The organism is Sedimentitalea xiamensis (assembly GCF_030164465.1).
GTDB lineage: Bacteria > Pseudomonadota > Alphaproteobacteria > Rhodobacterales > Rhodobacteraceae > Sedimentitalea > Sedimentitalea xiamensis.
The window spans coordinates 1-100698 of the sequence record NZ_JASNJE010000016.1 but is presented as its reverse complement, the minus strand read 5'-3'; the positions used below and the strand labels follow the sequence as shown (position 1 = coordinate 100698).

Below are 100698 nucleotides of genomic sequence, written 5' to 3'. Positions count from 1 at the left end.
CATCTCGGCCATTCGGGCCGACAGATACGCCGAAATCGCCTGCGTCAACAGCTGAGGTGCCCCCGCAGGTCCGCCCCGGCACAGAAATCGGCGAAGCCGAAGCGGTAGTTCAGACGATCCTTGACATGATCCTCATCAGCTTTGCGCAATTCTGCTGTGAATGCGATTTTCATTGTGCCGTTTGCCTCTCTTGAACTGAGTAGTACCAACAGCACTGGGCGCTGACTCCTTCCTAACGGAACAGCATCATTATGTGGCCGTCAGAACCTCAGATGATGGCTAGGAGGTCGAGAGGCGGAGCCCGCCATCTTGATCCGCCAAAGCAGGCAAGTTTCCAAACTCGTCCTTTCGGCCGGGAGCCGTCGATCGCTCGTCGTGGGCCAGCTCTGCTGGTCAAGTCGTCAGTTGAGCACCTCGTCACGAAATCAGGGTTCGCCTGACTCCTTGTGGGCACCCAAGCATTCACGGGTTTGCGCCTCCTGCATGTTCGATCTCCGTTCCGCTCGATGGCGATGGAAACAGGGCACGCAGTTTTGGCGGGGCTGCGAGTCAGGCCATTGGAAAGGCGAGGAAATTTTCGACCGAACCGGAACCGGCGCGGTTCGCCCGATCAGAGACGAGAGGCCATTCAGAGACGGAAATCGCCGTGCCCTTGCATCTTAGCGGTTCGGCCCCATCCGGCAAACCCCTTTGAAAACAGGGAAAATTCCGCCGCGGGCGGACGGCCTGAACGGGTTCGAAAGGGTGATAGTGGCGGAGAGACAGGGATTCGAACCCTGGAGACGGTCTCCCGCCTACACACTTTCCAGGCGTGCGCCTTCGACCACTCGGCCACCTCTCCGTGAGGTCGCTATGTGCCGGATCATTGCGGCTGATGCAAGCAGGAAAATCATGGTGCGAAGGCTGTGCCGCGGCGAAAGGCATCAGGCCGTGTCTTCGGATGGACGCGCCTGCAATACCTCCGGGTTGCGCAACCAGACATCGCGCTGCGCGAAGGGAATTTCTATACCTTCCTCGGCGAACCGGCGCGCGATTTCATGGTTCATGTCGGACTTGACCGACAGCACCCAGTTCACGTCCCGCAGGATCGCCCGGATCTCGAAATCCAGCGAGTCGGCCCCGAAGCCCTGGAAGACGACGTTCGGGGAGGGATTGGCCAGAACCATGGGATGCGCGTTGGCGATTTCCAGGAGCAGTTTCTCGACCCGTTTCGTATCGGTTCCATAGGCGACGCCGACGGGGGCGATGACCCTGCCGATGGTGTTGCCGCGCGTATAGTTGGTCACCGTGCCGCTGATGAGATCCGAGTTCGGGACGATCACGTCGGTCCGGTCGAAAGTCTCGATCCGGGTGGAGCGGACGGAAATGTCACGGACATAGCCCATCAGGCCACCGACCTCGATCCAGTCGCCCTTGGAAATCGGTCGTTCCACCAGGAGGATGATGCCGCTCACGAAATTGGACACGATGGTCTGGAGGCCGAAGCCGATGCCCACCGACAGGGCGCCGGCAACGATGGCGAGGGATGACATGTCGATCCCGGCTCCGGTAATCGCGACCAGCGCCGAGAGAAACACCCCGACATAGCCGACACCGGATACGATCGCGTTCTGGCCGCCGGGGTCAATCGCGGTCTTCGGCAGAAGATTGGTGCGCAACCCGCCCTGAATCAATTTCGTCACCGAATAGCCGATCGCGAAGATGGCCGCGAAGGTGATGAAGTTGACAGGCGATATGGTCACGCCGCCGATGGTGAACCCGGCGATGAACTTTTCCCACAATTCGACCAGGTCGGTAATGCGGGCCCCCCAGAAGACGGTCAGGATCGGAATCGCGACCACGGTCAGCACGAACCCGGCGACGACGGCGAACAGGGACTCTCTTGCATCTTCACCGGACCCTGTCAGCCAGCCATAGAAATCGCACAGGAAACGCTGAAGTATGATGAACGCAGAGATGAGAAAGAGCGTCTCGATCGCCGGGTAGATGATGGCTTCGGCGGCGTTCATGAAGCCCAGAACCGCGAGGATCGGAGAGGCCATCGCGACCAGCGTCACGCCGCGCCGCAATCCTACGACCATCTTGGATACGCCGAAGGTCTGGACGGCGGCATCCCCGGTGCCCTCATCGGCCAGCCGGCGGTTCATCGCGATCCGCTGCAGCTGCAGCAGGATCAATGCGGACGCCAGCACGGGCCAGAACGCCACGAAGGCCCGCGACGCTTCCGAAAGGTTCTCGACCTGTTCATAGAACTGGATGGCTCCATGCAGGATAAGCATTACGGCCAACAGAACGATAAGCAAGCGGGTCTCAGTCCGGTGGTATGGCTTTTGAAACTGCAACTGAGAGACGGATTCGTTGAAGACGATCTGATCCGCCAGCCATTTGAAGGTGAGATAGATCAGGCTCCATTTCGGAATTTCGGCCAGCAGAAGCTGCCCACGCTCGCCGGCAAGACCGCTGAGCATCATCGTCACACAGAGCAGAAGAATCCCGATAAAGGGCAGCACGATGCGCGCGAGCGAGACGACGAAGCTCCAGATGCCGGAACCCTTGCCGCCAAATCCGCGCAGGTAATCGCCCAGCCGCTGCGACCACTTTGGCCCCTTCACGATCAGCAGTATCCCGATCAGCGACATCCCGATCAGGGCCGGCAACGTACTTGTCAACGCGGCCCGTTTCTCCTCTGACTGCCAGGCGGCGCGCCTTTCCCCGGCCAGGGTGCCGATGGCCCGGTTGATGTCGCCGATCGCCTCGGGCCAATGCGTCACGTTCAGGGGCGACGGTCCTCGCGTCAGCAGTTGCGACGCCCGGCGTTCGCGAAGGATCCGGTCGATCTCGCTGATCAGGCCATTGGCGCGATTGAAGGCTTCCTCGGACACGACCCTCGGCACGCGCAGGGCGTCCAACTGGTCTGTCAAAGACTGACGCAGCGCCGCGATGTCTTCCGGTTCCGTGCCGCTTTCCGGGACCGGACCAAGCGCATCGAGCTGCGATTGCAGGGTCTTGATCCTGTCGGCATTCTGATCCCGACCGGCAAGGAATCTTTCACGATACCCGGCAATTTCGGTGCGCAGCGTTTCGAGTTCGGGGGTCGGAGCTTCCGCCGATTCCACGACCTTTTCCGCCTCGTCGGCGGTCTTGATCCACTCCGCTTGAATGTTTCGGTCTTCCGGAGACACCTGGGCCAGCGCCAGACCGGCCCAGATCGCCAGGCTCCCGGCAATCAATATGCGCAACAGGAGGCTCATCCGGATCATACGTCCTGAAACACACCCGGAATGCTGGCGGGCGCGCGGGTCATCCAGTCCGGAACAGGCAGGTCCTTCTCCCGCAGGAAATCCGGGTTGAACAGCTTGGACTGATAGCGGGTTCCGTAGTCGCACAGGATCGTCACGATGGTGTGCCCCGGCCCGAGATCCCGCGCCAGGCGAACGGCCCCGGCGATGTTGATCCCGGTGGACCCGCCCATCACCAGGCCTTCTTCGCGCAAGAGATCGAAGACGATCGGCAGCGCCTCTTCATCCGGAATCTGGTAGGCAAAATCAGGAGTGAAACCTTTCAGGTTCTCGGTGATGCGGACCTGCCCGATGCCTTCGGCGATGCTGCCGCCTTCCGCGACCAGTTCGCCCGTCGTGTAGTATGAATACAGCGCCGCCCCCATCGGATCCGCGAGAGCGATCCTGACGCCCTTGGGCTGAAGCACCTCCGCGACCCCGGCGAGCGTGCCGCCGGACCCCACGGCAGAGACGAAGCCGTCGACCCTGCCTTCGGTCTGGGCCCAGATTTCCGGCCCCGTGGTTTCCACATGCGCCTGCCTGTTGGCCACATTGTCAAACTGGTTTGCCCAGATCGCGCCATTGGGTTCTGTCCGTGCGAGTTCGTTCGCCAGGCGTTCGGAATAACGCACGAAATTGTTCGGATTCCGATAGGGAGCCGCAGGCACCTGCACCAGTTCCGCGCCCGCAAGGCGAAGCATGTCCTTCTTTTCTTCACTCTGGGTTTCCGGGATGACGATCACGGTCTTGAACCCCATCGAAGCCCCCACCAATGCCAGACCGATACCGGTGTTGCCCGCCGTGCCCTCGACAATGGTGCCGCCCGGTTTCAGCGTGCCGCGTGCGACGGCATCGCGAATGATGAACAGGGCGGCGCGATCCTTGACCGACTGCCCCGGATTCATGAACTCCGCCTTGCCCAGGATCTCGCAACCGGTTTCTTCGCTGACGCGCCGCAACCGGATCAGGGGTGTATTTCCAACGGCTTCGGCCAGGTCGCGTGCAATGCGCATTGTCGGTTCATCCTTCTTGTCAGGCTCCGGTTTAACGCCGCGCCCGGCCGACCTCAAGCGGTGGACGACATGCCTGCGCTATTGCCCGGACCGCAACCGGTCACGATGCCGTGCGAGCCACAGCGCCGTCGTGACCAAAGGCATGTCCCGGCAAAGTCGGTCATCGACCCTTTGCATCAGCTCGTCAAAGGCGATCACGGCGCTTCGGATATCTTCGCCGGCGTCGACACCGCCAAGCCCGGCGGCAGTATCGGGCAGATCCGTCACGCCGATGAAAAGATACAGGTATTCGGTGGACGATCCGGTGCTCGAATACATTTCTCCGGCCGGTTCCAGATACCGAAAGGCGAGATCCGCCTCTTCCAATGCCTCTCTGCGCGCGGCCTCTTCGGCGGTTTCGCCCGGTTCCAGCGGACCGGCGATCGGCTCCCAGACCCAAGGCATCTGATCTCCCGCCATGAAAACCGGCGCCCGGAACTGTTCCACCAGCAGAACGGTGTCGAGACGCGGATCATAGGGCAGCACGACCGCCGCCTGCCCCACGGCCAAGGCCGCGCGGTTCACCACCGGTCCCATCCGCTGATCATACCGGCGCACCCGAAGGTCCATTTCCTCGACTGCGAAGAAATTGGCGTAGGGCCGCTTGTGGGCAAGCACGGTCACATCCCCGGCCAGGTCCCGCACAGTGTCCGGCACCCTGTTCCGGGCGGCCACGACCGCCGCGGCACGGCGCCGTATGCCGGCGAACCCCGCCGCGATCTCCGCGCCGGTCTTGCGGCCATGCCAGGCCATGACCTCGCGCGCGGCCTGGATGCTGATCCCGGCCCATTTCGCCGTCCAGTCCGGCAGGCTCCAGTCATCTTCGGTGTCCCACAGGCCCGGTTTCGGAAAGAACACCTGCGCCGTGGTTGGCGTTCCATCGTCGTCGGTCACGTCCAGTGTCACCAAATCGAAATCGAACCCGGATTCGTAGAACCGCAGCCGCGCGATGTCCTGTTCCGTCAATCCGCGCACCAGAAGACCCGGTGCCGTTTCACCGGGCGCCGCGATCAGCGTGGGGAAAGGTTCGCCGGGAACGGACCGGACGGCATGATCCGCCAGCCGTGCGGGACATCCGTCCAGCCGCTCTGGAGCTTTGCCGAGCACGATTTCAAGCAGCGGCGTATGCCGCAGCGTTCCATAGAAGAACAATGACGCCAATTCCCCTGCCCCGCGCCTGTCTACCGCCACCGGCGCCAGGCGAATTCCGTCGCCAGCCCGGACAGGACGCCGCCGATCACGAGCGTGGCGATGATCGTCGGCGTGATCAGGATCATCGCATAGTCCGCCGCGATCTCGAAAATCGCCAGAACGGCCTCGAACGGACCGTCGAACCGGTTCCGCATGGCCTGCCGCATCATTTCATAGACGCCTTGCACGAACAGCCCCCAGAACAGCAGTGCCACCACCCCCGTCAACCCGTTGTTGATGCCCGGCGTCACTCCGCGCCCTGCCCGCTTGCCCACGACGATCCAGCCGACCAGACAGCCCAGGAGAACATTGACATGGCTGAAATATCCGAATCCCGTGCCTTCGGGCATCAGGGGCATGATAAGTCCGGACAGGATGAAGGCGAGCAGCGCGAGGCTGACCGCGGCGACGAGACGTGCTGCATTGGGCATCGGGTCTTTTCTGGTCCTACGCTGGGCGTGTCACCGTTATCTGTGTCACGTCCGTGTTGGAACTGTCAAAGGCTGCGGCACAGGCCGTCAGGTAGAAATTCCACATCCGCCGGAAGCGATCATCAAAACCGAGCTGCGCGATCTCGTCCCAGCGGTCGTTGAAGGTTTCGTGCCACCGGCGCAGGGTCAGATCGTAGCTGGCGCCGAACTCGACCGATTTGGCGACACCAAGACCGGCCTTCTCGATCTGCTGGCACAGGGCTGTCGGCGAGGGCAGCATCCCGCCGGGAAAGATGTATTTCTGGATGAAATCCACCCCCCGCTTATAGACCTCCCAACGCCTGTCGGCGACCGTGATGATCTGCAGCGTCGCGTTTCCGCCCGGCTTCAGACGGTCTCGCACCGTCCTGAAATAAACCGGCCAGTATTTTTCACCCACCGCTTCGAACATTTCTATGCTGGCGATCCCGTCATAGGTTCCAGTTTCGTCCCGGTAATCCTGTAGCTTGAAATCCACCATGTTCTTTAGTCCCGCGTTTTCAATGCGCTGGACGGCATAATTGAACTGCTCCTCGCTGATGGTCAGCCCGGTGACGCGCAATCCCCGTTCCTTTGCCGCATATTCGGCGAACCCGCCCCAGCCGCATCCTATTTCAAGAATATGGTCGCCCGGCTGCACGCCCATCTGATCGACCAGGTGCGCATATTTTGCGATCTGGGCCGCTTCGAGGCTTTCCTGCCCGGTGGTGAACAGGGCGCTCGAATAGGTCATCGTGTCGTCCAACCAAAGCCGGTAGAAATCATTGCCGAGATCGTAGTGATACGAGATGTTTTTCCTGGCCTGCCGGCGGTTGTTGCGTTGCAGCCAGAACCGCAACTGTTCGTAGGCCCAGACCAGCTTCATCCCCGGAAAACCGTCGTAGATCGGTTCGTTGCCCTGATGCACAAGGTCCATGAAGGCCTGAAGGTCCGGCGTGCTCCACCAGTTGTCCAGATAGGCGTCGCAGAACCCCAGATCGCCCTCCCGGATCAAGCGTCCGAAAAGATCGGGATTGTGCACGTCCAGTTCCGCCACCGGGCCGGGATTCCCGCCCTCGGCCCGGAATATTCGACCGTCATCCAGCTTAATGTCCAGGCGGCCATGTTCAAGCCGCTTGAGCATTTCCATCACCTGCACGAAATATCTGGGCAGGTTGCTTTGCCCCTGTGTCGACGTCAGGATCATCCGCGTGCCCCCATGCGGTTTCGGGAAAAGGTTAATTTGTCTGGAATGATCAGGCAAGTCAGGTGTTGAAAATTCGTTGGAAGTCCCTGTTCTCATAGGCATTCAACGCCGCCGCCCGACCGTCTTCAGGTGTGACGACCGGTTCCGGATAGGCATCGGACGCAGACAGGCCCCAGTGCCGCGGGATCGCATCGAAATAGCTGAGCGCGGTTTCTGACGGATCGCTCTGCCCCTCGGCGATCCAGCGCCGGACATAACCGCAGCCGCGGTCGAACCTGTCAAGCTGCGTCACCGGGTTGAACACCCGGAAATAGGGCGTGGCGTCCGGCCCCGATCCGGCCGACCACTGCCAGCCCATGGCATTGCTCGCCGGGTCCCAGTCGATCAGCGTGTCGGCGAACCAGTCCAGACCGATCTTCCAGTGACACATCAGATGTTTCGTCAGGTAGCTCGCGACGATCATCCGGCCCCTGTTGTGCATCCGTCCGGTCACGTAAAGCTCGCGCATGGCGGCATCGACGAATTCGATACCGGTGCGCCCCTGTTTCCAGGCCAGCACTTTGGGGTCTTCCGGGTCGGTGCACCATGGAAACGCATCCCAGTCGGGCTTCCAGTTCTCGGTCAGAATGCGCGGCGTGTGGTGCATGAGATGGTAAGCGAATTCGCGCCAGACCAGTTCCTTGAGAAAGGTTTCCGCTCCGGCCTTGCCGTCCTGACGCGCCCGCAGTCCGGCGTGCCAGCAGCGATGGGGGCTGATTTCCCCGAGACTGAGGTTCTCCGACAATCCCGAGGTTCCATCCTCTGCCGGGAAATCCCGTTTCTCCCGATATTCAGCGATCCCGTCCTCAGTGAAATCGCCCAGCCGATCCAGGGCAGCCGCCTCGCCGAGACGCACATGCGGCCGCACCACTTCGGCGCCCCGGTTCATGCCCATTTGCAACTCCCAGTCCCCGAGGTTTTCGGACGCGGGCCAATTTTCCGGTGCCGGGATGGAGCCCGGCTCCGGCATCGGCGGGTCCACGTCGATTGACGTGACCGCCTTCCACATCGGGGTGAAGACCTTGTAGAAACCGCCCGTCCGGGTTTGCACTGTCCACGGTTCGAACATCAGGTGCCCGCCAAAGGACCTGGCCCTGATCCCCTGCTCTTTCAGCGCGGATTTGACCCCGACATCCCGCGCCACCGACTCCGGGTCATAGAGCCGCGACCAGTAGACCGCCGTCGCTCCGGTCTCCGAAACCAGGTCTCGCAGGCAGTCCAGCGCCTGCCCGCGCCGCAGGATCAGACGGCTGCCGCGCGCCTTCAGGGCGGCATCATAGGCTTGAAGCCCGAGACCGAGCCGCCATTTCGGGGCCGCCTTCAGGGAGTCCGCCAGATCGTCGAGGATGAAGACCGGGATGACCGGACACCCCTCGCCGCAGGCGGCGGACAAGGCCGGATGGTCGCTCAGGCGCAGGTCGCGCCTGAGCCACAACAGGACAGGTGAAGTGCCGCTCATATGTCCCCGCGCGTTTCAGGTGATACGGAGGCGTCGACCGAACGGATTAAAGAACGCGGTCCAATGCATTCAAAAGTTGATCGATTTCCGCCCTGCTTGTGTAATGGGTGAAACTCAGCCGCAAGACGCCGAGTACGGGATCGACGCCCATCGCCGCAAGCGGTCGCCCGGCGTAGAAATCGCCGCCGCCCGCCATGATGCCGTCCCTCGCCAGGTCAGCCGCGACGTCGCCGGCATTGCGGCCAAGCGACAGGGCGACTGTCGGCGCCCGCCGCGTCGCGTCGGACGGGCCGATCAGGCGCACGGCATTGCGGTCCCTGACCGCATCCAGAAGCGGTTGCAGCAGCGCCGCCTCATGGGCGCGCATCAGGTCATGCACGAACATGCCGCGATCGGACTCCTTGCCCTCGGGGCCGCCGTGATGATCGCAGAGCGCATCAACATAATCCGCCATGCCGGCGCTCGCGGCGATCTGCGCATGATCCGGTCCGGCGGGCGTGAACCTTTTGTAGAGCGTGCCGCCGTTGAAGAAATGCCCCTGATTGGGCAGCAGATCCCCAAGCGATTTCCGGATTACCATCAGGCCCTGATGCGGGCCATAGGTCTTGTAGGCCGAGAACAGGTAGATATCGGGTCCGAGCCGTCCGACATTGGGGAACCCGTGCGGCGCATAGGACACCCCGTCGACGCAGACGAAAGCCCCCGCCGCATGGGCCATCGCGGTGATTTCCGTCACCGGGTTGATTTCCCCCACCACGTTGGAACAGTGCGGAAAACAGACCAGCCTGACGGATTCGTCCAGAAGGTTCTCAAGATCGCCGGTGTCGAGATGCCCGGTGTCCGGATCTATCCGCCATTCCCGGATCTCGATGCCTTTCTCCGCCAGTCGCCGCCACGGCCCGGTATTGGCCTCGTGATCCTGGTTGGTGACAACGATGGCCTCCCCCGGCTGCATCCACTGGCCAAAGGCCTGCGCAAGGACATAGGTGTTCTGCGAGGTGCTCGGCCCGAAGCTCAGCTCTTCCGTTTCCACGCCAAGAAGCGCCGCGATGCGGGTGCGGGCCTCGTCCATCTCCTCCCCCGCCAGCCGGCTTGCGGCGTAAGGGCCATAGGGCTGGACCTTGCGTTGCGTATAGTATCGCGTCAGCCGGTCGATCACCGGCCGGCAGGTATAGGACCCTCCCGCGTTCTCGAAAAACGCCTGCCCCTGCAAGGACGGCTCTGCAAAGGCCGGGAACTGCGCGCGCACGAAATCCACATCCAGACGGGTTGCCGCCATCGATACCCCCAATATTCAACAGGCCCCGGCGGTATCGCCGGGGCCTGTGCATTCTTTGGTCAAGATCGCCCCGGTTTCAAGCCGGGAATGGCGGGTTCAACGCGCCTCTGTCTGCAAGCCCTTGAAAATCGCCCAACACATCAGCAACAGAACAAGCGTGAACGGCAACCCGGTCGAAATGACCATGGCCTGCAACGCCGCCAATCCGCCGCCCAGCAAGAGCACGATGGCCACGGCGCCTTCGAAGACGCACCAGAACACCCGCTGCGGCACCGGGGCGTCGACCTTGCCGCCCGCCGTGATCGTGTCGATCACCAGCGACCCTGAATCCGATGAGGTGACGAAGAACACCACCACCAGGATGATCCCGACAAAGGACGTGATCGACGCCAGGGGCAGCTCGCCGAGCATCTTGAACAGCTTGAGCTCCAGCGGCGCGTCCTGGGCGCTGGTGAACCCGTCCGCGATCACCTGATGGATGGCCGTGCCGCCAAAAACGCTCATCCAGAGCACGCAGACCAGCGACGGAATCAGCAGAACGCAGACCACGAACTCGCGCACCGTGCGGCCACGGCTGACGCGGGCGATGAACATGCCGACGAAGGGCGACCAGCTGATCCACCAGGCCCAGTAGAACGCCGTCCAGCCCTGGCTGAAATTCACATCCTCGCGTCCGAACGGGTTGGACAGGGCCGGCAGGTATTCGACATAGGCCACAAGGCTCGCGCCGAACCCGGTCAGAAGGACCACGGTCGGGCCGACCAGCAAAACGAAGATCAGCAGCAGGAAGGCCATTCCCATGTTGATCTCGGACAGCACCTTGACCCCGCCATCCAGGCCGCGCACCACCGAAACCAGCGCGACGGCAGTGATCACGGTGATCAGGATGACTTCGGTGGAAGAACCCACCGGGATTCCGAACAGTTCGTTCAGCCCCGCATTGGCCTGCGTGGCCCCAAAGCCGAGAGAGGTCGCGAGCCCGAACAGGGTGGCGAACACCGCCAGAGTGTCGATGACATGCCCGGTCCAGCCCCACACCCGTTCCCCGAATATCGGATAGAAGGCGGACCGGATCGTCAGGGGCAAGCCCTTGTTATAAGTGAACAAGGCCAGCGCCAGCGCCACGATGGCGTAGATCGCCCAAGGATGCAGGCCCCAGTGAAAGATCGTCGCCGCCATGCCAAGCCGCACGGATTCAGCCTCGTCCCCGGCGGCAGCGCCCAGAGGCGCCCAGTCGGTTCGCGCGCCGCCCTCCATGGCAGTGCCCCCGAAGGAGGTCGAGAAATGGCTCATCGGTTCGCTGACGCCGTAGAACATCAGACCGATCCCCATGCCCGCAGCGAACAACATCGCGAACCAGCCGATGTAGGAATAGTCCGGCGTCGCCTCCTGCCCGCCAAGCCGGACCGATCCCCAGGGCGACACGATCAGGAACAGGCAGAACAGGACGAAAAAATCCGCCGACAGCAGGAAGAACCAATCGAAACTGGATGTGACCGCCGGTCGCAACCAGCCGAACAGCGTGGCGGATTGTTCCGGCAAGGCCAACGCATAGAAAACAAAGGCGACGATGGACAGGCCCGACACAAGAAAGACCGGGTTGTGGATGTCGAAACCGAACGGGCCGACGCTGCCCTCGACATTGTCCTGTCCGATCTCGTAATCCGTCTCGATGATGTCCGAAGCGCCCTCGGGTTCGGGTATCCCCTGATTGGTAGTGTCGTCGGTCATTTCGACCTCCTGTTGGTTTCGATCCGCTTGCTGCGGTTATTGTGCTTCGTCCTCGCGAACGACCATGACGGAGACACCGGCATGCCGGGCCATCTTGCCGCCATGGGATGGAACCAGAAACTCGCCGATCCCCGGCACATGGCTCGCCATCACCACGAGGTCGGCCCCGGTCTCCTTGCGAGCCTTGAGCAGGGTGTCGTCCAGGTCGACGGCCGGATCGTGGCTGATCATGGCGTGGGACGACACCGACAGGCCATGCGCCGCGCCCTCGCCCTGCGCGAACGCCTCCAGCTTGGCCGCGAATTCCTGCGGATTGTGCGCGGTCGGTCCGGGCGTCGGCGCCGTGACAGCGACATAACAGACGTCCGCGCCGTAATGACGGCCAAGATCGGCCGCCACATCCAGCGCGCGCCGCAAACGGGCCGCATGGACCAGATCGACTGGCACCATGATTTTGGTGAACACGGGCTATTCCTCCTTTTGCCAATGCCAAGCCGTTGCAAAACAACGCAACGTGCAGGCCTGGGCGCCCGGTTCCTGGACCGCGCGCAGCCAACCCGACGGATTGGCTTCATACCGGTAACGTAACGTCACAATCGGGAGGAACGCAACCAAGCGCGACGGTTCACGCTTCGGTCGCGACCAACGACGGCACCGGACAGAGGGTGCCGCCGAAGGTCTTTCCGGCGCTGCCGGCGCGTGTCAGGCGTTCACGTCCACCACGACACGCCCCTTGACACGGCCCTTGAGAATGTCGGCCCCGAGGCCCGGCAGATCGGTCAGCGTCGCGGGCTGAACCATCGCTTCCAGCTTGTCCATCGGAAGGTCGCTGGCGATGCGTTGCCAGGCCCGCAACCGGTTGTCATAGGGCTGCATGACGCTGTCGATTCCGAGCAGGTTGACACCCCGCAGAAGGAACGGGATCACCGTCGCAGGCAGGGCGGCGCCACCGGCCAGACCCACAGCCGCCACCGAGGCGCCGTATTTCATCTGCCCCAGGACGCGGGCCAGCATCGCGCCACCGACCGCGTCCACGCAACCGGCCCAGGTTTCGCCCTCCAACGGGCGTTTCACCGTTTCGTTGATCTCTTCGCGCGCGACGATCCGGCTCGCGCCCAGGTCGCGCAGGTAGTCCGCGGTTTCCGGACGCCCGGTCACGCCGGCGACCTCATGGCCGAGATGCGCAAGGACCGCCGTCGCCACCGAGCCGACTCCGCCGGCAGCACCGGTGACCAGAACCGGGCCATGGCCCGGTTCGAGCCCGTGGTCCTCCAGCGCCATCACCGCCAGCATGGCGGTTAACCCGGCCGTGCCGACCGCCATCGCCGACCGCGTGTCCAGTCCGGAAGGCAAGGGCACCAGCCAGTCCGCGCGCACCCGCGCCTTTTGGGAATATCCGCCCCAATGCGCTTCGCCCACGCGCCAGCCGGTCAACACGACCTTGTCGCCGGCCTTGTATCTCGGGTCTTCGGACTCCTCGACCGTGCCCGCGAAATCGATCCCCGGAACATGCGGATACTTGCGCACCAGACCGCCTCCGGGGCCGATGCACAGACCGTCCTTGTAGTTCACCGTCGAATAGTCGACCGCCACCGTCACCTCGCCATGCGGCAGGTCATCGAGGCCCATCTGCTCGACCGCCCCGGTTGTCTTTCCGCTGTCTTCGTCCTTGCGAACCACCAATGCATTGAACATGATCATCTCTCCTTCCCGGGCGCATCCGCCCTGCTTCATCTTTGCCCAAATACTCGCGCCGCCGACCCTCGCCAAAAGCGCCTAAAGCCAGAATATCTCTGAACCGCAACCACGCGGCTTTTCCGTTCATCCGGATCTCAAGCTCCGCGCCCGGATCCCAATAAGCCGTCCGCACCATGCCGACAGCCGCCGTGGCCCCGTCGCAGAACCGACCTGGACCCGCATATGGTCCTTCAGGTACCGGAAACCGGCCCGGATGCAGTCGACAACAGTCGGCAGCGGCATCCGCTTGCAGACCGTGTCGGCGGACAGGCCCGCAGCTTCGACCCCGTCCGGGAAAGCTGTGCCCCGCAACCTCCGCGACGGAGAGATCAACGCCATCCCGCATCCTCCGGCATGAAAACCAGGTCGCTGACCGCGCCGGCGATCCCCGCCGCGGTCATCATCGCATGGACCTGACCGCGATGGTGGGTCTGGTGGTTGAACATATGCACCACGCACAGCCCTCTCGGTCTGGTGACGGTTCGGCCCGTCGCGCCCGAATGCCAGGTCAGATCGCCTTGCAGATCCAGGTTGCGCAGCGACTTTGCCCACAGACGGATTCGCCCGTCCAATGGGAACCGCGCGGCATTCCAGGCCGACAGCGTCGGGTGAAGCGCCGGACTGCCCGCGATCCCTCCCGGAGGGGCGGCGCCGCCGTCAAGGCGCGCCATCCACATCTGATCCCCCCAGAGCAGATGGTTCAGCGTGCCCAGGATCGACCCGAAGAACGCCCCGCGATCCCGCGTCAGATCCTTGGTATCCAGCCCGTCCAGGGTCCGGTAAATCTGCCGGTTCTGCCAGGCGTTGTACTGCGCCATCTTGATGCAAAAGGCGCGGTCGATCATCACTTTGGCCCGTGCCAGTCGATCTGACAGATTTCCGCGCTGCGGCCATCGAAATCCCAGACCCGGCCAAAGGCGCGCACCCGTCCCTTGGTCGCCGTCGCAACCGTGATGTCCGGCCCCATCCAGTATTCCGTATTCGTGACAACGATATCCTTGCCATCCTTGCCACCGACCGGCACGACGGCCCCCTGGATCTTGCGGCCCACCTGAAGACGGCGTTCGTTGCCATGGGTTTCGAACACGACCTGTTCCCGTTCGGCCCCGAGAAACTCTCCGACCAGGATACCGAACAGCCCCGTCGTGCCACGCGCCGCCCCGGAGAAGATGTTTGACAGCGCCTCAAAGGCGTCGTCGGATGCGCGGTCGTCGATGAAGGCGGCGGCTTTCCAGTTGCCGCGCCCCATGTTGCCGGGAATTTCCAGAAACAGGCCGACGTTCAGCCCGGACAGATCGGTGTCGCCATACTGCCCCTCATCGATCCTGACTCCGGCCCAGGCCTGACAGTGCCCCTCGGTCGGCGGGTGTTGTCCCAGCGAGACGACACACGGACAGAAGACCGTGCAGTTGCAGTTCAGGATCAATTCTCCCTTGATCGTCCAGGGAACGGTTCCGACCGCCAGTGAATCCAAAGCCATGTTTCTTCCTCCGATCAAATCACACCCGTCGCTGTTCCCAGCGCGGCAAGACACAAGATTACGCCAAGAGGCCGGGTAACGAACCGGCCGATTTCCGGCAGTTTCTCCAGCACCATGATCAGGGTGGCGAGCCCCATGAAGGCAAGGTTCATCACCCCTCCGACAAAGCCCAGAAGCATCAGCGCCCAGCAACAGCCGATACAGACGGCCCCCAGGCGCATTCCATTGCGCCACGGCCCCTCGTCCCAGTGCGCCATGAAAAACGCCAGCGGGTGCCGGCATTTGCTCAGGCATGATTCCTTGGCCGGCGAAAACTGGTAAAGCCCCGCAAGTCCCAGCAACAGCGCTGAAATCGGTGCCGCGAGTTGCTGCCCCAGCGGATCCAGAGCCCCGGCCCGAAACAGCAGCATCTGCGCCCCCGCCGCCGCAACCGAGAACCCCAGCCAGACCGTCAGGTATCCGCCGACAAGCCTTGTCATGCTGGTCCTGGACGTCGCCCGGCCAATGTCGTCATAAGTGGACAGCGCCGGAAGGGCTGTGGGCACCATCATCGCGGTGGACATCAGCGCCCACATCAGGATCATTCGCACAAGACCGGCCGCATCCGGGGTCAGCGTGCATAGATCGGCCCAGAAATCCCGGCCATAGATCGCCCCCGCATCGCGCAGTTCGGCCGGAACGGCCATCAGGTACAGCAGCGCCCAGGCAGCCAGGATCAGGCCGAACAGCGCCAGCCATCGCGGCGCCGACATCGTTCTGACCAACTGCAATACCATGACTCCCCCGGAGACTCACCTCTTGCGTTTTAGATGTCAGACTTTTAAATGTCAGACAAATGAAAAGTGGTTTCCATGAAAATCGATCCCAACAGTCCGGCAGATCTTTCCGCTCAGATCGCGAACGCGATCCGCGACGCGATCGTGGACGGCACCCTGATCGTCGATGAACGCCTGCCATCGGAATCCGAACTTGCGGATCACTTCGAAGTGTCTAGGCCGACGGTGCGCGAGGCGCTCAAGCGGCTGGCCGCCCAGTCGCTGATCCGGACCCAGCGCGGCGCCAGCGGCGGCGCCTTCGTGAACCGGCTGAGCTATACCGACGCCTATTCCCAGCAGGTCACGACATCGACCCTGTTGCTTTCGATGAACGCGGTCAGCTTCGAAACCGCCTGCGAGGCCCGCTACGCGATGGAGCGCGCCTGCGCGCCCCTGTCCGCCCGCCGCCGCAGCGCGGATCACCTGGCGACGATGCGCACCGAAATCCACCGCCAATCGCAACCGGGTTTGACCGACGAAGCCTTCTGCGCCAGCGACGTCGCCTTTCACCGGGCCCTGGTGGATGGCGCCGGCAATCCCGTGCTGTCCTACCAGCTTGCCGGGGCTGTCGAGGCCATGCAGCCTCTGATGAACATGATCACCTTCACGGCCCGCTCGCGAGAAGCCATCGTCGCCCTGCACACGACCATCGCCGAAGCGATCGAGACACGGGACGAAGACGCGTCGATTGCCGCGCTCAGCGCCCTGGAAACCGAGACCCTGGGGCTGGCGCGGCGCGTCTTTGCCGCGCGGTCCGCCGGAACACCCGCTGCGTCTCATCCGGACGACGGGGAATCCCACGCCCCTGAACCACGCTTCAAGCCCCGGAAGACCACCAGTATATAAGCAGACAGGATCGCGGCCATGAAACACCAGATCGACGTGAACGCGTAGCTGGCCACGAGAAAACTGATCAGCACGGATGCTGCGATCAGGTATCCGAAACGACGCAGGTCAAGGCGGCTCGACGCCATCAGGGGAATGCAGATCACCATCGCATAGAGAACCCGCAGCAATTGCTTCGCCATCTCTCCGTGAAACAGGAGATCGCCGGTATAGACCAGCGAGTTGCGCACCAGGGTCACGGTCAGGCCGTCCGGGTTGGCCAGAACCGGCAGATACAATACCGCGCCGAAAACGATCCCGACCAGCGCAAGCGCGGTGAAAACCCTCCGCCGAAGACCGTCGGGCTCGATCAGGCAGGCCGACGCCGGGACCCAGACAGGCCAGAACCAATAGGCAAAGAACAGGAAGACCAGCGCCGCTGCAGACAGAGGCCATTCCGATGGCGCATCGATGCCCAGCCACACGATCGCCTCGAAAGCCTGCTGCACACCGAAGAACAGGGGAAAACACGCGATGCCGATCCGTCGCCGGTCGGTGTCAAGCGCCTGCCTGATGGTCACGATCCCGCAGGGCACAAGGGTCGCTGCGGCGGCGAAACTTGCCGTGGCGGAAAAACACATGTCAGTCCCTCCTCGCCCAAACGGTTGCAAGTGTAGGCGAAATTTCCGAAAGGTGCCAAGACCAAGACTTTGCGCACCGGCGAACCAGCGCAGGGCATGTGGCCGGAATGCTGGCGGAAAAACTTCGCGCTGACCCGCTGTGAGTGATTGAAACCCGAAGGTTCTGTGCTTAATATCAGGATGTCCTTCGGGACTATGGACATAAACGCGCTCGTAATAAGCGGATCGGACCCGGGGGCGGTACCCGGCGGCTCCACCAAAATCCTTCATTTGGGGATCATGGGGCCGAAACAGGATCGACGAACGTCTAAAGGGGTTAGCTTTGTCTCGGCGGGGTGCCACCGTATCGGCCCGAACAGTACAATTGCAAATGACAATCGTGCTCCGGTTGCCGTTGCTGCGTAAGCAGTAACCAGACCGAAACTTAAGCCCTTGCGCCTAGCAGCGTAAGGCGGGGTCCGCAGGCACCTGGCAACAGAAGCCTGCACTTTATCGCCCCGCTGCAAACCATTGGGAAAAGACGTTCTGCCGGGTTTGGACTGCGCAAGCAGGGCGGCACCCTTCGCGCGGGAAACCGGATGCTCGCGAAGCCGGTTCCGGCAGGCAGTCGAAAATGTGTCAGCCAATACGGATCATTTTATGAAAGGGGCGCATTCATTCAGCATTTGTTCATCGCCGCCACGCTAGATTTGGCTCAGCTTTGGAGGTGCAGATGACCCGATCCGAACGATTGCTGAATTTTTACCAGGATGTCTGGGTCCACAAGGATCTTGATGCCATTGACCGCTATTTCGCCCCGACGGCGCATGCCGACGGGCTAATCCCCCAAATGCAGTTCTCGCCACAGGACTTCCGCGACCTGGTGATGGCTGTGTCAAATCTGCTGGGTGACATCGAAATCGACTGTCCCGTGATCGTCGAGAACGGTGCCTGGGTCGCGGCGCTCGTGCGGGCGCGGACCAGCCGGGCGGATACCGGCGCGCCCGTCGAAGTGACCGGCCAGACCATGGTCCGGTTTGAAGGCGACCAATTGGTCGAAGCCTACAATCAGTTCGATTATGTGTCTCTCTTCGAACAGTTGGGCCAGTTTCCCGTCGACACGGTTCCGGTGTGCATGACGGGTCAGCGCATGACCTGGGATTGACATCCGGCTGACGTCAAACGGATCGTCGCCCGGCTGCACCGGCCGCTTGGCGCCGTTTCACCATCCAATTTCCGAAATGCCGGATTCCACCGGACCGGTCCTGTTTGCAGAGGGCCGCGGATTGCCGCTGAATATCCCGCCAATGGTGCCAGCGGGATTGAATGGACCGCGCCGGGTCACGAGAAAACCGGGAACTTCGCGAAGAACCGACGCTGCGTTCGGGATGGCGCGGTGACGTGGAACCTCCTGCAAAATCCCTGCGCCCCTGGAGGGAGGTTGACAGCAAACAGCGGCAAGGAACGCCAATGCGCCGCGGAACATGCGGGCTGTCTCGGCGGGTGCCGCCAACACGCTTGCTGAAAGGCCGGAAATCTGAAAGCAATCGCGTCAAGCCTGTAAGGACAGCAGCAATCATGTCGCCACACCCGTCCGAAGGGAAATCGGCCACGCAACGGCGGCGGCCCGGCCACGGGGAAGGCGGCAGAGTTCACAGGCCGCGACATTCTGCCCCCCAATCTTCGCATCCCAGGCCAAACAGATGTTCCGACCTTCCTGCGCCTCTTCGGTCGGGTCCTCCTGGCCAACGGACGCAGACCAATGCGCAACGACACCCGTCGGCACCGGGCGGACTTGGCATCCAGCAAAGGTTTTGCGGCCATTTGGGATCTGCAAATGCCTCCGGCCAGGACCCCCTCGCGATCCGGGGTAATGCGAATGGCCCGCGGGAAACCTGCCGAACCGGAGCCAATTACAACCTGGCAATGCGGCCGGAGACAGGCGATTGAGCGATAACGCGAACAGAAATACGTCGACCAAAGGCGAGATGTTTCGCGTTTTCGGACGCATAGGGCTGTTGTCCTTTGGCGGGCCTGCCGCCCAGATCGCGCTGATGCACAAGGAACTGGTCGAGGACCGCAACTGGCTGGACGAACAGACCTTTTTGCGCGCCCTGTCGCTGTGCATGCTGCTGCCCGGACCCGAAGCGATGCAACTGGCAACCTATGCCGGGTGGCGATTGCGCGGAACCGCCGGAGGTCTGGTCGCCGGCGGGCTTTTCGTTCTGCCTGGCGCACTGGTCATCGCGGGTCTGGTCGGGCTCTACGTCGGCTATGGCCAGCTTCCCCTGGTGCAGGCGGCGTTCCTGGGCATCAAGGCCACCGTCGTCGTGATCGTGCTTCAGGCCCTGGTCAAGCTTTCGGACAAGGCCCTGATCGGCCCGTCGGCCTGGGTCATCGCGGGATCGGCTTTCCTCGCGATCTTCGCGTTCGACCTGCCGTTTCCACTGATCGTGGCCCTTGCCGGGCTTTGGGGTTTTGCAAGCGCCAACTCGAAAGCCGCGCCCGAAGCGGGACACCCCTTCGCACCCGGTGCAGCCCTGCGCACGTCCGGTATCTGGCTGACCCTGTGGTTGGGTCCGCTGATCGCACTGAGTGTGACCGGCCCCGCGCTGTTGCGTGATATCGGATGGCTTTTTGCGAAGCTGGCCGTGGTCACGTTCGGTGGCGCCTATGCGGTTCTGGCCTACCTGACGCAAACGATCGTCCAGGATTACCGGTGGATAGACACGGCACAGATGATCGACGCCCTGGGGCTGGCGGAAACCACGCCCGGACCGCTCATCCTCGTCACGCAGTTCGTCGCCATGCTGGCGGGTCATCAGGCCGGAGGATGGCCGCTTGCCCTGGCGGCGGGAGCCGTTGCGCTCTGGGCAACATTCATACCCTGTTTTCTCTGGATCTTTCTCGCCGCCCCCTATCTGGATCACCTTTCCGGCCGCCCACGGCTGTCGGCCGCATTGCGGGCCATCACGGCGGCGGTGGTCGGCGTCATCCTCAATCTTACAATCTGGTTCGCGATGCATGTGTTCTTTGACAAAATCGTCGAACGGACCGTCGGTCCGATGTCATTTCCGCAGCCTGATGTTCTGTCTCTGAATCTGCCGGCGCTCGGCCTGACGGGCCTGGCGGCGGTTGCCCTGATGCGCCTGCGGCTCGGCATGGCGGCCACGCTTGCGCTGGCGGCGCTGGCCGGCATGCTCAGCCATCTGGTGTGAAACTATTTCCCGCCATGACAGGCTTTCGTTTCTAATCGAATCCCCTATGCTGATTTCAGCCAGAGCGGCAGCCTATTGGGTCAGACTGGGGAAAGCCGATGTCCCGCGACATAGATTACGGAAACCTGATGCACGCGGCCATGCGTGGTCTGATCAAGACCGTGTTGCAGGATGTTGCCGACAATGGCCTTCCGGGGGCGCACCATTTCTTCATCACTTTCGACACCTCCCATCCCGACACGGAAATGGCGGACTGGCTGTCGGACCGCTATCCGGGCGAGATGACGGTGGTGATCCAGCACTGGTTCGACAATCTCGTGGTCGGGCAGGACGGATTTTCAGTTACGCTCAACTTCGGGGATTCTCCGGAACCGCTCTATATTCCTTATGACGCGATCAAGACCTTCGTCGATCCGTCGGTGGAATTCGGGTTGCGGTTTGAATCCGCCGAGGAGGACGAGGAAGACGAAGACGCGACACCGCCGCCCGCCTCCACCAACACCGCCCCGATGGAAGAAGACGCCAAGGAAGCCGCGAAACCGGATGCGCAGGTCGTGTCCCTGGACAGTTTCCGCAAGCAACCCTGACGCGATCAGGCCCCGCGTTTCTGCGCCGTCAGGCTACTTCCGGTCAAGAAAGGCTTTGGTCGTGCGCCGCTGGGTTCCGTTGCTGATCCGGCTGAATTCCAGATTCAGGCCGCCTTCGGTCAGGGTCCGGTCGAACTGTTGCAGCTCATACCCGCCGTCCGCATCGACGAAGAGGGAGTAGACCGTCAGCGTATCGCCGATCACGCGCGCCCAGACGTAGGGTTCGCCCTTCATCGGGTCCAGTTGAACCTCATGTCCGAACACGTTCTTCTTCATCGCGGCGGCATAGACGCCTTCCCTGTCGCTCGGGAGGAAAGAAATCTCGTAGGTGTTTTCCTTGGTGCGGCCTTCGGACCTGTGCGTCACCGTCGTCCATTTCACGACAAAGCCCTTGGCGGTCGTCGAGATCGAAACGCTCATGTCCCTCGGGGATGCCGATCCATCATCGTTCACGATCTCGGCGGAGCCGGAGTAATCGCCGACAAACTGGCTGATATCGGCTCGCGTTGGAACGGCAAACCAGCAGAACAGGCTCGCCAGGATCCCGATCAGCAAGACATGTGAAAACGGCTGCGACCGGGACATGTTCGACATCTCTGCGATCCTCTTTCCTATGCAAGGCCCGGAGGCGGGCCAGGCGGGGCCATCCACACCGGCACCATACTACGTGACGCGGGAAGGACAATATTCCAGTTCCTGTCCGGCCCGTGAAATGCCCGGCCTGCGGCTGTGCGCAACTGGCCAATTGCACCCGTCCCGCCCTCCCGGTAAACCGCTGGCGACCATAGACCTGACGGAGAGTTCCGATGTCCAATACCCGCACAGAAACCGACAGCTTCGGCCCGCTCGAGGTTCCCGCCGACAAATACTGGGGGGCCCAGACGCAGCGTTCGATCCTGAACTTTCCGATCGGGTGGGAAAAGCAGCCCGTCGCCATCGTGCGCGCGCTCGGCGTCATCAAGAAGGCCTGCGCGCAGGCCAACATGGAACTGGGATCGCTGGACGAGACGCGCGGCAAGGCCATCATGCAGGCCGCCGGAGAAGTGATCGAGGGCAAGCTGGACGACAACTTCCCGCTGGTCGTGTGGCAGACCGGATCGGGCACGCAATCCAACATGAACGCCAACGAAGTGATCGCCAACCGCGCCATCGAGATACTGGGCGGCGTGATCGGCTCCAAGGACCCCGTGCATCCCAACGATCACTGCAACATGGGCCAGTCCTCCAACGACACCTTCCCGACCGCGATGCACATCTCCGCCGCCATGACCGCGCATCAGGTGCTGTTGCCCGGCCTTGAAAAGCTGCACACGGCCCTTCAGGCCAAGGTCGCGGAATTCGATGGCATCATCAAGATCGGCCGGACCCACACGCAGGACGCCACGCCTCTGACGCTCAGCCAGGAGTTTTCGGGTTATACCCACCAGGTCGCCATGGGCATCCAGCGGGTCAAGGACGCGCTGGGGCGCATCTACGAACTGGCGCAGGGCGGCACCGCCGTCGGCACCGGTCTGAACACGAAAACGGGCTGGGCCGAGATGGTCTCCGCCAATATGGCCGAGATCACCGGCCTGCCCTTTGTCACCGCGCCCAACAAGTTCGAGGCTCTGGCCGCCCATGACGCGATGGTCGAACTGTCCGGCGCGCTCAAGACCGTGGCGGTCAGCCTCTTCAAGATCGCCAACGACATCCGCCTGCTGGGGTCCGGTCCGCGCTGCGGCCTCGGCGAACTGATCCTGCCGGAGAACGAGCCGGGCAGTTCGATCATGCCCGGCAAGGTCAACCCGACACAGTGCGAGGCGCTGACCCAGGTCTGCGCCCACGTGATGGGCAACGATGCCGCCGTCGGTTTCGCCGGCAGCCAGGGCCATTTCGAACTCAATGTCTACAAGCCGATGATGTCCTACAACGTGTTGCAGTCCATGCAGCTTCTGGGCGACGCCGCCAGCGCATTCACCGACAACCTCGTCGACGGGTTGAAGGCCGACAGGGTGCGCATCGAGAAACTGATGCGGGAGTCGCTGATGCTGGTCACGGCCCTTGCGCCCGAGATCGGTTATGACAATGCCACGAAGGTCGCCAAGACCGCTCACAAGAATGGCACCACCCTGAAGGAAGAGGCCATCGCGCTCGGCTTCGTCGATGAAGCCACCTTTGACCGGGTCGTGCGCCCGGAACTGATGGTCGGGCCGAAGTAATGGCGCAACCGGTCAATCTCAACCGGTTTCGCAAGGACAAGGCGCGGACCGACAAGAAGGCCCGCGCCGACGAGAACGCCGTGAAATTCGGCCGAAGCAAGGCCGAGCGCGACCTGGACAGGGCGCGCGCGGACAAGGCGCGGCGCGATCTGGACGGCCACAAGGGCGACGCATGACCCAGCGCCCCCGCAAACGTTCCCTGTCGCTGCGCGGGCATCGCACCTCGGTGTCGCTGGAAGACGAGTTCTGGGATGCGTTCCGCGCCATCGCACAGGCCCGGAACCAGCCGATCAACGCTCTTGCCGCACGCATTGACGCCGAACGCGGTCCCGACATCGGATTGGCCTCGGCGATGCGCCTGTTCGTTCTGCGGCACTACCGGAACGCCGGCCGCGACGCCAAGGACTGACCCCGGTCGAAAGTCGGCGGCCCCGCTATCTCCGGCGAACCCGCAGGAAAATGCCGTCACGCGACCGGACCGTAAGATGCGCCACCGGAACGGGTGTCCGCCCGGGCACGATGTCGAACCTGAAATCGCGCAGAAGAGTCGACAGGATCAACGGTCCCTCGACCATCGCGAACCCGGCCCCCGGACAGACCCGCGGCCCGGCGGAAAACGGAATGTAGGCCCTCCGCTGGCAGGCCCGGCCATTCTCGGTGGACCATCTGTCCGGGTCGAACCCGTCGGGATTGTCCCACAACCGCTCGTGCCGGTGCAGGTGCCAGGGGCTGATCACAAGTTGCGATCCGGCGGGAACGGGGCGGCCCCTGAACCGGTCCGGGCAGCGTGCTTCGCGCACCATCATCGGCACCGGAGGATAGAGCCGCAGGGCCTCGCGGAACACGTCCCGGCTCAGCCGCAACTGGCCGACCGTGGCGAAGGATGGCGCGGCCAGGGTTCCGGCTTCTTCGGCGACCCGGTCCTGCCAATCCGGGAACAGCGCCAGCAGGTAAAGCGACCAGGCCAGCGCAGAGGCGCTGGTTTCATGCCCGGCAAGGAAAAAGATCGCCACCTGGTCGACCATTTCCCTCGTATCGAACGGCGCTCCGGTTTCCGGGTCGGCGGTCGTCATGATCTTGGTCGCCAGATCGTCCGGGGCGCGGTTTTCGCGGATCTCGGCCGTCCTCCGTTGCGTCATCTGCGTGATCAACGCCCGGATCTCGGTCGCGGCGCGATCGCGCCGGCGCGGCAGAACGCCCGACGCCCACAACGGCAACGGGACCAGCGCCGCCAGGTTCAGAATCGGCTGACGGCGCTGATAGATCCGAAACAGGCTGAACGTCCGTTCTGCGACCGCGTCGTCGATCGGGATCGAGAACAGGGTGCGAAAGATCACATCCGCCGCCGCGTGGCTCATGGCGTTCTCGATTTCGACCACGGTATCGACACGCCCGAACAGCCGCGCCCGCGCCGCCTCGGCTGCCGCCTGCATGGCCGGGAAGGTATCGCGTAACCGCCCTCCGGCAAAGGCCGGATCGATGATACGTCTCTGACGCCGCCAGGCCGCGCCATTGCTCAGAAAGACCGAATTGCCCAATAAAGGGCGCAATCCCCGACCGATACGCTCGGATTTCGGAAACTCTTCCGGCCGTTCGCGAAGCACCTCCCGGATCAGCTCCGGCTGGTTGATCAGGAAGGACCGGAAGAACGGCGTCCTGAATTCCGCCATCCACGCCCGGTAGAGACGCGCGGGCTGGGCGGACAGGATATCCTCGCGAAACAGCCGCATGTACCGGCGCAACGACACCCGATCGGAACGCGCCGCAGGTTTGGGCGGAATCATGGGGCGACCGACGTGTATCCGGACACCGGCACGTCGATGCGCGATGCCGACGAGGACCTTCCGGCAAATCGCTCCCTCAGCGTTTCGGGTCCGGCCGTGATCCGGAAGTAGTCATAAACGCCCGGCCTGTCGAACGCGCAGAGATACTGAAAATGCAGCCGGAAAAAGCGCCAGCGCAGCTCCGACCATCGTTGTTCCGAAAGGGTCTGGGTGAAAGCCGCGGATATCACCAGCGGCCAGCGCTTGCCCGGCGGCGCGACCCCGCTGACCGCGACCGGGTCGCAAAGCGCAAAGGAACACCCATCGCCGGGGGCGGAAACATCGACCCAGGTCAGATCCTCGCGCGTGCTCAGAACCCGAAGATCCCTGCGCAACCGACGCGCACCGGGCAGGAAAGACACCATCGGGACCACCTGCCCCAACGACAGGAAGCCGAGCGCCGGCGCCCGCCCCTGCGCGGCCACCTGTGCCAGGACCGAAACCGCCACATGGACACCGGAAGAATGTCCGACGACCAGAACCTCGTCCACATCGTCCTGCAAGGCCGCGCCGATCCGTTCCGCGAAGACCGCGATACGCGCCTCAAGCTCCGGCGGGTCAGCACCCAGTCCCTGGGTGCTATAGGCGAAATCGTGCATCAGGTAATATGCGAAAAAGGTTCCGTCGCGCGCCCGGAACCAGCGCAGGATGATCACGACCGAACCGCAGGCCAGCGCCGCCGCCGGCACCGTCCCGACGACCCCGCCAAGGAATGCGATCACCGCCAAGGCCAGCAGCCACCCCACGGTCGCCGCAAGACCCAATTGCAGGACAAGCACCAGGACCGGATACAGCGCCGCGATCACGGGTCCCTTTCGAAGCCGCGCCAACCGTGCAAAGGCTCCGGTCCCGACATAGATGCCGACCGTGCGGATCATCTGTAGATAAGTCGCCGGAACCGAACCGGACATGCTCGCGCGCACGAGATCCGACCAGACCAGCACCTCCACATCCGTCCGCACCGTCGCGCCGTCCATCTCGGCCATCACATGCCAGCCGAAGATCGGGCCGCCTGTCCTGGCTGACAACTCGATCCGGTAGCCGGAAATCCGCGCCTGCTCCGCCGCTTCCCGGCGATAGAGCTCGCGATAGCGGCGGGCATGGACCGGATCGTAGCCGGGCACATAAAACACCCGGCGACGCCGCACCAGCCTGCCTGCCCCTTCCACGCGCATGTCGATCCCCCTCAGCCCCGCCTCGATCAACCCTGGCAAGAAAACCTGGCCGGTGTCTTCCTCTTGCCACAAATACTCTCGGGGGTGAATTGGCCGCAAGGCCAAGAGGGGGCCGACGGCCCCCTGCCCTCAGCCGAGGGTCGCAAGCGCCGGGAACTGTTCCAGAAGCCAATAGGAAAAACTGGAAAACCCGCCGGTCAGCATCAAGAGACCGATGGTCCACAAGAGCAGTCCCATGACCCGCTCTATCTGTTCCATGTGCCGCTTCATCCAGCCCATGACTCCGCCGAGACGCGGCAGGTAAGCGGCCACGAGAAGAAACGGCACGCCGAGCCCCATCGCATAGACCGCCAGCAAGGTCGTGCCCCGCGCAACGGACGCTTCGGTGGCCGCGAGCGACAGGATCGCGCCCAGTTGCGGTCCGATGCAGGGTGTCCAACCGAAGGCGAAGGCCAGGCCCAGAACATAGGCCCCGAAGGCGCTGCCCCCCCGGTCTCCGGCGTCGATCCGGGCCTCGCGGTCCAGGAACCCGATCCGGTAGACCCCGACGAAATGCGCGCCGAAAATCATCACCAGAACGCCCGCGACCGTGTTGAACCACCCCTGGTATTGCAGGAACATCGTTCCGATCGCCGAGGCGGTGAACCCGAGCAACAGGAACACCGTGGACAGGCCCAGCACGAAGAAGACCGCCGGCAGCAACGCCTTGTTGCGTGCTGCCCTTCCGCTGCCCAGGTCCGACAGCGACACGCCGCTCATATAGGCCAGGTAGGGCGGCACGATAGGCAGCACGCAGGGCGACAGGAAACTGACGATCCCCGCCGCCAGCGCCACGATCATCGCCGGCAGCAGGCCCGCATCTATGATGTCAATTCCGAACATGCCGCCGGTGATAGGCCATCCTCGCGCCAAGGTCACGCGGTGTTCCGTCGCAGGAACTATCACAACCTTGTGGACAGGGCGAAACATCCGACATATCTGACCACGCATGACCGAAACCACGGAAACCCTGGACGCCACCGGGCTGTTGTGCCCGCTTCCCGTCCTCAAGGCCCGCAAGCGGCTGAAATCGCTTCCCGATGGCGCGATTCTCGACATGCTTGCGGACGATCCCGCCGCGATGATCGATGTGCCGCATTTCTGCGCGGAATCGGGTCACGCGCTGCTGTCGCAGGCGGATTGCGGCACCCATCAGATCTACCGGATCCGCAAGGCCGGATAAGAAAAGGCGGGCCCTGAGGCCCGCCTGGTTTCCGGTCTTTTCCCTGCCGATGGGCTAGCTGCCGAGCGACCACCAGCCGCGGCGTTTCGGTTTGTCCGGTTCGGCCCCGGCTGTGGCCGGTTCCTGGACAGCGGGTTCCGCCGCGGGCGGTTCAGGGGCTTCCTGCGCAACAGGTTCGGCGCGCGCGACCGGCTCTGCCGGTTCGGCCGCCGCATCGGCGGCAACCTTCTCGGCCGCCTCGGCCTCTGTCTTCGCCTTGGACTTGCTCGCGCGCGGTGCGCGGGTGCGTTTCGGCTTGGGCTTGACCTCCGCTTCCGCGGTTTCGGCCTCGGGCGTCTGCTCGGCGGCAGCCACATCCTCGGCCGCGGCGCTGTCCTCGACAGGCGTTTCCGCGTCAGCCGGTGTCTTCGCACTTGATCGGGAAGACGAAGACCGTGACCGGGACGACCGCTTGCGCTTGGGCGCGGGTTGCTCCGCATCGTCGCCAGAGGTCACGGAATCGTCCTGAACCGTGACTGCCTCCGCCGCAACAGGTTCGGCATCGGTCGCAGTGACGGCGTCCGGTTTTTCCGACGTATCGCCGTCAGCCGCATCCGCCGTATCCGCCGTTGAATCGTCGCCATCCGCCCCGTTGGAATACGCACCGGACTTGCTGCGCCGCCGACGGCGACGGCGCTTCCGCTTCGGCTTTGCCTCACCGTCATCGGTGTCGTCGGGCGCGGCCTCCGCGACGTCTTCATCTTCGGGATCGGCCGCGTCATCCGCATCGATCTGATCCATCAGCGACGTGTCGACCGACACGACCGGAGCCGTCGCGACGGGCACCGCACGGGTCGCCGTCTTGAACTTTTCAAGCGCGAAATCCGGGCTGACCAGGTGCGGGTCGCCTTCTATGCGCACCGAAAGCCCATACCGGCTTTCGATCTGGGCCACATGTTCGCGTTTCTGGTTCATCAGGAAGTTGGCAATGTTGACCGGGCAGCGCACGAGAACCTCGCGCGACCGGCGCCGCACGCCTTCTTCCTCGATCTGGCGCAGGATCGACAACGCCATGTTGTCGTCAGACCGGATAAGCCCGGTGCCGTGACAGACCGCGCAAGGCTGCGTCGTGGCTTCGATCATGCCGGGGCGCAGGCGTTGGCGGCTCATCTCCATCAGGCCGAAACCGGAAATCCGGCCGACCTGAATACGCGCCCGGTCGGTCTTCAGCCGGTCTTTCAGACGCTTTTCCACGGCCGCGTTATTCTTGCGCTCGTCCATGTCGATATAGTCGATCACGATCAGGCCGGCGAGATCGCGCAGGCGCAACTGCCGCGCCACCTCGTCGCTGGCCTCGAGGTTCGTCTTGAGCGCGGTCTCCTCGATGCTGCCTTCCTTGGTCGCCCGGCCGGAGTTCACGTCGATCGCCACCAGCGCCTCGGTGACTCCGATCACGATGTAGCCGCCGGATTTCAGCTGCACCGTCGGGTTGAACATCGCACCCAGATAGCTTTCCACCTGGTAGCGCGCAAAAAGCGGCATCGGATCGGTGTATTGCTTCACGTTCTTGGCATGGGACGGCATGATCATCTTCATGAAGTCCTTGGCGATGCGATAGCCGCGCTCACCCTCTACGAACACCTCGTCTATGTCCCTGTTGTAGAGATCACGGATCGACCGCTTGATCAGGTCGCCTTCCTCGTAGATCTTGGCGGGCGCGATCGATTTCAGCGTCAGTTCGCGGATCTGTTCCCAAAGGCGCTGAAGGTATTCATAGTCGCGCTTGATCTCGGCCTTGGTGCGCTTGGCGCCCGCTGTGCGCACGATCAGGCCCGCGCCCTTGGGCACGTCGATCTCGCTGGCGATCTCCTTCAGCTTCTTGCGGTCCGCGGCATTGGTGATCTTGCGGGAAATGCCGCCGCCGCGCGCGGTGTTCGGCATCAGCACGCAATAGCGCCCGGCGAGGCTCAGATAGGTGGTCAGCGCCGCACCCTTGTTGCCGCGCTCTTCCTTGACCACCTGCACCAGCAGCACCTGGCGGACCTTGATCACCTCCTGGATCTTGTAGCGGCGCGGACGCGGCTTGCGTGGCGGTCGGATGTCTTCGATATCGTCCTCATCGGCGATGGATTCGATGCTGTCGTCCTTCTCGGCCGCATCCGGACCTTCGCTGTCGGCGCCGTCATCGTCATCGTCGTCGGGCAGATCGTCCTCGTCCGGTTCCTCGACCGGCGTTTCCGCGACCGTATCCATCGGCGACAAACCTTCCGGCGTCTCGGCGACATCCACGTCCGAGTCGTCGTCATCGCCAAGGTCGATGGTTTCCATGCCGCTGATTTCGGGTTCGACGTCCTTCGTCACCGTCGCATCATCGGATGTGACCTCGGACGCGCGAGTCCGGGACCGCGACCGGGAAACGCGGCGCGAGCGGCCGGGTTTCTCTTCTTCGGTTTCGTCGCGCGCCTTCAGCGATTCCGCATAGGCGCGCTCTTCCTCCATCAGCGCCTCGCGGTCGGCGATGGGGATCTGGTAGTAGTCCGGGTGAATCTCGGAAAAGGCGAGGAATCCGTGCCGGTTCCCGCCGTATTCCACAAAGGCCGCCTGAAGCGACGGTTCGACCCGTGTTACCTTTGCGAGATAGATGTTGCCAGCCAGCTGGCGTTTGTTCTCGGACTCAAAATCGAACTCTTCAACCTTGTTTCCGTCCACCACCACGACGCGGGTTTCTTCCGCGTGGGTGGCATCGATAAGCATTTTCTTGGCCATGTTTCCTTGGTGCACAATCGCAAATACGCCCGTCCGGGCGGACGCGCGCGTTTGGGATGGTGTCTTGTCAGGGCGATTTCAGACGCTGCGCGGCAGGGTCCGGCCGTTGGCCTCCCTGCCGATGTGCTCAAAGCGTGCGCGCGCGTCATCGCGGTTCTTCTCCGACAGGCCGGGACGGTCCCTTGCCTGCCCATTCTATTCCCTTGCTCGTTTGTCAGAAAGCAAAGGCACTACACCGGCCTCCTGAGAGGCCCAATCGGTCTGCCCGGCCCGGCGCGGAAGGCATATCTGCGCTTGTCCGAAACAGCGAAACTCAATCCGGATCGTCTGTCGCGCAAAGGCGACAGGTCCATTCAGCCAACATAAGGGCAGCACGCCCCGGTTGACAATGGGCATTCTGCACGACAGGCGGGGGCAAGCGCCGGAAACGGACCAGCAACCTGTCGCAATTTCAGCGGGCGTGCTAACGTCATGGGGAAGAAATAACAACAGACGGGCCGAAAATGGACGCTCCCGCATACCGGGCAGAAAAAAAACCGGCTAACCTTATTGGTGCGGCGATCCTGGCCATTCCAGCGTTATTCTGGGCATTCGAAGGCAAGGCCCAGACGGATCTCATTCCCGAATCGCAACTTCGCTACTTTGCCGGCCTGACCGTCGCGAGCGACTACGTCAACAACGGCATCAGCATGACAAACGGCCTCCCGACGATCCAGCCGCTCCTGGAACTGGACTGGCGCGGCTTTTACGCCGGCACGGTCGTATCCTACGTGCGGCAGGCATCGAACCGTGCCGAGTTCGATTTCTACCTAGGTTATCGAAAGAAGCTGCGCAACGGGATGTATTTCGACACAGGCTACCGCCGGTTCGTGCTGAACGACACGCTGGACTGCTGCGGGGAATTCAAGCTGCGCCTGTTGTCGCCCCTGGCGGGCGATCTCGCGGGCGAGGTCTATTTCGGATACAACCCGCAACTGGACTCGTTCAACCGGCGCGGCCGCCTGCTGTGGTCCGTGACCGACGATCTGACCGCCTCGGCCGCCTATGGCGAAACCAGTGCCAACCAGAACGAATACTGGGACGCGGGCGTGACCTATGCGCTGACCGGCAAGCTGTCGGTCGATCTGCGCTATCAGGGTTCGGAAACCGGCGATGTCGGCGTCGTCGTCAAACTGTCCTGGGCCACGGTGGAAAACAGTCTCGCCCGCATCCTGGCGAACCCGCTGGGCCAGTGAAGACCACATGCCCGCCTGACGACTCCGGTCAGAGATAGTCGGACCGCTGCAAGCCGTATTTCGCCATTTTCTCGTTCAGTGTCCGGCGCGGCAGGCACAGTTCGTCCATCACGGCGGCGATCGATCCCTTGTGCCGGCGCATCGTGTTGTCGATCAGCATCCGTTCGAACGCCTCGACATATTCCTTCAGCGGCTTGCCTTCCGTCGTCATCACCGGCTGCATCTCGTCGTGGTCGGACATCAGCAGGGATGCGATCGTCCCGCTTCCGCGTCGGGACTGAAGCACTGCCCGTTCGGCGATATTGATCAGTTGGCGCACGTTGCCCGGCCAGGGCGCCTGCAACAGCTGCGCGGCCTCCTGAGCACTGACTTTCGGAGCCTCGCAGCCGTATTCGTCCGCGAACTGTTCCGACAGGCGGGTGAACAGCGTCAGGATGTCCTCGCCGCGCTGGCGCAGCGGCGGCACCGTGATCCGCAACGCGGCTAGGCGGTAGAACAGGTCGGGACGCAGGACGTCCTCGCTGGTGCGACCGGCCTCCTGCAAATTGCTGATCGCCACGATGCGGGTTTCCGCCGGCGTGCCCTGCTCGTTGATCACGCTGAGCAGCTTGGCCTGCATGGTCTCGCTGAGCGCCTCGATGTCTTCCAGCACCAGCGTTCCGCCGCGGGCCTCCTCGATTGCGGGCAGTTGTTCGTCCTCCGGCAGCATGGGACCGAATAGCCGCTTTGCCAGCGCGTCCTCTTCCAACGCGGCGCAGCTGATCAGCACGAATTTCTTGCCGGCGCGGCTGCCCACCGCATGCAACGCATGGGCCACCAGTGTCTTGCCGGTGCCGGTTTCGCCGTCGATCAGCACATGGCCATCCGCCTGCCCCAGATCGAGGATATCTTCTTTCAGCCGTTCCATCGCCGGGCTGGCGCCGATCAGCTTGTTCATCAGCTGGGTGCCGTCGCTCAACTCGCGCCGCAGCGCGCGGTTGTCCAGAACCAGACGCCGGGCCCCGGTCGCCCGCTTGGCAAGCGCGCTCATCCGGTCCGGGTTGAACGGCTTCTCCAGGAAATCGAAGGCCCCGACGCGCATCGCCTCGACCGCCATCGGCACGTCACCATGTCCGGTGATCATGATGACCGGCAGCGCGCTGTCCGTTCCCATCAGTTTCTTCAGGAACTGCATCCCGTCCATGCCCGGCATCTTGATGTCGGAAATCACGATCCCCGGATATTCCGGCCCAAGAGCCTTCAGTGCGTCTTCGGCGCTGGCAAAGGTTTCCGTATCGTATCCGGACAGGGCCAGCCACTGGCTGATCGACTGGCGCATGTCCTGTTCGTCATCCACAATTGCTATCTTCATGGCCTGCGCCATTGGTCCACCCTCATCATTCCGCAGCTTCGACACCGGTTTCCAGTATCGGCAACTGCATTTCGAAAACCGCGCCACCATCGCGCCCGTTGCGCGCGCTCAGGCGTCCACCGAGGTCGTTGACGATCCCGGACGAGATGGCAAGCCCCAATCCGACCCCGTCGCCGGGCTGCTTGGTAGTGTAGAACGGCTCGAAAATCGACTCCAGATCCTCGATACCGTCGCCATTGTCGCGCACGGTCAGGGTGGCGGTTTCCCCGGCGGCGAGAATGATCTGAACTTCCGGATTGCGCACCGATTTCGTGGCATCCAGCGCGTTGCGCAAGAGGTTCACCATCACCTGTTCGATGCGCAGCCGGTCGCCCATCACCCAGACCTGCTCCTCGGGCAGGATCCGCGCGATCTCGACCTTTCTCTGGCGCAGCTGCGGTTCCATCATCGACAGCGCCGCGGCCAGCGCATCGCCCATGTTTACCGGGGTCAGCGTGTCTCCGCCCTTGCGCGCATAGGATTTCAACTGCCGCGTGATCGCGCCCATCCGGTCCAGCAGATCGTCGATCCGCCCGAAGGACGACAGCGCTTCTTCCGGGCGGTTGCGCCGCAGCAGGAGCCGCGCGCCCGCCAGGTAGGTTTTCATCGCCGCCAGCGGCTGGTTCAATTCATGGCTGACGGCCGCCGACATTTCACCGAGCGCGGCCAGTTTCGAGGACTGCGCCAGCGTCTGTTCGGCCACCGCAAGCGTTTCCTGCACCCGTTCCCGTTCGGCGATTTCCCGCTGCAAGCGGCTGTTCAACGCGCGAAGTTCTGCCGACTCGCGCTGGAACAAGGCCATGCGGAGGGCCGTGCGCCGGCTGAGCGCGTAAAAGACCAGCGCCAACAAGATCGCGAATCCCATGATCTCGAGCGCGAGTATGCCATTCACCCGCTCGCGCACCGACGCATAGGTGGAAAACGAGGTCATGCGCCAGCCGCGGAACGGGATCTTGGATTCCATCCTGATCACCGCCTCGCCCTGCAGGTAAGCTTCCGCCGGCAGGGCGGTCCAGTCCGCCGTCGTGCGGATCGCGCGCTCGATCGCCCCTTGCGGCGTCTCCCGTTCCAGAGCCTCCTGTTCGCTCAGCCCGCGCCAGCGCGATTCCGTGGACAGGACAATCGTGCCGGTGCTGTCCGTGACCATGACCGCATCGGAAATGCCGCCCCAGGTCCGTTCGAACTTCTGCAGATCGACCTCGACCACGATCACGCCCAGGGTGTTGGAACCGCTTTCGATCTTGCGGGCATAGGTGAACCGATACCCGCCGGATTCGCGTGGAATAACCGAAAAGATCGTGGAATTGGAGCGAATCGCATCCACGAAATAGGGTTCGCCGCGATGTTGGGAGCCGAGCCTGTTGCGGTCCGTCGCCGCCACCGTGCGCCCGTCCCCGTCCAGGAGCATCAGAGAGGCGGCGCCGATTTCCTCTACGAAAGAGATCAGTCTCTGGGTCGACTGGCTGTAGTCGCTCGAATTCAGCGCCCCGATGAGGGTCGGATCGCGGGCCAGCAACTGCGGAACGATGGCATTTCGGCTCAGTTCGCTTTGCAGGTTGCCGCCGTAAAGAAGCAGCCGAAGCTCCGCCCGGTTGCGCGTGCTTTCGGTAAACCGGTCGGTCATCATCCGGTTCGTGACCCAGATCGTTCCCACGGCCACGATCAGCAGGATGACAAGTGCCAGCCGGACCCGCCAACTGATCCCGTCGGACCGAGGCCAGCCCGAGATCGGTTGATGAGGTTTCACGGGACTCTTCATGACAGTAAGTTACGCCTGCATCGGCGTTTGCTCAAGTCACGCGGGTGCAAGCGCCCCAACCAGCCCGCGGAACAGCGCCGCGCCATCGGTGCCGCCATGGCCCGCGTCCGCCGCGCGTTCCGGATGCGGCATCATCCCGAGCACCCGGCGGTTTTCCGACAGGATGCCGGCGATGTCCCCGACGGAGCCGTTGGGATTGCCGACATAGCGGAACGCCACCCGATCCTGGTCGTTCAGCGCGGTCAGGGTCTCGGGGTCGGCGAAATAGTTGCCGTCGTGATGCGCGATCGGGATGCCGATCACGTCGCCGGCGTTATAGGCGCCGGTAAAGGCGCTGCTGCTGGTCTGGACCCGAAGATCGACGGTCTTGCAGATGTATTTCAGCCCGGCATTGCGCAACAGGGCGCCCGGCAGGATCCCGGTTTCGGCGAGAACCTGGAACCCGTTGCAGACGCCAAACGCATATCCGCCCCGGTCCACATGCGCCCTGACTGCCCGGCAGATCGGCGACTGCGCGGCGATTGCCCCGCACCGCAGGTAGTCGCCATAGGAAAACCCGCCGGGAATGCCGACCAGGTCGATACCGTCGGGCAATGTGGTATCCTTGTGCCAGACCATCGTGACATGGGCACCGGCGGCCCGAAAGGCGACGGCAAGGTCGCGATCGCAGTTCGATCCGGGAAAGACGACGACGGCAGCACGCATGGGAAGGATCCTTCAGTTCAGGAAATCGGTGACAACGGCAACGCCCGGCGGAGCGGGCGTATCGAACGCGGCGAGTTCGCGGGTGACATCGGAGAGAGCGATGCGGCGTGTGATCAGCGGGGTCAGATCCACCTGCCCGCCCTCGATCAGCGACAGCAGCGACGGGTAGCGCCAGGCGGGCATCCCGCGGGTGCCATAGATTGCAAGCTGGCCGGAATAGACCGCGTCCATCGGCAAGCGCATTTCGACATGCGGGCCCGCCGGCATGCCGATCTGCACCATCCGTCCGAGCTTTCGCAGGGATCGGATCGCCGCCCGCGTCGTCGCGTCGATCCCCAGAGCCTCGATCGCCATGTGAGCCCCGCCGCCGGTCGCGTCACGCACCGCCTGCGCCGAATCGCAGGCGCTGGCATCCACGACGGCGTCTGCCCCCAGTTCGCGGGCATAGTGGAGCTTTTCCGGCACGACATCGACCACCACGACCCGCGCCCCAAGCGCCCGTCCCAACAGAAGCGCCGCGGTTCCGACCCCGCCGCCGCCGAAAATCGCCAGCCATTCGCCGGGGCGCAGGGCGGCGCGCCCGGTCAGCGCCTGCCACGCGGTGGTCACGCGGCACCCCAGCGCAGCCGCCAGGTCCGGCGCAACCGCGTCAGGCAGGGCTGTCAGATTGGCGTCGGCATGGGGCACCGCGATCTCCTCGGCAAAGGCGCCAGGCGCCGTGAAGCCCGGCAGCACCTGACCGGCACATATGGTCTGATGTCCCGCCGCGCAATCCGCGCAGCGTCCGCAGGCGAGAATGAAGGGCGCGATCACCCTGTCGCCGACCTTCCAGCCCCGCACATCGCCGCCCACGGCGATCACCTCTCCGCAATATTCATGCCCCGGCACATGCGGCAGGTCCACCGGATCGGCCCCGGTCCAGACATGCCAGTCGGACCGGCAGACGCCACAGGCCAGCACCTTGAGAACGACGCCGTCCCGGTCCGGATCGGGACCGGGCAAGTCGACCATCTCCAGCGGCGCGCGCCAACCGGTCAGCCGGGCCGCCCGCATTAACCCATGTCCACCGTGTAGGATTCGATCACCGTATTGGCCAGGAGCTTTTCGCACATCTCCCGGACGTCGGCTTCGGTCACGCCCTCGGCCAGGTCCAGTTCGATAACCTTGCCCTGCCGCACGCCGGTCACGCCTTCAAATCCCATCGCGCCGAGGGCGTGACGCACCGCTTCGCCCTGGGGATCCAGAACTCCGGTCTTGAGCATAACGTGAACCCTTGCCTTCATGGCATCACCCTTCTGGTCTGTTTCCGGCCCCGGCGGAGCCGTCGTCTTTCGTTGCAATTCAGTTGATCAGCGTCGGCTTGGTGATCGGCGTCGATGTCTTGGGCATGACGCCAAGGCGGCGCGCCACCTCGGAATAGGCATCGGTCAGGTTGCCCAGATCGCGCCGGAACACGTCTTTATCCAGTTTCTGTCCGGTCTCGATATCCCACAACCGGCAGCTGTCCGGGCTGATTTCGTCCGCCACGATCAGGCGCTGGAAATCGCCGTCATAGATACGGCCGATCTCGATCTTGAAATCCACCAGCCGAATGCCGACGCCATACATGAGGCCGGACATGAAATCGTTGACCCGCAGCGCCAGGCTCAGAACGTCGTCCATGTCCTGCTGGCTGGCCCAGCCGAAGGCGGCGATATGTTCCTCCGTCACCAGCGGGTCGCCCAGCTTGTCATCCTTGTAGCAGTATTCGACAATCGGCCGAGGCAATTGCGTGCCTTCGTCGATCCCCAGCCGCTGGCTCATCGAGCCGGCCGCGAAATTGCGCACGATGATTTCCAGGGGGATGATCTCGCAGCTGCGCACCAGCTGTTCGCGCATGTTCAGCCGGCGGATGAAATGAGTCGGAACACCGATCGTGTTCAGCCCGGTCATGAAAAACTCGCTCAGCAGGTTGTTCAGAACCCCCTTGCCGTCGATGACGTCCTTTTTCTGGGCATTGAACGCGGTGGCGTCATCCTTGAAATACTGCACGATCGTCCCCGGTTCGGGACCTTCGTACAATATCTTGGCCTTGCCTTCGTATATCTTCTTGCGACGCGCCATGAACTGCCTTTCAGGGTTGATCGGCCCGGACAGACCCGGCCCCGTGACGCCGCTATAGTGCAAGGGCCGCAGTGTCGCAAGCGTGCCGCCCCCTCTTGCACAAGAGCGGACGGACCGGCATATCTGCCAGAGACACAATATCGCAAAGGGCAGCAGCCATGACCACATTCGACGATCGCGAAAACGCCTTCGAAGCGAAATACGCTCACGACGAGGAAATGACCTTCAAAGCCGTCGCGCGCCGCAACAAGCTGACCGGTCTCTGGGCCGCCGGACTGTTGGGCAAATCCGGAAGCGATGCGGATGACTACGCCAAATCCGTCGTGCTGGCCGATTTCGAGGAAGCCGGACATGAGGATGTCGTGCGCAAGCTGGCCGCCGATCTCGGGGACAAGGCCGATGCCAACACGATCCGCGCCAAGATGGACGAGCTGATGGCGGTGGCCAAGGACCAGATCATGAAAGAGGTCGGCTGAACCCGGACTGACCGTTTCCGGGCCTCAAATACGGGATGGATGCCGTTCTTTGGGCTGCGCCTCGTGTGTTCGGCCGCCGCTTCCTTGCTCTGCGTCCGCCAGGCGCCAGCGACCGACGACGCAGAGCAATCCGCCGACCAAACTGACAGGATGATTCATCGTGACCAATGCCTTTGAGAAACTGCTGGCGGCAAAGGAAGTGATCCTCGCCGATGGCGCGACCGGCACCAACCTGTTCAACATGGGGCTGATGTCCGGCGAAGCGCCGGAACTCTGGAACGTCAACGAGCCCGCCAAGATTCGCGCGCTCTACAAGGGATCGGTCGATGCCGGGAGCGACCTGTTCCTCACCAACACGTTCGGCGGAACGGCCGCCCGGCTGAAACTGCACGATGCGCAGAACCGGGTGCGCGAACTGTCGCGGGTCGGGGCAGAGCTTGGGCGCGACATCGCGGACACGGCCGCCCGCCCGGTGGTGGTCGCCGGATCGGTCGGTCCGACCGGCGAAATCATGGAACCGGTCGGCACGCTCAGCCATGCGCTGGCGGTCGAGATGTTCCACGAACAGGCGGACGGGCTGAAAGAAGGCGGCGTCGATGTGCTGTGGCTGGAAACCATTTCCGCGCCCGAGGAATACCGCGCCGCCGCCGAAGCGTTTTCGCTTGTCGGCCTGCCCTGGTGCGGCACGATGAGCTTTGACACCGCCGGGCGCACGATGATGGGCGTGACCTCGGCGGACATGGTCCAGATGGTCGAAGCGCTGGATCATCCGCCGCTGGCTTTCGGCGCCAATTGTGGCACCGGAGCCTCCGACATCCTGCGCACCCTTCTCGGTTTTGCCGCGCAGGGCACCGAACGGCCGCTCATCGCCAAGGGCAATGCCGGCATCCCGAAATACGTGGATGGCCACATCCACTATGACGGCACGCCGGCGCTGATGGCCGATTACGCGGCGATGGCGCGCGATTGCGGCGCGCGGATCATCGGAGGCTGTTGCGGCACCATGCCCGAACACCTGCGCCTGATGCGGGCGGCGCTCGACGAACGGCCCCTGGGCGGGCGCCCGACCCTGGATCAGATCACCGCGGCGCTCGGCGCATTTTCTTCGGCCAGCGACGGAACCGGCGACGATACGCCGAAACCTCGGGAACGCCGGGGTCGACGGCGCAGCTAGCGCGAAACCGGATGAAGAAACGGCCTTAACAGGCTGCTGGCATTCATGAAAACGGCATTCAAAAAAATGCGCGCTGCGTCCCTCGCATGGGGTTCGGCGGTCTTGCAACCCGGATCCGCCCGCTTGCTTTTCCGCCCGGAGCGGTCTTGCGCATCAGAACAGCGACAACTGATCGCCCGGTTCGGGCGGCACCGCGAACAGATCGCTCCGCAACGGCGCGACCGGACGGTCCAGACCCAGGCGCAGCGTCGCCAGCCGGAACCTTTGCGCGATCATCTCCGCATAGGGGCCTTCGCCGCGCATGCGATGGCCCCAGCGCGCATCGTAATCCTTGCCGCCGTGCATGTCGCGCAGCCGCGCCATGACCCGAGCGGCGCGGTCGGGGTAATGTTCCGCCAGCCATTCCTGCCAGAGCGGCGACACCTCGCGCGGCAGGCGGAGCATGATCCAGCTCGCCGCATCGGCCCCGGCATCGCGCGCCGCGGACAGGATCGTTTCCAGCTCGTGATCGGTCAGGCCCGGCACCATGGGCGACGCCATGACCCGCACCGGGATGCCGGCCTCGACAAGCCGCCGGATCACGCGCAACCGGCGGGCCGGCGCAGGCGCGCGCGGTTCCATCCGGCGGCTCAGATCCGGGTCCAGAGTCGTCAGCGATATCCCGACCCGCGCCAGCCCCTGCCGCGCCATCGGCGCCAGAATGTCGATGTCCCGTTCGACAAGCGCCCCTTTCGTGACGATCGCCACCGGATGCCTGAACTCTGACAGGACCCCGAGACAGTCCCGCATGATCCGATGGTCCCGCTCGATCGGTTGATAGGGATCGGTGTTGGTCCCGACGGCAATGGTCGCGACGCGGTAACGCGACGACCGCAATTCGCGGTCCAGGACCTTCGCGGCACCGGGCCGGGCGATCAGGCGGGTTTCGAAATCCAGCCCCGGAGACAGACCCAGCCATGCATGGGAAGGGCGCGCGAAACAGTAGATGCAGCCGTGTTCGCATCCGCGATAGGGATTGATCGACCGGTCGAAGGGTAGATCCGGGCTCCGGTTGTAGGTGATCAGGCTGCGCGGCGTTTCCAGGCTGACCTCGGTTGCAATTCCCGTATCGTCCGCCTGCCCTTCCCAGCCATCGGGCTCCGCCCTCCGGTCGAGATCGAAGCGGCCGCTACGGTTGCTCACCGCCCCGCGCGCCCTTCGGCGGGCCTTGTCTATCGGAATTTCGCAGTCCATGGAAAACGATGGAACATTTAGGGAACATTATCAAGGCCGCTTTGCCCGGACGCCTGCAACGGTGGAAAAAACCGCGGAATTCGGCCACCAAGGTCGGTTGCAGCGCCGCCAGTGTCGCAATCAACGCAGTCCAAAAGGCATCAAATGACCGAAAAGACCGAAAAGACTCAGCCGGGGCATGGCCCCATCAATCGAGGAACGCGCCCATGTCTGACGAAGACGACATCATCCTGTCGGATCTTGATGACGAGGAACTTGTCCAACAGATGTTCGACGACCTCTATGACGGTCTCAAGGAAGAGATCGAGGAAGGCGTGAACATCCTGCTGGAACGCGGCTGGGAGCCCTACCGGGTTCTGACCGAAGCCCTGGTCGGCGGCATGACCATCGTCGGGGCGGATTTCCGCGATGGGATCCTGTTCGTTCCCGAGGTTCTTCTGGCCGCCAACGCGATGAAGGGCGGCATGGCGATCCTGAAGCCGCTGCTGGCCGAAACCGGCGCGCCGCGCGTCGGAAAGATGGTGATCGGCACCGTCAAGGGCGATATCCACGACATCGGCAAGAACCTTGTCGGGATGATGATGGAAGGCGCGGGTTTCGAGATCGTCGATCTCGGCATCAACAACCCGGTCGAAAACTATCTCGAGGCGCTGGAACGCGAAGACGCCGACATTCTCGGCATGTCCGCCCTGCTGACCACGACAATGCCCTACATGAAAGTGGTCATCGACACGCTGGTCGAACAGGGCAAGCGCGAGGATTACATCGTGCTGGTCGGCGGCGCGCCGCTGAACGAGGAATTCGGCAAGGCCATCGGTGCGGACGCCTATTGCCGCGATGCCGCGGTGGCCGTGGAAACCGCGAAACACTGGATCGGACGCAAGCACAACCGTATGGCGGCGGTCTGAGCCTCAGCCGACGATTCCCTGACCCTGAACGCACATCATCGTGGCGCTGACGGTGGCGATCAGGGTCGGCGTTTCGCCGTTCCCGTCCATCGCCAGGGCCGCGCCCTCGGTTCGCAGCAATGTCCTGCCGGGGCGGATCACGCGGCCTTCGAAGCGGAACGACCTGCCCCTGGCGGGCGCCAGGAAGTTGATCTTGTATTCCACCGTCAGAACCCCGGCCCCCGGCGACATCAGCGACAGGGCCGCGAATCCGCAGGCCGTGTCCAGCATCGCCCCGCTGACACCGCCATGCAGGAATCCGTGTTGTTGCAGCAGAGCCGGGTCAAGCCCCAGCGTCAGCACCACCAGACCGGGTTCGACCGTCTCCAGCCGCGCGCCAAAGGTGCGCATCAGTGACTGGCGCGCAAAGCCGTCGCGCACCAGCGTTTCGAAATCCGGGTTGCGTGGTTCGAATGTCGGGTGCATCGCGACTCCTTTGCCCCATGACCGGCTGATGGGCTATCCTGGCCGCACCCTAGCCCGGCTCAGACAGAATAGGAACGCATCACGATGGCCGTGACCGACGAAACCCTCACCGACTGCGGCCTGCAGCCCGCCGGCACCGGCCGTATTCTCCTGATCGGTTGTGGGGCGCTGGCCCGCGAGATCCTCGACCTGAAGGCGCGCAACCGGTGGGACCACATGGACCTGACCTGCCTGCCGGCGATCCTGCACAACCACCCGGAAAAGATCACCGGCGCGGTCGAGGCAACCATCGCACGGCACAGCGATGCCTATGCGCAGATCTTCGTGGTCTATGCCGATTGCGGCACCGGCGGCCATCTCGCCGCCGCCTGCGACAGGCTGGGGGTCGAGATGATCGCCGGCCCGCATTGCTATTCCTTCTATGAAGGCAACGATCGCTTCGCCCGGCATTCCGACGAGATCACCGCCTTCTACCTGACCGACTTCCTGGCCCGGCAGTTCGACGCCTTCATCTGGAAACCGTTGGGACTGGACCGCCATCCGGACCTGCGCGACATGTATTTCGGCCACTATAGCAAGCTGGTCTATCAGGCGCAGACCGACGATCCGGTCCTGACGGAAAGGGCCCGCGCCTGCGCCGACCGCCTCGGTCTCGATTTCGAGCGCCGCTTGACCGGTTATGGAGATCTGGACAGGACACTGACCCGCTGGGCGGATCGTCCGACCTGACGGCCATCGGCCAAGACGGATCAGGCGTGTTCGGAGGCCACGTCGCGGATACGTTCGACCATGGCGCGCAATCCGTTGCTCCGCTGAGCCGACAGGTGGTCGTGCAGCCCAAGACGCGCCAGTTCGCGGCCTGCGTCAACGGCGGGAACCTGCGCGACGGGAAGCCCGTTGTAAAGCGCCCGCAACACCGCGATCAGCCCGCGAACGATCATCGCGTCGCTTTCGCCATCAAAGCTGAACGCGCCATCTTCGATCACCGGGTGCAGCCAGACCTGGCTGGCGCAGCCGTCGACCTTGGTCGCCGGCACTTTCAGCGCGTCCGCGAGCGGCGGCATCGCCTTGCCCAGTTCGATCACGTGCCGATACCGGTCCTCCCAGTCCTCCAGGAATTCGAAGTCCTCGACTATGTCTTCGAAGGCGAGCGTTGCCATGGTCTGTCCTCTGATCGGCTGCGCCTTTCAGGTAAGTCGGCGGCGGTTGGGTGTCCAGCCCCGCCTTGCGTCTTTTCAACCGGTGCCGGATGCGATAACCGGGGTTCAGGCAAGTTCCAGAACGGCGAGAGCGCATGAAAACCAACGTGATAGTCCTGACGGCTGCCAGCCTCGCCCTGTCCGCCTGCGGCTGGCGGGATTCCAGTCTCAATCCGGGCAACTGGTTCGGCAGCAGCGAACCGGTTCAGTCGGTCGCGGCGGATGGCTCCGTGAACGCGTTGATCCCGCCGGAACGCGGCGGCCTGCTGCGCCGGCCCGAAGCCGCGGACCTGTCCGTGCCGATCGCCAGCGTGACGAAACTGCAGATCGATCCGACCCCCAGCGGCGCGATCATTCTGGCCGAAGGCGTGGCGAGCCGGCAAGGCGCCTTCGCCGCCGAACTGCGGCCGGTCAACCCGGAACTGGTGTCGGATGACGGCATTCTGGAACTGGATTTCCGGGTGGCCTATCCGCCCTGGGAAACGCCCGTCGGGGACCAGCGGAGCCGGACCGTGGTCGATGCCTACACGCTGAGCCGGCAGGACCTGAGCGCCGTGCGCCTCGTGCGCGTCCGGGGCGCCCAGAACGCGCTGGAATCCCGCCGGCGCTGACCCGCTGCCCTAAAGTTCGACGACGACCACCGATTGGCCCTTGGCGGCCAGCCCGATCTTGCCTTCGCAGAGTCTGAGCGCATCCGCGCCAAAGACCTCGCGCCGCCAGCCCGACAGGGCGGGCACATCGCGCAGCCCGGCGGCGATCGCATCCAGATCGGAGCTTGGCGCGATCAGCTTGGCGGCGACGCCCGAGCTTTCCGTCTTCGATTTCAGCAGCACACGCAGCATGTCGGCCAGCGCGGGATTGACCTGAAGCTTCTCACGGCTGCGGTCCGGTTGCGGCATCTCTCCGGGCGGGCAGTTCACCCCTTTTTCGACCGCGGCGAGGATGCCGTCGGCAATCGCCCCCTTGCGGGCTTCGCGCAGCAGAAGGCGCATGCCGCCCAGGTCCGCATGGGTGCGCGGCCTGGCAGAGGCCAGTTCCACCAGCGCGTCGTCCTTGAAAACGCGATTGCGCGGGATGTCGTTGGTCTGCGCATGGGCTTCGCGAAACGCCGCCAGTTCGCGCACGACAGCGAGGAACTTGGGCGAATTGGTGCGTGTCTTGACGCGTTTCCATGCCTCTTCGGGCTGGATGTCATACGTCGCGGGATTGGTCAGGATCTCCAGTTCCTCGGCGACCCATCGGGTGCGGTCGCTCTGGTCCAGTTCGGCCGCCAGATATTCGTAGACCTTGCGCAGGTGGGTCACGTCGGCCAGCGCGTATTTCTTCTGCGCCTCGGTCAGCGGGCGGCGCGACCAGTCGGTGAACCGGCTGGACTTGTCCACCGAGCCATGCGCGATCTTGCGCACCAGCGTTTCATATCCGGCCTGCTCGCCAAAGCCGCAGACCATCGCCGCGACCTGGGTGTCAAACAGCGGTTCCGGGAACACATGCGCATCGACCCAGAAGATTTCCAGATCCTGGCGCGCGGCGTGGAAAACCTTGATCACGCTCGTATCGCGAAACAGGTCATACAGCGGTTCAAGCGACATGCCGTCGGCCAGGGGGTCCACCAGAACCGCTGTGTCGTCCCCGTCGCCGGGAAGCGCAAGCTGCACGAGACAAAGCTTTGAATAATAGGTGCGTTCGCGCAGGAATTCGGTATCGACGGTAACATAGGACTGGGCATGGGCCAGCTTGCAGAAAGCGGCCAGATCTTGCGTCGTTGTGAGCGTTTTCATCTACTGTCGAAGTTCCTGTTCATTGTTCTTGTTGTCTTTTTTTCCGGTGAAAGAAGACAGGTCGCGTTTTCACTCAGTCAGTCTTAATCCAAACCACGCGATTTGGAAACCACGCGCCGGATTCTTGTCAGGGCAGAAAGACCGGTCTGCGATCCCCCGATGCGAAACGGCGCAGAACCGCGGGATAGAGCCTGTGTTCCTGTTTCAGAACCCGCGCCGCGAGCGTCTCGGGCGTGTCGTCCGGCAGAACCGGAACGCGAGCCTGCCCGAGGATCGGCCCATCGTCCAGTTCCGCCGTCACCTCGTGCACGGTGCAGCCGTGTTCGGTGTCGCCCGCCGCGAGGGCGCGGGCATGCGTGTTCAGCCCCTTGTAGAGCGGCAAGAGCGACGGGTGGATGTTCAACGCCCGCCCCTGCCAGTGGCTGACGAAACCCGCCGTCAGGATCCGCATGAACCCGGCAAAGCAGACGATGTCCGGCCGCGCCGCGAGCAACGGCTTCATCAGTTCCGCCTCGAACGCCGGGCGGTCCCCGGCGAAGGGGCGGTGATCGACCACTGCCGTGGGCACGCCCCGATCCGCCGCCCTGGCCAGTCCGCCGGCGGCGGCGGTGTTGGACAGGACCAGGCAGGGTCGCGCCGGATGGTCGCCGACCATGCTGTCCAGCAGCGCCATCATGTTGGAGCCGCCGCCGGAAATCAGGATCGCGACGTGCTTGGCGCTCACGTCAGGCTGCCCCGATACCGAACGCCGGGGCGATCTGTCACGGTGCCGATCCGGTATACGGTTTCACCGGAAGCGCCAAGGTTTTCGGCCAGCGCCGCGGCGCGGTCCGGATCGCAAACGAGGATCATGCCGATGCCGCAGTTGAAGGTTTTCAGCATTTCGGCCTCCGCCACGTTTCCGACGCCCGCCATCCACCTGAAAACGCCGGGCAGGTCCCAGGCCGACAGGTCGATCTCCGCGCCGCATCCCTCGGGCAGCACCCGCGGCAGGTTCTCCGTCAGGCCGCCGCCGGTGATATGGGCCAGCGCGTGCACGCCGCCGGCGCGCACCGCCGCCAGCGCCGGTTTCACGTAGAGCCGGGTCGGCGTCAGCAGGTCCGCGCCAAGGCTGGCATCCCCGAACGGACTGTCAGCGTCCCAGCCCAGCCCCGATAGCTCGACCAACCTGCGCACGAGGGAATAACCGTTCGAATGCACGCCGTCGCTGGCCAGACCGAGGAGGACATCGCCTTCGGCCACGCCGCCGGGCAAGGCGCCGCCGCGTTCCATCGCCCCAACAGCGAAACCGGCAAGATCGAAATCGCCCTCAGGATACATCCCCGGCATCTCTGCCGTCTCTCCGCCGATCAGTGCGCAGCCCGACCTTTCGCAGCCGGTCGCGATTCCTTCGATGATCCGCGCCGCCACGTCCGTTTCCAGCTTTCCGGTCGCGAAATAGTCCAGGAAGAACAGCGGTTCAGCCCCCTGGCACACCAGATCGTTGACGCACATGGCGACGAGGTCGATGCCGACTCCGTCCACCACCCCGGTGTCGATGGCAATGCGCAGCTTGGTGCCGACGCCGTCGGTGGCCGCGACCAGCACCGGGTCGGTGAAGCCGGCCGCCTTGAGATCAAAAAGGGCACCGAAACCGCCGAGACCGCTCATCACACCGGGACGCGCGGTGCGTTTCGCCGCCGGTTTGATCCGCTCGACAAGGGCATTGCCCGCATCGATGTCCACTCCTGCCTCGGCATAGGTGATGCCGGTCTTGCCCGTCGTCATGCGCCCGATCCTTTTCACAATCTGCGCGCGGCGTAGTCGATTGCGGGTCGGCTTGCAACATTTGGCTGCGCTGTCTGATCTTGACGCCCCCGTCCACCGTGATACGCAGACCGTAGGCGGGCCTGTAGCTCAATTGGTTAGAGCAGAGCGCTCATAACGCTTTGGTTGGGGGTTCGAGTCCCTCCGGGCCTACCACCGCTGCCGCACCGGGCGACACCGCGGCTTCGCCGGGACCGCCGGAATTCCATCAAAATTAAGTATATACAATGGCTTGCAAAAACGCCAAAGTGTGGTGTTATCTGTTTTCGCCATCCGTGCTAATATCTTCACCAGTGCCGCGCCGTATCATTGACGGATACCCATAACCAATTGTCGGAGCGTGACATGAAGAAAGTAGCGATTGTCGGAGCCGGTGTGGCCGGGATGAGCGCGGCCTTGCGCCTGCTGGAACGCGGGTTTCACGTGACGCTATACGAACAGGACGATTTCGTCGGCGGCATGCTTCATTCCTACCGCGACAAGGTGACGGGTACGCGGCGCGAGCATTCCTACCACATGTTCCCGAACTTCTACTTCAACTTCTGGAAGATCGCGGAAGAGATTGGAATAAAGAACAATTTCACGCCTCGTGAAGCGTTTCGCTTTCTGCGCGGCGACGAACTGGACCGCCTGCCCGCGATGTTCAATCCCAGCGGGCCGCAGGATTTCCTGCGCAATATGGATTCGGGCGCGGCGCCACCGCCGGACCTGTTCATCTACATGTATTCGATGATCGACATGCTGGCGGAACCGGAACACAAGCACGACCTGCTGGATACTTATTCGGTGAACGGTTTCTTGCATTCCCGGCCCTACATGACGCGGATCGCCGCCGACCTGCACCAGACCCTGTGGGAGACCGTCTGGGCGATTTCCTCCTATCAGGCGTCCGCCAAGAGCTACCGGACCTTCGTGAAATACACCAACCGCTACTCCGTGCCGGAATTCTTCCTGCTGGCCGGAAACAAGTGGGACTACCTGATGAAGCCCTGGCTGGACAAGCTGGAGAGCTTTGATCGCTTCGAACTGAAGCCGCTGCACCGGCTCGCCAAGGTCGTGCCCGACAAGGACGGCAAGCGGATCGCGCGGCTTGAATTCGACATCGTGAACCGGTCCCCTTCGGTCAATGACAGCTGGGACGTCGAGGACAAATGCGCCGTGGACGTGGGCAATGACGCGGTGGTGATGGCGGTGACGCCGGGCGCGATCAAACGGCTGCTGCGCGACGAATTCTACGACGCGGCCCCGCATCTGGGCGAGGTACAGTATCTGGAGGCGGAACCGATGGGCGCGCTTCAGTTCTACCTGAAATGCCATATCGACAAGCTGCCCAAGGACGTGACCGATTTCGAAGGCGCGAAATACTACATGACCTTCCTGGATTACACGCAGCTCTGGCGGGATATCGGCGAGCACACGGCGCCGGGCGAAAAGCCGGACACGTTTCTCTACGTGACCTGTTCGGACGTGGTGTCGCTGCTGTCGATACCACCCGAAAAGCGGCATCCCGAAGGCCACAAGAAGGAACACCAGCTTATCCTGGATCTCGATCACCCCACCACGGCGATCGAATATGTGCTGAACGAGGTGATGCAGCACCTGCCCGTCGATCTGGACGACATCGATCTGCGCAAGACCGCTTTTGACATGAACACCGGCGAAGAGCTTTTCGCCAATATGGTCGGCAGTTGGGAACGCCGCCCCGACACCGAAACGCCGCTGGAAAATCTTTGGATGGCAGGCACTTATGTCAAGAACATCATGGATGTCTCCACCATCGAGGGCGCCGTGATCTCGGGCCTGAATGCAGCGGAATGCATTCGGGCAAGGCATGCGAAAAAATCCGATCCGGTCACGGTTCTGGAACCCGAAGCCTTTCCGGTCGAGCTTTTCCAGGCGCTGAAGCTGGCCTGGGCGCCGCTGGCCGCGTCGGCGAAGATGTGGTCGGAAGCGAACACCGTGATGGGCAGGTATGGCAGCAGCTGGGACGAGACCCAGCGCAAGATCATAAAGGCGGGTGTGAAGGCGCTGGAACCCTTCATGGGCCGCAAACCGAACCCGCCGCACTATCTTGGCCCGATCAACTGGACCAACTCGGTCCGCAACCTGCCCAGGGATCATCCGCTCGCCATCGGACCGATCTACTGGAACTACGACGAAAACGGGTTCCGGAAACATGGCGGGGGGCACCACAAGAAAAAGCACGGCGTCAAGCTGCAATCCGGCAGCGAGCACGACAAGGGCTGACACCGCACGGTCCGCTGAAGGCAGCGGGAAAGTTCAGGGGAAGACCAGGGAAGAGGCTATGGACATCAAGGCATGGCTGACGGACGCCGGACTGCCGCAATATGCAGGCCGCTTCGAAGAGGAACAGATCACGCCGGATCTGCTGAACCAGCTGGACCACGAGTCGCTCAAGCAACTGGGGGTCGATATCCTCGGGCATCGGCTGATGATCCTGCGCGCCGCCAGAGAGACGGCCTTGGCCAAACCGGCCCGCAGCGGGCATGCGGCGGCACAAACCAAGGCATCCGAATGGGAAGCCGAACGCCGCCAGCTGACCATCCTGTTCTGCGACATGGTGGGATCGACGCAGATCTCCTCGCAACTCGACCCCGAGGAATTCCGCGACCTGATCCGGCTCTATCATGAAACCGTTTCGGACGCCGCGCGCCGCGCCGGCGGGCATGTGGCGCAATTCCTCGGCGATGGTTCGATGATCTATTTCGGCTACCCGGCGGCGCAGGAGGACGCCACCGAACGCGCGGTGAACATGGGGCTGGCTCTGATCGACGCCCTGGAACGGCTTGAACCGCATCCGGGTCTGCGCCTGCGCACCCGGATCGGCATCGCCACGGGCTTGGTGGTCGTCGGGGATCTGGTCGGGCGCGGACTTCACGAAGGCGCGGTGGTGTCGGGCGACGCACCCAACCTGGCCGCGAGATTGCAGGCCGTCGCAGAGCCGGGCCAGATCGTGGTTGGCGAACGCACTCATCAGCTGCTGGGCCGCAGCTTTGACAGCGAACCGCTCGCTCCGATGGAACTCAAGGGCATTCCGGGTCTGACAAAGGCCTGGCGCATCCTCGGACCATCGGTGAGCGCCAACCGGTTCGAAGCCCATCGGTCGCGGGCGATCACGCCGCTGATCGGACGGGACCGGGAAATGACGCAGTTGATGGAGGCCTGGCGCAAGGCCGACGCGGGCCAGGGCTCGGTCGTGATGCTGCGCGGCGAGGCCGGGCTGGGCAAGAGCCGGCTGCTGCGCGAACTCAAGAAGCGCTCCGGGATGACCGGGCCGGCACTGGTGCAACTGCACTGCTCGCCCTATTTCTCGAACACCGCCCTGCATCCGGTCATCCGGGCGCTTGAGTTCGGGTCCGGATTCAAGCGCGAGGATTCACCGGAGGTTCGGCTGGACAAGGTCCTGCGGTTCTTCGGCCTGGATCCCAAGGATGCGGGCGAACAAGGCGCGCTCATCGCCGGGTTGATGGGATTGCCCGCCGACCGGTTCCCGCCGCTTGAGATTTCCGTCGGACTGCAACGCACGCGCCTGTTCGAGGCGATGCTGGGCCTGATCATGCGGGCGGCGCGGTCAAGCCCGGTGATGCTGTTTTTCGAAGACCTGCACTGGGCCGATCCGACGACGCTGCAACTGGTCGCCCGGATGATCGAGACCGCGCCCGCAGGTCGCGTGCTCGTGGTCGGCACCTACCGGCCGGAATTCGAACCGCCCTGGGGGTCGGACGCCGGCGTCATGCTTTGCGATCTTCAGCGCCTTGAGGAAACCGAGGTCCAGGAGCTGATATCGTTTCTGGCGCAGGACGGCGGCGGGCTGCCCCCTGACGTGATCGCGACCCTGGCCGCCCGCGCCGACGGCATTCCGTTCTTTGCCGAGGAACTGACCCGGTCCGTCATCGAGATGGACAGCCGGACGGTCAACACGGTGCCAACGACCCTGCGCGATACGCTGATGGCGCAGCTTGATTCGCTGGAGGGACCGCGCCCCATCGCGCAGATCGCCTCGGTCATCGGTCGCGAGTTCGACATCGACCTGCTGGGCGCGGTATCTCGGAAATCCAGAGCGTCCCTTCTGCGGTCGCTCGAAGATCTGGTCGAAGCCAATCTGATCTTCGCCGGCCGGGAACCGGGAACATGGGTGTTCCGCCACGCGCTGATCCGGGATTCCGCCTATGAATCCCTGCTCAACCGCAGCCGCCAGAGCATGCATCTGAGCATTGCACGCGCCATCGAAGAGGTGTTTCCCGACCGGGCGCGCAACGCCCCGGAATTCCCGGCCCGGCACTACGCCGAGGCCGGGGAACACGCCAGCGCGGCGCGCAACTGGCTGGCGGCCGGGCAATCCGCCCGCCAGCGCGGCATCGTCAGCGAGGCCAAAGCCCATATGCAGGCGGGACTGGAACAGGTGGCGCAGATGCCGAGGGGGCCGGACCGCGAGGCGCTGGAAGTGCAGCTTCACGCCGGTCACGGTGCGGTTCTCAGCGGCATCAAGGGTCACGCGGCCCCCGAAGTCGGGGCGGCCTTCGCCAAGGCCCGCGCGCTGGATGCCGCGGGCACCAGCAAGGATTTCCAGATCGCGTTCCAGAACGGATATGGCGCCCATCTCGCGATGCGCGGCGAGGTCGCCAACGGACACCGGGAGCTGTCCCGTATCGCGGAGATCGCTGGCGACGACCCGCGACTGCTGGTGTCCGCCGGGTCGGCCCTGTCCTGGTCGCATTACAGTTGCGGCAACTTCGAAACCTCGGTCTGGTGGGGCGAACAAGCCGAGGGTCATGTCAAAGGCGGCGCATGGAATTCTTCATCGCCCCGGCACACCACCGGAGACCCGCTGGTCATCGCCAGGTGCTGGCACGCGGCCTCGCTCTGGGCGCTCGGAAAGTCGGATCAGGCGACGGCGATGACGCAAGCGGCCCTGGATCACGCGGAGACCCTGAACGATCCCTATTCCGTAATCTACGCGCAGGTGAACGGGCTATGCAGGCTCGCGGCCCTGCAGGGGCGTTCGGACGCGGTGTTGCAGATCACGACCGACGCGGTCGCCTATGCCAAACGCATGGGATACGATTTTGCCGCCGGCTACAGCCTGTTCTGGCAGGCCGAAGCGCTGGCCGCCACGGGGGAGCCGGAAAAGGCCCTGCAGATCATCGGCGCCGCGATCTCTGTCTGCAAGGCCATGTCCTTCCGCCTGCACGAACCCCATTTCCTCGGAATGCAGGCGGTCATGCTGGCCCAGACAGGTGACACGGCCGCTGCTTTCGCGGCGCTGGACGGGCTTGAAGCGCAGGTCGACGAGTCGGGAGAACTCTGGATCGCCCCGGACGTGCGGATCGCGCGGGCGCGGGTGGCCGAAGCCGCCGGCGACACGGATACCGCACTGGCGGCCTGGCAGGATGCGCTGGCGCGCGCGCGCGCCCTGTCCTCTCCGGCCTGGGCACTGCGGGCGGCCACGGGGCTTGCGGACCTCATGGCGCGCAAAGGACAGCAAGAAGCGGCGCACACGGTTCTGTCGCCCGTGTATCGCGGCTTTACCGAAGGCTTTGACACCGCCGATCTGGCACGGGCGAAAGGCGTCCTCGACCGGCTCGGCGCGGACAGGCTGGAACCTTCGGGCACCTGACGCCGCTCAAACCTTGTAGCCCAGCATCCGGGTGCGATCGACCAGCGCCAGCAGCGGCGCGGGATCGTCGGCATGGCGGTGCGCTTCGGCGCGGGCCTGATCGGCGATGACGTCAAGCTCTGCCTCCGCGGCGGGCAAGGCCGCGCGAAAAGCGGCGGCCAGAGCCGCATAGTTGGACGGCGCCGGATCGCGGAACATCGCGGCCACGTCCGGGTCAAGGGTCGCGATGGCGGCGGGCAGCGTCAGGATGCCGTCGCGGATGTCTTCGTCGCCGCCGCCTTCGCCCAGCGCATCGGTGCCCCGCACGTCCGACACGTCGTCGCAGGCGTGATAGAGCATGCCCAGATAGCGCCCGAAGCGGCGCAATGCACCGCTGCGATCTGCAAGGCAGGCCGCGACCTCGAACATCGACCCGGTGTCTTCCTGCGCCAGCATCCGCCAGTCCGACACGCCGAGAGGCTGCTTGCGCAGGCGCCATTGGGCGCATTCCGCCGCCCCCAACCGGGTCATCAGTTCCGACAGCAGCCGCACCGCCTGCGCATCCTCCGCCATCATGCGATAGGCTTCGGCGGTCATGTAGCCAGAAGTCATCAGCGCATTCAGCGTGCCGAATTTCGCGTGCATGGTCGCCTTGCCGCGGCGCGTGTCGGACCGGTCCAGGATGTCATCCACAACCAGTGTCATGTTGTGAAACAGCTCCAGCGCGACGGCGGAACGGATGACGTTCTCTGCAACCTCGCCGGTCTGGGCCCGTGCACAGCTGAACATGGTCAGCGGGCGGAAATATTTCGATCCGGCCAGGAACTGCCAGCTGAGGGCCTCGGCCATTTCCGCGTTGGCGCCGGCCAACCAGTCGGCAATCGCCTTGCGCAGCCGTTCGGTTTCCTCCTCGAACCCCAGTTCCGGGATGACCCAGTCGGCGCGCCCCTGTTGATGGTCGTTGTTCATCGCTTGATCCTGACATTGCGCCTGGGACCGGCGTCCGCGCCCGCATTCTGGAGGCTGCGCAGTTCCGCCTCGATCTTCAGAAGCTCGGCGCGCAGGGCCTCGGCCTCGCTGAGCGACGCATCGGCGACCTGCTGAAGAAGCCGCCGCGCCGTGTCGATCATGGCGGTCTGGCGCAGATCAAGGCGATCCGGCGGACCGTCTGCCGGAGGTTTCAGCGCCTCGGCGAAATCCCCCAGATCACCCTTGTGGGCCAGCATGAGGTCGCTGATCTGCCGCCCGTACCGCAACCCGCTGTTCAGCCAGGCGATCTGCGCGCGCGCCAGCAGTTCCATCACGTCGCGGCCAAAGTCCGTTTCCACGTCGCCACCGGCATCGTCACCCGGCCGTTGGAATGCGGAGATCCATCCCTGCACCATGTCGGCATAAAGTTCCGAAAGGACAGTCACGTCGTCAATCCCGCCCAGATCCGGCTTGTCCGTCGTCATGTCCGCCCCCCGAAGTTCCTTGCCCGCACCTTAGAGTGAATTTGCCGGCACGCAATGTCGCGCAGACGCATTATTCGGGCAAACGTCTCCCAACCCCCTGACGGGACAGCACATAAGTGTGAATCGAAAAGACCACGGCCCTGGTGCGCGGCAGGCGCAGGATGCTTTGGCGTTCGCTGCGCAGATAGCCCGCTTCGTCCGGGCGCAACGGAACCCGCGGCTCCGACAGGCGACGCGGTTGGAAGAGAGCCGGATCGGCATATTCCAACGCATTGAAACGCCACATCGGCCGGCCGACCTGAACGCCATCGAACACGCGCTGCACCCGTTTGGCCATCGGCGCATCGTAGCTGTGGACCGGACCGTGAATGGCGGTCAAAGGACGCCGGAACTTTTCCGTCAAGGTCCAGCTGGCGGGAAAGCACAGCACGGCCCCGGTCAGCAGATGTTCGCTTCCCCGCTTCTGCAGGATGCAAAAATCTTCCTGCACCAGCCGCCCCAGACTGCCCAGCGGATCGTCTCGATCAGGCGTCACGCGCTTGCCATCGGGCCGCAGCACCACGTCCGGCTCGCCAGGATAGGCGAGTTCCAGAACCAGATCGAGCAGTTCCCCAGCCGCCTCAAGGGCGGAATCCTCCAGCGCGACGACACGGTCGCGGGCACCATCCAGCAGACGTTCGCGTTCCGCCATCTGACCGCCGAAAGCCTCGTCCGCGATCAGCCAGTCGTGCATGGCCAGGGGTTGCAGCCCCGGCAACGCGCGCGGCTCCGAAACGTCGTAGGGTATCCTGTCCTGCAACACGATGGTCATGGCCAGTTCCCTTAGAACGACATCACTCCAGTCGCAACCGGTGACGACGCCTGGCGCGCATCCATCCCGGCATTGTCGGCGGGCAGGCGGACCATGAACACCCAAAACCCGTTTCGCGCGGTCCTGCTTGGCGCGGATGGCTCCATCGCGGTCCGGGACGCCAGGAATGTGCCGTTCGCCAGTAACTTTATCCCGCTGGTGCGCGAACAGCGGACCGGTGCGTCGATGTTCTATTGTCCTGCGGCGACAAGACATTGCAGGACAATTCGACCTTTGCCGCCGAAGCCGCGGATCTGCATGCCGAAAACACCTGGGCGGCGGCGAATGGATCGAAACGGGACTGCCGGCACCAGGCCGCGCACGACCCGCCGGTTTCAGGAATGCGGCACGTGCATGGGCACATCGTGACCGATATGGAGATGCTGAAACCGGCTTCACGATCCCCGCACCGGCCACCGACGCGCACCCGCCGGACGACGGGTTCCAGACCCGGAAATACGGCTGCCTGATGCATGGAGTCGGACTCTACGACGCCCTGGCCGCTGGTGGCCATTCCCGACACGGCGGCGCCCGGCAAGGCAATCTGCACGGAAGCCAGCGGAGATTGCCCGATCGGGATCGAGGACTGGGTGTTGATCATCGAGGACGGCTGCGAGAACCTGACGACCTGTCCCTTCGACGTTGCCTTGATGGGGCAGTCGGTCCGGGGGAGACAGAGCGCCTTTCGCCGCGCCCTGCCCCGCATCTGTTCAGAAAACGAAATCGCCACTGTCCAGATCTGCAATCAGAATACCTTCGAGCGTGATGTTCACCCCGGCCCCGTCGCTGATATAGGTCTGCTTGATCGTGCCGTCGGTGAACTCGGTCATGTGGTTCGCCGTCAGGTCGGCGAAGCTGGTGATCTCGGACACGCCTTTCAGGACGATCTTTTCATTGTTGTTGGCGGCGTCGAAATCGCCGATCACGTCGTTGCCCGAGTTGTTCTTGAAGACGAACCGGTCGGCACCCGAGCCGCCCAGGAGGTAGTCGTTGCCTCCCTTGCCTTCGATCACGTCACGCCCGCCGTTGCCGTTGATATAGTTGTCGGCCTTGCTGCCGATCAGTTTGTCCCCGCCGTCGCGCGAACCGCGCAGGTTCTCGACGCCGCGGAAGGTGTGGTTGAAGGTCTCGCCGTTCCAGGTGCCTGTCGCGCTGCCGCTGCCGAGATTGACGGTGATCGCATCGACACCCGAACGGTCGTAGCGCAGCGTGTCGATGCCACGCCCAGCGGCGAGGAAGTCGTTGCCCTGTTCGAGGATGAAGGTGGTGTCGCCCTTGCCGCCATAGATGATGTCGTCATGGGAGGTCGCGCGCAGCTGCTTGACCTCTCCCGAGCCGATGATCCGGTCGACGCTGAAGCCCGCGCCGCCATCTACGATGGTGCCGAACTTGAGATTGGCGAAAATGCCGTCCGACATGTCGGAGTAATCCAGCCGCACGGTGCCGGCGGTGCCTTCGATCTGGATGATGTCCTCACCCTCGCCCGGGGTTATCTGGATCCAGCCCTGCTCGGCGGTGTCGATCATGAAGACGTCGTCATAGGCTGTGCCGATGATCTGCATCCCGCCTTCGGGCTTGGAGGGAACCAGTTGCAACGCGTTGTTCAGATTTTCGAAGAACACCAGACCTTCGGGGCCAGCCCCATTGTCGACGCGAATGACGCCGAAGTCTTCCTCACCGTCGATGATGGCGAAGATGCCCTGCGCCGAAGCCCCGGCATAGAGCGTCACGAAACCGTCGCCCATGGTGAAATTGCTCAGATCGACCAGATCCTCGCCCAGTCCGATCTCGATTTGCTCGTACCGGCCGGTGAGGATGTAGCTGTCGTCCCCCGCGCCGCCGACGAACAGGTTGTCGCCCGCCCCACCGCGCAGGGTGTCATTGCCCCCACCGCCGAACATCTGGTCGTCGCCATTGCGGCCGCTCAGGATGTCTCTGCCGCCCAGACCTTCGATGATGTCATCGTCAATGGTGCCGTTCAGGGTGTTGTTCTGGTTGTCGCCGGTAATAATCATTCAAGTCTCCAGTGTCGTTATTCCATACCGCGGGCGCCCGGAACGCGCGGCAACGTTGGGCGGGGCGTTTCGAACGTAGAAAGACCGTTTCGGATCAGTCTTGAAATTCGATGAAGATCTTTGGCCGAACCTCGCGAAATGGCGGCAAGATCGCGTGGATCGGGGTGGAGTGTTCCATGCTGAACGCTCCGAAGACATTGGGTAGACATTGGCCTCACGCGCGTCAAGGATTCGTGAACGGAAGAGAAACCGACTTGGAAAGCGTGGGTGGCCCGCGCAGGGTCGCGGTCAAAAGGAGTGTCGCATGCCCATGGAACGCATCACCTTTCCCGGCCATGACGGGGTCATGCTGGCGGCGCGGCTCGACCTGCCGGATGGCCCGGTGTTGGCGACGGCGCTCTTTGCCCATTGCTTTACCTGCTCCAAGGACATTCCGGCGGCGCGCCGGATCGCCGCCCGGCTGGCGGGAATGGGGATTGCCGTGCTCCGGTTCGATTTCACCGGACTGGGACATTCAGAAGGCGAATTCGCCAACACGTCGTTCAGTTCCAATGTACAGGACCTGGTCGCAGCCAGCCGGTATCTGGAGAGCCGCGACATGCCGCCGGCCCTGCTGATCGGGCATTCGCTGGGCGGGGCGGCGGTCCTGAAGGCGGCTAAGCGAATTCCCAGCCGCAAGGCCGTCGTGACGATCGGCGCCCCGTTCGATCCGGAGCATGTCACCCGCAATTTCGCGGATGCGTTACCCCAGATCCTGCACGACGGCGAGGCAGAGGTGACAATCGGCGGCCGCCCGTTTCCGATCACCCGCCGGTTCGTGGAAGATATCGCCGCCAGCGAGCTCGCCCCCGCCATCGCCGGGCTGAAAGCGGCGCTCCTGGTGCTTCATGCGCCGCTGGACGACATCGTCGGCATCGAGAACGCCAGCGAGATCTTCCGCGCCGCGCGCCACCCCAAGAGTTTCGTGACCCTTGACGATACGGATCACCTCGTCTCGCGCGCCAGCGACGCGGAATATGCCGCCGATGTCATCGCCGCGTGGCTGACCCGCTATGTCGACCTGACGCCGCCGGCGCCGCCGCCCGGCGCGCCCGAAGGCATTGTCCGCGTGACCGAGGCTGATCCCGAAGGTTTCCTGCAGGACGTGCAGTCCGGTCCGGACCATCATCTTCTGGCGGATGAACCTGTGTCATACGGCGGAACGAACCGCGGCCTGACGCCCTATGGGCTGCTGGCCGCCGGTCTCGGCGCCTGCACCTCGATGACGATCCGCATGTATGCCCGTCGGAAGGGCTGGCCCCTGACCGGCGTCAGCGTCGATGTCAGCCATGACAAGGTGCACGCGCAGGATGCGGAGTCTGGCAGCGGCACGAAGATCGACCAGTTCCACCGGGTGATCGACCTCACGGGCGATCTGGACGAGGATCAGCGCGCGCGTCTTCTGAGCGTCGCCGACAAATGCCCGGTGCACCGGACGCTGGAAATGGGCGCAGGCGTGGTGACCCGCCTGCGGTCCGGTTGACCCGCGATCAGCGGAACCTTCCGCCTCCGCCCACCGGGCGGTGTATCGGCGGTCGTGCGACAGGCGGCCTGGCGATCGGGGGGTGGACCGTGGGCGGCCGGCCACCTGGAGGCACAATCCCGATCGGCGGCGTGACGCCCACCGGCGGTCGCGTGACCGGCGGATCAACCGGGCGATGATGCGGCGGTCTGGGGTGTCCATAGTAATAGTCGTTCCACAACATGGAATCGTAATAGACGCCGACGCCGACAGATCCGTTGACGCTGGTCGTCGCGGGATCGCAGGCCGAGAGGCCAAGAACCGACCCGGTCAGGAACACCGCAAGAAACGCCCGGCGCAGAGAGAGATGTCGCATCCGCGTCTCCTACCTTCCGACCCGAAGCGACGCGAACATCCGGTTCACGTCCTCCACACGGGCGGGATCGAGTCCGGCTTCCATCACGACCACGGACACCGCCATGCGATCATTGGGAAGATCTATCGCGACGGCAGTGAAGGCCACGGCCTTGCCATTGCGCCGCCCCTGCCCCGAGATGGTCCTGGCCGTGCGCCCCGCCACGGTGCGGGCGTTCCGCCTGTCAACCACCGCATCCTCGACCAGAAACGGCCCGATATCCTTCAGATAATCCTGCACCTGCGAAAAACTGTTGACGCCATAAGGCGAAATGAACCCCACCCAGAGCCGGGGTTCGGTCGCCGGTTGCAAGCCGATCACGCGACCGACGGCACGGGCTTCATCCGTCGCAGGATCCACAAGGTCACGCGGCCCGCCCACATGGACAGTCCAGAAATCCGGCGCATCAAAGGAAAACAGCGTCCTGCCGTTGTCCGTGTAGGACACGGGCGTGTCTGCCCGCGCCGCGGGCACGGACAGCATCAGCGCACCGGCCAAAAACGCGATGGAACGGGAAAGGGATCGGGACATCCGGACTCCTTCGTTTTGCACGATCTTCATCCGAATGGACAGCTTTTGTCCATCATTCAATGTCCTGCGGTCCGGATCATGGAATCCGGACCGCCGCCATGATTGCCGGGCTCTCGGACTCAGCCGCGGGCGGTGCCCACGAGACGCCAAAGCGCCGGGATCGTCAGCGCCGCCAGCGCCAGCTTCAGGACGTCACCGGGCAGGAAAGGCAGCAGGCCCCACTGAAGGATCGGCTGGTCCCAACCATGAAGATGCCCAAGCCACGCCAGCCCCGGCAGGTAGATCAGCGCATTGCCGATCAGCAGTGCCAGCGCCATCCACGCAAAGGACCTGTCCCATCCGCGCGCGGCCAGCAGACCGAGCGCCAGGGTCGCCAGCACGTAGCCGACCAGGTAGCCGCCGGTGCTGCCCATCATGTAGGTCAGGCCATAGGCCTCGGCCGACGAACCCGCGAACACATCAAAGCCAAGCGCGCCGACAAGCATGTATCCGAGGATCGTCACCAGCCCCAGCCGCGCGCCGTAAGCGGCCGCCAGGCTGAGCACCGCGAAGGTGCCCATGGTGATCGGCACCGGCCACATCGGAACCCGGATCTTCGCCGCAATCGCCAGAACGGCGATGCCCGCGAGCACCAGCGCCACTTGTTTCAATTGCAGCGCAGCCCCGGATTTCGGCCCTAGAGCGTCGATCAAGACCCGGTTGGGAACGGCGAGTGTCATGGGCAAGTCTCCTGCTTTCAGAAAGATTTCCAAGTTGATGCCCCAGATGCTGCATCGCCGCAAGACGAAATTCCGTCCCGGACCGCCCCGTTCACGGCGAACTATGCTTGATCCATGTCAAACCTCGCGCGCCCGTCTTGTGGCATGGTTGCAGCAATGCATCTGTGACCCACTGGAGATATCGCGATGGGCCTGTTATCGAAACTGTCTAGAAGCACCGATCTGGTGAACGGGATGGCGGGCCGCCTTGGCGCGGACCTTGGCGATCTCATCGCCAGCAATCCCGACTTGCAGGGACCGAAATACCGCGGCATGGTCCTGCGTTGCAGCAGCTGCTCCGATCAGGACGCCTGCACCGAGCTTCAGGCCGGATGTGACACGCTGCAACACGCGCCCGACTACTGCGTCAACAAGGACGTTCTGGAGACGGTAAGAACGGTCTGAACCCGTGTCATCCCTCGGTCCGGCGGTAGAGACTGGTCATCCGGTAGGCCTTGCGCGGACCGGCGACGCGCCAGGTGACGCGGAAATCGGGCCAATGGCCGAAATCGTAATATCCGTCATACTGATCCGGTTCGCACCAATGTGATACCGGGCCGCCGCATTGCGGCACCTTGTGAAAGAACCGGCCGTCGTCGAACCACACGGTCAGGTTGGGTTTCCACCGGTAGCAACGGCTGGCGGCGATGGCGGGATGACCGGCGATCCCGAGCAGCCCGCGTTCCGTATAGAGCATGCCGCCGGCGGCCTCTTCCCAAACCGCCGTTCCATGAAACTGCGCGACGGGACCGTCCCGATGGACAATCTCGCGCTGCACCGTCCAGGTTCCCAGAAAATCCGTCGCGTTTCGGGCTTGGTCCGTCATCCCCGGTTCCGTTGTCCTGCACTGTGCCGTCCGCCCGGCGCCATGCGCCCTCCCATCATGGGTTCGGTCCCGGCCTCCTCTGGCCTTGTCGCGCAAGGGAAGCCGGTCTAAGAGGCTCGCAATCCCGAAAGATCACAAAAAGGTGCCGCTGCCAATGATCCCCCGCTATTCCCGCCCCGACATGGTCGCCATCTGGTCGCCGGAGACGAAATTCCGCATCTGGTTCGAAATCGAAGCGCATGCCTGCAACGCGATGGCCGACCTCGGCGTGATCCCGCGCGAGAACGCCAGGGCGGTCTGGAAAGCCAGGGATGTGGAGTTCGACGTGGCGCGGATCGACGAGATCGAGGCCGTGACGAAACACGACGTCATCGCCTTTCTGACCCATCTGGCGGAAATCGTGGGCAGCGACGAGGCTCGGTTCGTGCACCAGGGCATGACGAGTTCCGATGTTCTGGACACCACCTTCAACGTGCAGCTTGTGCGCGCCGCCGATATCCTGATCGAGGACATGAAGGGCCTGCTCGCCGCGCTGAAACGGCGCGCGCTGGAACACAAGGACACCGTCCGGATCGGGCGCAGCCATGGCATCCACGCGGAACCCACGACGATGGGCCTGACCTTTGCGCGGTTCTACGCGGAAATGGACCGCAACCTGAACCGGCTGAAAAAGGCGCGGATGGAGATCGCCACCGGCGCGATTTCCGGTGCGGTCGGCACCTTCGCCAATATCGACCCGGCGGTCGAGGAACATGTCTGCGCGCAACTGGGGTTGGAACCCGAACCGATCAGCACCCAGGTGATCCCCCGCGACCGGCATGCGGCGTTCTTCACCGCGCTCGGCGTCGTCGCCAGCAGCATCGAGAACGTCGCCATCGAGATCCGCCACATGCAGCGCACCGAGGTGCTGGAGGCCGAGGAATTCTTCAGCGCCGGACAAAAGGGATCCAGCGCGATGCCGCACAAAAGAAACCCGGTTCTGACCGAGAACCTGACCGGGCTGGCGCGGCTGGTGCGCATGGCCGTGGTCCCGGCCATGGAGAATGTGGCGCTCTGGCACGAACGCGACATCAGCCATTCCTCGGTCGAACGCAACATCGGCCCGGACACCACGATCACGCTGGATTTCGCCCTTGCCCGGCTGACCCAGGTCGTGGACAAGCTGGTGATCTACCCCGACAACATGCTGGCCAACATGAACAAGTTCCGCGGCCTGGTGATGAGCCAGCGGGTCTTGCTCGCCCTGACGCAGGCCGGAGTCAGCCGGGAGGACGCCTACCGTCTCGTGCAGCGCAACGCCATGAAGGTCTGGGAGGAAGGCAAGGATTTCAAGACCGAGTTGCTGGGAGACGCCGACGTTCTGGCGGCCCTGTCCCCCGCGGAAATCGAGGAAAAATTCGATCTCGGCTATCACACCAAGCATGTCGACACGATCTTTGCGCGGGTCTTCAAGGACTGAAAACACTGCGCATCTTGCCCGTCGCGATGAATTACTGACCGATCCCGCGCTGGAGGCCGCGCGCGCGGACATGAAGGTTTGACCGAATCCGCTTTCGGGCTATGCTCTCCTGCACAGTTCAACAGGAGGCACGACCATGACGTTCAAGACCCTCACCTGCGCCGCGGCGCTTGCACTGCTCCCCGCCATCTCCTTCGCCATGTGCGCCGGCAAGGACCACCAGGCGCAATCCTGCGCGCCCGGCTCGATCTGGGATCCGGCCACTGAATCCTGCGTCGAGCAGATCAGCAGCTGATTTTCCACACCCGTCAGGACGGGATCCTGATCCGGCGCCAGCCGGGTCGGAAGGTATTATTGTCCAAGCCCATTTCCGCCGGAGCCTCGTGATGCGCATCCTCGCCGCCCTGCTGGTCGCCCTGCCATCCTACGTCTTTGCCGCCAGCGACGACCCGCCGCCCAAACCGACCCAGACGACGAAAACCTGCAAGGGCGCCATGGTCTGGGACGCCAAGGCCCAGAAATGCGTCAATCCCCAGAACTCCAAACTGGAGGGCGACACGCTTTATCAGGCGGTGCGCGAATTGGCCTATGCCGGGCGGTATGCGGACGCGCAGGGCGTTCTGGCGGCAATGGACGATCAGACCGAAGACCGGGTCCTGACCTATTGGGGCTTCACCTATCGCAAGATGGGCCGGGCGGAGAGGGCGCGGGATTATTACCGCAAGGCCATCGCGCGCAACCCCGACAATATCCTGGCGCGATCCTACATGGCGCAGGGGTTTGTCGAAGACGGCCGGATCGACGACGCCATCGCCCAGTGGCGCGAGATCAAGGCGCGCGGCGGAGCCGGAACCTGGACCGAAGCCTCCCTGCGCGATGCGATCCGCACAGGAACCACCTACAGCTACTGAATTTCAGCCTTTGTTTACGGCTGTCCGCCTAAGGTCGGAACGCCCGAGATCGGGGTGTGAAGACAAGGCTGATCCAGATGCAGAACGACGCCAATATCGCCCGGTTGCCGATGACACCCGCACGGACGGACGCGCCGCAATCCCCGGTCACGGCTCCGAAGATTCTGAACAACAGGGCCAAGGCGGCCATCGTGGTGCGTCTGCTGCTCAACGAAGGCGCCGACCTGCCGCTCGAAGAACTGCCCGACCATCTTCAGGCGCGTCTCATCCAGCAGATGGGCAGCATGGGGCTGGTCGACCGGCACACCCTGTCCGCGGTGATCGAAGAATTCGCCGGCGAACTGGACGGGATCGGCCTTGCCTTTCCGAAGGGTCTGGCCGAGACGCTGGCCCAGATGGACGGAAAGATCAGCCCGCAGACCGCAGCCCGGTTGCGCAAGGAAGCGGGCGTGCGCCAGGCTGGCGATCCCTGGGTCCGGTTGCGGGCCCTGCCCGTCGCCGACCTCGCGACCATGGCCCAGGCCGAAAGCATCGAAGTCGCAGCGGTTCTCCTGTCCAAGCTCGATACGGCCAAGGCGGCGGCGCTGCTCGGCAAGCTGCCCGGACAACTGGCCCGCAGGATTACCTATGCCGTGTCCCAGACGGGCCAGGTGACGCCGGAAGCGGTCGACCGGATCGGTCTCTCTCTCGCCAGCCAGATGGACCAGAAGCCGTTGCTTGCCTTCGACGACGATCCCGGCGCCCGCGTCGGGGCGATCCTGAACCAATCCGCTGCCGCGACGCGCAATGACATGCTGACGGGGCTGGACGAAGCCGACGCCAGTTTCGCCACCAGTGTGCGCAGATCGATCTTTACATTCGCGCATATCCCCGCGCGGGTCGCGCCCCGCGACGTGCCCAGGGTTCTCCGCGCGGTGGACCCGGCCGCCGTGATCACCGCCCTGGCCGCGGCGACGGACGACGACACGGCGCCCGCCGCCGAATTCCTGCTGTCCAACATGTCCGGCCGGATGGCCGACAACCTTCGCGAAGAGATCGCCGACAAAGGCGCTGTGCGTCCCTGCGACGGCGAAGCCGCGATGGCCGAGGTGATCGCGGCGATCCGCGGATTGGAACAGGCCGGGGAAATCGAACTTGTCACGCCGGACGATCCCGACGATCCGGACTGAGACCCGGCAACGGAGATGCCGGCACGGGACGCAAGGTGCGCCGCCCCCCGGTGCCGCGACGCGCCGCGCCCATCTCTGCGATGGACAGCCCGCTCGTCAGACCCTATCACCTTGTCCATGACCAGACTTTCCCTGCCCGCCTCGCGCCCCCGCCGGCGCCATTCCGAATGAGCGGGCAATGACCGAAGCCGCTCTGGTTCAGCCGCGCAACCGCGCGATCCTTCTCATGATCACGGCCATCCTGTGCTTCACGCTGATGGACGCTTCGGCCAAGGCACTGTCGCTGCGAATCGGGATCGTTCCGACGGTTTGGGCGCGCTACACGGGCCAGATGCTCCTGGTTCTGGTGCTCGTCGCACCCCGATTGCGCACCGTCGTCCACACCCGTCACCCCTGGCTGCAATTCCTGCGCTCCGTTCTCCTGATGAGCGCGACGGCGCTGTTTTTCACCGGGATCAGCCTGATTCCGCTGACCGATGCCGCCGCGCTTATGGCCGTGAACCCGGTCCTGATCACGCTGGGCGCGGCGCTGTTCCTGGGCGAATCGCTCGGACCGCGGCGCATTGCCGGGATCGCCTTCGCACTGATCGGGGCGATGATCATCATCCGTCCCGGCAGCGACGTGTTTTCCATCGCCGCCCTGCTGCCGCTGGGAGCCGCCGCCTGCTATTCCGCCTATTCGCTTCTGACCCGGCGGCTCGGCCCCAAAGAGGATGTCTGGACATCTCTGTTCTATACGGGCCTTGTCGGCACCGTCCTGCTGACCCTGGCGGTTCCCGCATTCTGGCGCATGCCCGATGCGGCGGGATGGGGGCTGATCGGTCTGATCACGCTCTTCGGAACCTTCGGCCAGCTGGCGCTGATCCGCGCCTTCAGCCTTGGCGAGGCCAGCATGCTGGCGCCCTATTCCTACACCGGGCTGGTGTTCGCCGCCGCATGGGGAGCGCTGTTCTTTGCCGAGCTGCCCGATTTCTGGACGATCTGCGGCGCGCTTGTGATCGCGGGGGCCGGTCTGTATGTCTGGCACCGCGAAACCTACCGCCGCTGAGAACCGTTGAATGCCGGCAGATTTCTCCGACCTGTCCCGCCTGGATCGCGCGAAGTATTTTGCCGCCAACCTGTTCTTGCGCGGGTTGATCGGACTCATCGGGCTGATCCCCTACCACCGGCGGATCCCCGCGATGGGCTGGCTGGTGTCCCGCGTCATGGCGCCGCTGGCCGGGTTTGACCGGCGCGTCCGGGACAATCTGCAACTGGCCCGGCCCGACCTCGCCGACGCCGAGGTGCGCCGCCTGTGCAAGGCCGTGCCCGACAATGCCGGGCGCACCCTGATCGAACTCTATGCCGGGCGGGATTTCATCGACCGGGCGCGGGCCGCGCCGGTCAGTGGTCCGGGACTGTCCGCGCTGGAACGGGCGCGCGAGGAAGGACGGCCAGTCATCCTGATGACCGGACATTTCGGCAATTACGATGCCGCGCGCGCGAACCTGATCGGGCGCGGGCACAAGATGGGCGCGCTCTACCGCCGCATGGCGAACCCCTACTTCAACGAACACTACGTGCGCACGATTTCGTCGATCGGCACCCCGATGTTCGAACAGGGCCGCCGGGGCATGGTCGAAATGGTGCGCCACCTGAAAGCCGGCGGCATCATCGCGATTGTCGGCGATCTGCACGTCCAGGACGGCACCGTCCTGAATTTTTTCGGACAACCCGCGAATACCTCGACCGTTCCTGCCGAACTGGCGCTGCGCCACGATGCGGCGCTGATTCCAGTCTATGCCATCCGCCAGCCGAACGGCCTGGATTTCGCGATCGTCATGCACGCCCCGATCGAACATTCGGACGCGGTGACAATGACCCAGGCGATCAATGACGGCCTGGAAGAACTCGTGCGCGCCCACATGGACCAGTGGTTCTGGATTCACCGGCGCTGGAAAGGCTAGGATCAGTCCACGCGGGCCGCGGCGACGATGGCGCCCGGACCCGGATACTGAAGCAGAACCGCCGCCGGTTTCGACCCGCCCATTTGGGCGCTGAGGCTGAGCGGCGCGCCTCCGTCCCAGTGACCCACGACCGTCATCTCATCCACGACATTGGCGTAGTCTATCGTGTGGCCGGCGTTCTCGCCGCGGGTGATGGTCACGGACTGCAACGGCGTGTATCGGACCACCAGCACCGTCAGCGGCGCCGCCACAGGCGCCAGGGTTTCGGCCTGGATGCTGAGAATGTCGTCATCGCGCCCGGCGCGCAGGGAAACCCTGGACGGTTCGGCCTTGTGCAGGGCGATCGCATCGGCCAATTTCATCGCGTTCCCCCCGGCTATGTCCTGCTGGCCATTGACGATGATCTGTGGCGTGTAGATCATCTTGCGTCCTCCGGCGCGGGCGTATTTGCGTTGCCGCAGGGTGTTTTCGGCGCGCGCGAAGGAATCCTCCCAGCCGATGTAGTCCCAATAGTCCACATGCAACGCCAGAGGGATCACGTCCGGCCGTCCGGTCAGGTCATGCAGCAACTTGTCCGCCGGCGGACAGGACGAACAGCCTTGCGACGTGAATAGTTCGATCACGACCGGATGGCTTGTCGTGGAGTCGGCCCAGAGGCTCGATGTCAGAATCATCCATATCGCGAGCGATGCGGCGGCGCGCAGTTTCATGTCCGGTGATTATCCCTTGTGGCCTCCAACGATCTAGTTGCATCGGTCGGAATTGGCCAATCAAGGTTTCTTGAGACGCCGGCCGCGGCGTGGCGGGGCCGACCCCGGAGAGGCCGGCATACAATGGTATACAAAATCGTCGCACCCCTCCGATCTCTATTGAACCCATGCCGGTCCTGTTGCAGATAACGGTCAGCGAACTCCCAATATCCACGACTCTTTAGAGGAAGGCCATCAGATGCCCATCACCGTTGGACAGGACACAGCCAAGACACGCAAGACGCTGAGTGTGAATGGCAAGACCATCTCCTATTATTCGATCCCCGCCGCGACCGAAGCCGGTCTGGGCGATTTCTCGAACCTGCCGGCGGCGCTCAAGGTGGTTCTTGAAAACATGCTGCGATTCGAGGACGGCAAGACCGTCAGCGTCGATGACATCAGGGCCTTTGCCGAATGGGGCGCCAAGGGTGGCCAGAACCCGCGCGAGATCGCCTATCGCCCGGCCCGCGTCCTGATGCAGGATTTCACCGGGGTTCCCGCGGTGGTCGATCTTGCCGCCATGCGGGATGGGATCGTCGCACTGGGCGGCAAGCCCGAGATGATCAACCCGCTCAACCCGGTCGATCTGGTCATCGACCATTCGGTGATGATCGACGAATTCGGCAATCCGCGCGCGTTCCAGATGAACGTGGACCGCGAATATGAACGCAACATGGAACGATACCAGTTCCTGAAATGGGGCCAGGGCGCGTTCGACAACTTCCGCGTGGTGCCGCCGGGAACGGGCATCTGCCACCAGGTGAACCTGGAATACCTCGCCCAGACCGTCTGGACCGACACCGACCAGACCGGCGCCGAAGTCGCCTATCCCGACACGCTGGTCGGCACCGACAGCCACACCACCATGGTCAACGGCGCGGCGGTTCTGGGCTGGGGCGTCGGCGGGATCGAGGCCGAAGCGGCAATGCTCGGCCAGCCGATCTCGATGCTGATCCCCGAGGTCGTCGGCTTCGAACTGACCGGCCAGATGATCGAAGGCACCACCGGCACCGATCTCGTGCTGAAAGTGGTGGAAATGCTGCGCAAGAAAGGCGTTGTCGGCAAGTTCGTCGAATTCTACGGTGCCGGGCTCGACCACCTGCCGCTGGCCGATCGTGCGACCATCGCCAACATGGCGCCGGAATACGGTGCCACCTGCGGCTTCTTCCCGATCGACGACGAAACCCTGCGTTACCTGCGCAACACGGGGCGCGACGCCGACCGCGTGGCGCTCGTCGAAGCCTATGCCAAGGAAAACGGCATGTGGCGCGACGCGGGCTATGCGCCGATCTACACCGACACGCTGTCGCTGGACATGGGCACCATCGTGCCGGCGATTTCCGGCCCCAAGCGGCCGCAGGACTATACTCCGCTCAACCAGGCGGCGGATGCCTTCTTCAAGGTCGTGTCCGAATACCGCGGCGTCGATGAAAGCCAAGCCGCCACCGACATGGCCGAAGAAGGCCCCGCGCCAGATGAGCTCATCGATCCGCGCAAGTCGATCAAGGTGGAAGGCGAGGATTACGAACTGCGCGACGGATCGGTCGTGATCGCCTCGATCACCTCCTGCACCAACACCTCCAACCCCTATGTCATGATCGGCGCCGGGCTGGTGGCGCGCAAGGCGCACGCGCTCGGGCTGACCCGCAAGCCCTGGGTCAAGACCTCGCTGGCGCCGGGCAGCCAGGTGGTGTCGGCCTATCTGGAAGCGGCCGGGTTGCAGGAGGATCTGGACGCCATCGGCTTCAACCTGGTCGGCTATGGCTGCACCACCTGTATCGGCAACTCCGGTCCGATCCAGAAGGAACTGTCCGAAGCCATCGCCAAGGGCGATCTGGTCGCCACCTCGGTTCTGTCCGGCAACCGCAACTTCGAAGGCCGGATCAGCCCGGATGTGCGCGCCAACTATCTCGCCAGCCCGCCGCTGGTGGTCGCCTATGCGCTGGCCGGGGACATGAACGTCGATCTGGCCAACGAACCGCTGGGTCAGGACAAGGATGGCAACGATGTCTACCTGAAGGACATCTGGCCCACGTCCAAGGAAATCGCGGACCTCGTGGAAAAGACCGTCACCCGCGACGCGTTCCTCACCAAATATGCCGACGTGTTCAAGGGCGACGAGAAATGGCAGGCGGTGGAAACCACCGACAGCCAGACCTACGACTGGCCGCCCGCGTCCACCTATGTGCAGAACCCGCCCTATTTCCAGGGCATGGGCAAGGAACCCGGTGTGATCAGCAATATCGAAGGCGCCAAGGTTCTCGCGGTCCTGGGGGACATGATCACCACCGACCACATCAGCCCGGCCGGATCGTTCAAGGAAACCACGCCCGCGGGACAATACCTGTCCAACCATCAGGTGCCGGTGCGGGAATTCAACTCCTACGGCAGCCGCCGCGGCAACCACGAGGTGATGATGCGCGGCACATTCGCCAACATCCGCATCCGCAACGAGATGCTGGATGGCGTCGAAGGCGGCTATACCAAGGGGCCGGACGGCAGGCAGATGTCGATCTTCGACGCGGCGATGGCCTATCAGGAAACCGACATTCCTCTGGTCATCTTCGGCGGCGAACAATACGGCGCCGGATCGTCCCGCGACTGGGCGGCGAAAGGCACGGCGCTCCTGGGTGTGAAGGCGGTGATCGCCGAGAGCTTCGAGCGCATCCATCGCTCCAACCTCGTCGGCATGGGGGTCATCCCGTTCGAATTCACCGGTGGTGACACCCGCAAGTCCTTGGGCCTGACCGGGGATGAAACGGTGTCGATCCACGGCCTGGATACGATACAACCGCTTCAGGAGGTCCCGGCCACGATCACGATGACAGACGGCAGCCAGCGGGTGATCACGCTGAAATGCCGGATCGATACCGCAATCGAGATCGAATACATCGAGCACGGCGGCGTCCTGCATTACGTGCTGCGCAATCTGGCCAAGGCCGCCTGAGCCTTTCGACCCGCAAAAAGACGAAAGGCCCCGCAACCTGCGGGGCCTTTTTGGTTCCGGCGGAGGGCGTGTCGTCAGCCGCCGTCGGATGCTTCCATCGCGGGGCGCAGGGTCTCTTCCATCACCCGTTGCGTCACCGGCCCCGCCACGCGCAGCAGGATCACACCGTTTCCATCGACCACATAGGTTTCGGGCACACCGTATACCCCCCAATCCAGAGCCATCTTGCCATCCCTATCCGCCCCGATCGCGGTATAGGGATCCCCGAGCTCGGTCAGGAACTTGGCGGCATTGTTCGGATCGTCCTTGTAGTTGACGCCATAGATCGGCACGCCTTCTGCCGCCAACTGTTCGAGGTTGGGATGTTCGACCCGACAGGGCGCGCACCAGCTGGCCCAGTAGTTGACCAGCTTCACCTGTCCGTCCCGCAGGGTGGCGTCGTCAAAAAGGGTCTTGTCGGCCAGTTCCGTCAGAACCACGGGCGGCGCCGGTTGCCCGGCCCGCGCCGAGGGCAGCGCCTCGGGATCGTCCCGGAACATGCCGACAGCGGCAAGCAGGACGAACGCGCCAAAGACCAGGGGCGGCGCGATTATCAGCGGAGACAGTTTAGCCATCGCGTTTCAACCTGTTCTCGACAGCCGTCAATTCGGCGCGCATCCGGCGCCCCCGCCACAGGCTGACCAGCACCAGCAGCACCAGCAGCAGGATCGACGCCGCATAGGCCGACAGCACCGCATCGGCGTATTTTCCAAGATCCGGCATCATGCCCCTACCCGTTCCCGCGCCTGCAACGCTTTGATCCGGCGGGCGCGGATTTCGGTGCCGGTGCGATAGAGAACCAGCGCGACGAACAACAGAACGAACCCGGCGATACAGACCAGCAGCGGCACCCAGAAGACATCGGCCACGTTCTCTTCCTTGTCCAGAGACAGCGAAGCGCCCTGATGCAGCCCCTGGTTCCAGAAATTCACCGCATAGCGCGACAGGATCGCGAACACCGATCCGACAAGGCACAGGACCGAGGTCAGGTCCGCCGCCGTATCCGGGTTCTCGATCGCTTCCCAGAGCGCGATATAGCCGAGATAGAACAAGAACAGGATCAGGAACGACGTCAAACGCGGGTCCCAGGCCCACCAGGTGCCCCACATCGGCTGGCCCCAGATCGCCCCGGTGGCGAGCGCGATCAGCGTCATCACGACTCCGACCGGCGCGGCCGCGCGCGCGGCCAGCGCGCTGACGTGGTGGCGCCGGACCAGCCAGACCAGCGACGTGACCAACATCATGAACCAGATGTTGATCGCCATCAGCGCCGACGGCACATGCAGATAGATGATCTTGACGGTGGACCCCTGCCGGTAGTCATCCGGCGTGAAGAAGAACCCCCAGACCAGTCCCACAACCAGGCAGAGCGCCGCGGCGACCCAGAAGAACGGCAGAGCTTTCTCTGTCGTTTCGAGGAATTTCTTGGGATTGGCGTAGGCCCAGAGGCGGTTGGCTTTGGCGGAAATGCTCATGCGCAGTATCTAGTCCGAGTCGGGGTGTTTCTCAATTGACAAAGGTCAACGCAAATTGACGCGCAGAACCGCCGCGCTGGCAAAGGGCAGAAGCGCGACAGCGCCCGCCGTGATCCCCGCCAGCATCAGGAGCGGCGTGTTCGTTTCCATGCTGATCGCGCCGCGCCGGGCGACCTCGGCCCCGAAGATCAGGGTCGGCACGTATAGCGGCAGAACCAGCAGCGACAGCAGCAGTCCGCCGCGTTTCAACCCGACCGTCAGCGCGGCCCCGAAGGTGCCGATGACGGACAGCGCCGGCGTCCCGAGAGCCAGCGAAACCACCAGCCAGACAAATCCCGGCTGCGGCAGGTTCAGCAGGACCCCCAGGACCGGGGCGGCCAGAACCAGCGGCAGCCCCGTGGTGATCCAATGCGCCAGCGCCTTGATCGTCACCACGGCTTCCAGCGGCAGCGGCGCCGTCGCCAGCAGGTCGAGCGATCCGTCTTCCCAGTCGAGCGCCAGCAGACGGTCCAGCGACAAGAGGCACGCCAGCAGCGCGCCCAGCCACAGAACCCCCGGCGAGATCGTCGCCAGCAGCGACGACTGCGGCCCGACGCTGAACGGCACCAGAACCGTGACGATAAGGAAGAAGGCCAGGCCGAGGCCAAAGCCGCCGCCGGCGCGAAACGCCAGTTTCAGGTCGCGCATCAGCAGGGCGATCACAGGAAATCTCCGTCGAAATCCTCGATCTCCCGAGGTCTTGCCTTGAACGGGCCGACATCCAGGATCTCTGCATCCAGCCCGAGGTCGATATGGGTGGCGATCAGCGCCGAACCGCCCTGCCCCAGATGCGCCCGGACCGCATCGGCGAACATGGCGACGGCAGACACATCCAGCGACACGGTGGGCTCGTCCAGCATCCAGATCGGCCGTCCGGTGACGAGAAGCCGCGACAGCCCCAGCCGCCGTTTCTGCCCCGCGGACAGGTTGCCGGCATGGCGTTCCGCCAGGTCGTTCAGGTCGAACGCATCCAGCGCGGGCTGGATGCTCCGGGCGCCGAACACGCGCGCCCAGAAGGTCAGGTTTTCGATCACCGTCAGCGTCGGCTTGATCCCGTCGGAATGGCCGGCATAGGCAATGGTTTCATCGGCACCCTCTATTCGCCCCGACAGCGGCGGCTGCAATCCGGCCAGGGTGCGCAACAGGGTCGTCTTGCCGATACCGTTGGGACCACGCACCACCAGCGCATGTCCGGGCCTGAGCGCAAAGCCGAGGCCTTGCAGCACCGGGACCCCGCCCCGCGTGATCGACAGATCCGAAACTTCAAGCGTCATGTAAGCCGCATAACCGATTGCGGCGGCGCGAAAAAGGCTAAACCGGCAGCAGGGCCAGCGCGATCCGCCGGCCTTCGGACAGCAGCACGTTGTAGCTGCGGCAGGCCGAGGGCGAATTCATCACCTCCACCCCGATCCCGGCGGTTTCGATGGCGTCGCGCAGGGTCGCGGGAATATGCGCGATCTCGGCCCCGGTGCCGATGAACAGGACATCGATGCGCCCCGCCAGCGCCAGCAGGGGCGCGCTGTCGTCATATCCACCCCAGGCTCCGGTGCCCGCCGGACCGGTCAGAACCGCCCCGCGATGCACCTGTCCGCCGATCCGGAAGAAGCCGGGGCCATAACCTTCCACGGGGACGGCATCGGTGAAGGTGACTTCGTTCAGGCGCATGTCGGTCTCCGTTCGCTCAATCCCAGGCGGGCAGCCCGGCGATCGCGGAAACCGCCACGATCGCATAGGCCATGGCCCTGTATAGCCCGGTACGGGCCGGGTTGAAAACCATCGCGCCGATCACGTTTCCGGCGATATTCGGCAGGGCGAGCAGCAGGCCCAGGACCACCGGAAAGCCGCTCAGATCGCCGCGCAGTGCGACCAGTCCGAGCAGCAGGAAATCGAAAAAGAACAGGAAGAGCAGCACATTGGCGCGCACCACCTGCACCGGCAGCGTGCTGGCCATGTAGAACAGGATGACCGGTGGCCCCGGAACGCCGATCAATCCTCCGAGAAACCCGGCGAAAGCCCCGATGCCCGCGACCAGCGGCGGGTAGAGCACCCCGTGATACCGGAGCCCCAGCGCCAGGCAGGCCACCAGCACCAGCGACACAGTGGACAGGCCGTAGCGGTAGAGTTCGGGCGCCGCCAGCGACAGGACCGACAGGCCGACGGGCAAGAGGCAGAAGGCTCCGCCGATCAGCAGAACCAGATCGCGCCGGTGCGCATCCCTGAACGCGCGCGGCAGGTTCGGCACCGGACCGAAAATATCCATCACCACCAGCGTCACGATGGCCCAGAGCGGCGGCAGCACCTGCGCCGCCACCGGCAGATAGATCATCGCGGTTCCGAACCCGGAAAAGCCCCGCACCAGTCCCGCGACCAAGGCCGCCGCGATCAACCAGCCCAGTCCCGGCATCGCCAGAACCTGGGCCAGAATGTCAGGCATCAATGTTGGCGTATTGATTGCCGCCGGTGTTGGACGGCTTGCTCCAGTCGCGCTTTACCCCGAGATAGACAAGGATGGTCGAGGCGACGAAGATCGAACTGTAAGTGCCGACGATCACGCCCCAGATCATCGCGAAGACGAAGCCCCGGATCACGTCCCCGCCCAGAATGAACAGCGAGATCAGCGCCAGCAGCGTCGTGACAGAGGTCATCACGGTGCGTGACAGCGTTTCGTTGATCGACAGGTTCAGTACATCCTTCAGGGACTTCTGCTTGTATTTCCGCAGGTTTTCACGCACCCGGTCGAACACGACCACGGTGTCGTTCAGAGAATAGCCGACGATTGTCAGAAGCGCCGCGATAATCGCCAGATCGAACTTGATCTGAAGCTCCGAGAAGATACCGATGGTCAGCACGACGTCATGGACCAGCGCCGCGACGGCACCGAGCGCGAATTGCCATTCAAAGCGCAGCCAGATGTAGATCAGCACCGCCCCGATGGCGAGCGACACCGCCAGGATGGCGGTTGTGATCAACTCTCCGGAAACTTTCGGGCCGACCGATTCCACCGAGACGAACCTGATGTCCGGCGCCGCGATCCGGAGCGCGGCCTCGACCTCCGCGATCGTTTCGGGCGTCACCGCCTCGGCGCCGTCCTGAGCCTGGATTCGCACCATGGCGACATGCTGGTTTTCGTCGAACGAAGGATCGAAGACCTCGCTGATGATGACGTCGCCCAGACCGAGCTCTGCCAGAACAGCGCGGTACTCCGCCACTTCCACCGGCTGCGCGCTTTCGGTCCGGATCGTGGTGCCGCCACGGAAATCTATCCCGTAGTTCAGCCCCTGCACGAGGAACGACGTAAAGGCCACCACGACCATGATCGCCGAAATGCCCAGCCACAGTTTCCAGCGGTTGAAGAAATCGAAGGAGGTTTCCTGCGGAACCAGTTTCAGCCTCATGTCAAACCTCGATCGTTTTGGGGCGGCGGCGTTCGAACCACATGACGATCATCAGCCGGGTGACGAAGATTGCCGTGAAGACCGAGGTCAGGATGCCCAGACCCAGGGTGATCGCGAATCCGCGCACCGGCCCCGACCCCATGACGAACAGGATGACCGCGGTGATGAACGTCGTGATATTGGCGTCCAGGATGGCGCTCAGGGCCTTTTCATAGCCCAGTTCGATGGCGCGCGCCGGACCTCGCGATGTCTTGAGTTCCTCGCGGATCCGTTCGAAGACCAGCACGTTGGCATCCACCGCCATGCCGACGGTCAGCACGATACCGGCAATGCCCGGCAGCGTCAGCGTCGCCCCCATCAGCGACAGCAGGCCGAAGATCAGCGCGATGTTCAGGATCAGGGCGATGTTCGCGAACAGTCCGAACAGGCCGTAGCTGAGCGCCATGAAGGTGAGCACCGCCACGAAGGCGACGATGGTCGCCACCTTGCCCGCGTCGATGCTGTCCTGGCCCAGTTCCGGACCGATGGTGCGTTCTTCGAGAAATTCGAGCCCCGCCGGAAGCGCGCCCGCGCGCAGCAGGACCGCCAGGTTGGTGCTTTCCTCGACGGTGAAATTGCCGGTGATGATGCCGGACCCGCCGGGAATATGGCTCTGGATCACCGGCGCACTGATCACTTCGTCATCGAGAACGATGGCGAAGGGGCTGCCGATGTTTTCCGCCGTGTAGTCGCCGAACTTGCGGGCGCCCGAGGTGTTGAAGCGGAAATTGACCGCCGGGCGGCCGTTCTGGTCGAAGGCGGGTTGTGCATCGACCAGTTCTTCGCCGGTGACCACGGGGGCGGCTTCCAGCGTGTAAAAGACACCCTGTTCGTCCAGCGCCGGAACAATCTTGTTGCCGACGCCGGGGTTGGCGTCGCCGTCGCTGCCGCGCCCGACCACCGGGTGGAAGGTCAGCTGCGCGGTGGTACCGATGATCTCCTTGAGTTCCGACGCGCTGCCGATGCCGGGGACCTGGATCAGGATGCGGTCTTCGCCCTGGCGCTGGATCGTCGGTTCGCGGGTTCCGACCTCGTCGATTCGACGGCGGATGATCTCGAGCGACTGGCGCACGGTGCGGTCGTCGGTGGCGAGCTTCTCGGCTTCGGACAGGGTGACGACGATCACGTCATCCTCGCCCCGGACCTCGATGTCGGTCGAGCCGACGCCGGTCAGGGTCTGGATCGGGCGGGCCAGTCCGCGCACGACTTCGAGCGCGCGGGGCATGCCTTCGGGCGTGCCGATCCGGATACGAATCTCTTGCGGATCAGAGGGTTGCAGGCGGATCGTGCCGACTGTGTCGCGTTCCGGGCGCAGGGCGTCGCGGATTTCCGGCCACATCGCCTGCATGCGGCTTTCATAGACATCGGCGACCTGGACCTCGGCCAGCAGATGCGCGCCGCCGCGCAGGTCGAGCCCGAGATTGACCAGCGAAGAGGGCATCCAGCTCGGCCATGCCGCCACCTGCCGATCGAGTTCCCCGGTCGCGCCACCCTTGTCGATCGCGGCGACCGCGTCGTTGTGGGCCTCGACGCGGGTGTAGAAGGCGTTCGGCAGAGCCAGCCAGATCCCGACGGCGCAGATCAGCCAGATCAACACCCTTTTCCAAAGGTCAAATTGCAGCATATCTCAGCCTTTTCAGGATCTTAACAGGCAGAGTCAGTTTGCTGGTTCGGTCTTGCTCGTCACCGTCGCGATGGTCGATTTCACCACCCGCACCTTGACGTTCTCGGCCAGTTCGACCTCGATCTCGTTGTCGTCCTTGACCTTGACGACCTTGCCGATCAACCCGCCCTGGGTGACCACCTGGTCGCCGCGGCGCAGGGCGGAGACCATCGCCTGGTGCTGCTTGAGCTTTTTCTGCTGCGGCCGGATCAGCAGGAAATACATGATCGCGAAGATCAGAACGAGCGGGAGAAACTGGGCGAAAGCGCCACCATCCATGAGATGTTCCTTTTGGTTGACTGGCGGACCCCTGCCCGCGATTTTGGCGGAACCTATGCGCAGAGCGGGGCGTTTGCAAGGCGGCGCGGGCAGCAAAACCGCGTGTGCCGGGCGTGCATATGCCGTGCATACCGCGTGCATACGCGCTTGCAGACCCGACAGGCGGTTCCGGACCCGGAAGCAGGTCTTGGCAGAGGCGTGAATGGGCGTCATGGTGTGAAGGAACAGCAGCGACGGGGTCACATGTTCGGGAATGTCAGAGAAGCGCTCTCGGACCCGGCTGCGATCCCGGCGATCCTGCTGGTTCTGCTCGTGATCGCGATCTACTGGACGATCAGCGGCGTCGCGTCGGACAAGCGCGCCAAGGGGCCACGTTTCTCGGAGAACAAGCCGCTGAACGCGTTGGGGTGGTTCGGACTCCTCTCCCTGCCTTTTGGCGTGATCGTTTTCCTGGCAGTGCTTTGGGAACTGCTGGCGCTGGCCTGGAGCTATCCGAGTCTCGAAACCGCCAAAGAGAACGCTTCAGACATCCGCTGGCACGGATCGATCATGCTGGCGATGCTGGCGGCACTGGGCGCGCTGTTCACCCTGCTCTTTGCCTATATTCGCGTGTTCACCACGGAACGGCAGACCAAAGCCGCCGAAAGACAGGCAACGGCAACCGAAGAGGCCCTGTTTAATGACAAGATCAATTCCGCCGCCGACGACCTGCATGCGCGGCGCGAGATCCGACGCAAGAAGAAGATGGACGACGCCGAAGAACTGGGATTCATCGAGGACGACATCGTCCGCCGGGTCACGGCCATCGACCGGCTGGAGGCGCTGGCGCAGGAACGTCCGGAGGAAGCCCCGCGAATCGCCCGCCTGCTCTGCGTCTACCTGCGGCAATTGTCCAAGGGCATCGGACCGGACCACGAGGAACACCCGCGCGCCGACATGGAGGCGGCAGCGCAGGCCATCGGGCGGATGAAGAAGATCGAGGGTGTGGACCCGGACACGGTGGAGATCGATCTGCGAATGGCGAATCTGGCGGGGTTCGATCTGCGCGACCTGGTATTCGACGATGCCACGCTGCAGGACGCCGAAATGATCGGGGCCGACCTGCGCGGCGCGTCTTTCCGGCGCGCCAACCTTCAGGTCTGCAAGCTGGTTAAGGCGCAATTGAATCACGCGGACATGACCGACGCCAAGCTGGGCTATGCAAACCTGAAACGGGCCCGGCTGGCCAATGCGCGGATGCAGCGCGCCATCCTGTCGAGCGTGGACCTGCGCGAGGTCGATCTCGCGGAAACCGGCCTTCAGGGCGCCCTGCTGTCGTCCATCGACCTGGACAACGGCACCGGCCTGCAATCGGCACGGCTGCGCGGCAGCGCCATGTGGATGTTCGACCTGACGCGGGCGAAGCATCTGACATCCCTGTCGCTGGACGAGGTGTTCGGCGACGCGTCCGTGACGCTCTTTGGGTCGCCGCCTGCGCATTGGGAACGGGGAAACCTGCACTGGGACCATTTCGCGATCATGTGGCGCGCCTGGCAGGAGGAGATCGGCTTCGATCCCGACGATCCCGCGACGTGGTGAGGGCCGCGCCCGAGCCTGGGAGGGCGTATTTGTCCGGGTCGTTCGGAGTGATGCGCTCCCAAGCTGCCTTGTCGTTCTTGCTTTGCGTGACATCGCCAAAGCGCCCTCGCGGGGGGAAGGCCGGGCGCAGCCGGGCGGGGCATCCGGGCTGATGCCGCGCGTCGATAGCCGGTCCTGAGGTGGGCAATCCCACCTACCCTTGCACTTGCACATGAGGCATAAGGCGCCGAGACGACTCGCATATCAAGGACCAGACCCATGCATGACATTCGCGCCATTCGTGACAACCCGGAGGCTTTCGACGCCGCTCTCGCGCGGCGGGGCGAGGCTCCGATGGCGGCGGCGGTGCTCGATCTGGATTCGGCGCGCCGGGAACGGATCGCCGCCAGCGAGGCGGCGCAGGCCGAGCAGAACAAGGCCAGCAAGGAGGTCGGCGCGGCCAAGGCCAGGGGCGAGGAGGCGGAATTCGAACGCCTGCGCGCGCTGGTCGCGGAGAAGAAGGCCGAGGTCGCGGCACTGGCCGCAGAGGCCAAGGATCTGGACGCGAAGCTCACCGACATGCTGGCCCGCATCGCCAACGCCCCGGCGGATGACGTGCCCGACGGGGCGGACGAGACCGGGAATGTCGAGGTCAACCGCTGGGGCGCGCCGCGAGCGTTCGGTTTCACGCCCAGGGAGCATTTCGAGATCGCGGGCGTGGCGGCGTCGATGGATTTCGAGATGGGGGCCAAGATTTCCGGCAGCCGGTTCGTGGTGCTGACCGGCGCGGTGGCGCGCATCCACCGGGCGCTGGCGCAGTTCATGCTGGACACGCATATCGCCGAGAACGGGCTCACCGAGGTCAACCCGCCGGTGCTGGTGCGCGACGAGGCGATGTATGGCACCGACAAGCTGCCGAAATTCGGAGACGACAGTTACCAGACCACCAACGACTGGTGGCTGGTGCCGACATCCGAAGTGCCGCTGACCTATTCGGTGGCGGGCGAGATACTGGAAGCGGACGCGCTGCCGATCCGGATGACCGCGCATACGCTGTGTTTCAGGAGCGAGGCCGGGAGTGCGGGCAAGGACACGGCAGGGATGCTGCGCCAGCACCAGTTCGAGAAGGTCGAGATGGTCAGCATCACCCGCCCGGAGGAGAGCGACGCCGAACAGAAACGGATGCTGCGCTGTGCCGAGGACCTGCTGGAGCGTCTGGGCCTGCCCTATCGCACGGTGGTGCTCTGCACCGGCGACATGGGGTTCGGGGCGCGGCGCACCTATGACATCGAGGCCTGGCTGCCGGGGCAGGATGCCTATCGCGAGATTTCTTCGGTCAGCACGACGGGCGATTTCCAGGCGCGGCGGATGAACGCGCGGTTCCGGCCCGAGCCGGGGGCCAAGCCCGAATTCGTGCACACGCTGAACGGGTCGGGCCTCGCCGTGGGGCGCTGCCTGATCGCGGTGCTGGAGAACGGCCAGCAGGCGGACGGGTCGGTCACGCTGCCCGAGGTTCTCGCGCCCTGGCTCGGCGGCAAGCTGACCCTGACCGCGGACGGCGCATTGGCATGACGGGTCATCCCACGCCGTTCATGGCGGCGCTGGTGCTGCTGGCGGCGGCGGCCTTTGCCGCATCGCCGCTGCTGGTTCCGGGGTTCGGCGGGTTCGAGCCGGATCAGTTCCCGGTGCCGCAGGTGGACGCGCCGGTGCAGCCTGCGGGCTATGCCTTTGCGATCTGGGGGGTGATCTATGGCTGGCTGCTGATCGGCGCGGGGTTCGGGTTTTTCGCCCGCGCCCGCGCGGTGGACTGGCAGCCGATGCGCGCGCCGCTGGCGCTGTCCCTTGGCGCTGGCGCGGCCTGGCTGCCGGTGGCGCTGATCAGCCCGCTGGGCGCGACGGTGCTGATCTGGGTCATGCTGGTGTCGGCCCTGATGGCGTTGCGGGCCGCACCCGTGCTCGACCGCTGGCTGGGGCGGGCGCCGGTGGCGCTTTATGCCGGCTGGCTGACGGCGGCCAGCGCGGTATCTGTCGGACTGGTGCTGGCCGGATGGGGCGTGACCGGACAGATCGCGGCGGCGGCGATCGCGCTCTTGATCGCGGCGGCCATCGGGCTGTTCGTGCTGCGCCGGGTGCCGGACGTTCCGGAATACGCTGCGGCGCTGGTCTGGGCGCTGGCCGCGGTGGTCGTGGCCAACCTGACGCAGTCGCTGACCGTGCTGGTGCTGGCCGGCGCGGCCGCCGCGCTGATCTCGGCGGTGGCGCTGGCGAAGCTGGTCCGCTAGCCGGTGGCCCCGGCGCTGCGGCGGGCGGCGTCGGGTCCGGGAAACGGCACCAGCCGTCCGGCGTCTTCGTCCCAGAGCTTGAGGTTCAGCGCCGCCACCGCTTCGGGGAACCTGATCCGGCGCGGCGCGAATTCTTCCGGCAGGCTGTAGTGGCAGGCGCGCAGCCGGTAGGACGGGATGCGCGAATTCAGGTGGTGGATGTCGTGCAGCGTGATGCAGGCCACCGCGTGATCGAACCAGGCCCCGAAATCGAGACAGGACGAACCCTGAATCGCCGCGATCTGCGGATCGAGATCGGGCCGGCGGTCCCAGTAGGTGTCCTCGAAATTGTGTTGCAGGTAGACGAGGAAGACCCCGAGCATCCCGCCCATCATCGAAGCGGCGAAATAGATGCCGAGGCCGTGCCAGCCCGACAGCGCGAAGATCGCCCCGACCCAGGCCAGCACCGCGAGATTGTGCAGGACCACGCCTTTCCAGCCGAATCGCAGCGTGTTCTTGGGCCAGCGGTAGCGGATGAAATAGGTGAAGAAGGCCCCCAGCGGCACGAGCACGAAGGGATTGCGGTAGAGCCGGTATTGCAGGCGGGTCCAGAACCCGGCCTTGTTCCATTCGCGCAGGGTCATGGTGTGGATCTCGCCGGTCTCGCGGTGGTCGAGATTGCCGACCCCGGCGTGGTGCAGGTTGTGATTCTGCTTCATCACCTCGAAGGGCGCGAAGGTGAAGGGCGACAGCGCATGGCCCGCCAGTTCGTTCTGGGCGCGGGTTTCGAACAGCGAATGGTGGCCGGTGTCGTGCTGGAGCACGTAGAGCCGCACGGCGGAAAACGCGTGCACGGCCATGGCGGGCAGCACCAGCCAGGGCTGCGCGGCCGCGATCGCCAGCCAGAGCGACCCGAAATAGACCGCGAAGGTCCCGAAGAAGCTCAGCGCCGCGATGCGGTTGTCCTTCGCGATGAATTGACGGGTGTGTTCGCGAATATCCATGATGGCCCCTGCTGGATACCTGTTGAACGAAACGCCAGGGTTTCACCCGGCAGTTTCACAGGTCCGGCTGTCCAGCGCAATCCTTGCCGCGGCAAGAGCGGCAATTGGACCGCCGCCGGCGGATTTCGGCGCAGCGCCGGGCGGTCCGGAGGCCGGTCAGGTCCTGCGCCGCCCTTCGCTGTGCTTGCGCAGTTTGGACGGGCCGGCCTTCTTGCGGCCCTTGTAGGGGTTGGCCGCGTTCTGGCTGCGCAGGTGCAGCCGGATCGGCGTGCCGGGCATGTCAAAGTCGGCGCGCAACCCGTTGACAAGATAGCGTGAATAGCTGGCCGGCATCTTGTCGGGATGGCTGCACATCACCACGAATCCCGGCGGCCGGGTCTTGGCCTGGGTCATGTAGCGCAGCTTGATCCGCTTGCCCTGCGGCGCCGGGGGCGGATGCTGTTCCAGCATCCCGGTCAGCCAGCGGTTCAGCGCCGCGGTCGGCACCCGGCGGTTCCAGACCTCGTAGGCACGCATCACCGCCGTGTGCAGCCGGTCCAGCCCCCGACCGGTCTTCGCGCTGACCGTGACCAACGGCGCGCCGCGCAGCTGCGGCAGCAGCCGTTCGAAGCTTTCGCGCAGCTCGCGCAGCTTTTCCTGCTTGTGTTCTTCGATGTCCCACTTGTTGACCGCGACCACCACCGCGCGGCCTTCGCGTTCCGCCAGGTCGGCGATGCGCAGGTCCTGCTGTTCGAAGGGGATCGCCGCGTCCAGCAGCACCACCACGACCTCGGCGAACTTGACCGCGCGCAGCCCGTCGCTGACCGAGAGTTTTTCCAGCTTTTCCTGCACCTTGGCCTTGCGGCGCATGCCGGCGGTGTCGAAGATCCGCATCGGCACCGCGACGCCGTCCGGCCCGGCCCAGTCCGTGGTCAGCGAGATCGCGTCGCGGGTGATCCCGGCCTCGGGGCCGGTCAGCAGCCGGTCCTCGCCGAGGATCTTGTTGATCAGGGTGGATTTCCCGGCATTCGGACGCCCGACGACCGCGACCTGAAGCGGCTTGGCGCGGGTCGGCACCGGGGGCGCGTCGGACAGGTCTTCGCCGTCCTCGTCGAGATCGACATCGGTTTCCGGCGTGTCGGAGTCGGCCTGCGCCTCGAAGGCGTCGGAAAGCGGCATCAGCTGGGCATAGAGATCGTTCAGCCCTTCGTTATGTTCGGCGGACATGCGGATCGGCTCGCCCAGGCCGAGCGCATAGGCTTCGATCACGCCGGCGTCGGCGGCCGCGCCTTCGGCCTTGTTCGCGGCGAGGATCACATGGGCGCTGCGCTTGCGCAGGATGTCGGCAAAGACCTGGTCGGTCGGGGTGACGCCGGTGCGGGCGTCGATCATGAACAGGCAGATGTCGGCCATGTCCACGGCGCGTTCGGTCAGGCGGCGCATCCGGCCCTGAAGGCTGTCGTCGGTCGCTTCCTCAAGCCCCGCGGTGTCGATCACCGTGAACCGCAGGTCGCCGAGACGGGCCGCGCCTTCGCGCAGGTCGCGGGTCACGCCCGGCGTATCGTCGACCAGCGCCAGGCGCTTGCCGACAAGGCGGTTGAACAGGGTGGATTTGCCGACGTTGGGACGGCCCACGATGGCGAGGGTGAAGGACATGCGGTCTGCTTTCGATCTGTCAGATGCGCCCCTTAGCGCATTCGCGGGTCAACGGAAAGCGTGCAGTTCCCCGTTGCCGCCCATGACATAGAGCGTCCGCCCGGCGACGACCGGCCCGCTGCTGGCGCCGCCCGGCACATCCACGCTGCCGACGAGCGCGCCGTTCTCGGGCGCGAAGAAGCGCAGCTTGCCGTCGCTGGAGGCGACGACGATGCGGCCGCCCGCCAGGACCGGACCGTAATTGGCATAGACCTTGCCGCGTTTGCGCGGCTTGTCCCGCACGAAATTCGGCAGGTCCACCGCCCAGATCACGCTGCCGTCGCGGGTGTCGATCCGCACCAGTTCGTTCCGGTCGGTGACCGAGAAGATGCTGTCTCCGGCGGGCCAGACAGGACCCAGCGCGCCTTCGTGGGCGGTCCAGATCCGGTCGCCGCTTTCGCCGTCCAGCGCCACGATGCGCCCGGAATGGTTGCCGACGTAGATCCGGTCGCCCACCGCCATCGGCGCGCCGGTGATGTCGCCGATCCGCGAGATCGCGCGGCCCACGCGCTGCCCGGCGACCGTGGCGGACCAGCGCCGCAGCCCGCCGCGCCGGAAGGCGGCGATGAGATCGCCGGAGCCGAAGGCAAAGACCACGAGGTCGCCCGAGAGGACCGGCGACGGCGCGCCCAGGACGTTGGCGATGCTCTGGTTGGCTTCGATCTGCCAGGCGACGCGGCCGGTGTCGGTGCGGACCGCCCAGCCGATGTTGTCCCCCGCCACCAGGTAGATCAGGCCGTCGCGCACCATTGGCGCGCCGCTGCCGGTGGAATCCAGTTTCTGGGTCCAGCGCAGGCCGCCGGTGCGCGCATCCAGCGCCGACAACCGGCCGAAGCCGCTGGAGACGTAGAGCGTGCCGTTGTCATAGGCCATGCCGCCGCCGGTGGCCTGGCCTTCCGAATCGGTGTCCGGCGTCAGGTCGGTGCTCCAGACGACTCCGCCGCCCGGCGCCACTCCGGACACGCGGGCGCCGCTGTCGAGCGTATAGATCAGCCCGCCCGCCACCACCGGATCGGCGGTGATCCTCTGCCTGCGGCTGTCGCCCGATCCGATCGGCGTGGACCAGATCCGCGCCGGCAGGACGCGCAGGGCCGGATGGGCGGTGCGGTGGGCCTGGGTTCCCGGCGGCTGCGCCCAGGCGCTGTTGGCGGTCTGGGCCGGCAAACGGATGGCGCGGCTGCTGTTGGTGACGGTCGCCGCGGTGGCCGGCGCGTCCTCCGCCGCCGGGCGGATGTTCTCGCGCACTCCGGGCAGGATGGCTTCCTGTTCGGCGCAGGCCGTCAGGGTCAGAACCGCGCCCATCACAAGCGACAACCCGGTGCGGGTGGAATGAAACGCAGTCCTCATGGATCAGTGCCTGTCTTTCTGTTCGGTCCGTTTGCCCATGTCCAGGCGCCGCTCAGCCTTGCGACCGCTGGAGGGTCTGCGGCGTTCCGCCGAGGGCGACAATCACCTGAGACACGCGCTGTTGCAAGTCCGAGCTGGTTTCGGCGTCCGAAAGGATCGCCTGAAGCTTGTCGAGCGCCGCCCCGGTGTCGCCTTCGGCGATGTCGATCAGCGCCAGCTGTTCCTGCGCCAGCAGGCGCAGGGGCGCGCCGGGCTGCGCCAGCGCCGTGAATTGCAGGCGGCGGTCCGCGACCGGCAGGGTGTCGCCTTGCAGGGTCAGCGCCTTGAACGCCGCGATCTGGCGGTAGATTTCCGGCAGTTCCCCGTCGCTGGCGATGCCGTTCAGGGCGGCGACCGCGTCCGGAATCTGTCCGCTGTCGGCACTGGTGGCGGCGATCAGGAAATTGACGATGGCCGCGCCGCCGGGATGATCGACCTCGATACCGGTGAGCGCCACGGCGCGCGCCGCGGAATCGTCGGCGGCCAGCGCGGCGACGATGCCGTCCCCCAAGTTTTCGGCGGCGGCCCGTTGCTGCGCCTTGCTGTATTCGTTCCAGGCCGCGCCGCCGACGACCAGGACGATGAGCAGGACCGCGATCCAGGCGTAGCGCCGGAAGAGCTGGAACAGGCGGTCCCGGCGCACCTCTTCCGTCACCTCGTCGATAAAACTGTCGGTATCGCTCATCGCTGCCACTCTCCGCTCTGACCTGCCCTGGATCCGCACCGCCGGACCCTGCCCTGACCCCATTGGAATCCGGACCGATTTTCCCCTCATAACCCGACTGTCCGGGCAAGCCAAGGGCGCGGGTCGCGCCAATGCGGCCCGGCTTGCGCTGCACTGCAAAAAAATTTAATCTGAACTGGTTAGTTTAGTGTAGAGAAGGCAGGCGGGAACGCGACCGGGCGGCCCGCCGGCTGGCCGGATGGTCCGGCGACACGGTTCTTGAAAGGCGCGACATGCGAATTATTCCCATCATCACCGCGATTCTGGTGACGCTCGGGCTTTACCTGATCGTGTTCGAACGCGAGGCGCTGTTTGCCTTTGCCCTGGGCGAAGCGGCGTCCCAGGAGACCGGAACCGCGCCGGACAATCCCGGCGCCGGGCTGGCGGAAACCGCCGAACGGGCGGTCGGGGTGGTGGTTCTGCGCAGCACCGCGCAACAGATCGACAGTGCGGTGATCCTGCGCGGGCAGACCGCGGCGCTGCGGCAGGTCGAGGTGCGGGCCGAAACCTCGGCCACGGTGATTTCGGAACCGCTGCGCAAGGGCGCTTTCGTGAACGCCGGCGACCTGCTGTGCAAGCTCGATCCCGGCACCCGCGAGGCGGCGCTGGCGGAGGCCCGCGCCCGCCTGAGCGAAGCCAGGAGCCGGGTGCCCGAAACCGAGGCGCGGCTGGCCGAGGCCCGCGCCCGGCTGGCGGAGGCGCAGATCAACGACAACGCCGCGCAGAAACTGTCCGAGGGCGGATTCGCCTCGGACACCCGGCTGGCGTCGACCCAGGCCGCCGTCCGCTCCGCCGAGGCCGGGATCGCCGCCGCCGAGTCGGGGCTGGAAACCACGCGGTCGGGAATCGAGAGCGCCGCCGCGGCGGTCGCCGCCGCGGAACGCGAGATCGAGCGGCTGAGCATCCACGCGCCGTTCGAAGGTCTGCTGGAATCGGACGCCGCGGAACTGGGCAGCCTGATGCAGCCCGGCAGCCTCTGCGCGACGATCATCCAGCTCGACCCGATCAAGCTGGTCGGCTACGTGCCGGAAACCGAGGTCAACCGGGTCCGCGTCGGCGCGCCCGCCGGGGCGGAACTGGCCGATGGGCAGAAAGTGCGGGGCGAGGTCGTGTTCATCAGCCGGTCGGCCGATCCGGCGACCCGGACCTTCGCGGTCGAGATCAGCGTTCCCAACCCGGACCTGTCGATCCGCGACGGGCAGACCGCGTCGATCCTGATCGCGGCGGACGGGGCGATGGCGCACAAACTGCCGCAATCGGCCCTGACCCTGAACAACGACGGGCAACTGGGCGTGCGGATCGTGGGCGACGGCGACATCGTCGATTTCCGCCCGGTCCGGCTGCTGCGCGACAACGTGGACGGGGTCTGGGTCAGCGGGCTCGACGAACGGGTGGATGTCATCGTGACCGGGCAGGATTTCGTCACCAAGGGCGTCGTCGTGCGTCCGACCTATCGCGAGGCGGCGCAATGACCGGGATCGTCACCTGGGCCTCTGAACGGGCCCGCATGGTGCTGGCGTTCATCGCGCTGTCGCTGATCATCGGCGGTTTCGCCTATGTGAGCCTGCCCAAGGAAGGCGAGCCGGACATCGAGATCCCGGCGCTGTTCGTGTCGGTGCAGTTTCCCGGCATTTCGGCGGAGGACAGCGAAAGCCTGCTGATCAAGCCGATGGAGACCGAACTCGCCGATCTGGACGGGCTGAAGACCATGTCCAGCACCGCGGCGGAAAACTACGCCGGGGTGGCGCTGGAATTCGATTTCGGCTGGGACAAGACCGCGATCATGGCCGACGTGCGCGACGCGATGAACAAGGCGCAGGCCGATTTCCCCGAAGGGGCCGAACAGTATTCGATCAACGAGATCAACTTTTCCGAATTTCCCATCGTCATCGTCAACCTGACCGGCGACGTGCCGGAACGCACGATGGCCAGGATCGCCAAGAATCTCCAGGACGACCTGGAATCGCTGGATGCGGTGCTGGAGGCGGGAATCGCCGGCAACCGCGAGGAGATGCTGGAGGTCGTGATCGACCCGCTGCGGCTGGAAGCCTACAACATCACCGCGCTGGAACTGATCAACGTGGTGCGGAACAACAACCAGCTGATCGCGGCGGGCGAAGTGGAAACCGAACAGGGCACGTTCAGCGTCAAGATCCCGTCCAGTTTCGACGAGCCGCGCGACGTCTACAACCTGCCGGTCAAGACCAATGGCGACCGGGTGGTGACGCTGGGCGAACTGGCGGAGATCAATTTCACCTTCGAGGACCGCAAGGGCACGGCGCGGTTCAACGGCGAGAACACGGTGGCGCTGCAGGTGGTCAAGCGCAAGGGGTACAACCTGATCGACACGGTGGCGCTGGTCAAGGAGACGCTGGCCGCGAACAAGGCGAAATGGCCCGAGGAATTGCAGGCTGCCGTCACGGTCGGCACCTCCAACGACCAGAGCCGGGTCGTGGGGTCGATGGTGAGCCAGCTCGAAGGGTCGGTCCTGACCGCGGTGGCGCTGGTGATGATCGTGGTGTTGAGCGCGCTCGGCAGCCGGGCGGCGCTGCTGGTCGGCTTCGCGATCCCGACCTCGTTCCTCTTGTGTTTCATGTTCCTGGCGATCATGGGCGTCACGATTTCCAATATCGTGATGTTCGGGCTGATCCTGGCGGTGGGGATGCTGGTGGACGGCGCCATCGTGGTGGTGGAATACGCCGACAAGCGGATCAGCGAGGGCGTCGGGCCGATGCACGCCTATGTGGAGGCGGCGCAGCGGATGTTCTGGCCCATCGTCAGTTCCACCGCGACCACGCTCTGCGCCTTTCTGCCGATGCTGTTCTGGCCCGGCGTGCCGGGTGAATTCATGGGGATGCTGCCGGTCACGCTGATCTTCGTCCTGTCCGCCAGCCTGGTCGTGGCGCTGGTCTACCTGCCGGTCATGGGCGGCGTCACCGGCCGGATGAGCCGGATCTTCGGCCGGCTGTCGGACGGGCTGCGCGCCCGTCTGCCCTGGGCCGCGCGCGCGCTGCTGGTGCCGGTCGCGCTCTACGGCATGTTCCTGGGCGCGATGCAGGTTCTGAACCCGGCCTATCTCCTGCCCGGCGGGGTGCCGGCAACCGCCGGATCGCTGTTCGGCGCGGCGCTGTTCCTGTTCGCCGCCTTCGCCTCTTCGGTCACATTGGGCGCCGCCAGCATCCGGCGTCCGCCGCGCGCGGTGCGGTCGGGACACCGGCACACGCCGTTCGGCCATTTCATCAAGTTCATCGCCGGCAACCCGGTCATGCCGGTGGTGGCCATCGCCACCATCTTTGCCGGGGTGTTCTATGTCGCCGCGGTGCTGTTCCCGGCCAATTCCCGCGGGGTGGAATTCTTCGTCGAGAGCGAACCGGAGCAGGCCACCGTCTATGTCCGCGCCCGCGGCAATATCTCGCTGGCGGAATCCGATGCGATGGTGCGCCAGGCCGAGGAAATCGTCCGCGCCCATCCCGCCGTCATCAACGTGTTCTCCTTCGCCGGCGATGGCGGACTGAACACCGATGCCAGCGGTGCGCAGGTGCCGCCGGACACGGTGGGCCAGGTGCAGTTCGAGATCATTCCCTGGGAAAACCGCCCCACCGTCACCAGGACATGGTTCGGCGGGCGGCTGGAACACCAGGAAAGCGCCCCGGCCTATGACGGGGATTTCGTCATCGACCAGTTGACGGCGGAACTGGAAAAGCTGCCCGGCTTCGAAGCCGAGATCTTGCCGCTGGGGCGCGGGCCGGCCTCGGGCAAGCCGGTCCACCTGCGGCTGAAGGGCGATGACTGGGATGCCCTGAATGCCGCCACGGCCCTGGCGCGGTCGCATTTCGAAGCCCTGCCCGGTCTGATCAAGATCGAGGACAGCCTGCCCCTGCCCGGCATCGACTGGCAGATCGACGTGGACGTGGAAAAGGCCGGGCGCTACGGCGCGGATGTGGCCACGGTCGGCGGCATGGTGCAGCTGGTGACGCGCGGCATCCTGCTGGACACAATGCGGGTGGACAGCAGCGACGAGGAGATCGAGATTCGCGTGCGCCTGCCGCAGGAAGACCGGGTGCTGAGCACGCTGGATTCGATGAAGGTGCGCACCTCGGACGGTCTGATCCCGCTCAGCAATTTCGTGACCCGCCAGCCGGTCAAGAAACTGGCCAAGATCAGCCGGGTCGACCAGCGGCGTTTTTACGACGTCAAGGCGGATGTCGGCGCGGCGCTGTTCCGGGTGGTGCGGCCCGATGCCGAAACCGGCACCGACCGGACGCTGGGCATGGTGCGCAGGCTGGCGGAGGACGCCCAGAGCGGCGCGGCCACGGCGCGGAACGCCAAGGGCGAACTGTTCGAGATGACCCATCTGGAAGACGGCGTTTCGCTGGAGGATCTGCGCGGCGCGGTGCAGTCCGGCGACGCCCGGCTGACGCCGGTCAATGCCAACGAGCGGATCGCGGCGATCACCGAATGGCTGAACACGGAACCCCTGCCCGCCGGCATCGCCTGGGAATGGACCGGCGACCAGGAGGACCAGGCGGAATCCGGCGCGTTCCTGCAGAAGGCCTTTCTCGGCGCGCTCGGGCTGATGTTCATCATCCTGCTGGCGCAGTTCAACAGCTTTTACAACGCGGTTCTCGTGCTGCTGGCGGTGGTGCTGTCCACCACAGGGGTGCTGATCGGAATGCTGGTGATGAACCAGCCGTTCTCGATCATCATGACCGGCACCGGGATCGTGGCGCTGGCCGGGATCGTGGTGAACAACAACATCGTGCTGATCGACACCTACCAGGAATATTCCCGCTACATGCCGCGGATCGAGGCCATCGTGCGCACGGCGGAGGCGCGGATCCGCCCGGTGCTGCTGACCACGATCACCACCATGGCCGGGCTGGCGCCGATGATGTTCGGCCTGTCGCTGGATTTCATCGGCGGCGGTTATTCCATCGACAGCCCGACCTCGCTGTGGTGGAAACAGCTCGCCACCGCGGTGGTCTTCGGGCTGGGCATCGCGACGGTGCTGACGCTGATCGTGACCCCGTCCTTCCTGGCGCTGCGGGTCTGGTTCGCCACCTACGCCGCCTGGGTCGGCCACCTGATCGTGCGCGTGACCGGCGGCAGCCAGAGCCGGACGGCGCGCGACATGCGGCTTGAAAAGGCCGCGCGGCGCGTGATGATCGACGAGATCGTCTGGGACGATGCGCCGCCGGGCGATGCGCCCGCCGCCGGGACCGCACCCGAAGACCCCGAACCGCGCCCCGCCGAGGGCAAGCCGGACAGGACGCCCCTGAAGGCCGCCGAATAGCCGAACGCGTCGTGCCGACCTAGGCGGCGTCCCGGTCGGATTGCTGGCGGTTCCAGAGATTGGCGTAGCGCCCGCCGCGGGCCAGCAACTGGTCGTGGGTGCCGCGTTCGACGATCTCGCCCTCGTGCAGCACCACGATCTGATCCGCGTCCGCTATGGTGGACAGCCGGTGCGCGATGGTGATCACGGTGCGGCCTTCGCCCGCCCGCGCCAGCGCCCCCTGGATTTCGCGTTCGGTGTCGCTGTCCAGCGCGCTGGTGGCTTCGTCCAGCAGCAGGATCGGCGGATCCTTCAGCAGCGTGCGGGCGATGCCGACGCGCTGTTTTTCGCCGCCAGACAGTTTCAGCCCGCGTTCGCCCACCGTGGTGTCGTAGCCGTCCGGCAATCCGGCGATGAAGTCGTGGATCTGGGCGTCGCGGGCGGCCTGTTCGATCTCCTCCTGGGTCGCGCCGTCGCGCCCGTAGGCGATGTTGTAGCGGATCGTGTCGTTGAACAGCACCGTGTCCTGCGGCACCACGCCGATGGCCGCGTGCAGACTGTCCTGCGACACCGCGCGCAGATCCTGCCCGTCGATCAGCAGCGCCCCGCCGGTCACGTCGTAGAAGCGGAACAGCAGCCGCCCGATGGTTGATTTGCCCGACCCGGTCGCGCCGACGATGGCGACGGACCGGCCCGCCGGCACCGTCAGATCGACGCCCTTCAGGATGTCGCGGTTGGGGTCATAGCCGAAATGCACGTTGTCGAGCCGGATCTCGCCGCCGGACACCCGAAGATCGGGCGCATCCGGGCGGTCGGTGACTTCGGCGGGCTGTTCCAGAAGGTCGAACATTTCGCCCATGTCCACCAGCGCCTGACGGATCTCGCGATAGACGGTGCCAAGGAAGTTCAGCGGCACGGTGATCTGGATCATGTAGGCGTTGACCATGACGAAATCGCCGACCGTCAGCGTCCCGGACTGCACCCCGAGGGCGGCCAGCACCATGACGCCGATCAGCCCGGCGGTGATGAACAGGGACTGGCCGAAATTCAGGAAGGCCAGCGAATAGGCGGTTTTCAGCGCCGCCCGCTCATAGCCCTGCATCGCCCGGTCATAGCGGGCCGCCTCGCGTGCTTCGGCCCCGAAATACTTGACGGTTTCGTAGTTCAGCAGGCTGTCGATCGCCTTCTGGTTGGCATCCGTGTCCTGGTCGTTCATTTCCCGGCGCAGCTGCACGCGCCATTCGGTGACGGCGAAGGTGAACCAGACGTAGAAGGCGATGGTGACGGAGACGATGACCAGATACCAGATATCGAACAGCACCGTCAGGATGATCCCAACCAGCGCCAGTTCCAGGATCAGCGGGCCGACGGAAAACAGCAGGAAGCGCAGCAGGAAATCGACGCCCTTGACGCCGCGTTCGATGATCCGGGACAGGCCGCCGGTCTTGCGGGTGATGTGGTAACGCAGGGACAGGCGGTGGATATGGGCAAAGGTTTCCAGCGCCAGCCGGCGCAGGGCCCGCTGCCCGACCGGGGCAAAGACCGCATCGCGCAGCTGCTGGAATCCGACCGTCATAAGCCGGGCCATGCCATAGGCCACGGTGAGCCCGACGGCACCGAGCGCCAGCGTCGGAACGCCTTCCTTGGCGAGGCTGTCGACTGCTTCCTTGTAGAGGATCGGCGTGCCGACGGCGATCAGCTTGGCCAGCACCAGCATCGCGAGGGCCAGGACCACGCGGCGTTTCACCCAGGGCTGATCGTCGGGCCAGAGGTAGGGTGAGACGCGGCGGATGGTGCGCCATCCGGAGCGTCGCTGGTCGTCGGCGATGGGGGTGTCGGTCACGGACATGGGGGCCTTTCCTGTCAGAGCCTTCACTTAGGCGCTGCCCGGCGGATTGACCAGAGGGGGCGGATCATTCGGGGATGGAGAACACCTGCCCCGGATAGATCAGGTCGGGGTTGCGGATGCTGTCGCGGTTGGCTTCGAACACGCGCACGTAGAGAATCCCGTCGCCATAGCGTTCGCGCGAGATCGCCCAGAGCGTGTCGCCCGCCTGCACCGTGACCGCGCGGATCAGCGGAGCGGATTCCGGATCGGCCCCTGCCGGGGATTGCAGGGCGTCGGGCGACGCGCGCTGGAACGGCGTTTCCAGGCGGTTCAGAACCTTGCCACCCGCGCCGAGTTCGTCCAGCCGCAGGGTGTAGACGCCGGGCGCCACGTCCTTCAGCGCGCCGCGCCAGCGGCCGCCGTCATCCGGGGCCAGATCGGCGACCGCCGCGTTGTCGAGATAGACCCGCACCAGCGCCCCGTCACGCGCCCGCCCGCGCAAGAGGACGTCGCCTTCGCTGGAATAGCTGATCGTGTCCAGTTCAAGCCCGACCGCTTTCAGCGGGTCGTCGGGAACGGCCGGTTGCAGCAATTCCACCCCGTCGGCTCCGGAGCGCAGCACTGCCACCCCTGCCGCGGCCGGGGTCGGCGCGGGGGCGGGTTCCGGCATTTCGGGCGCAGGTCCTTCGCCGGGGGCCGGCATCGCGGTTTCCGGTTCGGGAACCCGCGCCGGCGGAGGGGCTGGCAGGCCGGCGTCCGGCGCGAGCCCCGCGGCCCCGTCATCGTTGGCCGCCGGTTGCGCGATCGCGGAGGGCGCGGGGACGCCGGAAGCCGGGGCCGCCTCCGGGTTGGACGGGGTCGGGTCCGCCACCTTCGCTTCGACCGGCGGGGCGGGATCCGGCGCAACGCTGGCGGTCCGCACCGGGGCGGGCCGCTGCGGGTCTGCACCGGCTGTATCCGCCGCAGGCTTGGCGGGGGGGCCGGGAACGGATTCCGCTGCAGGTTCCGCCAGCGCGACCGGCACCGGTTCCGCATCGGTTTCAGGGACGGTATCGGCGGAGGTATCCGCGACGATTTCGGTTTTGGCGGCGGCTCCGGACGGGGCGAGGATGATCCGGTCGTCGGATTCCAGCGCGACTCCGTCCGTTTCGGACAGCAGGCTGAGAACGCGGGGGGTCGCCGCCAAGGGCAGGTTCAGCAGGCTGACGAAGGCCCCGTCCGCCCCGGCCCGGACGGCGGCGAGTTCCGCGTTGTCCAGAAGGATGACCACCTTGCTGCCGGGGGTCGCGGTTCCGGCGATCACCGTGTTGCCGTCCGGATCGACCCGCACCACATCGACCCTGGGCGACGGCCGTTCCGGCGCCGCGTCATCCCTTGCCGCCGTCTCGTCCGGTTCGGCGGCGGGAGCGGACGCTGCCGGCTCCGGCGCGGCGGCCACGGCCTCGTCGCTTGCGCCATGGTCCGCGGGCAGAGGCGGGCCGGCGCGGTCCGGGACCGGCGGATCGGTCGCGAGGGTCCAGACATAGAGCCCGATCGCCACGACGACGACACCGGCCGCAAGGCCGAGCGCCCATCCCAGCGCGCCTGAACCCGTGCCGCTATCTCTTGACCCCATGTGCATCCCCCAGTCGCCGCGCCGGGCCGCGACGCCGTTCCGCCCTGTTGAGCCGGTGCCGCAATCGGTCTATCACAGCGCGACCATTCGCCCTTCCCGGCCAAGTTTAACAGAAAGCCCTGCCCATGACCGTAAAATCCGTCTGTGTGTATTGCGGATCCCGCAACGGCGCAATGCCTGCCTATGCCGAGGACGCGCGGGCGCTGGGGTGGGAAATCGCCCGCCAGGACTGGCGGCTGGTCTATGGCGCGGGCGATATCGGATTGATGGGCGAGGTCGCCCGCGCGGCGCAGGGGGCGGATGGCGAGACCTTCGGCGTCATCCCCCGCCATCTCGTCGACCGGGAAGTGGGCAAGACCGACCTGACACGCTATGTCATCACCGAGACGATGCACGAGCGCAAGAAGGTCATGATCATGAACGCGGACGCGGTGGTGATCCTGCCCGGCGGCGCCGGATCGCTGGACGAATTTTTCGAGGCCCTGACCTGGCGGCAGCTGGCGCTGCACGACAAGCCCGTCATCGTGCTGAACACGCGCGGCTACTGGAACCCGCTGCGGGCGCTGATCGACCATATTGTCGATCAGGGTTTCGCGGATGCCTCGCTCGCCGGTTTCGTCACATGGGTCGATACGCCGACCGCCGCCATGGATGCCCTGCGCGACGCCCTGTCCTGACGCAGCGCGGCCAGCGAATAGATCGCCAGCGCCGCCCAGATCAGCGGAAAGGCGATCCGGTGCGCCGGGGTGAAGAGTTCTCCGAACAGCACCACCGCGCAGAGGAACTGCAGGGTCGGATTGATGTATTGCAGCAGCCCCACGGTCGCCATCGAAATCCGCCGCGCCGCCGTGCTGAACAGGATCAGCGGCAGCGCGGTGACCGGCCCGGAGGCCAGCAGCAGAAGCGTGTCGCGCCAGGACTGGCCGAAGGCGCCCTGCCCCTGCGCCTGGATCCAGACCAGGGCGCCGACGGACAGCGGCGCGATCACCAGCACCTCGCAGGTCACGGAGACCATCGGCCCGATGGGCAGCAGTTTCTTGATCACGCCGTAAAGCCCGAAGGTCAAAGCCAGCGTCAGCGATATCCAGGGCACGACCCCCGGTCCGGCGGTCAGCACCGCGACCGCCAGCGCCGCCAGGGTCACGGCGATCCATTGCGCCGCGCCGAGCCGTTCCGCGAACAGGAAACGCCCGAGCAGCACCGCGACGAGCGGATAGATGTAATAGCCGAGGCTGGTTTCGGTGTTGCGGTCGATCTGCGTGGCGTAGATGAACAGGAACCAGTTCACCGACACCATCAGCGCCGCCAGCGCAATCAGTCCGATGCGCCGCCACCCGCTCAGCGCGCGGCCCAGTTCCGGCAACCGGCCCTGAAGGGCGAGCAGACCGGCGAAGAACACCAGCGACCAGAAGGTGCGGTGGGCGAGAACCTCGACCGGGGGAACATGCGCCAGAAGCTTGTAGTAGATCGGAGACACGCCCCAGATCACCGCCGCGCCGATCATCGCGAGCACACCCTTTTGGGTCTCAGTCATCCAACGCCGCCCCCTGTTGCCGCTCACCCGTCGCACGGGGGCAACCGGGGGGTCAAGAACAAGCGCCGCGTTTTCCGGGCCGTGCGGCGCGGACGGTCGCGCCCAGCGAGGACCGGGCATGCCTGCCGGAACAACGATGTCATCGCACAAGGGATCGTGTCCGCGCAGGCCGGCTGGAACAGACGGACGGAGTCCGGTCCGCTTCCCTGATGCGTGTCCGGCAGATGAAGACCCCGGACAACGAAAAAGGGGCCGCGCAACACGCAGCCCCTTTGGAAAAAATGCCAGGCGATCAGCGCTTGGAGAACTGGAAGCTCTTGCGGGCCTTGGCCTTGCCGTATTTCTTGCGTTCCACCACGCGGCTGTCGCGGGTCAGGAAGCCGGCCGCCTTCAGCGCGCCGCGCAGCGACGGATCGTAAAGCTGAAGCGCCTTGGACACGCCGTGCTTCACCGCGCCGGCCTGACCGGACAGACCGCCGCCCTTGACCGTCGCGACCACGTCGAACTGCCCGTCGGTGTTGGTGATGCCGAAGGGCTGCGCCAGGATCATCTGGAGCACGGGGCGCGCGAAATATTCGTTCTGCGGCTTGCCGTTGATCGTGACCTTGCCGGAGCCCGGCTTGATCCAGACGCGGGCGACCGCGTCCTTGCGCTTGCCGGTGGCATAGGCCCGGCCCAGTTCGTCGCGAACGGGTTCGCGGGGCGCGAGCTCCGCCTCGGCGGCGGCGGCGACGCCGGCGACCTGGTTCAGGTCTTCGAGTGTGTTGATTTGTTCAGCCATGACTCATCAGCTCCGGGTGTTTTTCTTGTTCATGGATTTGACATCCAGAACTTCGGGGCTTTGCGCCTCGTGGGGGTGTTCGGTGCCGGCATAGATCCGCAGGTTGGTCATCTGCTGGCGGCTCAGCCGGTTGCCGGGCAGCATCCGCTTCACGGCCTGCATGACGACGCGCTCGGGATGCGCGCCTTCGAGGATCTGCTGCTTGGTGCGGCTCTTGATCCCGCCGGGGTGGCCGGTGTGCCAGTAGAAGTGCTCGTCGCGCTTCTTGCCGGTCATCTGCACCTTTTCGGCATTGATGACGATGACATTGTCACCCATGTCCATATGCGGGGTGAAGGACGCCTTGTGCTTGCCGCGTAGGCGCATGGCTACGATCGACGCGAGACGGCCAAGAACGACGCCTTCGGCGTCGATCAGGATCCATTTCTTGTCGATATCTGCTGGAGTGGCAGAAAAGGTTTTCATGGCAGGGGTTTCCTGTTTGACGTGAAAAGCGGGCGCAACACGCACCCGCCCGAATTCGATGGACGGGGTTTAAGGGTCGTCCGCGCGCCAGTCAAGAGGAGCCGTAGGCTCTTTTTTATTTATTTACAGCATATTACAAAATAGGTATTTATTTACCCCAAATTCCGCGCCAGGAAATCTGCGCTTCCGGCGGCGCGCCGGGCCATGTCGGAGAGGTCCACAACCCGTGGAAACGGCCATGTCCGATCAAACCGGGAAAACCGCGCTACATATGGGATGGTCTGGCTTGCAACCATCCGAAGGCGCGCGCCGCCTTGTCCAAGACGGCCCGGGCCTGCCCTCGGACCGTCGCCTGCGTGATCTCTCAACGCCTGGGCGGGATCGAATAGGTCAAGGTGGCGCGGGCCACCGGCTTCTCCTCTCCTTCGGAGTAGACCAGCACATCGGTAACCGTCAGGGCCCGGCCCAGCTTCAGCAGCTTGGCCTGCGCGATCAGGTCCGCGCCGGCAGCGGGTTTGCGCATGAAGTCCATCGAGATGTTCGTGGTCACCGCCAGCGCCTCGCGCCCGATCGGCGCCATCGTCGCGACATAGGCCGCGACATCGGCCAGCGCAAACATGGACGGGCCGGAAACCGTGCCGCCCGGACGCAGATGCCGATCTCCGATCAGCATCCGCATGGTCACGGTTTCTCCGTCCAGATGTTCAACCCGGAAATCACTTCTGATCTGTGGAAACACCTCTTCGAGATAGTCCATCATTTCGGTCGCGGTAAACTTGGCCTGCATGCTTTTCTCCGGTGCTTCCAGCGCGTAACCTTGCGCCAAAGCTGAGCGAGGGCAAGATGGCAATACTGGAACGTAACGACACGGGCGCGGTCGCGCATCTGACGATGGCCGCGCCGGAGCGGCTGAACGCGCTGTCGGACGAGATGATCGCGGCGCTGCAGGCGGAATTCGACCGCCTGAAGGAACAGCCCGACGTCCGCGCCGTGGTGCTGTCCGGCGCCGGCAAGGCGTTCTGCGCCGGTCACGATCTCAAGCAGATGACCGCCGGGCGGCAGGCCGAGGACGGGGGACGCGCCTATTTCGCCGACCTGTTCGACCGCTGCGCGCAGATGATGATGAGCATCCGCGCCCTGCCGCAGCCGGTGATCGCGCAGGTGCATGGCATCGCCACCGCGGCGGGCTGCCAGATGGTCGCCTCCTGCGATCTGGCCGTGGCGGCGGAAGGCACGCGGTTCGGCGTCAATGGGGTCAATATCGGCCTGTTCTGTTCCACCCCGATGGTGGCCCTGTCGCGCAACATCCCACGCAAGCAGGCGTTCGAGATGCTGACCACCGGCGCCTTCATCGACGCGGAACGGGCGCGGTCGCTCGGGCTGGTCAATCGCGTGGTGCCCGCCGCCGATCTGGAACGGGAAACCGCCGACTTGGCCGCCACCCTGGCGTCGAAACTGGGCAAGGCGGTGCGGATCGGCAAGCAGGCGTTCTACGAACAGATCGAAATGCCGCTGGAACAGGCCTATGCCTATACCGGCGACGTGATGGTGCAGAACATGATGGTGCGCGAGACCGAGGAAGGCATCGCCGCCTTCATCGAGAAACGCCCGCCCGACTGGTCGCAGTAGCGCCGCGCACCCGGACGGGAGTCCGGTCCCGGCGGGATCGGCGGGTCCCTTCGCAGGACAGCCGCAACGGCGATTCCCCCGGTCCGCGCCGCAAATCGTTGCGCAATCCGCCCGCCTGCCCTACATGCCGGGTATGAGCGACATTCTTCATATCGTGGGCGGCGGCATGGCCGGGTCCGAAGCCGCATGGCAGGCGGCGAACCTCGGCGTGGACGTGGTCATCCACGAGATGCGCCCCAAGGTCGAGACCTTTGCCCACAAGACCGGCAATCTGGCCGAGATGGTCTGTTCCAACTCGTTCCGGTCGGACGATTCCGAACAGAACGCGGTGGGTCTGCTGCATTGGGAAATGCGGGCTGCGAACGGGCTGATCATGGCGGCCGCCGACAGGCACCGCCTGCCGGCGGGCGGCGCGCTGGCAGTGGACCGCGACCCCTTCGCGGAAACGGTAACGGCGCAGCTTCTGGCGCATCCGCGCATTTCCGTATCGCAGGAGGAAATCACCGCCCTGCCCGACAACGGCCACTGGATCATCGCCACCGGGCCGCTGACCTCTGCGGAGCTGGGCGCGGCGATCGCAGCCGAAACCGGGGCCGAGGCGCTGGCCTTTTTCGACGCCATCGCGCCGATCGTCTATTTCGACAGCATCGACATGTCGCGCGCCTGGATGCAGTCGCGCTATGACAAGGGCGAGACCGAGGAAGAGCGCACCGCCTACCTGAACTGCCCGATGGACCGCGACCAATACGAAGCCTTCATCGACGCGCTTCTGGCCGCGGACAAGACCGAATTCCACGAAGGCGAGACCGCGGGCTATTTCGACGGCTGCCTGCCGATCGAGGTGATGGCGGAACGCGGCCGCGAAACCCTGCGCCACGGACCGATGAAACCGGTCGGGCTGACCAACCCGCACCAGCCGGACGTGAAGGCCCACGCGGTGGTGCAACTGCGCCGGGACAACGCGCTGGGAACGCTCTATAATATCGTCGGCTTCCAGACCAAGATGAAATACGGCGCCCAGACCGAGGTTCTGCGGATGATTCCGGGCCTGGAAAACGCCAGCTTCGCGCGTCTGGGCGGCATTCACCGCAACACCTTCCTGAACGCCCCGAGCCTGCTGGACGCTCGGATGCGGCTCAAATCCCGGCCCAATATCCGGTTCGCCGGGCAGATCACCGGCGTCGAAGGCTATGTCGAAAGCGCCGCGATGGGGCTTCTGGCCGGGCGCATGGCCGCCGGTGACATTCTCGGCCGTCCGCTCGCGCCGCCGCCGGAAACCACCGCCACGGGTGCCTTGATCACGCATATCAGCGGCGGTGCGGACGCAAAGACCTTTCAGCCGATGAACGTCAATTTCGGACTGTTTCCGCCGGTGCACGGGCTGAAGGGCGGACGGCGTGGCCGCAAGGACCGCTACAAGGCCTATACCGACCGCGCCAAGGCCGACTGGCAGGGCTGGCTCGGACGGACGTCGCAGAACGCGGCCTGACCGTTCCGGCCCGTCCGGACCTTACTTGAACTTCAACGCCTACCTGTCTGACAAAACGTGACATTCATCACCCGTTTCGCGCCATCCCCGACCGGCCCCCTGCATCTCGGCCATGCCTATTCGGCGATGCTTGGCCATGACATGGCCACCCGCCGGGGCGGCCTGTTCCTGCTGCGCATCGAGGATATCGATCTGAGCCGCGCGCGCCCGGACTGGGAGGCGGGCATCTTCGACGACCTGTCCTGGCTCGGGCTGTCCTGGCCCAGGCCGGTGATGCGCCAGTCCGACCGGTTCGCGGTCTATGACGCCGCGCTGGATGCGTTGTGGGCACGCGGGCTGGTCTATCCCTGCACCTGCTCGCGGCGCGACATCGAGGCCGCCGCATCGGCCCCGCAGGAAGGCGCGCCGCTCCTGGGTCCGGACGGGGTGATCTATCCGGGCACCTGCCGCCCGGCCACGCCGGTCCCGTCCGGGCCGCGTCCGCGCAACGTCGCCCTGCGGCTGAACATGGTGCGCGCGGTGCAGGACACGGCCCTGCCCTTTGCTTTCGCGGAAACCGGGCACGGTCCCGAGGGCGAAACCGGAACGATCACGGCCGATGGGCAAAGCCTGATCGACGGCGTCGGCGACATCGTTCTGGCGCGGCGCGATATGGGCACATCCTACCACCTCTCCGTGGTGCTGGACGACGCGGACCAGGGCATCACCCACGTGGTGCGCGGGCAGGACCTGTTCGGCGCCACGATGATCCACGTGGTCCTTCAGCGTCTTCTGGGCATCGACACGCCGGTCTATCACCACCACCGCCTGATCCGGGACGAGACCGGCAAGCGGCTGGCGAAACGCGACGACGCGCGGGCGATCCGGACATATCGCGCCGAGGGCGCCAGCCCCGCGGATATCCGCCGGATGGTCGGACCCTAGGCGGCGTCTGCATTTAAGGGATTCCCAAATCGCCTCCGGTTTGATTCGAGATCGAAAACGGGAGGCGATCTTGGGCCGGCGGACATTGACGGACAGGCAGTGGGCGATCATCGCGCC

Annotated in this window: 96 protein-coding genes, 2 tRNA genes and 1 other RNA gene; 38 read left to right on the top strand and 61 right to left on the bottom strand. The window is 64.7% G+C overall.

From position 1 onward, the window contains the following. The coding region (locus QO034_RS13870; protein WP_284486138.1) for a hypothetical protein at positions 1 to 194 on the top strand (194 nt) is incomplete at its 5' end. 557 nt (positions 195 to 751) lie between these two features. Here QO034_RS13870 and QO034_RS13865 read toward each other — a convergent pair. The 14 genes from QO034_RS13865 to QO034_RS13800 form a co-directional block, all read right to left on the bottom strand. Then, positions 752 to 841: transfer RNA gene (locus QO034_RS13865), tRNA-Ser, on the bottom strand. A gap of 82 nt (positions 842 to 923) precedes the next feature. Beyond that, a complete protein-coding gene (locus QO034_RS13860; RefSeq protein WP_284486137.1) occupies positions 924 to 3251 on the bottom strand; it encodes a DUF3772 domain-containing protein in 2328 nt (775 codons plus the stop codon). A gap of 5 nt (positions 3252 to 3256) precedes the next feature. Further along, positions 3257 to 4291, bottom strand: a complete 1035-nt coding sequence (locus QO034_RS13855; RefSeq protein WP_284486136.1) for a cysteine synthase A — start codon at positions 4289 to 4291, stop codon at positions 3257 to 3259. Positions 4292 to 4369: 78 nt separating this feature from the next. Continuing rightward, positions 4370 to 5482, bottom strand: coding sequence for an NUDIX domain-containing protein (locus QO034_RS13850; protein WP_321170011.1), 1113 nt, complete (start codon positions 5480 to 5482; stop codon positions 4370 to 4372). 29 nt (positions 5483 to 5511) lie between these two features. Next, a complete protein-coding gene (locus tag QO034_RS13845; protein ID WP_284486134.1) occupies positions 5512 to 5952 on the bottom strand; it encodes a TrgA family protein in 441 nt (146 codons plus the stop codon). 16 nt (positions 5953 to 5968) lie between these two features. Next, on the bottom strand, positions 5969 to 7177 hold the full coding sequence (locus QO034_RS13840; protein ID WP_284486133.1) for an SAM-dependent methyltransferase: 1209 nt from the start codon (positions 7175 to 7177) through the stop codon (positions 5969 to 5971). Between the two features lie 58 nt (positions 7178 to 7235). After that, on the bottom strand, positions 7236 to 8675 hold the full coding sequence (locus QO034_RS13835) for a cryptochrome/photolyase family protein (protein ID WP_284486132.1): 1440 nt from the start codon (positions 8673 to 8675) through the stop codon (positions 7236 to 7238). A 46-nt stretch (positions 8676 to 8721) separates the two neighbouring features. After that, complete coding sequence (locus QO034_RS13830; protein WP_284486131.1) at positions 8722 to 9954, bottom strand: aminotransferase class V-fold PLP-dependent enzyme; 1233 nt, start codon at positions 9952 to 9954, stop codon at positions 8722 to 8724. Between the two features lie 96 nt (positions 9955 to 10050). Next, positions 10051 to 11685 carry a BCCT family transporter gene (locus QO034_RS13825; protein WP_284486130.1) on the bottom strand — a complete coding sequence of 545 codons (1635 nt, stop codon included), beginning with the start codon at positions 11683 to 11685 and terminating at the stop codon, positions 10051 to 10053. Positions 11686 to 11721: 36 nt separating this feature from the next. Then, complete coding sequence (locus QO034_RS13820) at positions 11722 to 12150, bottom strand: universal stress protein (RefSeq protein WP_284486129.1); 429 nt, start codon at positions 12148 to 12150, stop codon at positions 11722 to 11724. A 237-nt stretch (positions 12151 to 12387) separates the two neighbouring features. Then, positions 12388 to 13380 (bottom strand): acryloyl-CoA reductase, encoded by a 993-nt coding sequence (acuI, locus tag QO034_RS13815; RefSeq protein ID WP_284486128.1) that lies wholly within the window; start codon positions 13378 to 13380, stop codon positions 12388 to 12390. Positions 13381 to 13751: 371 nt separating this feature from the next. Then, positions 13752 to 14267 (bottom strand): DinB family protein, encoded by a 516-nt coding sequence (locus QO034_RS13810; protein ID WP_284486127.1) that lies wholly within the window; start codon positions 14265 to 14267, stop codon positions 13752 to 13754. Next, positions 14267 to 14902 (bottom strand): DUF1326 domain-containing protein, encoded by a 636-nt coding sequence (locus QO034_RS13805; protein ID WP_284486126.1) that lies wholly within the window; start codon positions 14900 to 14902, stop codon positions 14267 to 14269. Before QO034_RS13805 ends, QO034_RS13810 begins: the two co-directional genes overlap by 1 nt. A gap of 14 nt (positions 14903 to 14916) precedes the next feature. Then, positions 14917 to 15678, bottom strand: coding sequence for a DUF2182 domain-containing protein (locus tag QO034_RS13800; RefSeq protein ID WP_284486125.1), 762 nt, complete (start codon positions 15676 to 15678; stop codon positions 14917 to 14919). A 75-nt stretch (positions 15679 to 15753) separates the two neighbouring features. Between QO034_RS13800 and QO034_RS13795 the strand changes: the two genes are divergently transcribed. Continuing rightward, on the top strand, positions 15754 to 16563 hold the full coding sequence (locus QO034_RS13795; RefSeq protein WP_284486124.1) for a FadR/GntR family transcriptional regulator: 810 nt from the start codon (positions 15754 to 15756) through the stop codon (positions 16561 to 16563). Here QO034_RS13795 and QO034_RS13790 read toward each other — a convergent pair. Further along, the gene (locus tag QO034_RS13790) at positions 16494 to 17183 is read right to left on the bottom strand and encodes a DUF6629 family protein (RefSeq protein ID WP_284486123.1); all 690 of its coding nucleotides are present in this window, start codon (positions 17181 to 17183) and stop codon (positions 16494 to 16496) included. The genes QO034_RS13795 and QO034_RS13790 overlap by 70 nt on opposite strands. Before the next feature lie 143 nt (positions 17184 to 17326). Here QO034_RS13790 and ssrA point away from each other — a divergent pair. From ssrA to QO034_RS13770, 4 genes are all read left to right on the top strand, one after another. Then, positions 17327 to 17672: a transfer-messenger RNA gene (gene ssrA, locus QO034_RS13785) on the top strand. A gap of 223 nt (positions 17673 to 17895) precedes the next feature. After that, positions 17896 to 18327 carry an ester cyclase gene (locus tag QO034_RS13780; protein ID WP_284486122.1) on the top strand — a complete coding sequence of 144 codons (432 nt, stop codon included), beginning with the start codon at positions 17896 to 17898 and terminating at the stop codon, positions 18325 to 18327. A gap of 823 nt (positions 18328 to 19150) precedes the next feature. Continuing rightward, entirely contained in the window at positions 19151 to 20380 is a 1230-nt protein-coding gene (gene chrA, locus QO034_RS13775; protein WP_284486140.1) for a chromate efflux transporter, read from the top strand. A gap of 98 nt (positions 20381 to 20478) precedes the next feature. Next, positions 20479 to 20967, top strand: coding sequence for an SspB family protein (locus QO034_RS13770; protein ID WP_284486121.1), 489 nt, complete (start codon positions 20479 to 20481; stop codon positions 20965 to 20967). Positions 20968 to 21000: 33 nt separating this feature from the next. On the opposite strand, the gene QO034_RS13765 is transcribed toward QO034_RS13770, so the two are convergent. Further along, on the bottom strand, positions 21001 to 21561 hold the full coding sequence (locus tag QO034_RS13765; protein WP_284486120.1) for a hypothetical protein: 561 nt from the start codon (positions 21559 to 21561) through the stop codon (positions 21001 to 21003). Positions 21562 to 21773: 212 nt separating this feature from the next. Here QO034_RS13765 and fumC point away from each other — a divergent pair, with 212 nt between their 5' ends. From fumC to QO034_RS13750, 3 genes are read left to right on the top strand one after another with little or no spacing between them, the layout of a single operon-like run. Beyond that, positions 21774 to 23165, top strand: coding sequence for a class II fumarate hydratase (fumC, locus tag QO034_RS13760; protein ID WP_284486119.1), 1392 nt, complete (start codon positions 21774 to 21776; stop codon positions 23163 to 23165). Further along, positions 23165 to 23341, top strand: a complete 177-nt coding sequence (locus tag QO034_RS13755; RefSeq protein WP_284486118.1) for a DUF4169 family protein — start codon at positions 23165 to 23167, stop codon at positions 23339 to 23341. The genes fumC and QO034_RS13755 overlap by 1 nt, the downstream gene beginning before the upstream one ends. Beyond that, positions 23338 to 23574 carry a ribbon-helix-helix domain-containing protein gene (locus tag QO034_RS13750; RefSeq protein WP_284486117.1) on the top strand — a complete coding sequence of 79 codons (237 nt, stop codon included), beginning with the start codon at positions 23338 to 23340 and terminating at the stop codon, positions 23572 to 23574. Before QO034_RS13755 ends, QO034_RS13750 begins: the two co-directional genes overlap by 4 nt. A gap of 25 nt (positions 23575 to 23599) precedes the next feature. Here the strand turns inward: QO034_RS13750 and QO034_RS13745 are convergent, their stop codons facing one another. The 3 genes from QO034_RS13745 to QO034_RS13735 form a co-directional block, all read right to left on the bottom strand. After that, the gene (locus QO034_RS13745; RefSeq protein ID WP_284486116.1) at positions 23600 to 24949 is read right to left on the bottom strand and encodes a cytochrome P450; all 1350 of its coding nucleotides are present in this window, start codon (positions 24947 to 24949) and stop codon (positions 23600 to 23602) included. Further along, positions 24946 to 26163, bottom strand: coding sequence for a hypothetical protein (locus QO034_RS13740; protein ID WP_284486115.1), 1218 nt, complete (start codon positions 26161 to 26163; stop codon positions 24946 to 24948). Before QO034_RS13740 ends, QO034_RS13745 begins: the two co-directional genes overlap by 4 nt. Positions 26164 to 26292: 129 nt before the next feature. Beyond that, positions 26293 to 27045, bottom strand: coding sequence for a cytochrome c biogenesis CcdA family protein (locus QO034_RS13735; RefSeq protein WP_284486114.1), 753 nt, complete (start codon positions 27043 to 27045; stop codon positions 26293 to 26295). 106 nt (positions 27046 to 27151) lie between these two features. On the opposite strand from QO034_RS13735, the gene QO034_RS13730 reads away from it, so the two are divergent. Beyond that, positions 27152 to 27385: a sulfurtransferase TusA family protein gene (locus tag QO034_RS13730; protein ID WP_284486113.1), complete on the top strand. Its 234-nt coding sequence runs from the start codon at positions 27152 to 27154 to the stop codon at positions 27383 to 27385. Positions 27386 to 27439: 54 nt separating this feature from the next. Here QO034_RS13730 and QO034_RS13725 read toward each other — a convergent pair whose 3' ends face one another. Further along, positions 27440 to 30130, bottom strand: a complete 2691-nt coding sequence (locus tag QO034_RS13725; RefSeq protein ID WP_284486112.1) for an Rne/Rng family ribonuclease — start codon at positions 30128 to 30130, stop codon at positions 27440 to 27442. A gap of 503 nt (positions 30131 to 30633) precedes the next feature. Here QO034_RS13725 and QO034_RS13720 point away from each other — a divergent pair. Continuing rightward, a complete protein-coding gene (locus tag QO034_RS13720) occupies positions 30634 to 31365 on the top strand; it encodes a TorF family putative porin (RefSeq protein ID WP_284486111.1) in 732 nt (243 codons plus the stop codon). A 28-nt stretch (positions 31366 to 31393) separates the two neighbouring features. On the opposite strand, the gene QO034_RS13715 is transcribed toward QO034_RS13720, so the two are convergent. The 6 genes from QO034_RS13715 to purC are packed head-to-tail and all read right to left on the bottom strand — an operon-like array spanning position 31394 to position 37322. Further along, positions 31394 to 32728 (bottom strand): sigma-54-dependent transcriptional regulator, encoded by a 1335-nt coding sequence (locus tag QO034_RS13715; RefSeq protein ID WP_284486110.1) that lies wholly within the window; start codon positions 32726 to 32728, stop codon positions 31394 to 31396. A 13-nt stretch (positions 32729 to 32741) separates the two neighbouring features. Beyond that, on the bottom strand, positions 32742 to 34514 hold the full coding sequence (locus QO034_RS13710) for a sensor histidine kinase (protein ID WP_407696766.1): 1773 nt from the start codon (positions 34512 to 34514) through the stop codon (positions 32742 to 32744). A 36-nt stretch (positions 34515 to 34550) separates the two neighbouring features. Next, the gene (purQ, locus tag QO034_RS13705; RefSeq protein WP_284486108.1) at positions 34551 to 35219 is read right to left on the bottom strand and encodes a phosphoribosylformylglycinamidine synthase subunit PurQ; all 669 of its coding nucleotides are present in this window, start codon (positions 35217 to 35219) and stop codon (positions 34551 to 34553) included. Positions 35220 to 35231: 12 nt separating this feature from the next. Next, entirely contained in the window at positions 35232 to 36272 is a 1041-nt protein-coding gene (locus QO034_RS13700) for an alcohol dehydrogenase catalytic domain-containing protein (RefSeq protein WP_284486107.1), read from the bottom strand. Then, positions 36272 to 36502: a phosphoribosylformylglycinamidine synthase subunit PurS gene (gene purS / locus QO034_RS13695; protein ID WP_284486106.1), complete on the bottom strand. Its 231-nt coding sequence runs from the start codon at positions 36500 to 36502 to the stop codon at positions 36272 to 36274. Before purS ends, QO034_RS13700 begins: the two co-directional genes overlap by 1 nt. A gap of 58 nt (positions 36503 to 36560) precedes the next feature. After that, positions 36561 to 37322, bottom strand: coding sequence for a phosphoribosylaminoimidazolesuccinocarboxamide synthase (gene purC / locus QO034_RS13690; RefSeq protein ID WP_284486105.1), 762 nt, complete (start codon positions 37320 to 37322; stop codon positions 36561 to 36563). 158 nt (positions 37323 to 37480) lie between these two features. Here purC and QO034_RS13685 point away from each other — a divergent pair, with 158 nt between their 5' ends. Both QO034_RS13685 and bmt read left to right on the top strand, forming a co-directional pair. After that, complete coding sequence (locus QO034_RS13685; protein WP_284486104.1) at positions 37481 to 37798, top strand: DUF1476 domain-containing protein; 318 nt, start codon at positions 37481 to 37483, stop codon at positions 37796 to 37798. Positions 37799 to 37958: 160 nt separating this feature from the next. After that, positions 37959 to 38972 (top strand): betaine--homocysteine S-methyltransferase, encoded by a 1014-nt coding sequence (gene bmt / locus QO034_RS13680; RefSeq protein WP_284486103.1) that lies wholly within the window; start codon positions 37959 to 37961, stop codon positions 38970 to 38972. Positions 38973 to 39125: 153 nt separating this feature from the next. On the opposite strand, the gene QO034_RS13675 is transcribed toward bmt, so the two are convergent. Beyond that, on the bottom strand, positions 39126 to 40205 hold the full coding sequence (locus QO034_RS13675; protein WP_284486102.1) for a PA0069 family radical SAM protein: 1080 nt from the start codon (positions 40203 to 40205) through the stop codon (positions 39126 to 39128). Here QO034_RS13675 and QO034_RS13670 point away from each other — a divergent pair. Continuing rightward, positions 40204 to 40353, top strand: a complete 150-nt coding sequence (locus QO034_RS13670; RefSeq protein ID WP_284486141.1) for a hypothetical protein — start codon at positions 40204 to 40206, stop codon at positions 40351 to 40353. The two genes, QO034_RS13675 and QO034_RS13670, sit on opposite strands and share 2 nt — an antisense overlap. 58 nt (positions 40354 to 40411) lie before the next feature. Beyond that, a complete protein-coding gene (locus QO034_RS13665) occupies positions 40412 to 41113 on the top strand; it encodes a corrinoid protein (protein WP_284486101.1) in 702 nt (233 codons plus the stop codon). A gap of 3 nt (positions 41114 to 41116) precedes the next feature. Here the strand turns inward: QO034_RS13665 and QO034_RS13660 are convergent, their stop codons facing one another. Next, positions 41117 to 41578, bottom strand: a complete 462-nt coding sequence (locus tag QO034_RS13660) for a PaaI family thioesterase (RefSeq protein WP_284486100.1) — start codon at positions 41576 to 41578, stop codon at positions 41117 to 41119. 84 nt (positions 41579 to 41662) lie between these two features. On the opposite strand from QO034_RS13660, the gene QO034_RS13655 reads away from it, so the two are divergent. Then, positions 41663 to 42307, top strand: coding sequence for a DUF1638 domain-containing protein (locus QO034_RS13655; RefSeq protein WP_284486099.1), 645 nt, complete (start codon positions 41663 to 41665; stop codon positions 42305 to 42307). Between the two features lie 20 nt (positions 42308 to 42327). Here QO034_RS13655 and QO034_RS13650 read toward each other — a convergent pair whose 3' ends face one another. Next, positions 42328 to 42738 carry a SufE family protein gene (locus QO034_RS13650; RefSeq protein ID WP_284486098.1) on the bottom strand — a complete coding sequence of 137 codons (411 nt, stop codon included), beginning with the start codon at positions 42736 to 42738 and terminating at the stop codon, positions 42328 to 42330. A 134-nt stretch (positions 42739 to 42872) separates the two neighbouring features. Here QO034_RS13650 and QO034_RS13645 point away from each other — a divergent pair, with 134 nt between their 5' ends. After that, a complete protein-coding gene (locus tag QO034_RS13645; RefSeq protein ID WP_284486097.1) occupies positions 42873 to 43388 on the top strand; it encodes a hypothetical protein in 516 nt (171 codons plus the stop codon). Between the two features lie 9 nt (positions 43389 to 43397). Here the strand turns inward: QO034_RS13645 and rnd are convergent, their stop codons facing one another. From rnd to purM, 3 genes are all read right to left on the bottom strand, one after another. Beyond that, on the bottom strand, positions 43398 to 44555 hold the full coding sequence (rnd, locus tag QO034_RS13640) for a ribonuclease D (protein WP_284486096.1): 1158 nt from the start codon (positions 44553 to 44555) through the stop codon (positions 43398 to 43400). Positions 44556 to 44682: 127 nt separating this feature from the next. Next, the gene (purN, locus tag QO034_RS13635; protein WP_284486095.1) at positions 44683 to 45279 is read right to left on the bottom strand and encodes a phosphoribosylglycinamide formyltransferase; all 597 of its coding nucleotides are present in this window, start codon (positions 45277 to 45279) and stop codon (positions 44683 to 44685) included. Then, positions 45276 to 46322: a phosphoribosylformylglycinamidine cyclo-ligase gene (gene purM / locus QO034_RS13630; RefSeq protein ID WP_284486094.1), complete on the bottom strand. Its 1047-nt coding sequence runs from the start codon at positions 46320 to 46322 to the stop codon at positions 45276 to 45278. Before purM ends, purN begins: the two co-directional genes overlap by 4 nt. 118 nt (positions 46323 to 46440) lie before the next feature. Between purM and QO034_RS13625 the strand changes: the two genes are divergently transcribed. The 3 genes from QO034_RS13625 to QO034_RS13615 all read left to right on the top strand — a co-directional run bounded on the left by QO034_RS13625 (position 46441) and on the right by QO034_RS13615 (position 51999). Then, positions 46441 to 46517, top strand: a tRNA-Ile gene (locus tag QO034_RS13625). A gap of 189 nt (positions 46518 to 46706) precedes the next feature. Further along, positions 46707 to 48608 (top strand): FAD-dependent oxidoreductase, encoded by a 1902-nt coding sequence (locus QO034_RS13620; RefSeq protein WP_284486093.1) that lies wholly within the window; start codon positions 46707 to 46709, stop codon positions 48606 to 48608. Between the two features lie 58 nt (positions 48609 to 48666). Continuing rightward, on the top strand, positions 48667 to 51999 hold the full coding sequence (locus QO034_RS13615; protein WP_284486092.1) for an AAA family ATPase: 3333 nt from the start codon (positions 48667 to 48669) through the stop codon (positions 51997 to 51999). Between the two features lie 6 nt (positions 52000 to 52005). Here QO034_RS13615 and QO034_RS13610 read toward each other — a convergent pair whose 3' ends face one another. The 4 genes from QO034_RS13610 to QO034_RS13585 all read right to left on the bottom strand — a co-directional run bounded on the left by QO034_RS13610 (position 52006) and on the right by QO034_RS13585 (position 56297). Then, positions 52006 to 52947, bottom strand: coding sequence for a polyprenyl synthetase family protein (locus QO034_RS13610; protein ID WP_284486091.1), 942 nt, complete (start codon positions 52945 to 52947; stop codon positions 52006 to 52008). Then, the gene (locus QO034_RS13605; RefSeq protein ID WP_284486090.1) at positions 52944 to 53432 is read right to left on the bottom strand and encodes a hypothetical protein; all 489 of its coding nucleotides are present in this window, start codon (positions 53430 to 53432) and stop codon (positions 52944 to 52946) included. Before QO034_RS13605 ends, QO034_RS13610 begins: the two co-directional genes overlap by 4 nt. Positions 53433 to 53502: 70 nt before the next feature. Then, positions 53503 to 54243: a heme-dependent oxidative N-demethylase family protein gene (locus QO034_RS13600; RefSeq protein WP_284486089.1), complete on the bottom strand. Its 741-nt coding sequence runs from the start codon at positions 54241 to 54243 to the stop codon at positions 53503 to 53505. Positions 54244 to 54992: 749 nt separating this feature from the next. Beyond that, on the bottom strand, positions 54993 to 56297 hold the full coding sequence (locus tag QO034_RS13585; RefSeq protein ID WP_284486088.1) for a calcium-binding protein: 1305 nt from the start codon (positions 56295 to 56297) through the stop codon (positions 54993 to 54995). A gap of 304 nt (positions 56298 to 56601) precedes the next feature. Here QO034_RS13585 and QO034_RS13580 point away from each other — a divergent pair, with 304 nt between their 5' ends. Next, positions 56602 to 57819 carry a bifunctional alpha/beta hydrolase/OsmC family protein gene (locus QO034_RS13580; protein ID WP_284486087.1) on the top strand — a complete coding sequence of 406 codons (1218 nt, stop codon included), beginning with the start codon at positions 56602 to 56604 and terminating at the stop codon, positions 57817 to 57819. A 7-nt stretch (positions 57820 to 57826) separates the two neighbouring features. Here the strand turns inward: QO034_RS13580 and QO034_RS13575 are convergent, their stop codons facing one another. The 3 genes from QO034_RS13575 to QO034_RS13565 form a co-directional block, all read right to left on the bottom strand. Beyond that, positions 57827 to 58174, bottom strand: coding sequence for a hypothetical protein (locus QO034_RS13575; RefSeq protein WP_284486086.1), 348 nt, complete (start codon positions 58172 to 58174; stop codon positions 57827 to 57829). Between the two features lie 9 nt (positions 58175 to 58183). Then, positions 58184 to 58744 (bottom strand): hypothetical protein, encoded by a 561-nt coding sequence (locus QO034_RS13570; protein WP_284486085.1) that lies wholly within the window; start codon positions 58742 to 58744, stop codon positions 58184 to 58186. 119 nt (positions 58745 to 58863) lie between these two features. Continuing rightward, positions 58864 to 59463: a biotin transporter BioY gene (locus tag QO034_RS13565; protein WP_284486084.1), complete on the bottom strand. Its 600-nt coding sequence runs from the start codon at positions 59461 to 59463 to the stop codon at positions 58864 to 58866. Between the two features lie 186 nt (positions 59464 to 59649). Between QO034_RS13565 and QO034_RS13560 the strand changes: the two genes are divergently transcribed. Further along, complete coding sequence (locus tag QO034_RS13560; RefSeq protein WP_284486083.1) at positions 59650 to 59907, top strand: DUF6455 family protein; 258 nt, start codon at positions 59650 to 59652, stop codon at positions 59905 to 59907. 7 nt (positions 59908 to 59914) lie between these two features. On the opposite strand, the gene QO034_RS13555 is transcribed toward QO034_RS13560, so the two are convergent. Further along, positions 59915 to 60328 carry a DUF6314 family protein gene (locus QO034_RS13555; RefSeq protein WP_284486082.1) on the bottom strand — a complete coding sequence of 138 codons (414 nt, stop codon included), beginning with the start codon at positions 60326 to 60328 and terminating at the stop codon, positions 59915 to 59917. 154 nt (positions 60329 to 60482) lie between these two features. On the opposite strand from QO034_RS13555, the gene purB reads away from it, so the two are divergent. The 6 genes from purB to QO034_RS13525 all read left to right on the top strand — a co-directional run bounded on the left by purB (position 60483) and on the right by QO034_RS13525 (position 65813). Then, positions 60483 to 61787, top strand: coding sequence for an adenylosuccinate lyase (purB, locus tag QO034_RS13550; protein ID WP_284486081.1), 1305 nt, complete (start codon positions 60483 to 60485; stop codon positions 61785 to 61787). 136 nt (positions 61788 to 61923) lie between these two features. After that, the gene (locus QO034_RS13545; RefSeq protein WP_284486080.1) at positions 61924 to 62082 is read left to right on the top strand and encodes a chitin-binding domain-containing protein; all 159 of its coding nucleotides are present in this window, start codon (positions 61924 to 61926) and stop codon (positions 62080 to 62082) included. 91 nt (positions 62083 to 62173) lie between these two features. Beyond that, entirely contained in the window at positions 62174 to 62698 is a 525-nt protein-coding gene (locus QO034_RS13540) for a tetratricopeptide repeat protein (RefSeq protein WP_284486079.1), read from the top strand. Positions 62699 to 62808: 110 nt separating this feature from the next. Continuing rightward, the gene (locus QO034_RS13535) at positions 62809 to 63867 is read left to right on the top strand and encodes a flagellar motor switch protein FliG (protein ID WP_284486139.1); all 1059 of its coding nucleotides are present in this window, start codon (positions 62809 to 62811) and stop codon (positions 63865 to 63867) included. A 178-nt stretch (positions 63868 to 64045) separates the two neighbouring features. Continuing rightward, positions 64046 to 64915, top strand: coding sequence for a DMT family transporter (locus QO034_RS13530; protein WP_284486078.1), 870 nt, complete (start codon positions 64046 to 64048; stop codon positions 64913 to 64915). Between the two features lie 10 nt (positions 64916 to 64925). Continuing rightward, positions 64926 to 65813 (top strand): lysophospholipid acyltransferase family protein, encoded by an 888-nt coding sequence (locus QO034_RS13525; protein ID WP_284486077.1) that lies wholly within the window; start codon positions 64926 to 64928, stop codon positions 65811 to 65813. Positions 65814 to 65815: 2 nt separating this feature from the next. Here the strand turns inward: QO034_RS13525 and QO034_RS13520 are convergent, their stop codons facing one another. After that, on the bottom strand, positions 65816 to 66523 hold the full coding sequence (locus tag QO034_RS13520) for a DUF1223 domain-containing protein (RefSeq protein ID WP_284486076.1): 708 nt from the start codon (positions 66521 to 66523) through the stop codon (positions 65816 to 65818). A 238-nt stretch (positions 66524 to 66761) separates the two neighbouring features. On the opposite strand from QO034_RS13520, the gene acnA reads away from it, so the two are divergent. Further along, positions 66762 to 69509 carry an aconitate hydratase AcnA gene (acnA, locus tag QO034_RS13515; RefSeq protein ID WP_284486075.1) on the top strand — a complete coding sequence of 916 codons (2748 nt, stop codon included), beginning with the start codon at positions 66762 to 66764 and terminating at the stop codon, positions 69507 to 69509. Positions 69510 to 69583: 74 nt separating this feature from the next. On the opposite strand, the gene QO034_RS13510 is transcribed toward acnA, so the two are convergent. Genes QO034_RS13510 through yajC form a run of 10 tightly spaced genes read right to left on the bottom strand, consistent with a single transcriptional unit; the run spans position 69584 to position 76438 of the window. Beyond that, positions 69584 to 70123 carry a DsbE family thiol:disulfide interchange protein gene (locus QO034_RS13510; protein ID WP_284486074.1) on the bottom strand — a complete coding sequence of 180 codons (540 nt, stop codon included), beginning with the start codon at positions 70121 to 70123 and terminating at the stop codon, positions 69584 to 69586. Further along, positions 70116 to 70274 (bottom strand): heme exporter protein CcmD, encoded by a 159-nt coding sequence (ccmD, locus tag QO034_RS13505; RefSeq protein WP_284486073.1) that lies wholly within the window; start codon positions 70272 to 70274, stop codon positions 70116 to 70118. The genes QO034_RS13510 and ccmD overlap by 8 nt, the downstream gene beginning before the upstream one ends. Beyond that, the gene (locus tag QO034_RS13500) at positions 70271 to 71023 is read right to left on the bottom strand and encodes a heme ABC transporter permease (RefSeq protein WP_284486072.1); all 753 of its coding nucleotides are present in this window, start codon (positions 71021 to 71023) and stop codon (positions 70271 to 70273) included. Before QO034_RS13500 ends, ccmD begins: the two co-directional genes overlap by 4 nt. A 45-nt stretch (positions 71024 to 71068) precedes the next feature. Next, a complete protein-coding gene (ccmB, locus tag QO034_RS13495) occupies positions 71069 to 71725 on the bottom strand; it encodes a heme exporter protein CcmB (RefSeq protein WP_284486071.1) in 657 nt (218 codons plus the stop codon). Continuing rightward, positions 71722 to 72336, bottom strand: a complete 615-nt coding sequence (ccmA, locus tag QO034_RS13490) for a heme ABC exporter ATP-binding protein CcmA (RefSeq protein WP_284486070.1) — start codon at positions 72334 to 72336, stop codon at positions 71722 to 71724. Before ccmA ends, ccmB begins: the two co-directional genes overlap by 4 nt. Positions 72337 to 72373: 37 nt before the next feature. Next, entirely contained in the window at positions 72374 to 72727 is a 354-nt protein-coding gene (locus QO034_RS13485) for an Mth938-like domain-containing protein (protein WP_284486069.1), read from the bottom strand. A 16-nt stretch (positions 72728 to 72743) separates the two neighbouring features. Then, entirely contained in the window at positions 72744 to 73496 is a 753-nt protein-coding gene (locus QO034_RS13480) for a sulfite exporter TauE/SafE family protein (protein WP_284486068.1), read from the bottom strand. Next, entirely contained in the window at positions 73489 to 74457 is a 969-nt protein-coding gene (gene secF, locus QO034_RS13475; RefSeq protein ID WP_284486067.1) for a protein translocase subunit SecF, read from the bottom strand. Before secF ends, QO034_RS13480 begins: the two co-directional genes overlap by 8 nt. A 1-nt stretch (position 74458) precedes the next feature. After that, on the bottom strand, positions 74459 to 76120 hold the full coding sequence (secD, locus tag QO034_RS13470) for a protein translocase subunit SecD (RefSeq protein WP_284486066.1): 1662 nt from the start codon (positions 76118 to 76120) through the stop codon (positions 74459 to 74461). A 33-nt stretch (positions 76121 to 76153) separates the two neighbouring features. After that, positions 76154 to 76438, bottom strand: coding sequence for a preprotein translocase subunit YajC (gene yajC / locus QO034_RS13465; protein ID WP_284486065.1), 285 nt, complete (start codon positions 76436 to 76438; stop codon positions 76154 to 76156). A gap of 243 nt (positions 76439 to 76681) precedes the next feature. Here yajC and QO034_RS13460 point away from each other — a divergent pair, with 243 nt between their 5' ends. The 3 genes from QO034_RS13460 (at position 76682) to QO034_RS13450 (ending at position 80277) form a co-directional block, all read left to right on the top strand. Beyond that, positions 76682 to 78016: a pentapeptide repeat-containing protein gene (locus tag QO034_RS13460; protein ID WP_284486064.1), complete on the top strand. Its 1335-nt coding sequence runs from the start codon at positions 76682 to 76684 to the stop codon at positions 78014 to 78016. Between the two features lie 258 nt (positions 78017 to 78274). Then, complete coding sequence (serS, locus tag QO034_RS13455; protein ID WP_284486063.1) at positions 78275 to 79567, top strand: serine--tRNA ligase; 1293 nt, start codon at positions 78275 to 78277, stop codon at positions 79565 to 79567. Beyond that, a complete protein-coding gene (locus QO034_RS13450) occupies positions 79564 to 80277 on the top strand; it encodes a hypothetical protein (RefSeq protein WP_284486062.1) in 714 nt (237 codons plus the stop codon). Before serS ends, QO034_RS13450 begins: the two co-directional genes overlap by 4 nt. Here QO034_RS13450 and QO034_RS13445 read toward each other — a convergent pair. From QO034_RS13445 to QO034_RS13430, 4 genes are all read right to left on the bottom strand, one after another. Then, entirely contained in the window at positions 80274 to 81260 is a 987-nt protein-coding gene (locus QO034_RS13445; RefSeq protein WP_284486061.1) for a fatty acid desaturase, read from the bottom strand. The two genes, QO034_RS13450 and QO034_RS13445, sit on opposite strands and share 4 nt — an antisense overlap. A 156-nt stretch (positions 81261 to 81416) precedes the next feature. Further along, complete coding sequence (der, locus tag QO034_RS13440; protein WP_284486060.1) at positions 81417 to 82895, bottom strand: ribosome biogenesis GTPase Der; 1479 nt, start codon at positions 82893 to 82895, stop codon at positions 81417 to 81419. Between the two features lie 48 nt (positions 82896 to 82943). Continuing rightward, positions 82944 to 84281: a PQQ-like beta-propeller repeat protein gene (locus QO034_RS13435; RefSeq protein ID WP_284486059.1), complete on the bottom strand. Its 1338-nt coding sequence runs from the start codon at positions 84279 to 84281 to the stop codon at positions 82944 to 82946. Between the two features lie 52 nt (positions 84282 to 84333). Further along, positions 84334 to 85005 carry a tetratricopeptide repeat protein gene (locus QO034_RS13430; RefSeq protein WP_284486058.1) on the bottom strand — a complete coding sequence of 224 codons (672 nt, stop codon included), beginning with the start codon at positions 85003 to 85005 and terminating at the stop codon, positions 84334 to 84336. A 272-nt stretch (positions 85006 to 85277) separates the two neighbouring features. Between QO034_RS13430 and QO034_RS13425 the strand changes: the two genes are divergently transcribed. Together QO034_RS13425 and QO034_RS13420 are read left to right on the top strand one after the other, a co-directional pair. After that, on the top strand, positions 85278 to 86516 hold the full coding sequence (locus QO034_RS13425; RefSeq protein WP_284486057.1) for an efflux RND transporter periplasmic adaptor subunit: 1239 nt from the start codon (positions 85278 to 85280) through the stop codon (positions 86514 to 86516). After that, on the top strand, positions 86513 to 90337 hold the full coding sequence (locus QO034_RS13420) for an efflux RND transporter permease subunit (protein ID WP_284486056.1): 3825 nt from the start codon (positions 86513 to 86515) through the stop codon (positions 90335 to 90337). Before QO034_RS13425 ends, QO034_RS13420 begins: the two co-directional genes overlap by 4 nt. Positions 90338 to 90356: 19 nt before the next feature. Here the strand turns inward: QO034_RS13420 and QO034_RS13415 are convergent, their stop codons facing one another. Then, complete coding sequence (locus QO034_RS13415; protein WP_284486055.1) at positions 90357 to 92165, bottom strand: ABCB family ABC transporter ATP-binding protein/permease; 1809 nt, start codon at positions 92163 to 92165, stop codon at positions 90357 to 90359. 64 nt (positions 92166 to 92229) lie between these two features. After that, complete coding sequence (locus tag QO034_RS13410; protein WP_284486054.1) at positions 92230 to 93759, bottom strand: LysM peptidoglycan-binding domain-containing protein; 1530 nt, start codon at positions 93757 to 93759, stop codon at positions 92230 to 92232. Positions 93760 to 93884: 125 nt separating this feature from the next. Between QO034_RS13410 and QO034_RS13405 the strand changes: the two genes are divergently transcribed. Then, on the top strand, positions 93885 to 94436 hold the full coding sequence (locus tag QO034_RS13405) for an LOG family protein (RefSeq protein WP_284486053.1): 552 nt from the start codon (positions 93885 to 93887) through the stop codon (positions 94434 to 94436). Here the strand turns inward: QO034_RS13405 and rarD are convergent. The 4 genes from rarD to QO034_RS13385 form a co-directional block, all read right to left on the bottom strand. After that, positions 94343 to 95293: an EamA family transporter RarD gene (gene rarD / locus QO034_RS13400; RefSeq protein WP_284486052.1), complete on the bottom strand. Its 951-nt coding sequence runs from the start codon at positions 95291 to 95293 to the stop codon at positions 94343 to 94345. The two genes, QO034_RS13405 and rarD, sit on opposite strands and share 94 nt — an antisense overlap. A 292-nt stretch (positions 95294 to 95585) precedes the next feature. Then, positions 95586 to 96074 carry a 30S ribosomal protein S9 gene (gene rpsI / locus QO034_RS13395; RefSeq protein WP_284486051.1) on the bottom strand — a complete coding sequence of 163 codons (489 nt, stop codon included), beginning with the start codon at positions 96072 to 96074 and terminating at the stop codon, positions 95586 to 95588. 6 nt (positions 96075 to 96080) lie between these two features. Then, positions 96081 to 96539 carry a 50S ribosomal protein L13 gene (rplM, locus tag QO034_RS13390; protein WP_284486050.1) on the bottom strand — a complete coding sequence of 153 codons (459 nt, stop codon included), beginning with the start codon at positions 96537 to 96539 and terminating at the stop codon, positions 96081 to 96083. 364 nt (positions 96540 to 96903) lie between these two features. Then, positions 96904 to 97326 (bottom strand): PaaI family thioesterase, encoded by a 423-nt coding sequence (locus QO034_RS13385; RefSeq protein ID WP_284486049.1) that lies wholly within the window; start codon positions 97324 to 97326, stop codon positions 96904 to 96906. 56 nt (positions 97327 to 97382) lie between these two features. On the opposite strand from QO034_RS13385, the gene QO034_RS13380 reads away from it, so the two are divergent. From QO034_RS13380 to gluQRS, 3 genes are all read left to right on the top strand, one after another. Continuing rightward, a complete protein-coding gene (locus QO034_RS13380; RefSeq protein ID WP_284486048.1) occupies positions 97383 to 98168 on the top strand; it encodes an enoyl-CoA hydratase in 786 nt (261 codons plus the stop codon). 133 nt (positions 98169 to 98301) lie between these two features. Then, a complete protein-coding gene (trmFO, locus tag QO034_RS13375; RefSeq protein ID WP_284486047.1) occupies positions 98302 to 99657 on the top strand; it encodes a methylenetetrahydrofolate--tRNA-(uracil(54)-C(5))-methyltransferase (FADH(2)-oxidizing) TrmFO in 1356 nt (451 codons plus the stop codon). A 57-nt stretch (positions 99658 to 99714) separates the two neighbouring features. Continuing rightward, positions 99715 to 100581: a tRNA glutamyl-Q(34) synthetase GluQRS gene (gluQRS, locus tag QO034_RS13370; protein ID WP_284486046.1), complete on the top strand. Its 867-nt coding sequence runs from the start codon at positions 99715 to 99717 to the stop codon at positions 100579 to 100581. Positions 100582 to 100698 lie beyond the last annotated feature (117 nt).

What these genes read in the sequence shown, in the direction of transcription:
- QO034_RS13860 (WP_284486137.1), bottom strand. Translation starts at nt 3,251, where the DNA reads ATGAGCCTCCTGTTGCGCATATTGATTGCCGGGAGCCTGGCGATCTGG.
- QO034_RS13855 (WP_284486136.1), bottom strand. Translation starts at nt 4,291, where the DNA reads ATGCGCATTGCACGCGACCTGGCCGAAGCCGTTGGAAATACACCCCTG.
- QO034_RS13845 (WP_284486134.1), bottom strand. Translation starts at nt 5,952, where the DNA reads ATGCCCAATGCAGCACGTCTCGTCGCCGCGGTCAGCCTCGCGCTGCTC.
- QO034_RS13840 (WP_284486133.1), bottom strand. Translation starts at nt 7,177, where the DNA reads ATGATCCTGACGTCGACACAGGGGCAAAGCAACCTGCCCAGATATTTC.
- QO034_RS13835 (WP_284486132.1), bottom strand. Translation starts at nt 8,675, where the DNA reads ATGAGCGGCACTTCACCTGTCCTGTTGTGGCTCAGGCGCGACCTGCGC.
- QO034_RS13830 (WP_284486131.1), bottom strand. Translation starts at nt 9,954, where the DNA reads ATGGCGGCAACCCGTCTGGATGTGGATTTCGTGCGCGCGCAGTTCCCG.
- QO034_RS13825 (WP_284486130.1), bottom strand. Translation starts at nt 11,685, where the DNA reads ATGACCGACGACACTACCAATCAGGGGATACCCGAACCCGAGGGCGCT.
- acuI (WP_284486128.1), bottom strand. Translation starts at nt 13,380, where the DNA reads ATGTTCAATGCATTGGTGGTTCGCAAGGACGAAGACAGCGGAAAGACA.
- QO034_RS13810 (WP_284486127.1), bottom strand. Translation starts at nt 14,267, where the DNA reads ATGATCGACCGCGCCTTTTGCATCAAGATGGCGCAGTACAACGCCTGG.
- QO034_RS13805 (WP_284486126.1), bottom strand. Translation starts at nt 14,902, where the DNA reads ATGGCTTTGGATTCACTGGCGGTCGGAACCGTTCCCTGGACGATCAAG.
- QO034_RS13800 (WP_284486125.1), bottom strand. Translation starts at nt 15,678, where the DNA reads ATGGTATTGCAGTTGGTCAGAACGATGTCGGCGCCGCGATGGCTGGCG.
- QO034_RS13795 (WP_284486124.1), top strand. Translation starts at nt 15,754, where the DNA reads ATGAAAATCGATCCCAACAGTCCGGCAGATCTTTCCGCTCAGATCGCG.
- QO034_RS13790 (WP_284486123.1), bottom strand. Translation starts at nt 17,183, where the DNA reads ATGTGTTTTTCCGCCACGGCAAGTTTCGCCGCCGCAGCGACCCTTGTG.
- QO034_RS13780 (WP_284486122.1), top strand. Translation starts at nt 17,896, where the DNA reads ATGACCCGATCCGAACGATTGCTGAATTTTTACCAGGATGTCTGGGTC.
- chrA (WP_284486140.1), top strand. Translation starts at nt 19,151, where the DNA reads ATGTTTCGCGTTTTCGGACGCATAGGGCTGTTGTCCTTTGGCGGGCCT.
- QO034_RS13770 (WP_284486121.1), top strand. Translation starts at nt 20,479, where the DNA reads ATGTCCCGCGACATAGATTACGGAAACCTGATGCACGCGGCCATGCGT.
- QO034_RS13765 (WP_284486120.1), bottom strand. Translation starts at nt 21,561, where the DNA reads ATGTCGAACATGTCCCGGTCGCAGCCGTTTTCACATGTCTTGCTGATC.
- fumC (WP_284486119.1), top strand. Translation starts at nt 21,774, where the DNA reads ATGTCCAATACCCGCACAGAAACCGACAGCTTCGGCCCGCTCGAGGTT.
- QO034_RS13755 (WP_284486118.1), top strand. Translation starts at nt 23,165, where the DNA reads ATGGCGCAACCGGTCAATCTCAACCGGTTTCGCAAGGACAAGGCGCGG.
- QO034_RS13750 (WP_284486117.1), top strand. Translation starts at nt 23,338, where the DNA reads ATGACCCAGCGCCCCCGCAAACGTTCCCTGTCGCTGCGCGGGCATCGC.
- QO034_RS13745 (WP_284486116.1), bottom strand. Translation starts at nt 24,949, where the DNA reads ATGATTCCGCCCAAACCTGCGGCGCGTTCCGATCGGGTGTCGTTGCGC.
- QO034_RS13740 (WP_284486115.1), bottom strand. Translation starts at nt 26,163, where the DNA reads ATGCGCGTGGAAGGGGCAGGCAGGCTGGTGCGGCGTCGCCGGGTGTTT.
- QO034_RS13735 (WP_284486114.1), bottom strand. Translation starts at nt 27,045, where the DNA reads ATGTTCGGAATTGACATCATAGATGCGGGCCTGCTGCCGGCGATGATC.
- QO034_RS13730 (WP_284486113.1), top strand. Translation starts at nt 27,152, where the DNA reads ATGACCGAAACCACGGAAACCCTGGACGCCACCGGGCTGTTGTGCCCG.
- QO034_RS13725 (WP_284486112.1), bottom strand. Translation starts at nt 30,130, where the DNA reads ATGGCCAAGAAAATGCTTATCGATGCCACCCACGCGGAAGAAACCCGC.
- QO034_RS13720 (WP_284486111.1), top strand. Translation starts at nt 30,634, where the DNA reads ATGGACGCTCCCGCATACCGGGCAGAAAAAAAACCGGCTAACCTTATT.
- QO034_RS13715 (WP_284486110.1), bottom strand. Translation starts at nt 32,728, where the DNA reads ATGGCGCAGGCCATGAAGATAGCAATTGTGGATGACGAACAGGACATG.
- QO034_RS13710 (WP_407696766.1), bottom strand. Translation starts at nt 34,514, where the DNA reads ATGAAGAGTCCCGTGAAACCTCATCAACCGATCTCGGGCTGGCCTCGG.
- purQ (WP_284486108.1), bottom strand. Translation starts at nt 35,219, where the DNA reads ATGCGTGCTGCCGTCGTCGTCTTTCCCGGATCGAACTGCGATCGCGAC.
- QO034_RS13700 (WP_284486107.1), bottom strand. Translation starts at nt 36,272, where the DNA reads ATGCGGGCGGCCCGGCTGACCGGTTGGCGCGCGCCGCTGGAGATGGTC.
- purS (WP_284486106.1), bottom strand. Translation starts at nt 36,502, where the DNA reads ATGAAGGCAAGGGTTCACGTTATGCTCAAGACCGGAGTTCTGGATCCC.
- purC (WP_284486105.1), bottom strand. Translation starts at nt 37,322, where the DNA reads ATGGCGCGTCGCAAGAAGATATACGAAGGCAAGGCCAAGATATTGTAC.
- QO034_RS13685 (WP_284486104.1), top strand. Translation starts at nt 37,481, where the DNA reads ATGACCACATTCGACGATCGCGAAAACGCCTTCGAAGCGAAATACGCT.
- QO034_RS13670 (WP_284486141.1), top strand. Translation starts at nt 40,204, where the DNA reads ATGGAAAACGATGGAACATTTAGGGAACATTATCAAGGCCGCTTTGCC.
- QO034_RS13675 (WP_284486102.1), bottom strand. Translation starts at nt 40,205, where the DNA reads ATGGACTGCGAAATTCCGATAGACAAGGCCCGCCGAAGGGCGCGCGGG.
- QO034_RS13665 (WP_284486101.1), top strand. Translation starts at nt 40,412, where the DNA reads ATGTCTGACGAAGACGACATCATCCTGTCGGATCTTGATGACGAGGAA.
- QO034_RS13660 (WP_284486100.1), bottom strand. Translation starts at nt 41,578, where the DNA reads ATGCACCCGACATTCGAACCACGCAACCCGGATTTCGAAACGCTGGTG.
- QO034_RS13655 (WP_284486099.1), top strand. Translation starts at nt 41,663, where the DNA reads ATGGCCGTGACCGACGAAACCCTCACCGACTGCGGCCTGCAGCCCGCC.
- QO034_RS13650 (WP_284486098.1), bottom strand. Translation starts at nt 42,738, where the DNA reads ATGGCAACGCTCGCCTTCGAAGACATAGTCGAGGACTTCGAATTCCTG.
- QO034_RS13645 (WP_284486097.1), top strand. Translation starts at nt 42,873, where the DNA reads ATGAAAACCAACGTGATAGTCCTGACGGCTGCCAGCCTCGCCCTGTCC.
- rnd (WP_284486096.1), bottom strand. Translation starts at nt 44,555, where the DNA reads ATGAAAACGCTCACAACGACGCAAGATCTGGCCGCTTTCTGCAAGCTG.
- purM (WP_284486094.1), bottom strand. Translation starts at nt 46,322, where the DNA reads ATGACGACGGGCAAGACCGGCATCACCTATGCCGAGGCAGGAGTGGAC.
- QO034_RS13620 (WP_284486093.1), top strand. Translation starts at nt 46,707, where the DNA reads ATGAAGAAAGTAGCGATTGTCGGAGCCGGTGTGGCCGGGATGAGCGCG.
- QO034_RS13615 (WP_284486092.1), top strand. Translation starts at nt 48,667, where the DNA reads ATGGACATCAAGGCATGGCTGACGGACGCCGGACTGCCGCAATATGCA.
- QO034_RS13610 (WP_284486091.1), bottom strand. Translation starts at nt 52,947, where the DNA reads ATGAACAACGACCATCAACAGGGGCGCGCCGACTGGGTCATCCCGGAA.
- QO034_RS13605 (WP_284486090.1), bottom strand. Translation starts at nt 53,432, where the DNA reads ATGACGACGGACAAGCCGGATCTGGGCGGGATTGACGACGTGACTGTC.
- QO034_RS13600 (WP_284486089.1), bottom strand. Translation starts at nt 54,243, where the DNA reads ATGACCATCGTGTTGCAGGACAGGATACCCTACGACGTTTCGGAGCCG.
- QO034_RS13585 (WP_284486088.1), bottom strand. Translation starts at nt 56,297, where the DNA reads ATGATTATTACCGGCGACAACCAGAACAACACCCTGAACGGCACCATT.
- QO034_RS13580 (WP_284486087.1), top strand. Translation starts at nt 56,602, where the DNA reads ATGCCCATGGAACGCATCACCTTTCCCGGCCATGACGGGGTCATGCTG.
- QO034_RS13575 (WP_284486086.1), bottom strand. Translation starts at nt 58,174, where the DNA reads ATGCGACATCTCTCTCTGCGCCGGGCGTTTCTTGCGGTGTTCCTGACC.
- QO034_RS13570 (WP_284486085.1), bottom strand. Translation starts at nt 58,744, where the DNA reads ATGTCCCGATCCCTTTCCCGTTCCATCGCGTTTTTGGCCGGTGCGCTG.
- QO034_RS13565 (WP_284486084.1), bottom strand. Translation starts at nt 59,463, where the DNA reads ATGACACTCGCCGTTCCCAACCGGGTCTTGATCGACGCTCTAGGGCCG.
- QO034_RS13560 (WP_284486083.1), top strand. Translation starts at nt 59,650, where the DNA reads ATGGGCCTGTTATCGAAACTGTCTAGAAGCACCGATCTGGTGAACGGG.
- QO034_RS13555 (WP_284486082.1), bottom strand. Translation starts at nt 60,328, where the DNA reads ATGACGGACCAAGCCCGAAACGCGACGGATTTTCTGGGAACCTGGACG.
- purB (WP_284486081.1), top strand. Translation starts at nt 60,483, where the DNA reads ATGATCCCCCGCTATTCCCGCCCCGACATGGTCGCCATCTGGTCGCCG.
- QO034_RS13545 (WP_284486080.1), top strand. Translation starts at nt 61,924, where the DNA reads ATGACGTTCAAGACCCTCACCTGCGCCGCGGCGCTTGCACTGCTCCCC.
- QO034_RS13540 (WP_284486079.1), top strand. Translation starts at nt 62,174, where the DNA reads ATGCGCATCCTCGCCGCCCTGCTGGTCGCCCTGCCATCCTACGTCTTT.
- QO034_RS13535 (WP_284486139.1), top strand. Translation starts at nt 62,809, where the DNA reads ATGACACCCGCACGGACGGACGCGCCGCAATCCCCGGTCACGGCTCCG.
- QO034_RS13530 (WP_284486078.1), top strand. Translation starts at nt 64,046, where the DNA reads ATGACCGAAGCCGCTCTGGTTCAGCCGCGCAACCGCGCGATCCTTCTC.
- QO034_RS13525 (WP_284486077.1), top strand. Translation starts at nt 64,926, where the DNA reads ATGCCGGCAGATTTCTCCGACCTGTCCCGCCTGGATCGCGCGAAGTAT.
- QO034_RS13520 (WP_284486076.1), bottom strand. Translation starts at nt 66,523, where the DNA reads ATGAAACTGCGCGCCGCCGCATCGCTCGCGATATGGATGATTCTGACA.
- acnA (WP_284486075.1), top strand. Translation starts at nt 66,762, where the DNA reads ATGCCCATCACCGTTGGACAGGACACAGCCAAGACACGCAAGACGCTG.
- QO034_RS13510 (WP_284486074.1), bottom strand. Translation starts at nt 70,123, where the DNA reads ATGGCTAAACTGTCTCCGCTGATAATCGCGCCGCCCCTGGTCTTTGGC.
- ccmD (WP_284486073.1), bottom strand. Translation starts at nt 70,274, where the DNA reads ATGATGCCGGATCTTGGAAAATACGCCGATGCGGTGCTGTCGGCCTAT.
- QO034_RS13500 (WP_284486072.1), bottom strand. Translation starts at nt 71,023, where the DNA reads ATGAGCATTTCCGCCAAAGCCAACCGCCTCTGGGCCTACGCCAATCCC.
- ccmA (WP_284486070.1), bottom strand. Translation starts at nt 72,336, where the DNA reads ATGACGCTTGAAGTTTCGGATCTGTCGATCACGCGGGGCGGGGTCCCG.
- QO034_RS13485 (WP_284486069.1), bottom strand. Translation starts at nt 72,727, where the DNA reads ATGCGCCTGAACGAAGTCACCTTCACCGATGCCGTCCCCGTGGAAGGT.
- QO034_RS13480 (WP_284486068.1), bottom strand. Translation starts at nt 73,496, where the DNA reads ATGCCTGACATTCTGGCCCAGGTTCTGGCGATGCCGGGACTGGGCTGG.
- secF (WP_284486067.1), bottom strand. Translation starts at nt 74,457, where the DNA reads ATGAGGCTGAAACTGGTTCCGCAGGAAACCTCCTTCGATTTCTTCAAC.
- secD (WP_284486066.1), bottom strand. Translation starts at nt 76,120, where the DNA reads ATGCTGCAATTTGACCTTTGGAAAAGGGTGTTGATCTGGCTGATCTGC.
- yajC (WP_284486065.1), bottom strand. Translation starts at nt 76,438, where the DNA reads ATGGATGGTGGCGCTTTCGCCCAGTTTCTCCCGCTCGTTCTGATCTTC.
- QO034_RS13460 (WP_284486064.1), top strand. Translation starts at nt 76,682, where the DNA reads ATGTTCGGGAATGTCAGAGAAGCGCTCTCGGACCCGGCTGCGATCCCG.
- serS (WP_284486063.1), top strand. Translation starts at nt 78,275, where the DNA reads ATGCATGACATTCGCGCCATTCGTGACAACCCGGAGGCTTTCGACGCC.
- QO034_RS13450 (WP_284486062.1), top strand. Translation starts at nt 79,564, where the DNA reads ATGACGGGTCATCCCACGCCGTTCATGGCGGCGCTGGTGCTGCTGGCG.
- QO034_RS13445 (WP_284486061.1), bottom strand. Translation starts at nt 81,260, where the DNA reads ATGGATATTCGCGAACACACCCGTCAATTCATCGCGAAGGACAACCGC.
- der (WP_284486060.1), bottom strand. Translation starts at nt 82,895, where the DNA reads ATGTCCTTCACCCTCGCCATCGTGGGCCGTCCCAACGTCGGCAAATCC.
- QO034_RS13435 (WP_284486059.1), bottom strand. Translation starts at nt 84,281, where the DNA reads ATGAGGACTGCGTTTCATTCCACCCGCACCGGGTTGTCGCTTGTGATG.
- QO034_RS13430 (WP_284486058.1), bottom strand. Translation starts at nt 85,005, where the DNA reads ATGAGCGATACCGACAGTTTTATCGACGAGGTGACGGAAGAGGTGCGC.
- QO034_RS13425 (WP_284486057.1), top strand. Translation starts at nt 85,278, where the DNA reads ATGCGAATTATTCCCATCATCACCGCGATTCTGGTGACGCTCGGGCTT.
- QO034_RS13420 (WP_284486056.1), top strand. Translation starts at nt 86,513, where the DNA reads ATGACCGGGATCGTCACCTGGGCCTCTGAACGGGCCCGCATGGTGCTG.
- QO034_RS13415 (WP_284486055.1), bottom strand. Translation starts at nt 92,165, where the DNA reads ATGTCCGTGACCGACACCCCCATCGCCGACGACCAGCGACGCTCCGGA.
- QO034_RS13410 (WP_284486054.1), bottom strand. Translation starts at nt 93,759, where the DNA reads ATGGGGTCAAGAGATAGCGGCACGGGTTCAGGCGCGCTGGGATGGGCG.
- QO034_RS13405 (WP_284486053.1), top strand. Translation starts at nt 93,885, where the DNA reads ATGACCGTAAAATCCGTCTGTGTGTATTGCGGATCCCGCAACGGCGCA.
- rarD (WP_284486052.1), bottom strand. Translation starts at nt 95,293, where the DNA reads ATGACTGAGACCCAAAAGGGTGTGCTCGCGATGATCGGCGCGGCGGTG.
- rpsI (WP_284486051.1), bottom strand. Translation starts at nt 96,074, where the DNA reads ATGGCTGAACAAATCAACACACTCGAAGACCTGAACCAGGTCGCCGGC.
- rplM (WP_284486050.1), bottom strand. Translation starts at nt 96,539, where the DNA reads ATGAAAACCTTTTCTGCCACTCCAGCAGATATCGACAAGAAATGGATC.
- QO034_RS13385 (WP_284486049.1), bottom strand. Translation starts at nt 97,326, where the DNA reads ATGCAGGCCAAGTTTACCGCGACCGAAATGATGGACTATCTCGAAGAG.
- QO034_RS13380 (WP_284486048.1), top strand. Translation starts at nt 97,383, where the DNA reads ATGGCAATACTGGAACGTAACGACACGGGCGCGGTCGCGCATCTGACG.
- trmFO (WP_284486047.1), top strand. Translation starts at nt 98,302, where the DNA reads ATGAGCGACATTCTTCATATCGTGGGCGGCGGCATGGCCGGGTCCGAA.